The organism is Pararhizobium sp. (assembly GCF_035497515.1).
Classification (GTDB): domain Bacteria; phylum Pseudomonadota; class Alphaproteobacteria; order Rhizobiales; family Rhizobiaceae; genus Pararhizobium.
In genome coordinates, this window is the sequence record NZ_DATJDJ010000047.1 from 1 (window position 1) to 96,411 (window position 96,411).

84 protein-coding genes and 2 pseudogenes are annotated in these 96,411 nt (G+C 61.8%); 34 read left to right on the plus strand and 52 right to left on the minus strand.

From position 1 onward, the window contains the following. Positions 1 to 194 precede the first annotated feature (194 nt). From VL202_RS04865 to VL202_RS04875, 3 genes are read right to left on the minus strand one after another with little or no spacing between them, the layout of a single operon-like run. The gene (locus VL202_RS04865) at positions 195 to 971 is read right to left on the minus strand and encodes an SDR family oxidoreductase (RefSeq protein WP_325463029.1); all 777 of its coding nucleotides are present in this window, start codon (positions 969 to 971) and stop codon (positions 195 to 197) included. A 10-nt stretch (positions 972 to 981) separates the two neighbouring features. Then, a complete protein-coding gene (gene dgoD / locus VL202_RS04870; protein ID WP_325463030.1) occupies positions 982 to 2,130 on the minus strand; it encodes a galactonate dehydratase in 1,149 nt (382 codons plus the stop codon). A 30-nt stretch (positions 2,131 to 2,160) separates the two neighbouring features. After that, positions 2,161 to 2,931: a FadR/GntR family transcriptional regulator gene (locus tag VL202_RS04875; protein ID WP_325463031.1), complete on the minus strand. Its 771-nt coding sequence runs from the start codon at positions 2,929 to 2,931 to the stop codon at positions 2,161 to 2,163. Positions 2,932 to 3,132: 201 nt separating this feature from the next. Here VL202_RS04875 and VL202_RS04880 point away from each other — a divergent pair, with 201 nt between their 5' ends. The 4 genes from VL202_RS04880 to VL202_RS04895 all read left to right on the plus strand — a co-directional run bounded on the left by VL202_RS04880 (position 3,133) and on the right by VL202_RS04895 (position 7,563). Further along, entirely contained in the window at positions 3,133 to 4,116 is a 984-nt protein-coding gene (locus VL202_RS04880) for an arabinose ABC transporter substrate-binding protein (protein WP_325463032.1), read from the plus strand. 81 nt (positions 4,117 to 4,197) lie between these two features. Continuing rightward, the gene (araG, locus tag VL202_RS04885) at positions 4,198 to 5,730 is read left to right on the plus strand and encodes an L-arabinose ABC transporter ATP-binding protein AraG (protein WP_325463033.1); all 1,533 of its coding nucleotides are present in this window, start codon (positions 4,198 to 4,200) and stop codon (positions 5,728 to 5,730) included. Beyond that, positions 5,727 to 6,677 carry an L-arabinose ABC transporter permease AraH gene (araH, locus tag VL202_RS04890; protein WP_325463034.1) on the plus strand — a complete coding sequence of 317 codons (951 nt, stop codon included), beginning with the start codon at positions 5,727 to 5,729 and terminating at the stop codon, positions 6,675 to 6,677. Before araG ends, araH begins: the two co-directional genes overlap by 4 nt. Before the next feature lies 1 nt (position 6,678). After that, a complete protein-coding gene (locus VL202_RS04895) occupies positions 6,679 to 7,563 on the plus strand; it encodes an aldose 1-epimerase (protein ID WP_325463035.1) in 885 nt (294 codons plus the stop codon). Positions 7,564 to 7,656: 93 nt separating this feature from the next. On the opposite strand, the gene VL202_RS04900 is transcribed toward VL202_RS04895, so the two are convergent. The 3 genes from VL202_RS04900 to VL202_RS04910 form a co-directional block, all read right to left on the minus strand. Further along, positions 7,657 to 7,809: a hypothetical protein gene (locus VL202_RS04900; RefSeq protein WP_325463036.1), complete on the minus strand. Its 153-nt coding sequence runs from the start codon at positions 7,807 to 7,809 to the stop codon at positions 7,657 to 7,659. Positions 7,810 to 7,897: 88 nt separating this feature from the next. Beyond that, a complete protein-coding gene (locus VL202_RS04905) occupies positions 7,898 to 8,482 on the minus strand; it encodes a UbiX family flavin prenyltransferase (protein ID WP_325463037.1) in 585 nt (194 codons plus the stop codon). Further along, entirely contained in the window at positions 8,479 to 9,990 is a 1,512-nt protein-coding gene (locus VL202_RS04910; RefSeq protein ID WP_325463038.1) for a UbiD family decarboxylase, read from the minus strand. The genes VL202_RS04905 and VL202_RS04910 overlap by 4 nt, the downstream gene beginning before the upstream one ends. A gap of 104 nt (positions 9,991 to 10,094) precedes the next feature. Here VL202_RS04910 and ubiT point away from each other — a divergent pair, with 104 nt between their 5' ends. The 3 genes from ubiT to ubiV are packed head-to-tail and all read left to right on the plus strand — an operon-like array spanning position 10,095 to position 12,512. After that, positions 10,095 to 10,601, plus strand: a complete 507-nt coding sequence (gene ubiT / locus VL202_RS04915; protein WP_325463039.1) for a ubiquinone anaerobic biosynthesis accessory factor UbiT — start codon at positions 10,095 to 10,097, stop codon at positions 10,599 to 10,601. Then, entirely contained in the window at positions 10,592 to 11,569 is a 978-nt protein-coding gene (gene ubiU, locus VL202_RS04920) for a ubiquinone anaerobic biosynthesis protein UbiU (protein WP_325463040.1), read from the plus strand. Before ubiT ends, ubiU begins: the two co-directional genes overlap by 10 nt. 10 nt (positions 11,570 to 11,579) lie before the next feature. Continuing rightward, complete coding sequence (gene ubiV, locus VL202_RS04925; RefSeq protein ID WP_325463041.1) at positions 11,580 to 12,512, plus strand: ubiquinone anaerobic biosynthesis protein UbiV; 933 nt, start codon at positions 11,580 to 11,582, stop codon at positions 12,510 to 12,512. An 8-nt stretch (positions 12,513 to 12,520) separates the two neighbouring features. On the opposite strand, the gene VL202_RS04930 is transcribed toward ubiV, so the two are convergent. Both VL202_RS04930 and VL202_RS04935 read right to left on the minus strand, forming a co-directional pair. Continuing rightward, a complete protein-coding gene (locus VL202_RS04930) occupies positions 12,521 to 12,979 on the minus strand; it encodes a hemerythrin domain-containing protein (protein WP_325463042.1) in 459 nt (152 codons plus the stop codon). Between the two features lie 144 nt (positions 12,980 to 13,123). Continuing rightward, complete coding sequence (locus tag VL202_RS04935) at positions 13,124 to 14,029, minus strand: S1C family serine protease (RefSeq protein WP_325463043.1); 906 nt, start codon at positions 14,027 to 14,029, stop codon at positions 13,124 to 13,126. 72 nt (positions 14,030 to 14,101) lie between these two features. Here VL202_RS04935 and VL202_RS04940 point away from each other — a divergent pair, with 72 nt between their 5' ends. The 3 genes from VL202_RS04940 (at position 14,102) to VL202_RS04950 (ending at position 17,004) form a co-directional block, all read left to right on the plus strand. Continuing rightward, positions 14,102 to 14,293, plus strand: coding sequence for a hypothetical protein (locus tag VL202_RS04940; protein ID WP_325463044.1), 192 nt, complete (start codon positions 14,102 to 14,104; stop codon positions 14,291 to 14,293). A 133-nt stretch (positions 14,294 to 14,426) separates the two neighbouring features. After that, entirely contained in the window at positions 14,427 to 16,697 is a 2,271-nt protein-coding gene (locus VL202_RS04945; RefSeq protein ID WP_325463045.1) for an MHYT domain-containing protein, read from the plus strand. A gap of 103 nt (positions 16,698 to 16,800) precedes the next feature. Continuing rightward, a complete protein-coding gene (locus VL202_RS04950; protein WP_325463046.1) occupies positions 16,801 to 17,004 on the plus strand; it encodes a hypothetical protein in 204 nt (67 codons plus the stop codon). Positions 17,005 to 17,230: 226 nt separating this feature from the next. On the opposite strand, the pseudogene VL202_RS04955 reads toward VL202_RS04950, so the two are convergent. The 12 genes and pseudogenes from VL202_RS04955 to VL202_RS05010 form a co-directional block, all read right to left on the minus strand. Then, positions 17,231 to 17,363, minus strand: a pseudogene (locus VL202_RS04955) (peroxiredoxin); the annotation flags it as partial. A 203-nt stretch (positions 17,364 to 17,566) separates the two neighbouring features. Continuing rightward, positions 17,567 to 18,118 (minus strand): glutathione peroxidase, encoded by a 552-nt coding sequence (locus VL202_RS04960; protein WP_325463047.1) that lies wholly within the window; start codon positions 18,116 to 18,118, stop codon positions 17,567 to 17,569. 62 nt (positions 18,119 to 18,180) lie between these two features. After that, entirely contained in the window at positions 18,181 to 20,358 is a 2,178-nt protein-coding gene (locus VL202_RS04965; RefSeq protein ID WP_325463048.1) for a cellulose synthase, read from the minus strand. Next, positions 20,355 to 21,404 (minus strand): glycosyl hydrolase family 8, encoded by a 1,050-nt coding sequence (locus VL202_RS04970; RefSeq protein WP_414692807.1) that lies wholly within the window; start codon positions 21,402 to 21,404, stop codon positions 20,355 to 20,357. Before VL202_RS04970 ends, VL202_RS04965 begins: the two co-directional genes overlap by 4 nt. After that, complete coding sequence (locus tag VL202_RS04975) at positions 21,404 to 23,770, minus strand: cellulose biosynthesis cyclic di-GMP-binding regulatory protein BcsB (RefSeq protein WP_325463049.1); 2,367 nt, start codon at positions 23,768 to 23,770, stop codon at positions 21,404 to 21,406. The genes VL202_RS04970 and VL202_RS04975 overlap by 1 nt, the downstream gene beginning before the upstream one ends. Continuing rightward, positions 23,767 to 25,953, minus strand: coding sequence for a UDP-forming cellulose synthase catalytic subunit (gene bcsA / locus VL202_RS04980; RefSeq protein ID WP_325463050.1), 2,187 nt, complete (start codon positions 25,951 to 25,953; stop codon positions 23,767 to 23,769). The genes VL202_RS04975 and bcsA overlap by 4 nt, the downstream gene beginning before the upstream one ends. 107 nt (positions 25,954 to 26,060) lie before the next feature. Then, positions 26,061 to 26,891, minus strand: a complete 831-nt coding sequence (bcsN, locus tag VL202_RS04985; protein ID WP_325463051.1) for a cellulose biosynthesis protein BcsN — start codon at positions 26,889 to 26,891, stop codon at positions 26,061 to 26,063. Between the two features lie 280 nt (positions 26,892 to 27,171). Next, positions 27,172 to 29,193 carry a penicillin-binding protein 1C gene (pbpC, locus tag VL202_RS04990; RefSeq protein ID WP_325463109.1) on the minus strand — a complete coding sequence of 674 codons (2,022 nt, stop codon included), beginning with the start codon at positions 29,191 to 29,193 and terminating at the stop codon, positions 27,172 to 27,174. A gap of 62 nt (positions 29,194 to 29,255) precedes the next feature. Beyond that, on the minus strand, positions 29,256 to 34,709 hold the full coding sequence (locus VL202_RS04995) for an alpha-2-macroglobulin family protein (protein ID WP_325463052.1): 5,454 nt from the start codon (positions 34,707 to 34,709) through the stop codon (positions 29,256 to 29,258). A gap of 273 nt (positions 34,710 to 34,982) precedes the next feature. Further along, positions 34,983 to 36,377: an FAD/NAD(P)-binding protein gene (locus VL202_RS05000; protein ID WP_325463053.1), complete on the minus strand. Its 1,395-nt coding sequence runs from the start codon at positions 36,375 to 36,377 to the stop codon at positions 34,983 to 34,985. Positions 36,378 to 36,622: 245 nt separating this feature from the next. Next, the gene (locus tag VL202_RS05005) at positions 36,623 to 37,015 is read right to left on the minus strand and encodes a hypothetical protein (RefSeq protein ID WP_325463054.1); all 393 of its coding nucleotides are present in this window, start codon (positions 37,013 to 37,015) and stop codon (positions 36,623 to 36,625) included. Between the two features lie 193 nt (positions 37,016 to 37,208). Then, positions 37,209 to 37,940 carry a GntR family transcriptional regulator gene (locus VL202_RS05010; protein WP_325463055.1) on the minus strand — a complete coding sequence of 244 codons (732 nt, stop codon included), beginning with the start codon at positions 37,938 to 37,940 and terminating at the stop codon, positions 37,209 to 37,211. A gap of 231 nt (positions 37,941 to 38,171) precedes the next feature. Between VL202_RS05010 and VL202_RS05015 the strand changes: the two genes are divergently transcribed. Both VL202_RS05015 and VL202_RS05020 read left to right on the plus strand, forming a co-directional pair. After that, entirely contained in the window at positions 38,172 to 39,185 is a 1,014-nt protein-coding gene (locus VL202_RS05015; RefSeq protein WP_325463056.1) for an SIS domain-containing protein, read from the plus strand. An 84-nt stretch (positions 39,186 to 39,269) separates the two neighbouring features. Next, positions 39,270 to 40,082 carry a PfkB family carbohydrate kinase gene (locus tag VL202_RS05020; RefSeq protein WP_325463057.1) on the plus strand — a complete coding sequence of 271 codons (813 nt, stop codon included), beginning with the start codon at positions 39,270 to 39,272 and terminating at the stop codon, positions 40,080 to 40,082. A 63-nt stretch (positions 40,083 to 40,145) separates the two neighbouring features. Here VL202_RS05020 and VL202_RS05025 read toward each other — a convergent pair whose 3' ends face one another. The 7 genes from VL202_RS05025 to VL202_RS05055 form a co-directional block, all read right to left on the minus strand. Then, a complete protein-coding gene (locus VL202_RS05025; RefSeq protein ID WP_325463058.1) occupies positions 40,146 to 40,895 on the minus strand; it encodes an amino acid ABC transporter ATP-binding protein in 750 nt (249 codons plus the stop codon). Positions 40,896 to 40,910: 15 nt separating this feature from the next. Further along, positions 40,911 to 41,798: a DMT family transporter gene (locus VL202_RS05030; protein WP_325463059.1), complete on the minus strand. Its 888-nt coding sequence runs from the start codon at positions 41,796 to 41,798 to the stop codon at positions 40,911 to 40,913. Then, positions 41,788 to 42,759: an amino acid ABC transporter permease gene (locus VL202_RS05035; RefSeq protein WP_325463060.1), complete on the minus strand. Its 972-nt coding sequence runs from the start codon at positions 42,757 to 42,759 to the stop codon at positions 41,788 to 41,790. Before VL202_RS05035 ends, VL202_RS05030 begins: the two co-directional genes overlap by 11 nt. A gap of 15 nt (positions 42,760 to 42,774) precedes the next feature. Further along, positions 42,775 to 44,055, minus strand: a complete 1,281-nt coding sequence (locus tag VL202_RS05040) for an FAD-binding oxidoreductase (RefSeq protein ID WP_325463110.1) — start codon at positions 44,053 to 44,055, stop codon at positions 42,775 to 42,777. A gap of 68 nt (positions 44,056 to 44,123) precedes the next feature. Then, positions 44,124 to 44,951, minus strand: coding sequence for a transporter substrate-binding domain-containing protein (locus VL202_RS05045; protein ID WP_325463061.1), 828 nt, complete (start codon positions 44,949 to 44,951; stop codon positions 44,124 to 44,126). A gap of 369 nt (positions 44,952 to 45,320) precedes the next feature. Next, a complete protein-coding gene (locus VL202_RS05050) occupies positions 45,321 to 45,935 on the minus strand; it encodes a general stress protein (protein ID WP_325463062.1) in 615 nt (204 codons plus the stop codon). A gap of 42 nt (positions 45,936 to 45,977) precedes the next feature. Next, positions 45,978 to 46,298: a PepSY domain-containing protein gene (locus VL202_RS05055; RefSeq protein WP_325463063.1), complete on the minus strand. Its 321-nt coding sequence runs from the start codon at positions 46,296 to 46,298 to the stop codon at positions 45,978 to 45,980. 25 nt (positions 46,299 to 46,323) lie between these two features. Between VL202_RS05055 and VL202_RS05060 the strand changes: the two genes are divergently transcribed. After that, positions 46,324 to 46,614: a hypothetical protein gene (locus VL202_RS05060; RefSeq protein ID WP_325463064.1), complete on the plus strand. Its 291-nt coding sequence runs from the start codon at positions 46,324 to 46,326 to the stop codon at positions 46,612 to 46,614. Between the two features lie 152 nt (positions 46,615 to 46,766). Then, entirely contained in the window at positions 46,767 to 47,699 is a 933-nt protein-coding gene (locus tag VL202_RS05065) for a dihydrodipicolinate synthase family protein (RefSeq protein WP_325463065.1), read from the plus strand. Between the two features lie 103 nt (positions 47,700 to 47,802). On the opposite strand, the gene VL202_RS05070 is transcribed toward VL202_RS05065, so the two are convergent. Then, a complete protein-coding gene (locus VL202_RS05070; protein ID WP_325463066.1) occupies positions 47,803 to 48,414 on the minus strand; it encodes a TetR/AcrR family transcriptional regulator in 612 nt (203 codons plus the stop codon). Positions 48,415 to 48,518: 104 nt separating this feature from the next. On the opposite strand from VL202_RS05070, the gene VL202_RS05075 reads away from it, so the two are divergent. From VL202_RS05075 to VL202_RS05085, 3 genes are all read left to right on the plus strand, one after another. Then, positions 48,519 to 49,202, plus strand: a complete 684-nt coding sequence (locus VL202_RS05075; protein ID WP_325463067.1) for a PspA/IM30 family protein — start codon at positions 48,519 to 48,521, stop codon at positions 49,200 to 49,202. A 43-nt stretch (positions 49,203 to 49,245) separates the two neighbouring features. Beyond that, positions 49,246 to 49,527, plus strand: a complete 282-nt coding sequence (locus VL202_RS05080) for a YiaA/YiaB family inner membrane protein (RefSeq protein ID WP_325463068.1) — start codon at positions 49,246 to 49,248, stop codon at positions 49,525 to 49,527. A 92-nt stretch (positions 49,528 to 49,619) separates the two neighbouring features. Beyond that, positions 49,620 to 53,012 carry an acyl-[ACP]--phospholipid O-acyltransferase gene (locus VL202_RS05085; RefSeq protein ID WP_325463069.1) on the plus strand — a complete coding sequence of 1,131 codons (3,393 nt, stop codon included), beginning with the start codon at positions 49,620 to 49,622 and terminating at the stop codon, positions 53,010 to 53,012. Between the two features lie 67 nt (positions 53,013 to 53,079). Here VL202_RS05085 and VL202_RS05090 read toward each other — a convergent pair whose 3' ends face one another. The 4 genes and pseudogenes from VL202_RS05090 to VL202_RS05105 all read right to left on the minus strand — a co-directional run bounded on the left by VL202_RS05090 (position 53,080) and on the right by VL202_RS05105 (position 56,832). Next, positions 53,080 to 54,525 carry an NAD(P)(+) transhydrogenase (Re/Si-specific) subunit beta gene (locus tag VL202_RS05090; RefSeq protein ID WP_325463070.1) on the minus strand — a complete coding sequence of 482 codons (1,446 nt, stop codon included), beginning with the start codon at positions 54,523 to 54,525 and terminating at the stop codon, positions 53,080 to 53,082. Between the two features lie 16 nt (positions 54,526 to 54,541). Continuing rightward, positions 54,542 to 56,116 carry a Re/Si-specific NAD(P)(+) transhydrogenase subunit alpha gene (locus VL202_RS05095; RefSeq protein ID WP_325463071.1) on the minus strand — a complete coding sequence of 525 codons (1,575 nt, stop codon included), beginning with the start codon at positions 56,114 to 56,116 and terminating at the stop codon, positions 54,542 to 54,544. Between the two features lie 25 nt (positions 56,117 to 56,141). After that, a pseudogene (locus tag VL202_RS05100) lies at positions 56,142 to 56,297 on the minus strand (SDR family oxidoreductase); the annotation flags it as partial. Positions 56,298 to 56,391: 94 nt separating this feature from the next. Continuing rightward, positions 56,392 to 56,832, minus strand: a complete 441-nt coding sequence (locus VL202_RS05105; protein WP_325463072.1) for a hypothetical protein — start codon at positions 56,830 to 56,832, stop codon at positions 56,392 to 56,394. 205 nt (positions 56,833 to 57,037) lie between these two features. On the opposite strand from VL202_RS05105, the gene VL202_RS05110 reads away from it, so the two are divergent. The 3 genes from VL202_RS05110 (at position 57,038) to VL202_RS05120 (ending at position 60,953) form a co-directional block, all read left to right on the plus strand. Continuing rightward, the gene (locus tag VL202_RS05110; protein ID WP_325463073.1) at positions 57,038 to 58,099 is read left to right on the plus strand and encodes an ABC transporter ATP-binding protein; all 1,062 of its coding nucleotides are present in this window, start codon (positions 57,038 to 57,040) and stop codon (positions 58,097 to 58,099) included. A gap of 87 nt (positions 58,100 to 58,186) precedes the next feature. Next, the gene (locus VL202_RS05115) at positions 58,187 to 59,206 is read left to right on the plus strand and encodes a Fe(3+) ABC transporter substrate-binding protein (RefSeq protein ID WP_325463074.1); all 1,020 of its coding nucleotides are present in this window, start codon (positions 58,187 to 58,189) and stop codon (positions 59,204 to 59,206) included. Positions 59,207 to 59,324: 118 nt separating this feature from the next. Continuing rightward, complete coding sequence (locus VL202_RS05120; protein WP_325463075.1) at positions 59,325 to 60,953, plus strand: iron ABC transporter permease; 1,629 nt, start codon at positions 59,325 to 59,327, stop codon at positions 60,951 to 60,953. Between the two features lie 164 nt (positions 60,954 to 61,117). Here the strand turns inward: VL202_RS05120 and VL202_RS05125 are convergent, their stop codons facing one another. After that, a complete protein-coding gene (locus tag VL202_RS05125) occupies positions 61,118 to 61,885 on the minus strand; it encodes an alpha/beta hydrolase (RefSeq protein WP_325463076.1) in 768 nt (255 codons plus the stop codon). A 148-nt stretch (positions 61,886 to 62,033) separates the two neighbouring features. Here VL202_RS05125 and VL202_RS05130 point away from each other — a divergent pair, with 148 nt between their 5' ends. Next, the gene (locus tag VL202_RS05130) at positions 62,034 to 62,480 is read left to right on the plus strand and encodes a MarR family transcriptional regulator (protein WP_325463077.1); all 447 of its coding nucleotides are present in this window, start codon (positions 62,034 to 62,036) and stop codon (positions 62,478 to 62,480) included. Position 62,481: 1 nt separating this feature from the next. Here VL202_RS05130 and VL202_RS05135 read toward each other — a convergent pair whose 3' ends face one another. Both VL202_RS05135 and VL202_RS05140 read right to left on the minus strand, forming a co-directional pair. After that, positions 62,482 to 62,877 (minus strand): hypothetical protein, encoded by a 396-nt coding sequence (locus VL202_RS05135; RefSeq protein ID WP_325463078.1) that lies wholly within the window; start codon positions 62,875 to 62,877, stop codon positions 62,482 to 62,484. Between the two features lie 151 nt (positions 62,878 to 63,028). Beyond that, positions 63,029 to 66,373, minus strand: coding sequence for a M10 family metallopeptidase C-terminal domain-containing protein (locus VL202_RS05140; protein ID WP_325463079.1), 3,345 nt, complete (start codon positions 66,371 to 66,373; stop codon positions 63,029 to 63,031). 478 nt (positions 66,374 to 66,851) lie between these two features. On the opposite strand from VL202_RS05140, the gene VL202_RS05145 reads away from it, so the two are divergent. From VL202_RS05145 to VL202_RS05185, 9 genes are all read left to right on the plus strand, one after another. Continuing rightward, complete coding sequence (locus VL202_RS05145; protein ID WP_325463080.1) at positions 66,852 to 67,142, plus strand: acylphosphatase; 291 nt, start codon at positions 66,852 to 66,854, stop codon at positions 67,140 to 67,142. Positions 67,143 to 67,290: 148 nt separating this feature from the next. After that, complete coding sequence (locus VL202_RS05150; protein WP_325463081.1) at positions 67,291 to 67,944, plus strand: Rieske (2Fe-2S) protein; 654 nt, start codon at positions 67,291 to 67,293, stop codon at positions 67,942 to 67,944. Beyond that, entirely contained in the window at positions 67,941 to 68,786 is an 846-nt protein-coding gene (locus VL202_RS05155) for an aromatic ring-hydroxylating dioxygenase subunit alpha (RefSeq protein ID WP_325463082.1), read from the plus strand. The genes VL202_RS05150 and VL202_RS05155 overlap by 4 nt, the downstream gene beginning before the upstream one ends. After that, positions 68,786 to 69,445 (plus strand): glutathione S-transferase family protein, encoded by a 660-nt coding sequence (locus VL202_RS05160; RefSeq protein ID WP_325463083.1) that lies wholly within the window; start codon positions 68,786 to 68,788, stop codon positions 69,443 to 69,445. The genes VL202_RS05155 and VL202_RS05160 overlap by 1 nt, the downstream gene beginning before the upstream one ends. Next, entirely contained in the window at positions 69,442 to 70,812 is a 1,371-nt protein-coding gene (locus tag VL202_RS05165) for an amidohydrolase (protein WP_325463084.1), read from the plus strand. Before VL202_RS05160 ends, VL202_RS05165 begins: the two co-directional genes overlap by 4 nt. Positions 70,813 to 70,837: 25 nt before the next feature. Beyond that, positions 70,838 to 71,935, plus strand: coding sequence for a BMP family ABC transporter substrate-binding protein (locus VL202_RS05170; protein WP_325463085.1), 1,098 nt, complete (start codon positions 70,838 to 70,840; stop codon positions 71,933 to 71,935). 7 nt (positions 71,936 to 71,942) lie between these two features. Beyond that, complete coding sequence (locus VL202_RS05175) at positions 71,943 to 73,460, plus strand: ABC transporter ATP-binding protein (RefSeq protein WP_325463086.1); 1,518 nt, start codon at positions 71,943 to 71,945, stop codon at positions 73,458 to 73,460. Next, a complete protein-coding gene (locus VL202_RS05180; RefSeq protein WP_325463087.1) occupies positions 73,457 to 74,563 on the plus strand; it encodes an ABC transporter permease in 1,107 nt (368 codons plus the stop codon). Before VL202_RS05175 ends, VL202_RS05180 begins: the two co-directional genes overlap by 4 nt. After that, positions 74,560 to 75,471, plus strand: coding sequence for an ABC transporter permease (locus tag VL202_RS05185; RefSeq protein ID WP_325463088.1), 912 nt, complete (start codon positions 74,560 to 74,562; stop codon positions 75,469 to 75,471). Before VL202_RS05180 ends, VL202_RS05185 begins: the two co-directional genes overlap by 4 nt. 299 nt (positions 75,472 to 75,770) lie before the next feature. Here the strand turns inward: VL202_RS05185 and VL202_RS05190 are convergent, their stop codons facing one another. The 9 genes from VL202_RS05190 to ccoN all read right to left on the minus strand — a co-directional run bounded on the left by VL202_RS05190 (position 75,771) and on the right by ccoN (position 84,348). Further along, on the minus strand, positions 75,771 to 76,094 hold the full coding sequence (locus VL202_RS05190; RefSeq protein WP_325463089.1) for a hypothetical protein: 324 nt from the start codon (positions 76,092 to 76,094) through the stop codon (positions 75,771 to 75,773). Between the two features lie 308 nt (positions 76,095 to 76,402). Further along, positions 76,403 to 76,540, minus strand: a complete 138-nt coding sequence (gene ccoS / locus VL202_RS05195) for a cbb3-type cytochrome oxidase assembly protein CcoS (RefSeq protein ID WP_325463090.1) — start codon at positions 76,538 to 76,540, stop codon at positions 76,403 to 76,405. Further along, positions 76,540 to 78,807: a heavy metal translocating P-type ATPase gene (locus VL202_RS05200; protein ID WP_325463091.1), complete on the minus strand. Its 2,268-nt coding sequence runs from the start codon at positions 78,805 to 78,807 to the stop codon at positions 76,540 to 76,542. Before VL202_RS05200 ends, ccoS begins: the two co-directional genes overlap by 1 nt. After that, positions 78,804 to 79,292: a FixH family protein gene (locus VL202_RS05205; RefSeq protein ID WP_325463111.1), complete on the minus strand. Its 489-nt coding sequence runs from the start codon at positions 79,290 to 79,292 to the stop codon at positions 78,804 to 78,806. The genes VL202_RS05200 and VL202_RS05205 overlap by 4 nt, the downstream gene beginning before the upstream one ends. Positions 79,293 to 79,294: 2 nt before the next feature. Further along, entirely contained in the window at positions 79,295 to 80,857 is a 1,563-nt protein-coding gene (ccoG, locus tag VL202_RS05210) for a cytochrome c oxidase accessory protein CcoG (RefSeq protein ID WP_325463092.1), read from the minus strand. 111 nt (positions 80,858 to 80,968) lie between these two features. Further along, a complete protein-coding gene (gene ccoP / locus VL202_RS05215) occupies positions 80,969 to 81,835 on the minus strand; it encodes a cytochrome-c oxidase, cbb3-type subunit III (RefSeq protein ID WP_325463093.1) in 867 nt (288 codons plus the stop codon). After that, positions 81,825 to 81,986 (minus strand): cbb3-type cytochrome c oxidase subunit 3, encoded by a 162-nt coding sequence (locus VL202_RS05220; RefSeq protein ID WP_325463094.1) that lies wholly within the window; start codon positions 81,984 to 81,986, stop codon positions 81,825 to 81,827. The genes ccoP and VL202_RS05220 overlap by 11 nt, the downstream gene beginning before the upstream one ends. A 10-nt stretch (positions 81,987 to 81,996) precedes the next feature. After that, positions 81,997 to 82,728: a cytochrome-c oxidase, cbb3-type subunit II gene (ccoO, locus tag VL202_RS05225; protein ID WP_325463095.1), complete on the minus strand. Its 732-nt coding sequence runs from the start codon at positions 82,726 to 82,728 to the stop codon at positions 81,997 to 81,999. Positions 82,729 to 82,737: 9 nt separating this feature from the next. Then, a complete protein-coding gene (gene ccoN, locus VL202_RS05230; RefSeq protein WP_325463096.1) occupies positions 82,738 to 84,348 on the minus strand; it encodes a cytochrome-c oxidase, cbb3-type subunit I in 1,611 nt (536 codons plus the stop codon). Between the two features lie 214 nt (positions 84,349 to 84,562). Here ccoN and VL202_RS05235 point away from each other — a divergent pair, with 214 nt between their 5' ends. Beyond that, the gene (locus VL202_RS05235) at positions 84,563 to 85,057 is read left to right on the plus strand and encodes a hemerythrin domain-containing protein (protein ID WP_325463097.1); all 495 of its coding nucleotides are present in this window, start codon (positions 84,563 to 84,565) and stop codon (positions 85,055 to 85,057) included. On the opposite strand, the gene VL202_RS05240 is transcribed toward VL202_RS05235, so the two are convergent. The 7 genes from VL202_RS05240 to VL202_RS05270 form a co-directional block, all read right to left on the minus strand. Further along, positions 84,984 to 85,712, minus strand: a complete 729-nt coding sequence (locus VL202_RS05240) for a Crp/Fnr family transcriptional regulator (protein WP_325463098.1) — start codon at positions 85,710 to 85,712, stop codon at positions 84,984 to 84,986. The genes VL202_RS05235 and VL202_RS05240 overlap by 74 nt on opposite strands. Before the next feature lie 173 nt (positions 85,713 to 85,885). Further along, positions 85,886 to 86,362, minus strand: a complete 477-nt coding sequence (locus tag VL202_RS05245) for a BON domain-containing protein (protein ID WP_325463099.1) — start codon at positions 86,360 to 86,362, stop codon at positions 85,886 to 85,888. Between the two features lie 115 nt (positions 86,363 to 86,477). Further along, entirely contained in the window at positions 86,478 to 87,122 is a 645-nt protein-coding gene (locus VL202_RS05250) for a helix-turn-helix domain-containing protein (RefSeq protein WP_325463100.1), read from the minus strand. 79 nt (positions 87,123 to 87,201) lie between these two features. After that, entirely contained in the window at positions 87,202 to 87,546 is a 345-nt protein-coding gene (locus VL202_RS05255) for a transcriptional regulator (protein ID WP_325463101.1), read from the minus strand. Between the two features lie 100 nt (positions 87,547 to 87,646). Further along, complete coding sequence (gene fixJ, locus VL202_RS05260) at positions 87,647 to 88,270, minus strand: response regulator FixJ (RefSeq protein WP_325463102.1); 624 nt, start codon at positions 88,268 to 88,270, stop codon at positions 87,647 to 87,649. Next, a complete protein-coding gene (locus VL202_RS05265) occupies positions 88,260 to 89,675 on the minus strand; it encodes a PAS domain S-box protein (protein WP_414692808.1) in 1,416 nt (471 codons plus the stop codon). Before VL202_RS05265 ends, fixJ begins: the two co-directional genes overlap by 11 nt. 262 nt (positions 89,676 to 89,937) lie before the next feature. Continuing rightward, entirely contained in the window at positions 89,938 to 90,879 is a 942-nt protein-coding gene (locus tag VL202_RS05270) for an AraC family transcriptional regulator (RefSeq protein ID WP_414692806.1), read from the minus strand. Between the two features lie 106 nt (positions 90,880 to 90,985). Between VL202_RS05270 and VL202_RS05275 the strand changes: the two genes are divergently transcribed. The 3 genes from VL202_RS05275 to VL202_RS05285 all read left to right on the plus strand — a co-directional run bounded on the left by VL202_RS05275 (position 90,986) and on the right by VL202_RS05285 (position 96,046). Continuing rightward, positions 90,986 to 92,191 (plus strand): MFS transporter, encoded by a 1,206-nt coding sequence (locus VL202_RS05275; RefSeq protein WP_325463104.1) that lies wholly within the window; start codon positions 90,986 to 90,988, stop codon positions 92,189 to 92,191. Positions 92,192 to 92,603: 412 nt separating this feature from the next. Next, a complete protein-coding gene (locus VL202_RS05280; RefSeq protein ID WP_325463105.1) occupies positions 92,604 to 94,775 on the plus strand; it encodes a M10 family metallopeptidase C-terminal domain-containing protein in 2,172 nt (723 codons plus the stop codon). A 395-nt stretch (positions 94,776 to 95,170) separates the two neighbouring features. Continuing rightward, positions 95,171 to 96,046 (plus strand): M23 family metallopeptidase, encoded by an 876-nt coding sequence (locus tag VL202_RS05285; RefSeq protein ID WP_325463106.1) that lies wholly within the window; start codon positions 95,171 to 95,173, stop codon positions 96,044 to 96,046. 152 nt (positions 96,047 to 96,198) lie between these two features. Here VL202_RS05285 and VL202_RS05290 read toward each other — a convergent pair. After that, a partial coding sequence (locus tag VL202_RS05290) for an SIP domain-containing protein (protein WP_325463107.1) occupies positions 96,199 to 96,411 on the minus strand: 213 nt, incomplete at its 5' end.

Genomic DNA, 96,411 nt, shown 5'->3' on the forward strand with positions numbered 1-96,411 from the left:
CCGCTTTCCATATCGGCACCAGGGCCCACGATACCAACGACCGGATCATCTACGATCAGACGACGGGCAAGCTCTGGTAGGATGCCGATGGCAGCAACAGCGGCGCGGCATTCAGTTCGCGCTGCTGGACAAGGTTTTGAAGATGACCGCAACGGATTTCGATATCATCGCGTGACCGCCGCATGATCGCGTGCCTACGGGTGGTGCAGCACGCTGACACCGCCGTCGGCGGTCAGGCATGTCGCGTTGATGAACGGGCATTCGTCGGAGATCAGGAAGAGAGCGGCCTTGGCGATCTCCTCCGGTTCGGCGATCCGACCGCCGGGATGCAGCTTCATCGTCGCCGCTTCGGCCGCGATGGGATCGGGAAAGCTGTTCCAGTAATCGATGACCTTCTGCGTGCGCACATAGCCGGGCGCCAGCGCATTCACCCGCACGCCGTGTGCCGCATATTCCAGCCCCAGCGCCTTGGTCATGCCGAGAAGCGCATGCTTGGCGACCGGATAGGGAAAGGTATGCGGAATGATGGTGAAGGCATGGGTCGAGGCGATGTTGAGGATGACGCCGCCGCCATCCTCGATCATGCCGGGCAGCACCGCCCTGCAGCAATTCCAGGCGCCCTTGAGATTGATGTCGAAGCAGCGCTGCCAATCGTCGTCGGACAGTTTCAGTGCCTCGGAGAAGACATTGACCCCGGCATTGTTGACCAGCGCATTCGGCTGGCCGATTTGCGCGACCGCTTCCCCGATGGCCGCATCGATCGCCGCCGAATCGGCGATGTCGGCTGACGCATGACCGACATTGCCACCAGCCGCTCGCAACCGTGCCGCTTGCTCGGCCAGCAGTTCACCGTCCCGGTCGATGAGAAAGAGCGCGGCTCCTTCCGCGCGCGAAACCTCGGCGATGGCAAGACCGATGCCCTGTGCGGCACCGGTTATGACGATGCGTTTTCCGTTCAGCCGTCCAGCCATGCTATCGCCCTCACCACTCGGCGACGCTGCCATCTTCATGGCGCCAGACCGGATTGCGCCAGCGATGGCCCTCCTTGGCCCGTTCCATGACATAGGCTTCGTTGACCTCGATGCCGAGACCGGGTCCTTGCGGGATGGAAACGAACCCGTCCTCGTAGTGGAACACCTCCTTGTTGGAGATGTAGTCGAGGATGTCGTTGCCCTTGTTGTAGTGGATGCCGAGGCTCTGTTCCTGGATGAAGGCATTGTAGCTGATGGCATCGACCTGCAGGCAGGCGGCAAGCGCGATCGGGCCGAGCGGGCAATGCGGCGCGATCGCCACGTCATAGGCTTCCGCCATCGCCGCGATCTTGCGGCATTCGGTGATACCGCCGGCATGGGAAAGATCAGGCTGCAGGATATCGACATAGCCGTCCGAAAGGACCTGCTTGAAGTCCCAGCGCGAATAGAGCCGTTCGCCCAGCGCAATCGGCGTTGAGCAATGGTTGGCGATCTCCTTGAGCGCTTCGCGGTTTTCCGAAAGCACCGGCTCCTCGATGAACATCAGCTTGAACTGCTCAAGCTCTTTGGCCAAAACCTTGGCCATCGGCCGATGCACGCGGCCGTGGAAATCGACGCCGATGCCGATATGCGGGCCGATCGCATCGCGGATAAGCCCGATGGTCTCAATAGCCTTGTCCAGCTTCTCGTTGGTATCGACGATCTGAAGTTCTTCGCAGCCGTTGAGCTTGATGGCCTTGAAGCCGTTGGCGACCACCTCGCGCGCATTGTTGGCAACATCGCTCGGGCGATCGCCGCCAATCCAGCTATAGACCTTGATTCTGTCACGCACCTGCCCGCCGAGCAGCGAATGAATCGGCTGTCCGAGTGCCTTGCCCTTGATGTCCCACAGGGCCTGGTCGATGCCCGCGATGGCCGACATATGGATCGCACCGCCGCGATAGAAACCGGCGCGGTACATGACCTGCCAGTGATCCTCGATCAGGAAGGGGTCCTTGCCGATCAGGTAGTCCTCAAGCTCGTGCACCGCCGCCTGCACCGTCAACGCGCGACCCTCGACGACCGGCTCGCCCCAGCCGACAATGCCTTCGTCGGTCTCGATCTTCAGGAACATCCAGCGCGGCGGGACGATATAGGTGGTCAGTTTGGTGATTTTCATGGTGACACTCGTCCTGGGAGAGATTGCGGGTCATTCGCTGGTCGGCGTGGGGTGGTTCTTCGTGGCGATCGCGAGATCGCGTGCGGCGACGTTGAGCATTCGATGCGAACAGTCGCGCGCCGCCGCCTTGTTCCGCATGCGCAGCGCCTCGACCAGTTGCCGATGAACCTCGACGGCTTCATCGCGCGCCTCGACCGCTTCGTTCGAAGCATGCAGCGAGAATTCGAGCGCGGCCTGGATGATGCTGGCGAGTTGCATGAAAACCCGGTTGTGGCTGGCCTTCAACAGAGCGGCATGGAAGGCGACATCGGCTTGCGTGAAGGCTTCGAGGTCGCCTTCGGCGTCGCGCATCATCTCCCAAGCCCGTTCGATCTCGCCGACTTCCTGAGCCGTTGCCCGCTCCGCCGCGAATTCGGCCGCGAAGGGTTCGATGGCGCGGCGCGCATCGAGCACGCAGGACAAAAGGTCCAGTTCGAAGATGCGCGGCCCGATCCATTCGAGCACCTGCTGGTCGAGGATATTCCACTCCTCCTTGGCGCAGACGATTGTGCCAACACGCGAACGCCCAAGCACCAGGCCCTTGGATTCGAGGATTTTCAGGGATTCGCGGATGACGGTCCGGCTGACGCCATAATGAAGGCAGAGTTCGTTTTCCGTTGGAAGAAACCCTCCAACGGAAAAGATTTCGGCAAAGATATCCGACGCGATCGCCCGCGTGGTGTTCTTCTGCACGCGTGGCCGGCGCACGCTGCCCTCACCATGCTGCACGTTCAGAATCTCACCGTGTTTTTCTCCGGCCATTCCCCATCCCACTCCCGCGCCTAAAGCACCCGTAGCGACCCATAACCGGTTTCGCATACGAAGGCGACGCCAGATTCATATCACAACACCACCAGTGTCATACCTAGATATCTAATTCATCATACAAACGCAATTGACCAATATGATGAAAGCCGATAAATAGACCTCACTGCAAGCGCAGCTATTTTTGGGAGAGAGATAATGGGCTTTATCAAGACAGCCGTCCTGGCTGGCACCGTCGCCGTATTCGCAGCAACCACCGCCTTCGCCGCCGACGTGAAGATCGGCTTCATCGTGAAGCAGGCGGAAGAGCCGTGGTTCCAGGATGAATGGAAGTTCGCCGAAGTCGCCGCCAAGGAAAAGGGCTTCACGCTGGTCAAGATCGGCGCGGAAGATGGCGAGAAGGTTCAGTCAGCCATCGACAATCTCGGCGCGCAGGGCGCGCAGGGTTTCATCATCTGCACGCCGGACGTTAAGCTCGGCCCCGGTATCGTCGCCAAGGCGGCCGCCAATGACCTCAAGGTGATGACCGTCGACGACCGCCTCGTCAATGCGGATGGCAGCCCGATCGAAGACGTGCCCCACATGGGCATCTCGGCCACCAAGATCGGCGAAGCCGTCGGCCAGACGCTCGTCGATGAGATCAAGAAGCGCGGCTGGGACATGAAGGACGTCGGCGCGATCCGCGTTTCCTACGACCAGTTGCCGACCGCCGTCGATCGCGTCGGGGGCGCGCTGTCGGTCCTGAAGGCCGCCGGCTTCCCGGAAGCCAATATCTTTGACGCTCCGCAGGCCAAGACCGATACGGAAGCCGCCCTCAACGCCGCGACCGTTGTCCTCAATAAGAATGCCGGCATCAAGAAGTGGATCGCCATCGGCCTGAATGACGAAGCCGTGCTCGGCGCTGTCCGCGCGACGGAAACCGTCGGGATCGCTGCCGACAGCATGATCGGCGTCGGCATTGGTGGCGCGGATTCGGCCATCAACGAGTTCAAGAAGCCGGCTGCCACCGGCTTCTTCGGCACCGTGATCATCTCGCCGAAGCGTCACGGCTACGAGACCGCGCTCAACATGTATGACTGGGTCGCCAACGGCAAGGAGCCGGAAAAGTTGATCCTGACGGCTGGCCAGATTGCTTTGCGCGACAACTATGAGACGGTTCGCAAGGACCTCGGTATCGAATAATCATCCTCCCATGATGATTTCATCCCGGCGGCGGAGCTGAAGAGCTTTTCAGCCGCCGGGCCTCTTTTCGGGGTGCTTGAGATGCAGGACTTTCTCGAATTCAAGGCGATATCCAAGGGATATCCCGGCGTGCAGGCGCTTGCCGACGTCTCTTTCACGGTACGCAAGGGCGCCGTGCACGGCTTGATGGGCGAAAACGGTGCGGGCAAATCGACCCTCATCCGCGTGCTCTCCGGCGACCAGTCGGCTGATACCGGTGAAATCCGGATCGAGGGCCAGCTTCAGCAATACCGCTCGGTGCGCGACGCATTCGACGCGGGCGTCATCGTCATTCACCAGGAACTCCAGCTCGTTCCCGAGCTGACGGTCGCCGAAAACCTCTGGCTCGGTCGCTTCCCCGGCAAGGCTGGCGTGATCGATCGCTCGCGACTGATCGGCTTGGTGAAGGAAAAACTCGCGGACATCGGCATCGACATCGACCCGACCGCCAAGGTCGCCTCGCTCTCGATCGGCGAACGCCAGATGGTCGAGATCGCCAAGGCCGTGATGGCCGATGCGCGCGTCATCGCGCTCGACGAGCCGACCTCTTCGCTCTCCTCGCGTGAAAGCGAAATCCTGTTTGCGCTCATCGACCGCCTGCGCGCGCAAGGCAAGGTGATCCTCTACGTTTCGCACCGGCTCGACGAGATCTTCCGCCTCTGCGATAGCTTGACCGTGCTGCGGGACGGCAAGCTTGCCGCGCACCATCCGGATGTTTCCGTAACGACCCGCGAGCAGATCATCGCCGAAATGGTCGGCCGCGAGATTTCCAACATCTGGGGGTTTCGGCCCCGTGAACACGGCGCTGTCCGGCTCGAGGTGAAGGATCTTGCCGGCCGCAAGCTGCGCGCGCCGATCAGCTTTTCCGTCCGTCAGGGCGAAATCCTCGGCTTTTTCGGCCTGATCGGTGCCGGCCGCAGCGAGATGACGCGCCTCGTCTATGGCGCGGACGACCGCTCGCAGGGCACCGTCAGCGTCGATGGCCAGACCGTCGCGCCGGACAACCCGCCGCAATCGATCCGCTCCGGCATCGTGCTTTGCCCCGAGGACCGCAAGTCCGACGGCATCGTACAAGGCCGTAATATCGAGGAGAACATGGCGATCTCCTCCCGCCGCCACTTTTCCCCCTTCGGCATTCTCCAGCCGAAAAAGGAGGCAGAACTGGCGGAAAGGTTTATTGCGAAACTTCGCGTGCGCACTCCGTCGCGCAAGCAGGACATCGGCAACCTTTCCGGCGGCAACCAGCAGAAGGTCATCCTCGGCCGCTGGCTGTCCGAACAGGGCGTCAAGGTCCTGATCATCGACGAACCGACCCGCGGCATCGATGTCGGCGCCAAGTCGGAAATCTATGAAATCCTCTATGAACTCGCCCGCGAAGGCATGGCGATCGTCGTCATTTCCAGCGAATTGCCGGAGGTAATGGGCATTACCGACCGTATCCTGGTCATGTGCCAGGGCCGGGTTGCGGCCGATATCGCGCGTGCCGATTTCGACGAGCGCCGCATCCTCGCCGCCGCCCTTCCCGATATTTCCGCTGCAAGCGAACTTCCAAACCAACAGGTCCAGTCGCGATGACGTCTCTCAAAAAACTCCTCCTCGGCGAGCAAGGCCTCGTCGTTATTTTCGCCATCGCCTTTGCCATCGTGGCGCTGACGGTTCCGAACTTCCTGACCGAGCGCAACATGCTGGGTCTGCTGCAATCGGTCGTCACCATCGGCATCGTCGCCTGTACCATGATGTTCTGCCTCGCCTCGCGTGACTTCGACCTGTCGGTCGGTTCCACCGTCGCCTTTTCCGGCATGATTGCGGTCATGGCCTCGAATGCCTCGGGCTCGATCATCGTCGGTCTTCTTGCGGCACTCCTGTGCGGCGGTGGCGTCGGCCTGATCAACGGCGTGGTCATTGCCCGCTTCCGCATCAACGCGCTGATCACGACGCTTGCCACCATGCAGATCGTGCGCGGCTTCGCACTGATCGCCTCGGATGGCCGCGCCGTCGGCATCAACGATCCCGGCTTCTACCAACTGTCGCTGTCGAAATTTCTCGGCATCCCCACGCCGATCTGGGTCATGGCGGTCTTTTTCATCATCTTCGGCTTCATTTTGAACCGCACCGTGTTCGGCAAGAACACGCTGGCGATCGGCGGCAACCCGGAAGCCTCGCGCCTTGCCGGCGTCAACGTTTCCACCATGCGGATCTGGATCTTCGCGCTGCAAGGCCTCGTCTGCGCCGTTGCCGGCGTGCTGCTCGCCTCGCGCATCACGTCGGGCCAGCCGAATGCCGCGACGGGACTGGAACTCTCTGTCATCTCGGCTTGCGTGCTCGGCGGCGTCTCGCTTGCCGGCGGTCGCGCGGCCATGACCGGTGTCGTCGTCGGCGTGCTGATCATGGGCATTGCCGAGAATGTCATGAACCTCCTCAATATCCAGGCCTTCTACCAATATGTCGTGCGCGGCCTGATCCTGTTGCTCGCGGTGCTGCTCGACAACCTGCGTTCGGCCGCTGCCGGCCGGCGCGGTTGACGTGACGGCCGAGGATGTCATCCGCCTCGAAAAGGACGGGCTCACGGTCGACGTGAGCCCGCTCGGCGGCGCTATCCTCTCGGCCCGCTGGCATGGCATCCCCGTCCTTGCGCCGGCACCGTCGCCGGGCCTTGCCTCGCAAGTGCTCGGCACAGAGGCCTGCTTCCCCCTCGTGCCCTTCGGCAATCGCGTCGAAAACAATGCGTTCCGGTTCGATGGGCGGGACTACGGTCTCACAGCCAATACTGCCGACCCGCTCATCCTGCACGGTGACGGCTGGCTGCGGCGATGGGCGGTCGCGGAACAGGAACCGCACCGGATCGTCTTCCGCTATCACCACGAAGCGGATGCGGCTTCCCCTTTCGCCTATGAGGCAGTGGAAACCATCGCGCTCGGTGACGACAGCCTGTCCCTGTCGCTTGGCGTCACCAATCGGGCAAAGCAGACACTGCCTTACGGTCTTGGCTTCCACCCCTATTTCCCCCGGACACCGGCCACCCGCATCCAGGTGAATGTGAACCGCTTCTGGACGGAACGAACAGGCCATCTGCCGGGCGAAGCCGGCCCGCTCCCGCCGGATTTCGATATCGCCGCCGGCGCAACCCTGCCGGAGCGCTGGCTGAACAATGCCTTTGACGGCTGGGACGGCACGGCGCGGATCGAATGGCCGGAACACAATCTGGCATTGTCTCTCGAAGCCGACCCGGCCTTGGGCCACATCGTCATCTACGCCCCATCTTCCATGGACGCGTTCTTCTGTCTTGAGCCAATGACGCATCGTCCAAATGCGCATGCCGAGCCGACTGGCAGCGGGCTCGTCCCCTTAGAAGACGGTGAGAACCTCAGCGCTGGAATAAGTCTGCGGGTTCAAGCGCTCACGCCGTGAAGACGACGATTTCGTCGCGTCGATCGCCAGCGTGATATCCGCTTTCAGGCCACCTTCACCCTCAAAGCCGATCTGCGGGCCGATCATCGAGCGTTACCAATGGTACCAGCCGCCAGTTGTCGGCGTCCAATAGTAGATTTCATAATCGCTGGCGTAGGAATGGAATTTCTCGTCCTCTCGCGACGAAGTCGAGGTATCACGCGAATTCACGCGCAACCGAAGGAATATCGTTTTCAGAAAACTCATTGGCATCGCCTTTCGTGCCGGTGTTTCATGCCCTGCCGCTGCTCTCCTGAAGGCTGACATTCCTCTTCCATGAAAGCGGGCAACAACATCAGTCCGGTTTCGGCCCCTCCCACTGCGTCGCCAGCGTTGGTTGCGGCAAGGCCAGGAGATCGATCGCCCGGCAGGCAAGGTGATCGACGATATCGGCGACAGAGGCTGGACGATGATAGAAGGCGGGCACCGGGGGCATGATGATGGCGCCCATTTCCGTGGCCGCGACCATGCTGCGCAGATGGCCGAGATGCAGCGGGGTTTCGCGCGCGAGCAGAACAAGACGGCGGCGCTCCTTGAGCTGAACGTCGGCGGCGCGGGTCAGCAGCGTATCGGCGCGGCCCGTGGCAATGGCCGACAGTGTCTGCATCGAGCACGGCGCGACGATCATGCCATGGGCACGAAACGAACCACTGGCAATGGAAGCGCCGACATCGCCGATCGGGTGATGATGATGGGCGAGCGCGGTGAGGCTTTCCAGCGTATCGAGGTCACATTCCAGCGCGAGCGTGCGCCGGGCCGCCTGGGAAATCACGAGATGGGTTTCGACATCCGCAAGCGTTGCGAGCCGCTCGAGGATGCGCATGCCCAGGACAGCGCCCGATGCGCCGGAGATACCGAGAATGACGCGTCGCATCGTCATGCCGTCACCTCATCAAGACCGAGAAAGTGCCAGAGACTGTCGACCCGCGCGACCACCTCCGGTGCCATGGCAAGGGGGCGTCCCCATTCGCGATCGGTCTCCGTGCCGATCTTCGTGGTGGCGTCCAGGCCGAGCTTGCCTCCGAGGCCGGATTGGGGCGAAGCGAAATCGAGATAGTCGATCGGCGTCCTATCGACGACCATCAGGTCGCGGCTGGCATCGAAGCGGGTGGAAAGCGCCCAGATGACATCCGGCCAGCTCCTGACATCGATATCGCCATCCACGGCGATGATCAGCTTGGTATAGCTGAACTGCGGCAGCATGGACCACAGGCCCATCATCACCCGCCGCGCCTGGCCGGGGTAGCGCTTGTCGATGGAAACGACCATGGCGCGGTAGGAACAGGCTTCGGGCGGCAGCCAGAGGTCGCGGATTTCAGGGAACTGCCGCTTGACCAGCGGCACGAAGAGATCGTTCATCGCCTCACCGAGCCGTGACGGTTCGTCCGGCGGTCGGCCGGTATACGTGGAGAGATAGATCGGATTCTCGCGCATGGTGATCGCCGACAGCGTCATCACGGGAAAGGCTTCGACGGAGTTGTAATAGCCGGTATGGTCGCCGTAAGGGCCCTCCTGCGCCGTTTCCCTGACGGAGACCTGGCCTTCGAGCACGATCTCCGCCCCTGCGGGAATCGGCAAGGACACGGTCACGCCCCGCGCCGTCTGCTGCCGCCGGCCACTGAGCACACCGGCGAAGGCCAGCTCGCTCATGCCGTCCGGCAGGGGCATGACGGCGGACAGGATCGTGGCCGGATCGGCGCCGATCACCACCGCGACCGGCATCTCCTTGCCCTGCGCCTGCCAGAGCCGGTGATGGCGCGCGCCGCCGCGATGGGCCAGCCAGCGGATGATCAGCCGGTCCTTCCCGAGCTTCTGCATGCGATAGATGCCGACATTGATGTCTGACGGGTCGTCCGGTGCCTGCGTGATCACCAGCGGCCAACTGACGAGCGGGGCGGGTTCGCCGGGCCAGCAGGTCTGGATCGGCAACCGGTCGAGATCGATGGCTTCGCCCTGCCAGATCGTCTGCTGGCAAGGCATGCGGGAGACGGCGCGCGGGTTCATCGACAGCGCGGCTTTCAGGTGCGGCAGCTTCCGCAGGGCATCGCGCATCGAACGGGGCGGCCTCGGATCGCGCAGGTCCGAAAGGAAGCCGGCAAGGCGATGCAGGCCGCCGGCTTCCAGCCCGAAACCCCATTCGATCCGCTCGCGCGTGCCGAAAAGATTGGTGAGAAGCGGAATGGGCTGGACATTGCCGTCCACATCGACCGGCCGTTCGAAAAGCAGTGCCGGGCCCTCCTGCGCCAGGACACGACGATGGATTTCGGTAATCTCATGGACCAGCGAAACAGGTTCGCGAATGCGCTTCAGCCGCTCCCGCCGCTCCAGCAGGGCGACGAAATCCTGGAGACTGTCGTAACGGCGAGGAACAGGGATATCAGCTTTCATGCCGAACCCTTGCCCGGGAAAAACGGCGCGGTCTTTGTGCTGGCGCAAACACTTGAGGCGCGACGCCGCCTAGGTTGAGGCAACGATCCTTCCAAGGCCTGCTCATGCCCAACCTTCCTCCGCTTCTGGTGAAACCCGTCGAAATCGCACCGCTCTGGCTTGTCCAGCGCGTCGCACGGACGATCTTTTCCGGTGTCCTGAAATCTCATCCCGATCTCTTCGAGAGGCTCGGCGACTACCGGCAGAGCCGCTACTGCTTCTCGCCCACCGACCTGCCGCTGCATTTCCGCGTCGTACCGGCCGCGCAGGCGCTCTCGGTCTTTCGCGACACGCAGCCACCGGCGGATGCGCATATCGAAGGGCCGCTGGTGCTGCTGCTCGGCCTGCTCGAAGGACGCTGCGATGCCGACGCGCTGTTCTTCTCGCGCGATCTTTCCGTGACCGGCGACATGGAGGCAATGCTGGCATTGCGCAATGCGCTCGATGACAGCGCCATCGACCTGCCGCGTGAACTCGGCGCATTGGCCGGCCTGTTTTCGCCGCTCGTCCGGGGTGTCGCACGCCATATCCGGGCACGTGCGCTCGAAGGAAGGGAAACCGCATGGAACTGATCTGCCCCGCCGGAACGCCGGCCGCGTTCCGCGAAGCGGTGGAAGCCGGCGCCGATGCCGTCTATTGCGGCTTTCGTGACGAGACCAATGCCCGCAACTTTCCCGGCCTCAACTTCAGCCGCGAGGAACTCCGCCAGTCGATCGCGCTTGCCCGTCGCAAGAAGGTTCAGACCTTCGTCGCCCTCAACACCTTCATGCGGGCTGGAGATGAGGCGCTCTGGTACCGTGCCGCCGATGATGCGGTGGCTCTTGGGGCGGATGCCCTGATCCTCGCCGATTTCGGGCTGATGGCCTATGTCGCCGAACGCTATCCGGATCAGCGCCTGCATGTCTCCGTCCAGGCATCTGCATCCAACCCGGAGGCCATCCGTTTCCTCGTCGAGGCCTTCGGCGCCAAACGCGTCGTGCTGCCGCGCGTACTGACGGTGCAGGACATCGCCCGCCTGACCCGGCAGGTCGATTGCGAAGTGGAGGTCTTCGCCTTCGGCGGCCTCTGCGTCATGGCGGAAGGACGCTGTTCGCTCTCCTCCTATGCAACCGGAAAATCGCCGAACATGAACGGCGTCTGCTCGCCGGCCAGCCATGTGCGTTACCGCGATGAGGGCGGTTCGCTCGTTTCCGAGCTTGGCGCCTATACGATCAACCGCTTCACGCCCGGCGAGGCCTCCGGCTACCCGACACTCTGCAAGGGGCGTTTCGATGTCGGCGGAACGGAGGGCTATGCCTTCGAGGATCCGGTCTCGCTCGACGTGATCGACGAGATCGACGCTTTGAGGGCGGCCGGCGTTTCTGCGCTGAAGATCGAGGGACGCCAGCGCGGCAAGGCCTATGTCGCCGAAGTGGTTTCCTCGCTGAAGAAGGCGCTTCGAGCGACCCCAGCCGAACGCGCCGCCCTCGTTTCCCGGCTTCGGGCCATGAGCGAGGGGCAGCGCACGACCTCCGGCGCCTATGACAAGCGCTGGCGATAGGAGACGACAGATGGAAAACAAGCGAGCAGCACTCAGCGTCGGACCGGTCTATTATCTCTGGGACGGGCCGAAATGGCGGGATTTCTATTTTCGCATCGCCGACGAGGCCGATATCGAATATGTCACGCTCGGAGAGACCGTCTGCTCCAAGCGCCAGCATTTCAGCGAGCCGCATGTCGCCGATGTCATCGAACGGCTTGAAGCGGCTGGCAAGCAGGTGACGCTCTCGACGCTCGCCATGGTGACGCTGGAGCGTGAAAGCCGGCATATGCGCGACCTCATCCGCGACAGCGACCATCCGGTGGAAGCGAACGACCTCTCGGCGCTCGGCCTGCTCAAGGGACAGCCGCATTCGATCGGCCCGCTGGTCAATGTCTACAATGCCGCGACAGCGCGCACGCTCGCTTCGCGCGGGGCCAGCAATATCTGCCTGCCGCCGGAACTGCCGGCCGTCTCTATCCAACGGATGCTGGACGACATGCCCGGCTTTTCCTTCGAACTCTTCGCTTTCGGCCGCATGCCGCTCGCCATTTCAGCGCGTTGCGCCCATGCACGCTCGAAGGGGCTGACCAAGGACAATTGCCAGTTCATCTGCGGAGAGGAACCGGATGGCCTGGCGCTGCGCACGCTCGACCGGCAATCCTTCCTTGTGCTCAACGGCGTGCAGACCATGTCGAACAGTTGCGCCGTGCTGCTCGATGACCTCGCGCCCTTTGTCGAAGCAGGCCTCGCCCGCGTTCGGCTCTCGCCGCAGGATTGCGACATGGTGGGTGTCACTGACATCTACCGGGCGGTGCTCGATGGTCGTATCGATGGCGACGAGGCGCTCGCCAACCTCTCGGCCGTCTATCCGGGCGTGCGTTTCTCCAACGGCTTCCTGCACCAGCAGGAGGGGGCGGCCTGGGTGGCACGCGGGCGCGGTGCCGCTGTGGCGCAGGGGTGAAAGCCGGATCAGCCGAAAATGACACGCGCCTCGGACTTCGCGGCAAGCAGGCTTTCGAGAACCATCTTCTCGAAAAAGACATGGCGGCGCAGGCCTTCCTGAAAGCCTCCGAGCATGTGCCAGACAGTCTCTGGCGAGAGCCTGCTGCGGCCATCCGCGATGGCCTTCATCGTGCGGGACAGCTCTTCCGCCTGAAGTCGGTCGCAGCGGTGCTCAGCCTTCAGGCGCTCGATGGTCACGGCGGCAAAATGCGAGCCGGCATGGTGGTCGAAATCGGGGAAGAGCAGCCGTTCCTCCAGATCATGAACGACTGTCAGCAACGGCAGGATCGCTTCGGCAAGCTCGACCAGGTCTTCCGCGCTGCCGGGCTCGGTCGCCGCCTCTTCGAGCCGCAGACAGAGATCAAGCACTTCACCCTGAAGTTTTTCCAGCCGGGCGATATCAACAGCGGCAAGGGTCGCATTCATCTTGAACCCTCCTTTCCTTCGCCGCCATCATGCCGCGTCGCGCGGTACCGGTCTTTGTGCGGGCTCAAACAAGGTGGAGGCTTGGGCGTGGCATTGAGGCCATGGCGAGGCGGCTTGCGGAAGGTGAGCCCAGCCGCCCCTGCCCTATTGAAGCCGGGGCCGCTTCAGGAAGGTGTCGCGGTCGGCGGATTTGACCCTGAGCCAGGTTTCACGGCCGTTGCGCAGAACCCTTACGGGGATCTCGGCGCCGGCCGGGCCGCTTTTCCAGACCTGTCGATAGAAGTCGGCCAGACCGCCAACCTCCTCGTCGCGCACTTCCGAAATCACGTCTCCGCCCTGCAACCCGGCCTGCGCGGCCGGCCCTTCGGGCGAAACACTGATGACCACGACATCGCCATTGCTCTCGGCAGCCATCGCGCCAAGCCAGGGACGCGGCGGCTTGTCCACCTTTCCGCGCGTCAGAAGATCGTCGAGGATCGGGCGAAGCAGGTTGATGGGAACGACCATGTTGATATCGGACGCCCGTCCGCCGCGGCTCATCTCGAGCTTCAGGGAGCCAAGCCCGAGCAGCTTGCCGTCCTGATCGACGAGAGCGGCACCGCCCCAGGAGTGGTGGGCGGGCGCCGTGAAGATCGCCTCCTCCAGCAGGTATTCCCAGTAGCCCGCGAATTCCTGCTTCGCGACGATCGCCGCCTCCTGCGCCTGACCGTGCCCGTCGATCATGACGACCGGATCGCCGCGCTTTGCCTTGGCGCTGTCACCGAACACGAGCGCCGGGCAGTTCAGCGGACCGAGCGCCTGGATGAGGCCAAAGCCGCTTTCCTGATCGTAGGCCAGGGCATGGCCGGCCACTACCCTGCCATCCTGGTCTGTGAGCCAGACCTCTTCCGCCTCGATCATCAGATAGCCGATGGTAAGCACGACGCCATCCGCGCGGATCACGACACCGCTTCCCTCACGCAGGGTTCCGAGCGATCGGGCGGTGAATGCGTCCTCCGAAATGGTCGCGCGCACGGCAACAATCGATCGCGCAAAGGCAGCTTTATCCATATCTCGTCTCGATTTCGTCGTTCATGTCATTGTGAAATATGTACGCGCGCCCTCCAAAACAAGGTGATCGTGGTGCTGCGCCCCTTCGCAGACCTGGACGGCGTGGCACGCGCGCAATCTGCGGAAATGACCGGCAACACCGAAACAGGTTGGCTCAATCAGGAGGGCCGGTTTCCGTTTCTTATGGTTCCAACCTACCTGAAGACAGCACCCGCCGCCGCTTCCGCACCATCGTCGTCCATTTTTGCAGAAACCTTCACATGAAGCCTATGGGCAAAAACAACCGTACGTGACAGAATCGGAAGCAATCGGGCTGTTCAGCGTCAAGGCTTGCCCGTCTGATCGCACGTGGCCCAATCCGTTACCTGCGGTGTCGATATGAACAGGAGGTGCTGGAATGATCGGATCACATGACGTTTTTCTTGTGATCCTTGCCGTCATGATCGCCATGGCGGCGTCCTATACCGCGCTTGATCTCGCGTCCCGCACGAGCGTGGCCACCACCCGTCTCGCCTCGCTGGTCTGGTTGGCGGCCGCAACGATCTGTCTGGGGGGCGGCATCTGGGCGATGCATTTCGTCGCCATGCTGTCCTATGTCCTGCCGGGCATGGAGGTCGCGTATGATCTGTGGCTGACCGTTCTCTCGCTCCTGACCGCGATCGTCTTTACCGGGGTCGGATTTGCGGTCGTGGCGCGGGCCGATACCGGCCCGACGGCGCTTGTCCTCAGCGGACTTTTCATGGGCACTGGCATCCTGGCCATGCACTATGTCGGCATGGCCGCGATGCGGATGCATGCCAGCCTGCACTATGATCCGGTCTGGGTCCTTGTTTCAGTGATCATTGCCATGGCCGCGTCTATCGCGGCGCTCTGGCTTGCCTTTCGCGGCGCACGTTTCATCGAGAAGATCATTTCCGCCTTCGCCATGGGATTGGCGATCTCCGGCATGCATTTCGCCGGCATGAAGGCGGCGACGTTCACCATGCACGGCGACATGGGGGCGGAGATCGGCGGCAGCGTCAACCAGAATGGCCTGGCCCTGGCGGTTTCCGGCATCACCTTCCTGATCCTTGTCGCCGCGATCGTCGCCGCCATCTTCGACCGCCGGTTCGCGGCGTTGGCATCGAAGGAGTCGCGGGCGCTGAAAGAAAGCGCCGAACAGTTCCGCTCGCTCTACCGGCGCACGCCGCTGCCTCTCCATTCGCTGGACGCGGACGGCCGTATCGAGGATGTCAGCGATGCCTGGCTCACTATGCTTGGCTACGAACGCGCTACGGTGATCGGTCGCCCACTCATCAATTTCATGACCGAGGAATCGGCGCGGCAGCGGATTGGCGACTGGCAACGGCTCCTTGTCGAAGGCGAACTGCGCGAGCGGGAATACCGGTTCGTTACTCGCAAAGGGGATTTCATCGACGTACTTTCCACGTCTCGGATCGAGCGGGATGCTGATGGCGTTTTCATCCGGGCGGTCGGAGGCCTCGTTGATGTGACGGCGCGGCGGCGGGCGGAGGAGGCACTCCGGCAAGCCCAGAAGATGGAAGCCGTCGGCCAGTTGACCGGAGGCGTCGCACACGACTTCAACAACATCCTGGCGATCATTCTGGGCAATCTCGAAATGATCCGCAAACGCATTCCGAAGGAAGACCGGGCGATCCGCATGGTCGACAATGCCATCGAGGGCGCGCAGCGCGGCGCGGCTCTCACCCAGCGCATGCTGTCCTTTTCCCGGCGCCAGAGCCTCAGCCCGCAAGCCGTGCAGATCCGTAGCCTCGTGGATGGCATGCATGACCTGATCGGGCGTTCGCTTGGGCCGAGGATCACCGTGCTTACCCAATTTCCCGACCGGTTGCCGGCCGTCTTTGCCGATCCGCACCAGCTTGAAATGGTCCTGCTCAATCTTGTCGTCAACGCACGCGATGCGATGGAGGGCGGCACGATCACCATCGCGGCGGACGGCCCGGTCCCGGCTCCCCCGACCTTGCATAACGGTTCCTATGTGTGCCTCCGGGTGACTGATACCGGCGCCGGCATGGATGAGGCGATCCTGTCACGGGCGCGCGAACCCTTTTTCACCACCAAGGGCGTCGGCAAGGGAACCGGGCTCGGCCTGTCGATGGCCAGCGGCTTTGCCGACCAATCGGGTGGCGCGCTCGATATTACCAGCCAGAAGGGCATCGGCACGACGATCAGCATCTGGCTGCCGGTGGCGGCAGCCAGTTCGCCGGGAAACGAAAGCGGAAAGTCCGGCATCGTTCCTCGTAACACTCCGCGGCTCGATGGCCAGACGATTCTTGTCGTCGACGACGAGGCTCTGATCCTTATCAACACCGAATCCACGCTGCAGGAACTGGGCGCGACCGTATTTTCCGCAACGACGGCGCTTGAGGCCCTGGATCTGTTCGGCCGCCATTCCGAAATTTCCTGCCTGGTGACGGATTATGCGATGCCAGGCATGACCGGCGCGCAACTGGCGGCCGCCATTCGCGTCAAGAAACCGAACCTGCCGATCGTGATCGCAACGGGCTACGCCGAACTGCCCGGCGAAATTGCCTCCTACGAGACCATAAGCAAGCCCTTCAACGAAGAAGCGCTGGGCAGGATCATCGCGCAGGCGATCTTCGGCACCCGTGGCGAAGTCGTTCCATTCGACCGGAAGAACCGCTGACGCGCCGTTTGCGACCGAACCTTGCCTCACCGCCTGCACCCCAGGAACAATCCTGACCGATCATCGTTTCAACAAATCGCAATATCGGACGGAGGATGATCATATGGGTATGGAACAAGCCCCGACAAAACCAGGAAATGAATCGGCGCGCGGCCTGCGTCGCAGCACGGCAGAGGAAGAGCGCAAGGTCGAAGCGAGCAAGGGCTCCGATCTGGCAAAAGGCGCCGATCGTGTCGAGGAACGCTCCAGAAGCTCGGATGGCAAAAGCGCCGGCCAAAAGCAGGCTCCGCGCTCCAAGCGTCACTGAGGCGAGCGTCGTCGACAACAGATAAAGGCGGCGGGCTTTCGTCCGCCGTCTTTTCGTTCAGTTCGAGCCGTCCGTTACAAGACCGCGCCAAGCGCACCGGCCAGTGGCGGCGGTTCCCGCGATGTCGCATCATAGATGCACGGGGCTGCAAAGATGGCAGCGCAGAGTGCGGCGATAACAATCATTCTCATGGGATGCTCCTCCGATTTCCCGATCGACGGACGCCTCAAACCAGATTGAGTTCGACATTGATGTTGCCCCGTGTCGCCTTGGAGTAGGGTCTGGTGGGCTTCCTCGACCAGTTCGCGGGCGATGTCAGGCTCGATGCCAGGCATGCTGATGTTCAGTCGCACCTGCAGATTGGCTCAGCAAGCCTGCCGATCAGGGGACGGTGACTTCCGCCGCCAACCCGCCACCCTCGCGATTGTAGAGCCGGATCGAGCCGCCGATCGCTGTGTCGTCCGGGATTATCTCGCCCGCACCCCTGCAGCGCCCCGCGTCAAATATGACGCGCAAAGGTCGCTGTAACACTCTAAATATTCTGCATAATTCCGTTCGCGCGTCAGGTGTGGCGCGCCAGCTCCTTCTCGATCGCCGAAACCAGCCGGCGGTCGTCCGGCGTGACATCCGGTGAGAAGCGAGAGACAACCTTGCCGTCACGGCCGATCAGGAATTTCTCGAAGTTCCACAGCACGTCGGCCTGATCATCGGCGACAACGCCATAGCCCTTCAAGCGCTCGCGCATCGGCCCCTCGCCGATCGCTTCGGGCGACGTTTGCGTCAGGGTCTGGTACAGCGGATGGGCGGTCGCGCCCTTGACCGAGATCTTGGCGAAGATCGGGAACTGGACGTCATAGGTGCTGGTGCAGAACTCGACGATCTCGGCCTCGGTGCCCGGCTCCTGCCCCATGAAGTCGTTGGCCGGAAACGCCAGGATGACGAGGCCTTCGTCACGCTTGGCTTCGAACAGCTTTTCCAGTCCTTCATATTGGACCGTCAGTCCGCATTTCGACGCGACGTTGACGACCAGCATCACGCGGCCGCGATATGCTTCCAGGGTCGTCTGGCTGCCATCCACTGTCTTGACCGGGATATTCAAGGGAGACGATGTCACGATTTTCCACTCCGCTGCGATAACAAGGACAGGCGATCATCCGGCCAGGCGGCGCGGAGCAATCAATTCTTGTCGTTGAATATCCGGTAGAGGATGCCAAGTCCACGCTGACCGTCGCGATTGCCGACGGCGGCCAAAGCTTCAAACACCCGGCGCGCGTCGGCGTACCGTTTCAGTTTCAGATAGGCATAGCCCCTGAGCGACAGGAGGTCCGTACGCTCCGGCCCGATCTGCTTCAACTGATCGAGAACCAGGATCGTTTCGCGGGCACGTCCGGCATCGAAGGCGGCCACGGCCTTGTCGGCGAGGATGGCGCTCTGCAGTTCATAGGCGCGCTTGCGGTTTTGCGGCGCCTTGACGGCGGAGACGGCAGCCTTGCTCGCCAGTCCGGCGCGCAGATAGGCGAGGCTCTGGCCATAGGCCGCGTCTTCGCGCGTCTTGGCGGACGAGCCAAGCAAGCCGACCTCGAAGGCGGCCGCCGCTTCCATAGGCCTGTTCAGGTCCATCAGGCACCAGCCGCGGGTCAGCGCCGCTTCCGGAGCCAGCGTTTGTGGATTGACGGTGGTCTTGCAACCACGTCCGGTGCTGGCTGTCTTGCGCGGGCGGGTGCGCTCGACGACGATCTCGGTTTCCCGCGGTTCTTCGGAGACCACGATGGTACGGGCGGGCGCACGCACTTGCCGACGGACGGTTTCCTCGACGGCCGGCACTTGCAGCTCCGTCTTCTTTTCTTCCGGCTCTTCCACTTCTCCAACCCTGGCGATGCGCTCAGACCGCCCGGCCCACAGGTGCTGGATTTCCGCGAGGCCCTTGGCATCCTCCAACTGGAGATAGGTGACGGCAAGACCGTAGGCGGAGGGTTCGTCGTCCAGCTTCCAACCGAGCGCCGTTTTGAACCACTGGATTGCCGTTTGCGGCTGGTTGAGCGCGCGGGCATACCAGCCGAATTGTTGCGCAGTCGCGGCATCCCGCGACTTGATCGTCTCGGCGGCGATGCGTTTCAGGATCTCGGCCTCGATCGACACGGGAGGATCGAGCGCCAGGAGGTTTGCCGTCGCCGCCAGATAGACCGACTTCGCTTCCTCCGACGTGTCGCGCCAGCGGTACATCACGTCTTCCGCATCGAGTGGCATGCCGCGATCGATCAGCACAAGCGCAAGACCCTGCGATGCAGCGGCAGAATCTTCCTTGTCACGGGCGCGGCGAAACCATTTCTCCGCCTCTTCCATGTGGTCGCGCGGCAGGTGATACCAGCCCAGCAGCAAAGCGTCGGACGCCAGTCCGCCGGTTTCGGCGAACCGTTCGACGCGCGACAGATATTCCGGCGAAACGACGAGCTTGCCATCGGCATTGGCTTCGGCAACGAAGCGGCGCGCAAGGTCGTCGCGGATAGCGTCGAATTCCCTGGCGCCATCCGCCGCAGTCTTTTCCTTGGTCAGAAGTGTTTCGACATCCTTGGCAGGAAGAATGGCGGCGGCTTTCTGGACCGTCGCCAGGCGCTCCGCGCTGTTCTGGCAATTGTTGAGAATGTAGGTGTAGGCGTCGATAGCGCGCTGGGCCTTGTCGGTGCGATAGAACGCCTCGGCAACGCGCCAGAGCACGTCGACCTCGCTGCAGGTGAGCAGGCTCGGCGTTTCCGAACCGATCCGGACCACGGCCTCATACTGTTTCAGGTCCGAGGCATTGATCAGTCGCGTGCGGGCTTCCGCGACCGTCAGCCGGTCGATCAGGTCCGCCGGTGGTTTCCACGCGAGTTCCGCCGCCTGCCGGTCGGCGATCGCCTTGCGCACCTCGGTATAACGGCCCTGGGCATAGAGGTCCCACATGGATTCCAGCTGTTTGTCGTCGTTCTGAGGAATGGCCAGCGGATCCTTGGGCGGCGTCCATTCTGGGTAAAGCGCCTTCAGACGGGAAATTTCGGCCTGCAGTCGCGCTGTATCGCCCCGGCTTGCAAAATAACGCAGTGCGCTCTCGTCTACCTTCTTGTCCATCGCCGCGGTGACGACGATATCAACGGCGGGCTGGGCCGGACGCTTGATTTCCTGGAAGACCGGGGCGGGTTTCTTGTCGGAGGACTGCGCGACCTGCTGTTCGGCCGCGCGCGGCAAGAGCAGTGTCTGCTCCGCTTCGCCCACAGACGAAAACACGCTCATCACGTGCTTCACATAGTCAGGCTTCTTCATGCTGACAACGCCGACGGCGATAACCGCTGCTGACAATGCGATGAAGATCGACTTCATAGGCACTCCGGCTGCCTTGCAGCGATGAAAGATAACCCCAGCAAGTGGAGCGTCGAAGGATAGTAAAGCGTCGGCGTGAACTGCTGGAGATCGGCCGGTAGCGTGGTCTTGTCCACCACACAGGCCAGAATATGGTTAACAATTCGATAACCAAGATCGGAAAGGTTGTCTTTTACGGCTCCACTTACTAAATCAATGGTTGTGAATGTGCCGTTTGCACCGGCCGTTTGTCGGCGAAAATGATCGAGCAATTGCCGGTCGGTGATACCGGCGCGCACGAGATAAAGCGGGATACGAAGGGCGTTGTAACCGTACTCCGCCGGAAAGCCTGCGGCCGGCTTGGGCGGCGATGTCAGGGACACCCAATCGGCGGGCAGTTGTTTCGGGCCGTATCGGAACTCGCCGAGAAGTGCCAGGCCGTCGTCGCGCAACTTTGCCCATTCCGGCGACGGCGCGAGTTTGTCGAGGACCGGAAAAGCTTCGAAAATCCAGTAGGACGGGTTCACCACTGGACCGTCCTCTCGGTCGGCGGCGGAAAACCCGGTGGCCCCCGGCAGCAGCACGCTTCGTCCCGCCTGATGGAGAACTGTCTTGTCCAGGATGGCGCGGGCGATGCGGGTTCCGGCCTGGATATAGTCAGGCCGTTTCCATCGTTCGCCGGCAAGCCCAAGTGCATAGGCGATGAGGATATCGCCGTCGGTTGCGTTGTTGATGTCGGTGACATGCGGTGTCGCGCTCGGGTTCCATGTCCAGGCGGCAAGGCCGTCGTCGCGCAGCAGCAGTTCGGTCTGCGTGAAGGACCAGATCAACGCGAAATCCGATGGGCTCCCGGCAAGGACCGACAGCAGCAGGCCATAGCCCTGCCCCTCACTATGGCTGATGCCGCCATTGCCGTCATCGATGATCCGGCCGGCAGGATCCAGGAACTTCGCCTTGTAGGCACTCCATGCCTCGGCGGCGATCACGGGCTGTTGCGCCAATGCCGGAGCGGTCATCAGGCAGAAGCCGAACATGCCTGCAAGAAGGACTGCAAGCCGTTTTCCCATCATTTCCGCCGCCCGAGATTGGTCAACAGCGTAGCGGTCGCAAGTCCCAGCAGAACACCGAGCGCCGACAACAGCACGGCGTAGGAGAGGATGTTGGTCGACAACCAGTTGGCCGCGATCAGCCGGTAGTTGGAGAACGATGCCGGCTGGGACGGGACGAAATTGAAGGCGTTGACCGGGACCGTCTCGAGGGTTTTCTTGCCGCGCTGATAGGTGGTGATATGGCCGGCAAGCTGCGACCAGTTGGACAGCGCGCTCAACGCCTCGACGCCTTCGTGCAGGCCCGGACCGCTGGGTGCGGCGATCACGGACCATGTGCCCGTGCCATCCGGGCTCGACCCTTGAGCGATCAGCAGCGAGGCTTCGTTCGACGGCGTGAAGCTGCTCTCGGAAGTGGGCGCGAAACGCAGCGACGAGAACGAGATGTCGAAGTTCCGCTTGACCCAGTCTTCGAAGGCGCCGATCTGACCGCTCCACAGACCACCGCTCAGCTTCTCCCGCCATTCGTCGAATGCAGTCTGCGTATCGACGCCCCCGTCTTGACCGCCGGGATCAGGTCCCCAGGTGTTGCGGGCCGCCTCCGCGATGTTCATCTGGGTGAAGACCACTTGCGGCATCTGCGACAGCGAGCCGATGAAGATCGCGCTTCTGTTGCCGATCAAAGCGGGCGAAGCGACCGTTTCGACCTGGATGGGATGACCGGCCGCCACCGCCATGCGCCCGAGCACCGTCGCGGCCGCGGACAATGTGTCGGCGTCGATCCGGTCGATGGAGAGCGGAATGGCTCCCTGGGTCCGGTTGTAGGGAAAGCCTGTCCCCGACAGGGCGGCGAGATTCGGTAACTGTCCGATCCGGGCAAAATCCGGCATGTGGAATTCGGACGTGTCGAACAAGGCGAAGCGCGGCGTATCCGAGCCGGTCACGCCGGGGGCGCATACCTTGTCGTCCTCGGCTTCAAGGATGGCCTCGATCGCGATCGTGTTCAAGCCAGGGCGGAAATGCCGCATCGTCACGTTGATCGGCAGATGCCGCAGAATACCGCCGCCGGAAGAGGTGATTGGGACAGTGGAGGCAATCGAGCCGTTGACATAGACGTCGATATGGCTCCCCGGCAGCACCGTTTCGGAATAGGCGGCATCAAGCAGGATGACGGCCGTGCCATAGGCGTCCGCATAAAAATCGGAGGGAATACCGACGGTGAAATCCGTGCGGAACCTCCGGCCGGAAAACTGCTCCGTCTTCGAGCCAAGCTGGGAGAAGCTCAGCCTAGTATCGGCAAACAGGAACGGTGCATCCGGGAACCGCCAACGCTGCGTTGCCAGAAAATCGCGGCGCGTCGTGCCATCGACATCCATCGGCGCGACGATGCTTTCGATCGCGGTGCGGATGGCCTGCCAGGTCGGGCCGCTCAGCACGAGGATTTGTGATCCGGTTTTCGGGTCCGTGACGAACCTGGCAATAGGCGCCGAGCTGGCGCCCGACGGTAGGGAAGACAGGAGCGGCTGGATCTCGCCGGGCGTGCCGACCAGAACCGTCATTGCCCCGGGTTTCGAGGCCGGCAGGCCCTGTGTTTCAAAGGAAAAGGCCTGGTTCGGCATGTTGGCAAGCAGCGCCAGCCCTTGCGAAAGCCGCATCAACGGAATCGTCGCGCCGGGTTGTTCCAGCGCCGGCACGACGAAATTAAAGCGGGTGAAGCCAGCCTCATCGACGCCGATTGCGCGGATGTCGTCGAAGCTCTGCAGCGCCTGCGCCGAATTGTCGGCGAAACTCAGATAGGTTCTTTCCGCCTCGATGTTCGACCAGAGTTCATACGTCGATTGCACCGTGCAGTCCGTGCGGTGGCGCTGGCTGGAACGCAGCCGGATCAAGTTCGAACCGGGCTTCAGTAGCCCTTTCGGCAGGTCGAGACTGAAATCGGAAACGGAATCCGGCGAACGGACAGGCTCGTCGACGATTCGGGTATTATTGACTTCGACGGAAAGCCGCGACACTTCCGGCGCGACGAAGATGGAATTCTGATAGCCGATATTGAGCTTCGTGCCGGTCGCGGCCTGCTGCGGCGTCAGATAAACCGACCAGGTCCGGTCGTCGAATTCACCGGCTAGACCCAGGTTGCCGTTGGGAAGAATGAACCGCCGGAACGGTTCGGCCGCCGTTGCCGGCTGCACGACGGGGGTTTCCGTCACGTTCGTAGCTGGCGTTTCAGCCGCGCCCGCGCCGTCCGCCGGTGCGGTCACCGCTGGCGTGTTGGACACCGGGCTGTCGGCCGGCCTTTCGGGCGTCATGTCGAACGGCAGCGTCTGAGCGTGGATCGCAGCGCCGGAAAGCGCGAACAGAGCGAAAGCCAGGAGAACGGGGCGTCTCATTTCTTCGCCTCCGTCAGCTTGCGCGCCTTGTCCCTCGCACCTGGATTGCTGAAGAAATAGATGAGGCCGCGCGTGGTCTGGTAGAAGGCGAGGCCAAAGAACCAGACGGTGCCCCGGAACAGGCCCGGATTGCCGCGACGCGACAGCTGGAACTGGGTCCATTGCTGCGAGTTTGCGAAGATGAGGTCGGCGACGAGACTGTGATGGCGCGCCTCCTCCGGCAGGTAGAGGCAGCCGACGGTGACGATATCGCCGGCGACCTGGGTGTTGCGGATCGCCACCGGGAGTATTTCCTCGATATCGCCGCCATGGGTCTTGAACCGGATCAGGCCGCGCGTATCGACCGGCGGAGACGACAGGTTCTTGGCAAAGACATTGATGCGGGCACCATTGGCGGACACATCGTCGATCGTGGCGGGATACCATTGATCGGCAAGCCCGAATTCGCAGCGGCGCGTTACCTTGACCCGCCGCGTCGCGCTCAACTCGCCACGTTCCGACACGACGCCGAGCGCGCAACCGGCCAGAACGAGGTTCAGCAGGTTCCAGGCACCGACCACCAGCGTGACGTCGGCCTTGTAAGGCTCGGTGTAGACACGATAGATGGTCACCCCCAGCGCGAACAGCAGGACGCCGAAGATGATGAAGAATGGCCGGCTGATTTCCGACAGACGGCTGACAAGTACGGACTCGTCCTTCGCCGTTACCTTGAAACTCGGTTTTCGCGGATTGAGGATCGCCGAGATGACCGCCGGCAACAGATGGATCGTCTGGACATACTCATAGAGCTCCGAGATCCATGGCCAGCGGAACGATCCATAGAGATAGTTCTGCATCATCAGGTTCACGAGCATGTAGGCAAGCGTATAACCCAGGAACTCGCCACCCGACGCGGTGAAGATTTCCAGATCGAAGAACAGATAGAAGAGCGGCGCGAACAGGAAGATCGTGCGCGGAAACGGAAACAGCCAGAATAGCGTCGACGATGTGTAGCAGAGCCGTTGCGGTATCGACAGACCGCGTTTCAGCGGCGGGAACTTGAAGCGCAGGATCTGCATCATGCCTTGCGCCCAGCGGCTGCGCTGGCCGATGAAGCTGGCGAAGGTCGCCGGCTGCAGCCCGGCGATCAGCGGCCGGTCAACATAGACGCTGTTCCAGCCGCTGGCATGAAGATCGATCGCGGTTTCGCAGTCCTCGGTGATGCTGACACCGCTGAAGCCGCCGGTCTGATCAAGTGCCTTGCGGCGCAACACGGCCGCCGAACCACAGAAGAACGACGCATTCCACTTGTCGAGACCGCGCTGGATGATGCCGTAGAACATTTCGTTCTCGCTCGGCATTTTTTCGAAGGTCCGCAGGTTCCGCTCGACCGGATCAGGATTGAGGAAGAAGTGCGGTGTCTGGACGAGGAACAGCTTCGGATCGTCCTCGAAATAACCGACGGTCTCCAGGAGAAAGTCGCGGGCGGGCGCATGATCGGCGTCGAAGATCGCCAACAGTTCTCCCTGCGAATGCGCCATGCCGTTGTTGAGGTTCCCCGCCTTGGCGTGTTCGTTGCGCTCGCGCGTAAGATAATTGACGCCGAGATCGCGGCAGAGTATCTGCAGGTCGTTATGCCGGGCCTTGGCGCCCTGGTCCTCGAGCAGGTTGGCCGAATTGCGCTTCTGTACCGTGCCGCCGTCATCAAGCAGCCAGACCGTCAGCTTGTCGGCCGGATAATCCAGCGCCTTGGCTGCAGCCAGCGTGTTGGCGAGAAGGGCTGCATCCTCGTTGTAGGTCGGAACGAAGACGTCGACGCTCGGGTACTTGCCCTCCGATGCGGCGCGCGACGGGCGGGGCGGCAGGGGCATGGCGACGACGAACAGGCTGAGCGCCAGCATCATGACGCTGTACATCTCGGCGAGATAAAGCAGGAATCCGGGAATGAAATTTTCCGGCTGGTTGAGCGGCGGCAGCGTGCTGGTGGTGCGCCAGTAGACATAGCGCATGACGATCGCCGTACCGAAGGCAAGCGCGGTGAGCCGCCAGGTCCCTTCGGCGCGCAGGATCTTGATCACGGCCATGAAGGTGACGACGGCGATGCTGGCGATCAATTGGGTCTGCAGGTTGATCGGCAGGCTGACCAGGGCCAGCAGGCAGAGGGACGTTATTCCCCAGAACAGAATAATGCCGACCTTGCGCATGGTTGCTGCCTTTCACGAGGCCGACCGATGAAAACATGCTGGTCGACGGTAGCCTGGAATGCCGCGGTCAACTCGAACTGCCATGGACAGTCAGCACTACGCCGAGGCTACTTGCACTGCGTGGCGCCGCCTGACTGTGTCACACAGTCCGGAGAAGGAACAACGACTGCATCTGTATTCGTGGTTGTTGGTAAAGGAACAGTTTCTTTAGCGACCGGCTGTTTCACCGCTTCCATTTTTTTGACGGTTGGCGCAGCGCGAACCTGCCGCACGACGGGGCGCGGTTCCGGCTCTTCCTCGGTCAAGGCAGGTGCGTTTCGCAGCGCGTCGGTCTTCGGATAGATCGGATTTCCGGTCTGTCCCAGCGTCGGATCGACGCTCGGCGGCTCGCCGTAGGGATTCCAGCCTGGAGCACTGAAGCCGGCCCGGATCGTGTATCCGTACATGATCGCCAGCAGCTTTTCTTCGCTGGCATCTTCCTCGCACAGGCGCAGGCGAACCTGGATCGTGCCGCGATTCTGGAAAACGGTTCTGGCCGCCTCGGGCGAGCGGATCTGCTGCCAGCCATAGAGGCAGGAATCATTCTGGCGACCCTTGCCGAAGGCATAGCTGAAGGGGCCGTAGTTGTTCTGCAGGTAAAGCGGCGACTGGCGCAGCACGACACCCGGCAACTCCCGACGCATTTCCCTGGCGATATCGGTGGCGCGGATCGACGAATAGCCCAGCGTCTTGTCGCTGTCCCGTTCGAACCCGACCGGGCCGAACAACTTCACCCGCATGACGTTCTGGCCAGGCGTCGAGGCGGAAGTGAACAGGAAGATGTCCTGCTGCGTCGCATTGCTGAAGCGCCGCTCAACGATATTGACGATGGCTGGTCCGCCCGGCGGCGGCATGGCGATCGCCGTATCCTCGGAAACGGTGACTGCGCTGTCGGTCATCCGCACACCTTCGCGCGCGGCACAGCCGGTGAGAACCAGAGCCAGAGCGATGCCCGTGAAGGCAGATCGCGAGAATGAGACGTCTGGCAAAGCCAAAAAAAACTCCGCTCTACTGTCGGGAAACTGTCTGTGCCGAACGCCATTTCGAATCGCGGCACGCCGAATCATAGACATTGTTAAATCATGCGACCGCGTTCGTGAATCCCAATTCATGGGGGCGACAATTTGGAGTTGCCAATTTACGGCGTGGTGGGCGGGCGAACGCCAACCTTGGATGTTCTCAGTTGAGGAAAACCCGGACGGTCGCAGCCCTGCCAGCGGCATCGATGACCGTCAATGTCGAGAAGCCGGCGCCATCCGGAACCCATTGATTGACGCGGCGCCGCGATGTCTCGGCCAGCGGTTTTCCGTTCGCAAGCCACCGGAACGGCGCGCGGCCACCTTGCAACTTCAGCACCAGCGGCATCGGAGAGCCCGCCGTATCGACGCCAAGCTCGACACGGGCGCCTTCGGGCGGATAGACGATCTGCGGTGCGGCTTCACGGATGGAAGCGGAAACGAGACCGCTGGCATTCAGCGAGAAGCGCCGTTGGCTGATCGGCAATTGCGACTGGGCAATGCGCACCGCGCCGGCCGGCGCGCGTGGCAACGGCGTGATGGCGACGCCCGACTTGGCAAAGCCCTCGAACAGGATGGGCGCTGCCGTCCCATAGCCGGTGAGGCCAGGAACAGCGCCATTGTCCGGCCGCCCGACCCAGACGCCGAGAACATAACGGCCATCGAAACCGACCGACCAGGCATCGCGGTAGCCGTAGCTCGTGCCGGTCTTGTAAGCGATGCCGCGCTGGACCACGCCTTTCGGCGGCAGGACGCCCGACAGGATATCGGCGATCTGCCAGGTGGCGACGGAATCAAGCAGCGGTTCGCCTTCGATCGAGCCGGGCTCTCCCTGGATGCCATCGCCGAGCCTGACGGGCTTGCCGCGATTGGCGAGCGCCGCATAGAGCTGCACGAGGTCCTTCAGGTTGATGCCCAGACCGCCAAGGCCGATCGCAAGGCCAGGCGCCTCATTCGGCGGCAGGATGGGACGAACCTCGGCACGGCGAAAACGCATCATCAGGCGGCTCGGGCCAACCGCGTTGAGCAGTCGGACAGCCGGCACGTTAAGCGACAGTTGCAGCGCCTGGCGGATGCTGACATCGCCCTGATAAGTCATGTCGAAATTGCGCGGGCGGTAACCGAAGAAATCGGCCGGCCGATCCTCGATGATCGTTTCCTGCGAAACGAGGCCCTCCTCGAAGGCGAGGCCGTAAATGAACGGTTTCAGTGTCGAGCCCGGAGAGCGGGCAATGCGGGTCATGTCGATCCAGCCGGACCGGCTGGCATCGAAGTAATCCGCCGATCCCACCGCACCGACGATCTCGCCGGTGCGCGCATCGGCCATCATCATGGCGATCGAGACCTTGGGACCAAGCCGCACGGCCGCTTCCCGGGCAACGGTCTCCAGTCCCTTCTGGATCGGCCGCCGCAGCGTCGTATGATGCCGCATGATCTTCGGCTCCGTACGCAGGGCCGCTTCAGCCAGATGCGCGGCGAAGGCCGGAAGCTGCAATCTCCGCGTCGGCACCACGAAAGATGCCGCCCGCTCAGCCTCCCCTTCGCCGATGACCGCGGAAACGGCCATGCGTTCCAGAACACGCTGGCGGGCAATCTCGGCCGCTTTCAGATGCCGATCCGGCCGGCGCCGTTCCGGCAATTGCGGCAGGGCGACGAGGAGAGCCGCTTCGGCAACGCTAAGGCGGCGGGGTTCCTTGCCGAAATAGGCAAGGCTCGCAGCGCGAACCCCCTCCAGATTGCCGCCATAGGGCGCATGGGTGAGGTAAAGGTCGAGGATTTCGGCCTTGCCGAGACGTCGCTCGATCTGCACGGCGCGAACAAGCTGGCGCAGTTTTGCGCCGAAAGAACGCCCCTCCCGCGGCTCGATCAGCCGCGCAACCTGCATGGACAAGGTAGACGCGCCCGACACGATCCGTCCATGGGTGGCGAACTGGTAGGCAGCCCGCATCAGCGCCCAGGGATCGACGCCCTTGTGCTCGAAGAAGCGCTGGTCCTCATAGGCAACGAGCATGCGGACGAATTGCGGATCGACATCGGCGGCCGTCGTCTGCAGCCGCCAGCGCCCCTCCGGCGTGGCGAAAGCGCGCAGCAACTGTCCATCCGCATCGAGCACCTCCGCCGAGACCGTACTGGCCCCATCGAGCGGTGGCGGATAGGCGCGGTCGGCCGCATCGAAGCCGGCCATCAGGGCGACGCAGGTCAGTGCGGAGCCCGTCAGTGCAGCCAGTATCTTCCACCAGAGCGTCATTATTCGACCGCCTGGACCTCCATGCGCCCCATGGCGGTGCGCGCGGAAAATTGTGGGCGATACATATCCTCGATACTGGCCGCCGGATGATCATAGGTGCCAGGTGTCACGGCCCGGACGACATAGGCGACGGTGATCGCCCGGTCATCACCGCTCGACCGATCGAAGGCTGCGACGAAACGATCGGCGCGGAATTCGGTATGCGCCGCTTCGACATCGCCGATCCACTCGAAGTTCGACAGCTTGGCGCTATCGACCAGAGTGGGGTTGTCGATCTCGAAACCGGCGGGCAGCAGATCGGCGATCAGCACGCGCGACGACCAGGCATTGCTCTCGGTCGCGTTGATGACGACCACATAGCGCTCGTTCTGCTTCGCCTCGGTGATATTGGCCTCTTCGCCATCGAGCGTGTAGTAGGTGCGCTGGATCGTGAAGCCGTTGCCGCCGGCCGGCAGCGGGAAGGCCGGTGCCGCAAGCGTGGTGACGACAGCGGCCACCGGATCATTCGACTTGTTGGTGATGGTGATCGGCTGGTCGAGAACCTCGTCGCCGGTCAGGCGGGCGGCGTAACCGCCGCTGCGCACCGCTCCGTTGATGTCGAGTTTCAGGTCCTGGTCGCCGCCCTGGATGGCGCGGGCGGCAAGCAGCGTCCACATCTGCTCTTGCGTTGAGGTATAGGACTGATGCTCCCATTCGCGGGCGACGATCTTGGACAGTTGCGGAATGATCGTCGGCACCGGACGGGCCTCCGCCGCAAGCGTCAGGACGGCGGCATCGTCGCGCAGCGGCGAGCCGTAGTCGGACCGGTCGAGGCTGGCATTGGTGGTTGCCGTCGACATCTGCAGCGCCTCCTCGAAGAGGCTCTGCGAGCGTTGTGCATCCCCGTAGAGAGCGAGTGCCGCAGCCAGATGCCCCTTCGACAAAGGTGTCGGGAATTCCGACAGCTTTGTGTCGGCATAGTACCGGAGGTCGCTGATCGCAGCCTTGCGGTTGCGGGCGAGCACATAGAGAGAATAGGCAATTTCATTGCCCTGGCTCTTGATGTCGCTGTCGTAGCTCAGCGAGTTCTGCAGGTTGTCCAGTGCCTGCACCATCGCCTGATCCGGCACCTGATACTTCTGCTCGCGCGCCCGTGTCAGGAAGTCGGTGACATAGGCATCGAGCCAGAGGTCGCCGGAGCCCGGGGACCACAGGCCGAAGCTGCCGGTCGAGGACTGGTAGGACAACACGCGGTAGATCGCTTCCTGCACCCGCTTCTGGACATCCGTGTCCTCCGGCAGGCCGGATTGCCTGGCCAGTTCGCTGAGATAAAGCAACGGCAGCGCCCGGCTGGTCGTCTGTTCGGCGCAGCCATAGGGATAACGTTCGAGCGACGTCAGCAGCGCCGGGATGTCGAAGGCCGCCGACCGCGTCACGCTGATGCTGATGGCCGACCCCTGCAGCATGCTTTCGGCCAGCAATTCGCCGTCCACCGTCAGGCTGGCATTCGGCTGAATGGTGATCGGGTGGCGTGTCGTCACCGGCAAGGCGGCGGGACGAACCGGAATGGAAACCGATTGCTGCAGCGACAGGCCATCCGCGCTCGACAGCTCGATCGAGATGGCGGCGTTGCCGGGATGCACGCCGGAGAGCGGCAAGGTCAGGTCGAACTTCCCGCCCGGCTTGACGTTGAAGGTCTGTTGCGCCTCGGCCGAATCGATTGCAACGGCGGAGCTGCTGCTCACCTTGAGGGTCATGTCTCCGGCCGGATGGTCGGTATTGGCGATATCGAGCCGCAGTTCGGCCTTATCCCCGGGAGCGAGGAATTTCGGCAGGCTTGCGGTCACGACGACGGGGTCGCGAATGACGATATCGGTGCTCGCATGTCCGACACCGGTCTTCGACCAGGCGACGGCCATGACGCGGGCGGTTCCGTTGAACTGCGGAATGTCGAAACTGATGATCGCCTTGCCATCCGCATCCAGCTGCACCGGGCCGGAGAAGAAGGCCACCAGTTGCTCGGTCGGCGGATTGCCCTGAAGCGGCATCTCGCCGCCATCGCCGCCGGTGCGCAGCCGCCCGGTTGCGCCGAGCGAGCCATCGATCAGGCGCCCATAGAGATCGCGAATTTCGAGCCCCAGTTGCCGCTGGCCGAAATACCAGCCGTCGGGATCGGGAACTTCATAGCGGGTGAGATTGAGAATGCCGACATCGACGGCGGCAACCGTGACATAGGCCTCCTCGCCCACCCCTGCCCCGGCCACCGAGACCGGAATATTCAGCGTCTGGCGCGGCAGCGTCTTTTCCGGAAGATCGATCGTAACGGCGAGTTTGCGGTCGGCCGGATCGACGGCCAGCCATTTGACGCCGATGGCGCGCATCGGCATGCGGCTTTCCTGCGCATCACCGGGACGATAGAGCGTGGCCGTGACATAGGCGCCGGCACCGAAATCGGCGGTGATCGGGATATCGACCTCACCGCCGGTGGCTGGAATGGTCGCCGTCTGTGTGCCGATCAACTTTTCCGAGCCGATGGTGACAAGGACCTCACCGGCAAAGCGCGGCGAAACCCTGAGCTTGGCCGTCTCGCCAATCGCGTAATGTTCCTTGTCGAGAGCGATCTCCAGGCCATCCGGCGTTTCGGTCGAGCTCGCGGCGACATACCAGCCGGAATCGAACTCGACGCTCGATGTCGGCCCGTCAAGGTCTGCCGTTTCGACCTCGAGCCGGTAGCGGCCCCAATCGGCAGACACGGCAATCTCGCCGCCGTCCTGCGTCACGTCGAGGCGGCCGGTGGAGACCTGCTTGGTCGAGATCACCGGTTCGTATTTCCACGACGTTCCGTCGCGGTACCACTGGTAATCCTGCTCGACGCGCAGCAGCTTCCAGCCCAGGCCGGTCTTGGCGATCTTCGCACCGGTGGAATCGATGGCGATGACATGGAATTTGCCAACGGCGTTTTCGGCGAGTTCGCCGGTAAACTCCGGCTTGATGCCGATTGTCTCGCCGGCCGGCTTGACCGGCAGGCTGAGCGAGCGCTCGACGGCCCGACCGCCGGCTTCCTGCACGCGCACGGTGATGGTCGCGCTCAGGAGCTGCGTCGTCGAGGGCATGTCGGTCAGATCGACATCGAAGGTCGCCTTGCCGTCTTCGTCCAACGGCTCAAGGCCTTCGAGCGTCGTCCTGCTGTCTTCCGTCGCGTCCTCATCGGCAAGGCCGAAAAAGTAACCCTTGAAATCGGCGCTTTCGCGCGTCGGCTTGAGATTGATCTCGCCTTCGAGCTCGAGCCCTGAAGCCGGCGCGCCATAGAGGAAACGGCCGTCGACGGTCACGGGCGTCGGCTGATCCGGTTCGATCTGCCTGGCGGTGCTGGCGAGATCGAACTCGATCCGGTCGGGTACGAAATCATCAACCTGGAACTGCTTTTCGCTGATCGCCGTGCCCTTCGGATCGGTGAATATCTGCACCATCCAGGTGCCGCGCATGGCATTGGGCTGCAGCGGCAGATCGATCGCGTAACCACCCGCCTGCCCGCCATCGCTGACGAGACGGCGATCTTCCACGCCATCCGGGCGCATGAAGACGAAGGTCAGGGGCAGCTTCTCGATTGCCACCGACGCGCTGTCGCGGGCAAGGGCGGAGACATGCACCGTTTCACCGGCGCGGTAGATGCCGCGCTCGGTCCAGGTCAGGATGTCGATTGCGCCGGGAGCCGTGCGGCCGGTGACACCACGATCCGACAGGTCGAAACCAGCTCGGGTGAGATCGAGGAAGACATAATCGTCATCGCCGCTCTTGGCGGTGATGACGGCTGGAACCATGGCGGCGGTGCCGCGCAGCAGGCCGGCATCGAATGTCGCGCGGCCATCGGCACCGGTCGTCGCGGTGCCGAGCACCTCATTGTTCTTGGAGAGCAGCGTCAGCTCGATGCCATCAAGTTGCCTGGCGCTCGCCAGCGAACGGGTGAAAACCGAAAGCCCGTCCGTGCCGGAAAAGGTCGACAGGCCGATATCGGAAATGACGAACCATTGCGTTGCCTGGCTGTCCCATTCATTGCTGGGGGCCGTTGCCGAGACGGCGGTCAGCGCATAGACGCCGGGCTTGCGCTGCGGCAGCGCTTCATCGACAGGAAAGCTGGTGACCACTTCCTTGTTGAGGTCGGTTGCCGTGTCGATCGCCCCCTGCCAGACCAGTTCGCCAATCTCGTCCTGAATGCGCTGGGCGCTGTAACCGTCAAGCTGGGTCAGGAACTGCGAGGTTGTGAGCAACGAGGCAATGTTGCGATCACCGATGCGATAGAGCTTGAGATTGGCGCTGGACGTATTGACCGACACGAGCGGAATGCCGCGCCGCGCCGTGCCCGGCAGAACGAAGCTGTCGCCGGTGAAACGGACCATAGCCGTGCGGTCGGGAATATAGACGTCGAGATTGACCGTCGTTGCCAGCGGCTCATCAGTGATCGAGGACGGCAGGCCTTCGCGGAAGGCGAGCTTGTAGCGTTGCCCGTGGCTGAGGCCCTCGACGCAGATTTCGCTGCCCTTGGCTTCCAGCGCCTTCGGAGCGGCGCCGTCGAGCGTCACGTAGGGCGTATAATCGACACCGAGTTTGACCAGCGGATCGGAGAACTGGACGCAGACGCGCGGGATGGCACCGTCGGAATCGATCCTGTGTTCGGTGACACGGAAACCCTGACGCGAGCGCAGGTCAAGATAGGCTGCCCGAACGGGTTTCGACTCGACCAAGGCGAGGCTTGCCTTGAATGCGTCGAGCGAAGGCCGGAAATTCTCCGAATTCTTGTAGGCCGTTGCCAGTGCAGCCAACGCATCGGCCCGTGCCTGGGTCGTCCGCGACAACTGATAGGCGTTCAGCGCGGCGAGCGACGCCTGCACGGCAAAATCGGTGTTGCCATAGACGCGGTTGGCCGCCTGCGCGGCTTCAAGCCATAAGGTGCCATCGTCCGGGGTGATCGACAGCGCGCCCTGGAAGGCTTTCAAAGCCGGGGCGATATTACCGGCGGCCAGTTCACGGTTGCCCGCGGCGATGCGGCCATAGAGGCCCTGGATATCCTGGTCTTTCAGGACGGTGAGATTGTCCTTGGCCGCGCGGGCATCGCTCAGCATCTGTTCCGTGACGAACGGCAGTGCCGGAGGCGCGCCGATGTCGGGCTCGGCCGAGGCCGCATCCGCGATCTTGCCGGCGATCGCACCGTTGAAGGTGTTCAGCTTATTGTAGTCGGACTTGAGGAAGCACCATTTCACCTTCGGATTGTAGGTGAAGGCACGGCAGGAGGAGTCGGCGATGCACACCGTCTTGCACTCTGCCAACGACACGTCCTGCTCCGTGCGAAGATCGAAGCCGAAATAATCGCCATTCTCCGTCGTCACGATATGACGGCCAGTCTCGGCCGCGTGCGATGCGGGTGAGAATGCCAGGGTACCGAGAAGTATCGTTGAAAATCGGATAAACGCGCGCATAGACATAAGTCCTCCCCAACGCCGCCGTTCTGACCGGTTGTACTCTTCAGGCTCGCCTGGAGTTTGTCAACCGAGGAAGGGCAGCGACCGATCGTGGTCTCTGCGCTGGTTAACGGTTGAAGGTCACGGTTTAATCGCGGTGGAGCGGATAAAAACACGCTGTCGGCGAAATCTTTCAGATGCCGGAACTTGCGGGCCGCGGAACGCCGGTTCAATGGATCAGACGACGTCGCCAAACGCCGCTGTACATATTTTTAAAATGTGCCGATCTGGTCAGCTTGCCTGCGATTGCGGCTGTGACCGGGCATTGATCAGGGTCGCGGCCGCATAGGTCTGCGTGACGATTTCCGGCACCAGGTCGATATCGGGAAGCGAGCCCAACCCCAGTGGGCCGATGGCGAACAGGCCGGCCGGCCGGCCTCGTTCGGTCAGCAACTCGCCGGACGGATTGACGGCAAGGCCGAGGTCCAGCTCGTCGGTGGTTGCAAGGCCCGCCCGCAACAGGTCGGCAACGACCGGATCCTTCAGATCGGGCGACAGGCAGCGGCAATCAATGACCTCGTCGGCCAGAAGCTTTTCCTCGCCGGATTGACCGGCCCAGCGAACCAGCAGGCCGTCCGGCAGATGCCTCAGCGTCGTGCCGCGCTTCAATTCGGTCATGCCGCCGGCAAATTCCCTTTCCAGCCGCGCATGGACATCCGCCGGCAGGCGGTTGCGGTGGCTGTCATAGATGGCGCGCAGGTGCCGGTTGAATTGCCGCTTCTCGTTCGGCGGCAACGATGCCCACAGCGAACGGGCACGCTTGCGCAGGCCGTTCATCGCCGCCTGCCAGCTCCAGCCGTTTTCCTCCGCCTGGGCACAGGCCTTGCGGACGAAACGGACGATGCTGCGCAGTTGCGACGGCATCGGCTGGGTCGGGAAGACAGCATCCGCCGGCATTCTTGTATGTGGCTGCGGCAGGAAACCACGACGCGACAGGATGGTGATGCGCCCGGTGAACCCGCCATCGCGCAACTGCAGGACCTGGTCGACGGCGCGCAGGCCATTGCCCAGAACGACAACATGCCGTGACAGGCCAGCCGGCTGCAGCAAACGGACCTGCCGATCCTCTCGCGCCGTTTCCGCCGGCGCCTTCATTCCGTAGCCGGTCGCAAGGATCACATTGTCGTGGATCGCCTCGCCGCCGTCATCGAGGTCAAGCGTGAACAGGCCATTGTCGTTGCGGCGCAGCCGGGTAATGCCTTCGTTGGACATCTGGACACTGACATCCTTGCGTTGGGCGAGCGCCTCGGAAAACCGCTGATAGACATAGTCGCTGAAGGTCGATTTCGGCACGAATATCTGGCCGAAGCCCGGGATCGCCGCCGAGACCGCCTCACGAAATGGCGCGTTGGCCTGCAGCCAGCGGGTGAAATCCTTCGGCTCTCCGGTCGAGACCGAAAGATCACGGGCGCGGCTGTTGAGGATTTCGGTGGACCGGGACGTGGCAAGCGCCTGACCACCGCTGACAGTGGGCCGGGGATCGAACAGGCGCAACTGGAACGGCTGGTTCACCGTCTTCAATAGCGCGATCGCCATCATCAGGCCGGAAAAACCGCGGCCAACAATGGCGATCTGCAAGAGCCCTTCGTTAAAATCGACGGGCGAGGAAAAACTGTGTACCGTCATATCATTTGCTCCCCGCATCATGCGGCTGGATGGTTGAACCCACATGCAAACGCCAAATATACGGCATACTCTATATATTTTGTCATATTAGGCACAGAGAAGCCCTGGTTTCAAGTCGTTTTCACGCTTGGAAATTATCTGAAATATTTCCGCACCTTATCGCATATGCGAAGGCATTACCCGGCTGCCCCCACCTGGAAACGCCGCCGCATGCGCGGTGGATCGGCGCCAATTTGTCGGACACGCTATCGCGCGATATGACTGGTGCGCGACTTTTCGAAACGCCGGATAAAGGCGTCGATATCGCCATTGCCATGGCGCATCTGCCGCTTGCGCACCATGATGCCCATGACCCGCGCAGCTGTTGAAAACGTCATTTCGTCGAGCGGGCTGTCGCTGCTCCAGGGCTTCGTCAGGCGTTCGGTGATTGCGCTGACCATGTTGTTGGGAAGGATATCCGTGCAATCACGCATGTGATCGAAAACAGCTGCGATCGAAACGGGCATGCCCTGATGATAGACCAACGGAACATCGTCGCCGCCGATCCAGTCGTCATAGGCTTCAAGGGCGTCCCGAAACAGTTGATGCAGGGTGATGGGGGCATGACCTTCATGAAGGTCGGGCAACAGGTTGTTCATCTGCACATCCTCATCGTTGTTAACACGGTGTTGGTGCCGACGGAAATCGACCTGACGCGAAAACACGCTGAAGACGGGATTGTTCCATGGTTTCGCAAAAAAATGGGGCAGTCAGTTTTGGCCGCACGCAAGAGCGGGCTGGACTGCCTGATGAAGTGGCGACGGATACGTTGCCAGAGCGCCGGCCGGCGCCCTACTTCCGCACGAGGCTGAAGGAGAAGTGGGTGCCGCGGTGATAGTCGATGGCGTGGATGACCGGGACGCCGGCGACGTTGAAGCACGTTTCGCGGATGAGCAGCGCCGGGCCGAAGCCGCGCAGGTCGTGGCGTTCGGCGACATCGGGGGGCAGCATCACGGCCGAGACCTTGGCGGATGACATGCGGGGCCGGTGGCGATACCGTTCCAGCAATGAAAGAAGCGAGCCGCTCCAGTCCACGTCGAACAGGCGGGCCGGGATAATCTGCCGTGGGACGTAATCGATACAATACATGATCGGTTCGTCGTTCTCGAGCCGCAGGCGCTCCAGCCGGATCACCCGCTCTCCGGGCGTCAGTTGCAGATGCGCGGCTGTGGTCGCGTCCGGTTCCTCCTCGGCGATGGAGAGCACCCGGTTGGCGGTCTTGTACCCATAGTGCTGCGTCATATCGGTGACACTCTCGAACACTGTGATCGGCCGTTCGACGCTGACCGCCGACATGGCAGAAACGAAACGGCCGCGCCCATGCTCGACGAAGATGACATCATCCTGTTCAAGCAGCTTCAGCGCCTCGCGCACGGCCGGACGAGAGATCTTGAATCGCTGCGTCAGCTGGGCCTCCGTCGGAAGCTTGTCGCCCGGCTTCAGACCATCGTCCTTGATCAGATTGGCGATGCGGTCGCGCAACTGGATGACCAATGTGCGTGTATCGCGAATAGGCTCGTCCAATTATGACCTCTTGCTAATTTATAGTGACACCCAATTGTTCTTGTCTGACAAATTCGTAAAGGTCAACCGGCGCCTTGCGTCGCCCCGGTCCTTGCCCATGGTGCTCCGGCATCAATCCATGCGAAATTCGCACGACCTTGTCGTTGACAACAAAAATTTACGATGTCAGTTGTCTTACAACATTAACTTCAGTCAACACGGCTTCACGGCCCAGCTCAAGCGAGACCCGCCATGCTCAACTTCGACGAACAACGTTTCCTGCGAATCCAGAACGGCGCCGTGGGGCTGCACGCGCGGCTCGACCAGGTGATCGGCTCCTGCCTTTCGTCCGGCGCGGAAAATGTATTCTTCCTAGGAACGGGTGGGGCCGCGATCCTCATGCAGCCGGCTGCACAGCTGCTGCAGACAAAATCACGCTTCCCGGCCTTTCACGGCCTGCCTGCCGAGCTAGTGGTCACCGGGTCGGCGAACCTGACGGAAAAATCGATCGTCGTCATGCCGTCGCTGTCGGGTACGACCAAGGAAAGCGTAGCGCTTCTCGCCAAGCTCAAGGAGATCGGCGCGACCGTGCTGACTCTCGTCGGCCATGCGGAAACCCCGCTCGGCAAGGGCGGCGACCATGTCTTCGTCAATTTTGCCGAGGACGATACGTCTTGCGAATCTTTCTATCTGCAATCCCTGATCATTGCGCTCTCGATCCTGAAGCACCGTGGCGAGATCGCCAATTACGACCAGGTGGTGGGCGAACTTGTGCAACTTCCGGCGCTGCTGCTCGAGGTCAAGCGTGCCTATGAGCCGACGGCGGAAGACTTTGCCCGGACGTTGGCGGCGTCGGACTATCACATCGTCACCGGTGCCGGAAACGCCTGGCCGCAGGCATTCTATTACGGCATGTGCATCCTGGAAGAAATGCAGTGGATCCGTACACGCCCGGTCCACGCCTCCGACTTTTTCCACGGCACGCTGGAACTGGTGGAAAAGGACGTCAGCGTCATCCTCTTCAAGGGCGAGGACGCACTTCGACCGCTCGCCGAGCGCGTCGAGAATTTCGTTCCGAACTATACCGACAAGCTGACGGTCCTGGATACGGCCGGGTTCAAACTGCCGGGCATTTCCGACGAAGTCCGCGCCCTGGTTTCGCCGGTGCTGCTTGCGACTGTTCTGGAGCGCATCAGCGCCCATCTCGAAGTGCTGCGCAACCATCCGCTGACGACCCGCCGCTATTACAAGCGCGTCGCCTATTGAGGCAAATCTGAAATCGCCTTAAGGCCGCGCATGCCGCGCTTGCATGCGCGGCCTTCGTCGTCGCAACCCTGCCGGGGAACCCGCATGAAAAAGCTCCGCTTCGCAACTGTCGGCGACAATTGTATCGATCGCTTCCAGCCACCGGTCGGGCAGTCGCTGGTCGGCGGCAACGCCGTCAATGTCGCGGTCCAGTTGGCGGCGCTCGGGCACGACTGCTTTTATTTCGGCGCCGTCGGCACCGATCCGGATGGCGTGAGAACACGTCGGCTTCTGCGAGGAAACGGCGTTCTCACCGAGTATCTGCAGGATCGGACAGGCGTGACTGCCTATACCGACATCGCCGTGCTGGAATCGGGCGACCGTGTCATGACCTTCGAGGATTTCGGTGTCTGCGCCGGTTATGCACCCTCTCCTTCCGAGGTCGAAATCCTGAAAACGATGGACCATGTCCATATCGGCTGGCTGGACGATGGCGGAACGCTCAAACGTACGCTCTCGTCCGCCGGTATCAGCGTTTCGCAGGACCTGTCTGTCAATGCCGATCCCGCCAATCGCAGCGCCGATGGTCTCGCCATCGCCTTCGGTTCGGCCGGCGAGGATGGCGAGATCGCCGAACGGATGACAACAGAACTTCTCCAACAAGGCGCCCGGCTCGCCGTCGTCACGCGCGGCGCGCTCGGCTCCAGCGCCAGCGATGGCTCGAACACAGTGACAACCGGCGTCACAGCCGTCGAGATCATCGACACGACGGGTGCCGGCGACAGCTTCATCGCCGGTTTTCTATCGGCCCATATCGGCGGACTGGCGCTGGAAGCCTGCCTGGAGGCCGGGCGGGATCGAGCCGCGCTGACCTGCGGCCATGTCGGCGGCTTCCCGCAGGTTCCCGCCCCACTTTGATCTCGATACCATGAGCATGAAAGCAGACGGCGGATCTTGCGTCCGCCGTCTGCTTTTCCGTGTCTAGTGAAGCAACTGGCTGAGGAAAAGACTGGCGCGTTCGGTCTTCGGACGGGCGAAAAAATCGTCCGGCTTTCCTTCCTCCACGATCCGGCCGCGATCCATGAAGATCACCCGGTCGGCAACCTGGCGGGCAAAACCCATTTCATGCGTTACGCAGACCATGGTCATGCCCTCCCCCGCCAGTTCGACCATCGTATCGAGCACTTCCTTGACCATTTCCGGATCGAGCGCCGAGGTCGGCTCGTCGAACAGCATGACCTTCGGATTCATGCACAATGCCCGGGCGATGGCGACGCGCTGCTGCTGGCCGCCGGACAATTGGCCCGGATATTTGTTTGCCTGGTCAGGAATACGGACACGCTCCAGGAAGGTCATGGCGATATCGACGGCATGCTTGCGCGGCAGATTCTTGACCCACATCGGCGCCAGGATGCAGTTTTCGAGGATGGTCAGGTGCGGAAACAGGTTGAACTGCTGGAACACCATGCCGATGCCCCGGCGGATCATGTCCGCCTTGCGCTCGTCATCATCGAGCTCAACGCCGCCGACGAGAATATGGCCCTGTTGATGCGCTTCCAGCCGATTGACGCAACGGATCAGCGTCGATTTGCCGGAGCCGGACGGCCCGCAAATCACCACCTTCTCTTTCGGCGCGATGGAAAGGTTGATGTCGTCGAGCGCATGGAACTGGCCGAACCATTTGTGGACGCTGCGCAGCACGATCTGCGCGTTCTGCATGGAAGGGTTCATCGATGTCTCCAAGGGTTATTTCAGGACAAGCCAGCCCGACAGAATGATGACGGCGCCGCCCGCCAGCGTGTGAAACTCGACCGGCGTCGCAAACAGCAATCCGCCATAGACCATGCCCCAGATGATCTGGCTGTACTGGAACGGCGCGACGATCGAAGCCTTGCCGATGCGGAAAGCCCTGACCAGCAGCATATGACCGGCAAACATGAAGGCTCCGGCAAGGCAGGCCAATCCGACATCGATCATGGTGACCGGCGTCAGTCCACCGTTGACGAACGTGACCGCCAGCGCCAACACGGTCAGCACAGCCAGCAGTGTCGCGACGAGCGCGCCATCGGATTCGCCCGGTTTCGCGCGCCTTAAAAGAATAAGCGACAGCGCGAACAACAGTGCCGAGCCGACTGCGGCGGCATGACCGAGGTTCAACGGCTCCACGCCCGGCCGCAAGGCCACCGTCACGCCGATGAAGCCGATCAGAACGCCGGACCAGGCGAGCATCGACAGGCGCTCTCCGAGAAGGAGGAAGGCCAGCACCGCCACCATCAGCGGCGTCAGGAAGGCGAGAAGATAGGCGTCGGCCAGCGGAAGCACGGCGAAGGCATAGTGGATGAGCAGCGTATCGGCCGCCAGCAGCAGCGCCCGCAAAAGGGCCAGCCCCGGATAGCGCGGCAAGAGAATGCCGCCGTTGCGAGTGATCGCGGCCTGCGCCACGATGAGTACGAGAGCGGCGGCCGTGACCATGAAGGTCACCTGCGGCACGGCGAAGCGCTGGGCCAGAAGCTTGACGATGGCATCCGTCGCTGAGAACACGCAGAAGGCAAGGAGCACGACGAGGACGGCGCGCAGATTGGAGGAGGCGGCCGGTCTGTCCCGCATCCGGCCGGAGATGATATCAGCGGGCATTGAACCGCCCGAAGCGTTCCTCGATGCGGGACTGCAGGAATTCAAGCCCGATCGACAGGATCCAGTAGATCATCGACGCGGTGATCAGCATTTCGATATGCCGGAACTCCGTCTGGCCCTGCGTGCGGGCGAGATACATGATTTCCCAGACACCGACGACGGAGACCAGCGAGGAATCCTTCAGCATGGCGATGAACTGGTTGCCGGTCGGCGGAATGATGACCCGCATCGCCTGCGGCAGGATGACGAGCGCCATGGTCTGGCTGGAACTCAATCCCAGCGCGGTTGCGCCTTCGGTCTGTCCGCGCGGAATGCTCTCGATACCGGCCCGGAAGATTTCCGTCATGTAGGCGCCGTAGCAGAGCGACAGCGCCAGGATGCCGGCGGGAACCGCACCGATGACGTAGCCGACCTGCGGCAGGCCGAGATAGATGATGTAGATCTGCATCAGCAGCGGCAGACCGCGAAACAGCGAGGTGTAGAATGTCGCCAGCCCGTAGATCACGCCGTTCTTCGACAGTTTCGCGATTGCGCCTGCCAGCGCGATGCCGGTCGCCACAACGATGGAAATGGCGGAGATATAGAGCGTCGTCACCACGCCCTGCGAGATCATGAATCCGATCTTCTTGCCGATGAAGGGCAGGGAAAGATTGAAGGAATAGAAGAACAGCATCAGCAGCAAGAACAATTCGAGCCAGACGCCGATGATTTGCTGGCGTCGTGTCAGCTGGCGAAGCGCCATCCAGTTGGCGGCGAGGATCAGCGCGATCATGCCGGCGGCGAAGAGACGCCCGAGAGCGATGTTGTCCGCCAGCCACCCGGTGCTGGCCGGGATCAAATAACCGACCCAGGCCGAGCTGATGCCCATGGCATAGAGGCCAAGGGTGATAAGGCAGAGAACGAAGGCAATCGCCGCGCGTCGCGCGGCATCGGGATAATTCAGTATCAAACGGCCAATCATGTCCATCCTCCGCCGTCAGGCCGCGCGCTCGCGCCAGAGATCCTGAGCCTGCAATTTCCAATAGGTGAGTTGCGCGACCGCCAGCCCGGCAAGGCCGCCCGCCCAGACGAGCCCGAATGGCTTGAACAGGGTATAGCGGTCGCTTTGTCCGAGAATGCCCTCGGCGACGACCTTGCCGCCGATCGCCGTGGTGTTGAGCCCATGCCCGCCGAAGGCCGTGCAATGCCAGACACCCGGCTGCATCTGGCCGATCTGGGGCATGAGATGGCGGGCGTAGGACATCAGGCCGGACCAGGCGAGTTCCGTCTTCAATTCTGAAAGCTGCGGATAGGTTCCCGTCATCTCGCGGCGCAATTCACCTGCAAGAGCTGCAGCCGACGCCGCCCGCGTGGTGATCCGCCCGCCCCACAGGATGCGCTTGCCGCCATCGACAAGCCGGTAATAGTCGCCGGCGCGGCGATTGTCGCCGATCGCATCGGTCGTCGCTATGGCCTCACGGATCAGGTCCGGCGCTTCTTCGCTCAGCATCACATAGGTGGCGATCGGCAGGAAGGCGCGTTTCAAGCGCCCGTTGAGCGCCCCGGTATAGCCGCCGGTCGTGAAGACGACATGGCGCGCCTTGACGCGACCATCTGCGGTGCTGACGATTTTTTCCGGTCCATCCAGTCTCGTCGCCGTGGCCTGGGAACTTTCATAAATCCGCCCGCCCAGCCGCTCGATTTCGGCGGCAATGGCGCGCAGGTAATTGAGCGGGTGCATATGGAACGCCTTCGCATCCCGCAAACCCTGGTAATAGCGGCTGGACTTCAGGACCGAGCGAACCTGATCACGCTCGAGATAGTCGAGCTGATAATTGTATTTGCGCGCCACCTGATCCGCATGGGACTTGAGGCTGGAGCCGCCATCATGACGCAGCACGCTCATGATACCCGGTTGCGGGCGGGCGCCCTCGATTGCGAGATCGCGAATGGTGTCGCGGACGAAATCGACGCCTTCGATCGACAGAAGATGGATCTTTCGCGCATTCTCCGGGCCGGCCATGCTGGCGATCTCATCGCCACCTGTCGCAAATCCCGGACTGACAAAACCGCCGTTGCGGCCGGACGCGCCGAAACCGACGCTCTCGGCTTCCAGCACGACGACGACCTGTCCGGCCCGCGCCAGTTGCAGAGCCGTTGTCAGACCGGCAAGCCCCGCGCCGATGATCACCGTGTCACAGTCCGCAGTGCCCTTGAGCACAGGCCTGACCTTTTCTTCCATCATCGTGCGTCGGTAGTAGGTATCGGGATAGGACATGTTCTTGCTCGCGGGCTTGCGCATGGAGAGTCGCACGGACGGCAAAAACCGCCCGTGCGATCATGATATCAGTCGGCGGCGTAGTCCTTGCCGTACCATTTGGTGGTCAGCGTTGCCAGCGTGCCGTCCTTTTTCATGTCAGCGACGATCGCGCCAACCTTGGCGGTCCATTCCGGATCGACCTTCTCGGCGATCACGACCAGCGGCTCCTTGAAGGCATAATCGCCTTCGAGAATGCGGAGCGGATAGCCGTTCTTGATGGCATTCGCGGCCGTCTGCTCCGGCGCGATGACCGCATCGAGGCGGACACCGGCGCCAAGGCGCAGGTCATCGAACGGCAGCATGGAATCGGCGAAGGTGCGGATTTCACCCGGTTCGATCTTGTATTCGATCGGCGGCAGGCCCGGCGCGTCGATTTCCAGCTGGCGGCGGATGAAATCCTCCGATGTCGTCGCTGTTTCAACGCCGATGATCTTGCCGTTGAGGTCTTCGACCGTCTTGGCAGTGCTGTCCTTGTGAACGACGTAGACATAGGGGCTGTAATAATAGACGCCGACGAAATCGATGACCTGGGCGCGCGCCTTGGTCGGCGTGACGGAACCGACGCCGAGATCATAGCGCCCCTGCCAGCGGCCGCCGGTCAGCGTTGCCCAGTCCGGCGTATCGAAGCTCACCTCGACGCCGAGGCGCTTGGCGATCTCGCGTGACACGTCGATATCGAAGCCGACCATTTCATTGTTGTCGTCGAGAAAACTCTGGGGTGGCCAACCACTGTTGGTGGCAACGACCATTGCCTTCTTCCCCATCACGCGGTCGAGCGTTTCGCCCGCATGTGCCGACGTAAAGACACCCAGAGCGGCGATGCCGATCGCCAGGTGTGTGAGAAACTTCCTCATGCCTTCCTCCCTTAAGCGGCTTTCGCCACGATCCCATTTTTTGTAAGATGTCAGACAACATAATGTAGAAGTGAAACCTGCCCGCGAGTCAAGCGACGGAGCGATCCTGAGAAATGAAAGAAATTGATGAGGCAATGCGATTTCGTGATGACATGAGGATGAGTAGTATGGTGATCAGAAGCCGAGTCCACGCGCTGGCGCGATCGGCTCATGCCTCGTTCCAAGCCTGTTCAGCCATATCCCGGAGGTGATCGCAGTCTCATCGCTTGCGTGAACGCGCCTGCCGAACTTCGGCCACATGGCGCCCGGCCGAATAGAAACGGGGCCTCGAAAGGCCCCGTCGATTATCCACCGTTCGATTGTCTATCCTCAGATGATCGACGCCCGACCTGCATAACGGCCCCGTTCCGCATCGATCTCGGCTTGCGAATACGGGTCAGACCTTTCGTCGAAGCTGGTCCAGCCCTGCCCTTCATAGGCAGTCCGGCGGGCCGGGAGATCGACCCAATTGGAACGCTGCAGGATCGCCTCAGCTTCCGTGGCGCGCGCATCGTCAACCTTCGCCGTCACCAGCGTGCCGCCACGGCGAACGCCTTCGGCATAGACATGGGCGTCGCGTTCATCGACGCCGGAATCCGTCAGAGCCCCGACGATTCCGCCGGTGACACCGCCGACAACCGCGCCCGCCGCGGCGCCAGCCGCCGTCGCGGCGAGCCAGCCAGCGGCGACAACGGGGCCGACGCCCGGAATGGCCATGATGCCGAGACCGGTAAGCAGACCCCCGACGCCGCCAACGGCAGCGCCGATGCCGGCACCCGTTCCCGCATCTTCGGCGGCGTCATTGTCATTCGCCTTGTGACGGCCATCCGAATTGTTGGAAACGATGCTGATATCGCTGTCGGACACTCCTGCCGCCTTCAGTTGGTCAACCGCCGAGCTTGCGTCGGAATAATCGTCGAAAAGTCCCGTAACCGTCTTCGTCATGATCTATCTCCTTGTTGTTCTTTATGATTTATCGTGGATCGCTTACTTGGCGACGACGTTGCCCTGGTAGTCCATCGACACCATGGCGGGCTTGCCGTCCTTGGTGGCCTTGGCCTGCCAGACACCCTTGTCATCGAGCTTCAGCTCTGTGACATCCGCATAGCCGGCTTCGACGATGCGGTCCCTGGCCTGGTCCTCGGTGAAACTGTTGGCGCCCGCGACCGGTGCCGTGGCGTTCTGGTCGCTCGGCGTTGCAACCGCCGGCGTATCGCCGTCCGGATTGGCCGCAGGCTTCGTTTCCTGCGCGAATACCGATGTTGCGGAAAAGGCAACAGCCGCTGCTGTGATAAGAAGGTTCTTCATTGGGTTGTCCTCGTTCGGATCGTCAGTGATCCTCGGCCTCCAAAACCAGCAATCTGCGGAAATGTTCCGAACAAAAACCTGCTCACCGGCCGGAAAAGATAAAAAAACCGGTCATTTAGCCGATATCGAAGCGGACACGGACGCGCCGCTTTTTCCGCTGAAGCCTTGCCTACAAAGGGTCCGGCGCGGTCGCGACGACTGCGTCATCCTTCACCTTGTCTATCGCCGTGCTCCGGCCAATGCCGATCCGCAAGGTCATGTCGGCAAACGTTTTTTCCGCAATCTCGTCTGCGAAACGTCGTATTCGTGCAATTGAAATATCACTGCCAAAGACCGAAAAATCGCGTATTTTGATATACTTATGAATTCCGCTCGATCCGCATGATATTTTCTGGACAGATAACTGGCATCGTGATATATCACAGAGCATCAGACCAATTCATCCACACCCGTATTCAGGAGATTACGATGACGGCGAATATATTCAGCGGCTGCATTCCCGCGCTGATGACCCCCTGCAAGCCTGATCGCACGCCGGATTTCGACGCGCTCGTTCGCAAGGGCAAGGCACTGATCGCAGCCGGCATGTCCGCCGTCGTCTATTGCGGCTCGATGGGTGACTGGCCGCTGCTGACCGATGAAGAACGACAGGAAGGTGTGCGCAGGCTGGCGGAAGCCGGCGTTCCGGTCATCGTCGGCACCGGCGCGATCAACACCAAATCGGCCGTCAGCCATGCAGCACATGCGGCGCGTGTCGGCGCCAAGGGCCTGATGGTCATCCCCCGCGTCCTGTCGCGCGGCACCTCCGTCTCGGCCCAGCGCGAGCATTTTTCCGCCATCTTGGCCGCTGCCAAGGACCTGCCGGCGGTCATCTACAACAGCCCCTATTACGGCTTCGCCACCCGTGCCGATCTCTTCTTCGAATTGCGCGCCCGCTTCTCCAACCTTGTCGGCTTCAAGGAATTCGGCGGGAAAAAGGACATGACCTATGCGGCCGAAAACATCACATCGGGCGATGACAGCCTGACCCTGATGATTGGCGTCGATACCGGCGTCTATCACGGCTTTGTCTATTGCGGCGCCGGCGGCGCCATCACCGGCATCGGCAATGCCCTGCCGAAAGAAGTCCTGCATCTGGTATCGCTCTGCGAAAAGGCCGCCAAGGGCGATGCCACGGCGCGGCGTGAAGCGCTTGAACTCGAGGAAGCACTGACCGTGCTCTCCACCTATGACGAAGGCCCGGACCTCGTCCTGCACTACAAGCACCTGATGGTGCTGAACGGCGACACGGAATACACGCTGCACTTCAACGAAACCGACAAGCTCGGCGCCTCGCAGCAGAAGCACCTGGAAAACCAGTTTACGCTGTTCAAGGCCTGGTATGCCGCGCGGTATGCCTGAGCGATCAGTCTTGCATCCGCCAAGACGCAACAGCGGAAACAGCTGTTACCGCAAGCGCATCATGTGAGGTGCGAAACGGGGGAACGCGGTTGCAATCGCGTCCTCACTCCGCCTGCCGGGCCTTCGATCCGGCGGCGATCGTCAGGACGAATTCGTCGAGTTCCCGTTCCAGACATTCCATGGGGACGCCGACGAAGCGGGCTTCGAGGCTGATGCTGATGACGCCGTGCACGGCGCCGAACAATGTCCGGGCGCGGCTGGCGCGGTCTTCAATCGAAAGGCTGGGCTGCAGCTCGGCCAGCGGTTCGGCGATGACGTCCATCAGGAACATGTGCTCCTGGAGGTGCCATTCCGGTGATTGCTGACCCTCCGCCGGACGATGCTCGAACAGCGCCTTCCACAGATGGCGGTGCTTGACCGCGAAAGCGAGATAGCCGCCTGCCAGATTGCGCATCCGGTCCGTCGGCGTCCGGTCTTTCACCTCCTGCAGGGTCAGCGACGCTTCCAGCGCTTTCAGCGTGCTGGAATTGACGTGAATGATCAACTCATCGAGATCGGAAAACACCGTATAGAGCCCTCCGAGGGCGCAGCCGGCGTCCTGGGTGACGTCGCGGGCGCGCAGCCTCGCCAGTCCATCGGTGCTGATACGCTTGCGCGCGGCCTCGATCAGCCTCACCTTCAGATCCTCGCGTTTTTCTTGCCGCTTTCCCGCCATTAACCCTGTCCGATTCAAAGGATGAACGCCGTTCATTTTTAATCTTGAACAGCGTTCATTTTCGCGTATATTCGTGAACATTGTTCATACACGGGAGGAAGGACATGTTCAATTTAATTCTGACATTGCTGCGTGGCCGCGGGCATGAGGCCGAACAGGCTTTTGCCGATCGCAACGCCGTACCGCTGCTCGCACAGCAGATCCGCGACGCCAGCCTGGCGATCCAGTCCACCCGCCGCGCCGTTGCCGTCGCCATCGCCCAGAACACGCAGGAAAAGAAGCAGCACGCCACGATCACCGGCCATATCGCCGATCTCGAAACCCGCACGCTTGCCGCCCTGCAAAAAGGCGATACGCTGCTGGCACGGGAAGCGGCCGAAACGATCGCTCATCTGGAGGCGGAGCGTGACGCATCGACTGCCGCCCAGACGCAGTTCTCGACAGCGATCGACAAGGTAAAGGACACGCTGCGGGCCGCCGAAGCCCGCTTCCACAACTTGCAGCGCGGCGAGCGTCTGGCGCGTACCACCGAGGAGGTGCAGAAGCTCGGCAGGGTTCATACCGGGCGTCGGCTTGCCACCCTTGCCGATGCCGAGGAAACGCTGTCACGGCTTCGGATTCGGCAAGCCCAGAATGAGGTGACCGCCGCCACCCTTCAGGAACTTGAGGGTCTCGCGCCGGAGCGTGTCATCGAGAAGCTTGCCAATGCCGGTTGCGGTGCGCCGCTTCGCATATCGGCGGACGATGTCCTGTCCCGCCTTCGCAGCCGGATGAATTCAGCCGCCTAACACCCCATCAGGAACACGACGCCGCCAACCAAGGATCACGACAATGACCGACAGTTTCCAAAAGCATTCCTCAAGCTGGGTCAGCTTTTCCTATCTTTCCTTCGGCACCGCCGCCTTCATGCTGGCCGCCGGCCTCTACATGATGCCGCTCGATCTCTGGGGCAAAGGCTATCTGACGATGGGCATCCTGATGCTGGTGCAAACCACCGTCAACATCACCAAGACGCTGCGTGACAATGCCGAATCCGAAAAGCTGATCCGCAAGATCGAGGATGCCAAGACCGAAAAGCTTCTGGTCGACTTCAATCGTAGCGGTGAAAATTAATCTTCCTTAACCACACCAAAGAGTTGTTGCGATCCGCAACGATTATGCAACCACTCTGCAGTTATCTGCCCGGATCGAAAGAGGAACCCGCCATGCAACGCAATCTGATGACATCGAGGAAATTTGCGCCGCTCTTCTGGACGCAGTTTCTCTCCGCCTTCAACGACAACTTCCTGAAACAGACTCTGGTCTTCGTGATCCTGGCGCAGATGGCCGCCGAGGGCGCCTCGCTCGTCACCATTGCCGGCGGCATCTTCATCCTGCCCTTCCTGCTGCTCTCGGCCATGGCCGGGCAACTCGCCGACAAATATGACAAGGCCTGGATGGCCGAACTGCTGAAGCGCTCCGAGATCGGGGTCGCGGCCGTCGCCGTCGTCGGCATCGCCTTCTCGTCCATCCCGATCCTGATGCTTGCTTTGTTTGGCTTCGGCGTCATCTCCTCGCTGTTCGGTCCGATCAAATACGGCATCCTGCCGGACCACCTCGAACGCAGGGATCTGCCCAAGGCCAACGCCTGGATCGAGGGCGGCACGTTCATCGCCATCCTGACCGGCACGATCGTTGCGGCACTTGCCTTCACCAGGGGCGACAATGTCTGGGTGTTCGGCCCGATGATGATGGGCCTGTCGGTCCTCTGCTGGATCGCCGCCCGCATGATCCCGGCAACCGGTTCGAAAGCGCCGGACCTCATAGTCGACAAGAACGTGCTGCGCTCGAGCTACACGCTCATCAACGAGTTGCGCCAGGATTCGCGCATCTGGCGCTCGGCCCTGATGAATTCCTGGTTCTGGTTCGTCGGCGCCTTCGTCATGTCCATGCTGCCGATCATGGTGACCGAAATTCTCGGCGGTTCGGAAGTCGTGGTGCCGGCCTATCTGGCAGTCTTTGCGATCTCGATCGCGGTCGGTTCGGCCATTGCCGGCTGGATGTCGGCCGGTCGCATCGTGCTTCTGCCTGCCCCGATCGGAACCCTGATCATCGCCCTCTTCGGCATGCATCTCGCCTGGAATCTCTGGGGCCTGCAAACGATCACGGAAGCCCACACGATCGCCGATTTCTTTGCCGGACCAAACACCATCCGCGTGGCGATCGATCTTGCCGGCATGGCCGTCGGCGGCGCCTTCCTCGCCGTACCCACTTTCGCCGCCATGCAGACCTGGGCGCACGAGGATCGCCGTGCCCGGGTCATCGGTGCAGCCAATGTGCTGTCGGCCGTGTTCATCACCACGGGCCTGGCGCTGGTCGCCGGTCTCCAGGCTGCTGGCCTGACAATTCCGATGATCATTCTCATTCTGTCGGTTCTCAATGTTGGCATCGCCTGGCTGATGCTGATGACACTGCCGACCAATCCCTTCCGTGATTTCATCTCGATCCTGTTCCGTGCCTTCATGCGTCTTGAGGTCGAAGGCCTGGAAAACATCAAGAAGGCCGGCAAGGCGCCGATCATCGCGCTCAACCATGTGAGCTTCCTCGACGGCGCGCTGGCGCTTGCCATCACCGAAGATGAGCCGGTCTTCGCCGTCGATTACAAGATCGCCCAGGCCTGGTGGGTGAAGCCCTTCCTCAAGATGTGCAAATTCCTGCCGCTCGACCCGACGAAGCCGATGGCGACGCGCTCCCTGATCAAGATCGTCCAGGAAGGCCACTCGATCGGCATCTTTCCGGAAGGCCGTCTGACCGTCACCGGTACGCTGATGAAGGTCTATGACGGCGCCGCCATGGTGGCGGATAAGACAGGCTCGATGGTCGTGCCCGTTCGCATCGACGGTCTGGAAAGGAGCTACTTCTCGCGCCTGTCCGGCGGACAGGTTCGCCGCCGCCTGTTCCCGAAGGTCAAGGTCACCATTCTCGAACCCGTCAAGCTCGACGTCCCGGCGGACCTCAAGGGTCGCAAGCGCCGCATCGCCGCCGGGGCTGCCCTCTATCAGGTCATGTCGATGCTCTTGTTCCGCACCACCAACACGGCGACGACCGTGCTGGAGCGGGTCATCGACACCGCGCACGAGCGCGGCATGGGCAGGCTTGCAACGGAAGACCCGGTCACCGGTTCGCTCTCCTACGGCAAGCTCTTGACCGGTGCGGCCGTGCTGGGCGCCCGCTTCCGGAAGATGTTCCCGGAAAGGACCCTCGGCGTCCTGCTGCCGAACGCCAACGGCGCAGTCGCGACCATTCTCGGCGTCATGACCGCCGGCAAGGTGCCGGCCATGCTCAACTTCACCGCCGGCGCCAGCAATATCCTGGCGGCCTGCAAGGCGGCGGAGGTCAGGCATGTGCTGACATCCCGCGCCTTCGTGGCGCAGGCAAAGCTCGGCCCGGTCATCGAGGAGATGGAAAAACACGTGAAGATCGTCTGGCTCGACGACCTGCGCGCCTCGATCACCACGCTGGACAAGGTCGTCGGCCTCATGCGCCGCAGCCGCCCGCTCGCCAAGGCAAACGCAAGCGATCCCGCCGTCATCCTGTTCACTTCCGGCTCGGAGGGAAGCCCCAAGGGTGTGGTCCTGACCCACATCAATATCCTGTCGAACGCCGCCCAGGCCGCCTCGCGCATCGACTTCCATTCGGGCGACAAGGTGTTCAACATTCTGCCGGTGTTTCATTCGTTCGGCCTGACCGCCGGCACCATCCTGCCGCTGATCTCCGGCGTCCCGGTCTATTTCTACCCCTCGCCGCTGCATTACCGCATCGTGCCGGAACTGATCTATGCCTCGAACGCGACCATCATCTTCGGCACGGACACGTTCCTCAACGGCTATGCCCGCACGGCGCATCCCTATGACTTCCGCTCGATCCGCTACATCTTCTCCGGCGCAGAGCCGGTGAAGCCATCGACCCGGCAGACCTATATGGAGAAATTCGGCCTGCGCATCCTGGAAGGCTACGGCGTCACAGAGACGGCGCCGGTCATTTCCATCAACACACCGATGTTCAACAAGTCGGGCACGGTGGGCAAGATCCTGCCGGGCATGGAATGGAAGCTCGAGCCTGTTCCCGGCATCGATGAGGGCGGACGCCTGCATGTGCGCGGCGCCAATGTGATGGCAGGTTATCTGCGCGCCGAGAATCCCGGTGTCCTAGAACCGCTGGCCGATGGCTGGCACGATACCGGCGATATCGTCACGATCGACGAGGACGGTTTCGTCCGGATCTGCGGCCGCGCCAAGCGCTTCGCCAAAATCGGCGGCGAGATGATCTCGCTGGCCGCCGTCGAAACCTTGGCCGGCAAGCTCTGGCCGGATGCTCTCTCCGTCGTCTCGTCGATACCGGACGCCAAGAAGGGCGAGCGCCTCGTCCTCCTCACCGATGCCCCGAACGCCAGCCGCGCCGACTTCGTGGCCTTTGCGAAAGCCAGCGGCGCCATGGACATGATGGTCCCCGCTGAACTGACCATTGGCAAGGTCCCGGTCCTCGGCTCCGGCAAGGTGGACTTCGTCACCGCCCGCAAGATGGCCGAGGGGGCCGCCGCGCCGAAACAGGCAGCGTGATTGTTGGCTGAGACGCCATTGGGTACATGCTAAAAAATGATGGGGCCTTTCGGCCCCATCTTCATGTTCAAGCGATCAATGGCAACAACTGGTCGATGCTCTTCTTGGCGTCGCCATAGAACATGCGGGTGTTGTCCTTGTAGAAAAGCGGGTTCTCGATGCCGGAATAACCGGTGCCCTGGCCGCGCTTGGAGACGAACACCTGCCTGGCTTTCCAGACCTCGAGCACCGGCATGCCGGCGATCGGGGAATTGGGGTCCTCCTGGGCAGCCGGGTTGACGATGTCGTTCGAGCCGATGACGATGACGACGTCGGTCGAGGGGAAATCGTCGTTGATCTCGTCCATTTCCAGGACGATGTCATAGGGCACCCTGGCTTCGGCCAAGAGCACGTTCATGTGGCCCGGCAGGCGACCGGCGACGGGGTGGATGGCAAAACGCACTGTCTTGCCCGACGCGCGCAGCTTGCGGGTCAGTTCCGAGACCGACTGCTGGGCCTGCGCGACCGCCATGCCGTAACCCGGCACGATAACGACACTGTCGGCATCGTTGAGCGCGGCGGCGACCCCGTCGGCATCGATGGCAATCTGTTCGCCACTGATCTCCATGGCCGGACCCGTCGTACCACCGAACCCGCCGAGGATGACCGAGATGAAGGAGCGGTTCATCGCCTTGCACATGATGTAGGACAGGATCGCGCCCGAGGAGCCGACCAGCGCGCCGGTGACGATCAGGAGATCGTTGCCGAGCGTGAAGCCGATCGCAGCCGCCGCCCAGCCGGAATAGGAATTCAGCATAGACACGACCACCGGCATGTCGGCGCCGCCGATGCCCATGATCAGGTGATAGCCGATGAAGAAGGCGAGAAGCGTCATGGCGACGAGCGTCCACGCACCGCCCCCGTTGGCATACATCAGCAGCAGCAGCAGCGACAGGATGGCCGCGGCGGCATTGAGGAAATGGCCGCCGGGCAGTTTCTTCGCCTTGCCATCGACCTTTCCGGCCAGCTTGCCGAAGGCGACGACCGAGCCGGTAAAGGTGACGGCCCCGATGAAGACGCCGAGGAAGACCTCGACCTTCATGATGGCAAGTTCGACCGGGCTTTTGTGGGCGAGGATGCCGGCAAAACCGGACAACATTGAGCGCGCCGCCTCGTCCATGCCGGTAATATTGGCCGCTTCGATATGGGCGTTGAAGCCGATGAAGACGGCGGCAAGGCCGACGAAGGAATGCAATGCCGCCACAAGCTGCGGCATCTCGGTCATCTGGACGCGGGAGGCGACGTAATATCCGAGCACCGAGCCGCCGGCGATCATGAAGACGATGATGAACCAGTTGCCGACGCTCTTGTCGATCATGGGTCCGAAGATGGTGGCGACGACGGCAAGTGCCATGCCGACAATGCCGTACCAGACGGCGCGCTTGGCGCTTTCCTGGCCGGAGAGCCCGCCGAGCGACAAGATGAAGAGGACAGCCGCGGAGATATAGGCGGCCGAAACGATACCGATGGTCATGGATTGGGCCTTTATCTCAGGACTTCTGGAACATGGCGAGCATGCGGCGCGTCACGAGGAAGCCGCCGACAATGTTGATCGTGGCGACCAGCACCGACAGGGCCGCCAGCGTCGCGACGAGCCAGTGGCTTGAACCGACCTGCAGAAGCGCGCCGAGGATGACGATGCCGGAGACCGCATTGGTCACCGCCATCAGCGGCGTGTGCAGCGAATGCGACACATTCCAGATCACCTGGAAGCCAACGAAGCAGGCAAGCACGAAGACCACGAAATGGCTCATGAAGCTCGCCGGCGCCACCGCCCCGACTATCAGCAGCAAAGCGGTCGCCACCAATAGCAGGATGCCCTGGCTCTTGGTCTGCGCCTTGAAGGCCGCCACCTCCTTTGCCCGCTTTTCCTGCGGCGTCGGTTCCTTCACCTTCTCCTTCGGTTTTTGCGCGGCGATCGCCTGGATTTTTGGCGGCGGCGGCGGATAGGTGATGTCTTTCTGATGGGCGACGGTGGCGCCACGGATGACGTCGTCGTCCATGTTATGAACGATCACACCGTCTTTCTTCGGCGTCAGGTCGGAGACCATGTGGCGCACATTGGTCGCATAGAGCGTCGAGGCCTGGGCTGCCATACGGCTGGGGAAGTCGGTATAGCCGACGATGGTGACGCCATTCGGCGAGACAATCTTCTGGTCGGGCACCGTCAGATCGCAATTGCCGCCGCGTTCGGCCGCAAGATCGATGACGACAGAGCCCGGCTTCATCGCCGCCACCATGTCTTCGAGCCAGAGTTTCGGCGCATCGCGGCCGGGAATCAGCGCCGTGGTGATGACGATGTCGATCTGAGGCGCCAGTTCCCGGAATTTTTGCAGTTGCTTCTCGCGGAATTCCGGCGAGGACGGGGCGGCATAACCGCCGGTCGCGGCGCCATCCTGGCTCTGATCGTTAAAATCGAGATAGACGAACTCAGCGCCCATGCTCTCGATCTGCTCGGCCACTTCCGGCCGCACGTCGAACGCATAGGTGATGGCACCAAGCGACGTCGCCGTACCGATCGCAGCCAATCCGGCGACACCCGCGCCGATCACCAGCACCTTGGCCGGCGGCACCTTGCCCGCCGCCGTCACCTGGCCGGTGAAGAACCGGCCGAAATTGCTGCCCGCCTCGATCACCGCCCGGTAACCGGCGATATTGGCCATCGACGACAACGCGTCCATCTTCTGGGCGCGGCTGATGCGCGGCACCATGTCCATGGCGATGACGCTGGCACCGGTCGAGCGCGCCTGTTCCAGCAATTCCTTGTTCTGCGCCGGATAGAAGAATGAGATCAGTGTCTTCTCCGCCGACAGCAGCGCCACTTCCTCCGCCTCCGGCGGCCGCACCTTGGCGATCACGTCGCCATCGGCATAAACAGCCTCGCGCGTCGCAACCACCGTCACGCCCGCAGCCCGGTACGCATCGTCCGAGAAGCCGGCCGCCAATCCTGCACCCGTCTCGATCACGCATTCATGCCCGAGCTTCTTCAATTGCAACGCACTCTCCGGCGTCAGCGCAACACGCGCCTCACCCGAAAACACCTCCCGTGGTGTCGATATCTTCATCTGTCCATCCCTGTGAATTGAATTCATCGGCGGTCCACCCACCGTCGACCATAAGTGCAGACCCTGTATCCATGGCAGAGGCATCGGAGGCAAGGAAAATAACCGCTCCCATGATATCCTCAAGCGCGCCGACGCGGCCAAGCCGGATTTTCCCCTCGATCCGCCGCACCCGATCCGGATTGGAAGGCCTGCTCCGCCAATGGCGTGCCTGCCCCATTCGATCGCCATCACTTGGTGAAGCCTTCGACCCTCGCTTGACCGTTCCGTCCAGCCGGTCACTTCTGCCGTTCAAAGGTGTAGACGACCAGATCCAGCATGATCAGCATCGTGTTCTCGTCGCGCATGTGAAAATCGAAGATACCGGTTTCGCAGGTCACATCCAGCGTCCTTGCCGGGTTCGGAAGCTGCACACGCCTGGCACTGATGACGGCTTTCTCGGCGTTTTCGGCAAACCCCTGGAAGAACCCTTCGGCTGGCATGTCCGACCAGGAAAACTTCGCGTCACCGCAGCCGAAAGGAGGCGGCCCGTCGACCGCATGGGCGGAAAACCGGATCGTCTTGCCAAGATAAGCGCCGTTCTTCTCCACCTCGACCGCGCCTCCCTCGGAGAACCGGAGGCCTGAAGCGACTGTCCATGCCCCCTCGGGCGGCGCGTCACCTGCGAAAACGCTTGCGGGAAAAACGGCGATCAGCAACACGAAGAGGAAGCGGAGCATCAGAATAGCCTTTCACAGCGGAGGGAGCCCGATTTTCAATCTTCCGCCTCCAGGATCAAGCATGAAATCACATTCGGGGATGCAAGGGGCATCGGCCAGGAGAAACCCGCCCCACACGTTGGCGCGATGGATGAAATCGGCTCTCGATGAAAGCCTCTGTCTGTGATACCTGCGCTCCGACGGATCGGAATGGACACGAAAACGCATGGGCGCGCTCGAAATTCAGGGAATCAGCCGATCGTTCGGCGGCACCGCCGCTTTGACGGATGTAACGCTGAGCGTTGCCAAGGGCGAGATCATCTGCCTTGTCGGACAATCCGGCTGCGGCAAATCATCCCTGTTGCGCATCATTGCCGGGATCGACATTCCCGACCATGGACTCATTCTCCTGAACGGCCGGCAGGCCTCTGGTCCCGACGCGTTCGTCGAGCCGGAAAACCGCAACATTGGCTTCGTCTTCCAGGATTATGCCCTTTTTCCCCACCTGACCGTCGAGCAGAACGTGCTGTTCGGGCTCAAGGGAATGGCGAAAGCCGACGCCAGCCGACGCGCGGCGGAGGTGATCGCCCAGGTCGGAATCCCGCAGCTTTCGAAGCGCTATCCGCACATGCTTTCCGGCGGCGAGCAGCAGCGTGTCGCACTGGCACGGGCCTTGGCGCCGAAGCCGGCCATCCTGCTGATGGACGAACCGTTTTCCAACCTCGATCGGGGGCTCAGGGAAAGAGTTCGCAACGAAACGCTGTCCCTGCTGCGCCAGACGCAGACCACTGTCATCATGGTCACCCATGATCCGGAAGAGGCGCTGTCGGCCGGCGACAGGGTCGTGTTGATGAAGGACGGGCGGGTCGTCCAGCAGGGTTCCGGATACGATATCCATGATCGGCCGCTGACATCCTATGCCGCCGAGTTCTTCTGCGCCTTCAACAAGGTGCCCGGCCGCTTTTCCGCAGGCCATGTCGAAACACCGCTCGGCCGCCTTCCCCACGCGCTCGATGTCGCCGACGGGACGCAGGCGCTTGTCTACCTGCGGCCCCAGGGGATCGCAGTTCGTGCGGAAGGCGCCACCTTCTCCGGGCGCGTCCGGCACCGCGTTCTCATGGGAGAGATCGAGCAGATCTCGATCGATGTCGATGGACTGGACGAACCGCTCCGCATCCGGACCATGCAGCGGCTGCCGGCAGGGGCCAATGTCGTTGGCCTTTCCATTCTGCCTGAAAGTTACCTGCTGTTTGCCGATCCCGAGCCCGGTTCGATCACAGTGACGTGACAGGTTACGGTAAACTGGCGCCGAAAAACTTGACTGCGTTTATCCATTAATGTTCGACAGCGTGGCCTGTTCACCTGGAGAACCCCCATGAAACAACTGCGCAACTCATCGACGCTTCTGGCAGCCGCATTTCTTTCGAGCGCCGGCGCCGTTTCCGCCGCCGAACTGAACATCTACACGACCCGCGAGCCGGGCCTCATCCAGCCATTGCTGGATTCCTTCACCAAGACGACCGGCACCAAGGTCAACACCGTCTTCCTCAAGGATGGGCTGGCGGAGCGCGTCGCAACCGAAGGGGCAAGCTCCCCTGCCGACGTGCTGATGATGGTCGATGCCGGCAATCTGGTCGATCTCGTCGACAAGGGCGTGACGCAGCCGATCGACTCCAAGGTGCTGACCGAAGCCGTGCCGTCGGAATTGCGCGATGCGAACGGCAACTGGTTCGGTCTCTCGATGCGAGCCCGCGTCGTCTATGCGCCGAAGGAAATGGATCTCACTGACCTGAACTACGAAGATCTCGCCGATCCCAAATGGAAGGGCAAGGTCTGCATCCGCTCGGGCCAACATCCCTATAACACGGCGCTGATTGCCGACTACCTCGCCCATCACGGCGCTGATGCAACGGAAAAGTGGCTGACCGGCCTCAAGGACAATCTCGCCCGCAAGCCAGCCGGCGGCGACCGAGACGGCGCCAAGGATATCCTCGGCGGCATCTGCGACCTTGCTATCGCCAATTCCTACTATGTCGGCCTGATGCGTTCGGGCAAGGGCGGTGACGAACAGACTACCTGGGGCAACGCCATCAAGGTGATCCTGCCGACTTTCAAGGATGGCGGCACGCAGGTGAACGTCAGCGGCGCAGCCATCGCCAAGCATGCGCCAAACAAGGCGGAAGCGGTCAAGCTGCTCGAATATCTCGTCTCCGACGAAGCCCAGAAGATTTACGCCGAGGCAAACTACGAATATCCGGTAAAGGCCGGAATCGCCGCCGATCCGATTATCGCCTCCTTCGGCGAACTGAAGATCGACAACAAGTCGCTCGCGGAAATCGTAAGCCACCGCAGGCAGGCGAGTGAACTGATCGACAAGGTCGGCTTCGACAACTGACACAGAACGAGGCGCCTGTGATGTTACAGGCGCCTCGTGGCATCAGAACGCTTCATCGCTGAAGTGCTCGCGGTATGGGTTGCATCGCATGACATTGGGCACGGGGGAAGGCAGGCGGATGCAGCGCAGCGGCGCGCTCTGGCTCGCCTGTGCCTGCGCGACAGCCTGCCTCGTTCTTCTGCCGGTGGCGGCTCTTTTCGTTCAGGCGATGCAGGGCTCGGCCGGCCTCTGGCTGCATCTGTTCGACACCGTCCTGCCCGTCGCGCTCCGGGATACAGTCATCCTTCTCACCGGCGTCGGCATTCTCACCGCCGTTCTCGGAACATCGCTTGCCTGGCTGGTCACGGCCTATGATTTTCCGGGGCGCGGGTTTCTCGAATGGGCGCTGCTGCTGCCGCTGGCGGTACCCACCTACATCATCGCCTATGCCTATCTTGATATCCTGCACCCCATCGGCTCCGTGCAGGGCGCGATCCGATGGATCCTGGGCTATGCCAGCCCGCGCGAGTTCCGCCTGCCGGACATTCGCTCGATGACGGGGTGCATCCTCCTGCTCGGTTTTGTTCTCTATCCCTATGTCTATATCCCGACCCGGGCGATGTTTCTGACCCAATCCGGCAACCTGCTCGACGCGGCGCGCACGCTCGGCATTTCACGCCGTGGCCTGTTCTGGCATCTGGCGCTGCCGCTGGCGCGCCCCGCCGTCGCCGTCGGCGTCAGCCTGGCGCTGATGGAAACGCTGAACGATATCGGCGCTGCGGAATTCCTTGGCGTGCGCACCCTGACGGTGTCGATCTACACGACCTGGATCACCCGCAACGACCTGCCGGGCGCGGCGCAGATCGCGCTTGCCTTGCTCCTTGTCGTGGTCACGTTGGTCGCGATCGAACGCTGGGCCCGCCGCCGGCAACGCTACTCGACCGGTGCACAGCGCCATCAGCGGTTCGAACCGCATCGTCCCTCCCCGCTCAAGGGCTGGATCCTGTTTGCTGCCGGCGTCTTGCCGATGCTGATCGGCTTCATCGCTCCGGCATTCTACCTCGCCTCGGAAGCCTGGAAGCGGGTACGGTTCGCGGGCCTTTCCGAGCGCTTCTTCGACGAAGCGTTCAACACGATCCTGCTGGCGCTGCTCGCAACCCTCTGCACCCTTGCCGCAGGACTGGCCGTCGCTTATGCCAATCGCTTGCGGCCGGGATCCATGTCGTCCTGGAGCTATCGGCTCTCGACCATCGGCTATGCCGCGCCGGGCAGCGTCGTTGCGCTCGGTGTTCTCATCGCGCTCGCGACGCTGGATCAGACGATCGACCGCGCGGCGGCGACATGGCTCGGCTTTGCCACCGGCCTGCTCTTCATGGGTTCGGGAATAGCGCTGGTCTATGCCTATACCGTCCGGTTCCTGGCGATCTCGGCCGGCGGGATCGATTCCGGCCTCGCCCGCATCCCGGTATCGCTCGACCAGGCATCGCGGCTGCTCGGGCAATCCGCCACCGGGACTTTCGTTCGCGTCCACTTGCCGCTGTCGCGCGCGGCGCTCATCGCCGCCGGGCTTCTCGTCTTCGTCGATTGCGTCAAGGAACTACCGGCAACCCTGCTGCTGAGGCCGCTCAACATCGAAACATTTGCTACCCATCTCTACGGCGAGGCGGCGCGCGGCACCTATGAGGAAGCCTCCATCGCCGCCCTTGCCATCGTCGCCATAGGCATCCTTCCCGTCATCTTCCTCTCCCGCATCGGCCGGACGGGCTGAAGGATCAAAGTCAGCCCCACCTGCCAAACAGGATCACCGGGATCCGATCGCCGCTTCCGTCGATGGGCTGAAACCCATGACGGGATCGCGTCGTCTTAACACCCACACGGCAAGGCCGCCACCCTTTCGGGTGACGGCATTCGAGCACGACCGGTATGCGGCGATTATTGCGCGGCCTCTTCGATCAGGTCGGCAACGGCCTGAGGCTGCGAGACCATGACGACATGGGATGCGCCCTTGATCACGACCGTGTGCTTGGAGCCTGCGCGCTCGGCCATGAAGCCGAGCGCCTGTGCCGGGATGTTCTTGTCGCCATCCCCGTAGATGAAATAGGAGGGCAGCGCCTTCCAGGCCGGAGCACCGGACTTTTCGGTCAACGCGGCTTCGGTGATCGGGCGCTGGCCGGCGGCCATCAATGCGGCATCGTCATCCGAAACATCGTGGGCAAACTGGTCGTGAAACTTCGCCTGGTCGATGGAGAGATCGACGCCACCGTTTGCCAGCTTGACCGGAGCAGCCAGCGCCTGGCCGAGCGTGCCGCCCGGGAACTTGCCGGCGAGATCGGCGGCGGCTTCCCCGGCGTCCGGAGCAAAAGCCGCGACATAGACCAGCGACTTGACATTGTCCCTGCCGTTGGCAGCGGTCGAGATCACCTGGCCGCCATAGGAATGGCCAACGAGGACGACCGATCCTTTGATGCCGGAAACAATATCGGAGACATAGGCCGCATCACCAGAAACGCTGCGCAGCGGATTGGCGGCGGCAACGACCGTGTAACCGTCCTTCTGCAGAATCTTCGTGACTCCATTCCAGCTGGAAGAATCCGCAAAGGCACCGTGGACGAGAACGATCGTGGGCTTGGCGGGTTGGGCAATTGCACTGCCTGACAGGAGAGCGGTGGCAAGGGCAACGGTGGCGGCGAGCTTGAACATGACAAAATCCTTTCGGGGTTGAGGACGAGATGATTAATTAATTTGCCTGCTATTAGTTTGTACACAATGCATATGCAACTGAAATCGCGATGTCAACCGCTTGCAAACAGATCGCGTACAAATTATTTTGATCGAAAAGGAGATAACCATGACCAAGTCAGACGACAATTCCGGAGTGGCCCGTATGCTCTGCTTTTCCCTTTATTCCGCAAGCCACGCTTTCACCCAGCTTTACCGGCCGTTGCTGGACAAACTTGGCCTCACCTACCCACAATATCTGGTTATGGTGTCGCTCTGGAACCGTGACGGACAGAACGTCAAGGAACTGGGGAAAACGCTCTTTCTGGATTCCAGCACGCTGACGCCCTTGCTCAAGCGCCTGAACGCTGCCGGGCTGATCACCAGAACGCGCAACCCGCAGGACGAACGCGAAGTCCTGCTGCATCTGACGGAGAAGGGCCGCGCGCTGCAGGATCAGTCCGATGATGTGATGCAGTGCATCGGCGAAGCGGCGGCGCTGGATACGGAGACCCTCGAAACCCTTCGCACCACGATCGACAGCCTGCGCGACAGGCTTCACGCAAAGACCACATAAATCAGTACATAACGGTCTTGAGCGTGACCGTGACCGGCAATCCCGGCTGATAACGCGCACTGCCGCGCGCCAGCAGCCAGCCGTCCGCACGCTCCAGGCGCGCAACGATCCGAAGGGGTGCCGATGCGGCCGAGGCTTCGGGCGAGGTCAGGGAGAAGGCGATCGTCTTTACGCCGCCATTGCTATCGACGCGTGTCTGCATGGCGCGCGCTTTATTCTTGGCAGCGGGATCTTCGAGATAGATCTCGAGCTGACCCTCGGGGATGGCGGAACCACCTTCAAACGTGATCGTTCCGTTGATCTCGGCCGACTGCGCGGCGCCGGGTCTCGCGACCGCGGCGAGGGCGGCGGCTCCGGCAGCCATCAACACTGTCCGGCGGTCGGTCTCGCGCGTCATTTCATCCTCCACAATCGATCGCAGTCTCCGGGCGGTCGCAGTCTTGCTGCTCAGTCGGCGATCCACACGGGAACCAAGGTCTCACGCGACGCGTGCTCCATCCCAAGGATTGCGGGTCGGGGCGCCCGAAAAGCGCCCCAACCCTGTCACATCAGATGATGATGAAGTCCGATGCCGAGAGCTGCAGGTTTTTGCCCAGTTGGGCAAACTGGACGGATGCGGCATTTCCACCGCCATCCTCGTCATAGGACAGAGCACCACTGTCCGTGTCGTAAATGATACGGTCGTCGGCATCATGGGCGACACCCGCCGCACTCTTGTAGAATGCGCCGAGGGCCAACGCTCCTTCACCGCCCAGGGCCTGGAAGATGAGATTGTCCAGCAGGATCGTGTCGTCCACCACATTGAAGTCCGTGATCCGGTCGATATTGCCATTGCCGAGCTCGGTCGAGAAGCGAAAGTTATCCTCTCCCGTCCCACCGGTCAGCATATCGGCGGCAAGCCCGCCATCCAGCAAGTCGCTGCCACGGCCGCCGTCGAGGATATCGGCTCCGGCAACACCCGGCTCGACCGGGGCCGGCGGAAACTCGACCGAGACGTTCAGCTCATAGGTAGAGCCATCCGGCACGACCGGTGCCCAGCCGTCACCCGGCGCATCCGGCGACCAACTGCCTTCCAGGATAAAGTAAGTACCGGTTTCCTGGACGACGAAGACCGTGCTCGAATCCCGGCTGCTTGTGGAACCGGGATCGCCGCCGCCATCGTCGTTCTGGGCGACGATATTGCCATCGCCGTCCAGCAGCCTGACCCAGCTGTCGTGAACTTCGGGGTCGGCAATGTGGTCGATGTCGATCGAAATGACCGTACCGGCTGCCAGATCGACGCTGTAATAGCCGCCCTGACCATTGCCGGTGGCGTTGACGGTGGTGTGGAGGGCTGTCGTCGAATCGAAGATGTCGGGGTCAGCGGTCAGGGAGAAGTTGTTGGAAATATCGAAGGCGGTTGCGATCGAATTGTTCGTCGCGTCGGGGCCGAGCGTGGCATAACCCGTCCCCAGGCCCGGGCGCGGCGGTGCATCGCCCTGATAGGCGAAATCGCCAAGCAGGGTGTCGTCGCCGTCGCCGCCGTCGATCTTGTCGCGTCCCCCCTGGCCGGTCAGCACATTGGCCGCATTGTTTCCAGTCAGATGGTCGTTGAAGCCCGAACCGGCGAGATTTTCGATCGAGACGTATCGGTCTCCGCCAGAGCCGCGTCCGTTAAGCGAAAGTCTGAGGCCACTGGTCGCATCGGAGTAATCGGCCGTGTCGCTGCCGGCGCCGCCGTTCAGACGGTCGGCTCCACGCCCCCCGGTCAGGACATCGTCGCCGGCACCGCCGGAGAGGTCGTTGGCCTTGTCATTGCCGATGATATGGTCGTTGAAGGATGAGCCGACGACGTTTTCGAAGCCGGCGAGCATGTCATGCCTGATCGTCGTGCCACGCCCGACGATCTGCACCGGGCCGTCGCCATCACCGCCATTGGCCGTGCCATTTGCCAGATCGATCGTGACACCATCGGAGCTACCCGCATAGACGACCGTGTCGATGCCGGAGCCACCGTCCAGATAGTCCTGGCCAGCACCACCGATGATCGTGTCGTTGCCGGCTTCCCCATAGAGGATATCGCCGTCATTGCCGCCATCCAGGATGTCGTTGCCGCCGCCGCCGTTGAAATAGTCGCCGCCGCCCTGGCCCCAGAAATGGTTTGCGGCATTGGTGCCGATGAAACGGTCGATCCGGTCATCGGAGCCGATCAGGTTTTCGATGCTGAAGAACGTGTCGCCGGATGCAGTACCGCCGCTGGCCGTGTTCGTGGCGAGATTGACGAGCAACTGGAAAGGGCTTTCCTTGCTGTAATCGACCGTGTCGATGCCGGCGCCGCCGCGGAAGATGTCGATGCCGTCCTGACCGCTCAGCGTATCGTCGCCGCTGCCGCCATCGAGGATATCGTTGCCCTGACCGCCGAGAATGGTGTCGTTGCCGGCACCACCATAGAGCGTGTCGTTGCCATCGTCGCTTTCGGTCTGGTCTTCGAGATCTTCGATGTCGATCGTGTTGTTGATGTCGCGGCTGGCGAGCGAGTCGCGACCGCCGGTGATCACGTCGTCCCCGCCCTTGCCGAAGATCGTATCGTCGCCAGCGCCGCCATCGAGCGTGTTGTTGCCGTTGTCGCCGAAGATGATGCTGGTCATCGTGTTGTCGCCGATGTCGGGCTGTGGCTCGCTATCGCCAGTGTAGCCCGGGTTCAGCGACGACTTGCTCGCATAGATGATATGCTCGACATTGGCGATGTGCTTGATGTGCAGCCCTCTGGAGAGCAGGACGACGGTGTCGTTGCCGCCATTCGCGGTCTCGCGAACGATATCGTCGATGGAATCGACGAAATAGACGTCATCGCCACCATTGCCCGCCATCCGGTCGGCACCGCCGCGTCCATCAAGCACGTTGTTGCCGTCATTGCCGATCAGGATGTCATCGTACCGGCTGCCGATACCGTTCTCGATATAATAGTCGCTGCCATCGGCATTGTGTCCGGCAAAGATCGAGACATTGTTGTGATGACCGTTGACGCTGGAGAACTGCCCGGCGCGCAGGTCGAGGGTCGTACCGGCTGTCGAGCCGGAGAAGTCGAGCGTGTCGGTGCCGCCGGTATCGTGGATCGCAAAGCCGATATCGTGCTGCATGCCCGAGACAGTCAGCCTGTAGCCGCCCTGCGGGGCACCGAAGCCGTAGACATTGTTGCCGGTGTTGAGATCGATCTGCTGATAGGTGCGAACGCCATTGTCATCGACCGTCGAGTAAAAGCGGCGGATGACTGCCTCGATATCGGCCATGAGCGGTGTCGAGGCCGACCAGCGGCTGGTTTCGCCGACATCGATCCCGTCGAAATAGGACATGACGCTGTATTGCTGGCGGTCATAGGTCCAGGTCGCGTTGTTCAGATAATTGATCTGCACGCCGCCGGGGCCACTGTAATTGTAGAGCCCGGGATGGTTGAGGCCGAATTCATGGCCGAATTCGTGGATGAAGGAATCGAAGACATAGCCGCCGACATCCGTCTTGTTGGGCTCAGTGTCGTGGAAACGCTGGCCGATGCTGACATAGCGGTTGGCGGAATAGGCGCTGCCGTCATCCTCCTCGCCCACTTCCGGGCTGACGACCTCAATCCAGTCGGTTGCCTCGTCGAACGGCGCGTCATCGACGATCTCGAATTTCAGCGGCGTGACGGATGCCCACATCTGCAGGGCGCCGATCGCGGCGGCCTTGTATTCGGGATGATCGTTGAGCCCTGAAACGTTGATTCTCAAGGTTTCCGCCGCGATTTCCGGCGTCAGGCTGCGAGGCAGGGCCCCGAGATAGTCGAGAAAGGAATCATAGTCCTCGCTCTTTCCGTAAGGGTTATCCGGGGTCTGATCGTTGATCCACCATTGGTCAAGAATGTGACGTGGTTTCGGCATCGTGAGGCTCCTCTCCGACTATTGTGTTCAGTTACGACTTGCGCCGCGCTGCACCCCAATTTTCACAGGCATTGCTCCTCGCTTTGCCTGTGAGCCCCGGTCACCCCGCCGAGCAATCTAGTCGAAATCGTCGCTTTGTCACCCCTAGAATGGCATGGGGACAGCGTCACGGCCGGGAACCGGGCGTTCGCAAACCGTCTCAGACCGGCAAAATGGAAAGAAAACCTTGGTCCCTGAGATATTGAAATCATTGGCGTGTTGCGCCCGGTGTGACAGCTCTCTGAAGTTGTCAAAATGCCAGCCGGAGACATCGAATTTTCTTGCACCAGCCAAGGCAATTGACCATCGAATACCGGTCTTCCACAGGCACCGCCCCCGGAATTCTTGCCATGGCGGACTTGAGCCCATGGCCTTGCCTTGACGATCCCCATCCGTATGTTCATTGCAATATTATCCTTGGGACAGGAACGGGATTTTGATGATGGGGCCGCAACAGAGCCATCGACAGGAGCGGATGACGATCCTTGGCGATCTCGACGGCCCGTCCTTCGTGCCCTGGATCCGGCGTCATGCCGCCAAGCTGGGACTGTCTCAAACCATCTCCCATGCCGGTCCCGACCGGATCGAACTCGACGTCGCCGGAGCCGTCGAACTGATCGACATGATGGAAGTCGGATGCCTGCTCGGACCGATCGACGTCTGGATCGAAACGATCGATCGAGAACCTCTCGGAGATGAAAACAGCGCGCGTCCGGAGCATGCCCTTTGACCGCCCCAACCAGAATTTGCCCGTCCTTTAATCAATATTGCCAATGCGAAAAAATTATGCAAACGTGTTGGCGGTCCAGTTGAAGAGGGTTGCGACAGCGTCCGGATAAAACTTGACAAGATATTGAAATAATTCAGAAAGACCACCCATGCAACCCGATACGGCCGGCTCCTGGACGCCAGTCGCCCTTTCCGCCGACCTGCCGGCGGGAACCGTCATGCCGGCGCATATACCTGCCGGAACGATTGCCCTCTGGCGCAGCGAAAGCGGGCGCCCTGCGGCGACGGCCAATCGCTGCCCCCATCGTGGCATGAGCCTTTCGCATGGCTTCGTGCGTGGGGAATCCCTTTCCTGCATCTATCACGGCTGGAGCTATGCCCAGGCCGGAAACTGCATCCGCATTCCCGCTCATCCGGGCCTGGAACCGCCGGAAACGATCCGGGCGAAAACCTTTACAGTCGAGGAAGCCGGCGGCGTGATCTGGGTCGCGACCGATGAACCGGCGAGCAAGCCGCCTCTCCTCGATGGCCTGACGCCGCTGCGTTCGATGACGACCGATGCCGGCCTTGCCGCAATCGAGGCAGCCGCGGGCGCCAAGGCGAGCGCCGAAGGGCTTGTCGTTCCGGTCGAAAATGCCGACACTCTCTGTCTTCTCGTATCTGCCCGCGACGATGGGCAGACACTGATCCATTTGCTGACGAAGGGCGAAGCAAACCCGGCTGCCCGTATCGCCGCATCGCACGTTGCGGAAAACCTGCGCCGAGCCGCCGAGGTTCTTCAGAAGAAGGAGATCGCAGCATGAGCATTCAGGCGATGATCGACGAATGGTATCCGGTGGGCATTGCCGCGCAGCTTGATCCGGCTGGGCGCCAGACCATGCTGATGGGCGAGCCCATCGCGGTGGCCGCCGACGCCGATGGAAATGCCAAGGTGACGGGCGGCAATGGCCGGTCGTTGCCGGTTCTGGTGCGCTACGGCCATGTCTGGACCTCGCTCGGCGAGCCGAAGAAGGACCTTTTCCCGATCCCGGAAGCGGATCAGCCCGGCCGCCGGTTCGTCGATGTCGGCGTGGTGCGCGTGCGCTGCTCGCCGCTCAGGGCCGTCGAGAACTTCCTCGATGTCGCCCATTTCCCCTTCGTCCATACTGATATCCTTGGCGCCGAGCCGCATACGGAAGTGCAGGATTACAAGGTCGAAATCCGCGACAGCGTCGACGAGGTCTGGGCGACGCAGGTGAAATTCTACCAGCCGCAGGCGGCGAAATCCGCAAGCGGTGGCATCACGACCGAATATATGTACCGCGTACCCGCGCCGACCTGCACCGTACTCTACAAGACCTGCCCGCCGCGCCCGAGCGAATGGGATGTGATCACGCTGTTCGTGCAGCCGCTGACGGAAGAGCTCTGCGACGTCTGGCCGTGGATGGCACTGTTCGATGACGAAACATCGATGACCGATCTCATCCACTTTCAGCAGACGATCTTCCTGCAGGACCGCTCGATCCTTGAAAACCAGATCCCGCGCCGATTACCGCTCGATCCCGGCATGGAAATCCCGACCCGGGCCGATCTGACCTCGATCGCCTACCGGCGCTGGCTCAAGCGCCACAACTACACCTATGGCGCGCAACTGGTGGCGCAATAATGAAGCTCTACGACTATATCCTCTCGCCAAGCTGCTACAAGGTTCGCCTGATGGCGGCGCTGACCGGCGTCAAGCTCGACATCCGCCCCGTCGATTTCCATCCCGGCCTCGAACATCGTGGCCCCGAACTTCTGGCGCTCAATCCGGCGGGCTCGATCCCGATCCTCGAAGACGGCGACCTTATTTTCACCGAGTCCTCCGCCATCCTCGTCTATCTCGCGGCACAAGCCGGGCCGCAATGGCTGGCCGGCGACAAGCCGGAGGAAGCAGCCCGCGTGCAGCAATGGCTTTCCTTCTCAGGACGGCTGACGGCAAGCCTTGGTGGTGCGCGCCTGCATGAAATGCTGTTGCGCCCCGGCGACATCGATGCGCTGCAGGCCCAGGGCATCGCTGCCCTGCGCGAGCTGGAACTCGGGCTGTTCGAACAGGCGCAACGCGGCAAACGCTTCCTTGCCGCCGACCGGCCGACCGTCGCCGACATCGCCTGCTTCCCCTATGTGGCGCTGGCGCCGGATGGTGGCGTCTCGCTCGATCCCTATCCGGCAATCCGTTTGTGGTCGCGGGCGCTGCGCTCGCTCGACCATTTCATCGAAATGCCGGGCATCCACCGGCTGCATGAACTGAAGGCCGAACCGACGGTCGAGGAAAGCAAGGCATGAGCGGATATCTCCTGAAAAACTGCGCGGCTGTGATCGTCGATGACGGCAAAGGCCCGGCGGTCCGGCGCAATGTCGATCTTCTGACCGATGGTCCGGCCATCAAGGCGATCGGCGAAAACCTCGTCGCCCCCGCCGGTACCACGGTTCAGGATGCCACCGGCTGGTTCGTCTATCCCGGCCTCGTCAACACCCATCACCATTTCTTCCAGTGCTTCGTGCGCAACCGTGCCGATCTCGACTGGACCAAGCTTTCGGTGATCGAATGGCTGGACAAGATCTACCCGATCTTCTCGCAGCTCAACGAGGACTGCTTCTACCATTCCTCCGTTACCGCCATGGCCGAGCAGATCAAACACGGCTGCACCACCGCCTTCGATCATCAGTACAATTTCCCGCGCCATGCCGGAAAGCGGCTGATTGACCGCCAGTTCGAAGCGGCTGATCTCTTGGGCATGCGCTTCCACGCCGGCCGCGGCGGCAACACGCTGCCGAAGTCGGAAGGCTCGACCATTCCCGACGAGATGCTGGAAACGACCGACGAATTCATCGCCGATTGCGCCCGCCTCATCGATACCTATCATGACGCCACCCCCTTCAGCATGCGCCAGGTCGTCGTCGCCCCCTGCCAGCCGGTCAACTGCTATCGCGAGACCTTCGTTGAATCGGTTGCACTCGCGCGGGACAAGGGCGTCTTCCTGCACACCCATGTCGGCGAGGGCGAAAGTCCGGTCATCCTGGCCCGCCACGGCAAGCGCACCGTCGATTATCTCGAAGAACTCGGCTTTTCCGGCCCGGACACCTTTTATGCCCACTGCTGGGAACTGAGCCATGACGAACTGAGAACGATGGCTGCGAGCGGCACCGGGGTGTCCCATTGCCCCGAGCCCGTCTATCTGGTCGGCGCTGAGGTCACCGACATCCCGGCCATGGCAACGCTTGGCGTTCGCATCGGCCTCGGCTGCGATGGCGCGGCCTCCAACGACAATTCCAACCTGATGCACTGCCTGCATTCGGCCTACATGCTGCAATGCCTCGTCGCCTCGACCCGCAACCACCCGGTTCCGGCGCCGGTCGATTTCCTCGGCTACGGCACCACCGGTGGTGCCAGCCTGCTTGGTCGCAACGATCTCGGCCGCCTCGCCCCCGGCATGGCCGCCGATTTCTTTGCCATCGACACCCGCCGCATGGATTATGTCGGCACCCGGCACGATCCCCTGAGCCTGATCCCCCGCGTCGGCATCGGCATGGCTGTCGATATGACGATGATCAACGGTCGCATCGTCTGGCAGGACGGCGCGTTCCCGGGCCTCGACGAGGGAAAACTTGCCGCGGACGCCGAAGCCGCGCTCGCCACCGTTGAATTCTGATAAAACCAACAGAGGGAATAAAACCATGACCAACATCACCCGCAGAACCCTGATGAAGGCAGCCGCCGCCACGGGTCTCGCCGGCGCGCTCGGCGGCCGCATGGCCTTTGCCGCAGACGAGCCCTTTGGCATCGCGCTTGTCGTTCCCTCGCCGATCGGCGATGTCGGCTGGGGTCATGCGCTCGCCGCCGGTCTCGAGCCGCTCAAGGCCGCCTATGGCGACAAGGTGAAGGTCACCATCCTCGAAAACATCATGGAAGGCCCGGACGCCGACCGCATCATGACCAAGACCGTCGCGGACGGGAACAAGATCCTGATCGCCGGCTCCTTCGGCTATCAGAACGGCGCGCTCCAGATCGCCCGCCGCAACCCCGATGTCACCGTGCTGCATGCCTCCGGTTTCCAGGTCGCGCCGAACTTCTCGCCGTTTGCCGCAAAGTATTTCCAGGGCACCTACCTGCTTGGCATGGCCGCCGCCGCCATGTCCAAGACCGGCAAGCTCGGTTCAGTCTCGGCCTTCGCCATCCCGGAACTGATCACCTCTATCAACGCCTTCGCGCTCGGCGCGCAGGCCGTCAACCCGGATATCGAAGTTTCGGTCGTCTGGGTCAATTCCTGGTTCGATCCGGCCAAGGAGCAGGAAGCGGCCAAGGCCCTGATCGCGCAGAAGTGCGACGTGATCTTCTCCAATGCGCAGGATACGCCCTCGGTCGTCGCGGCCTGCGAGGAGGCCGGCGTCTATTCCTTCAACCTCAACTCCTCGATGAAGAAATACGCGGAAAAGACCTATCTCGGCTGCGTCGCCACCGACTGGTCGCCCTTCTTCAAGGCCTCGGTCGAGGCACACCTCGCCGGCAGCTTCAAGGGTGCGAACGCCTTCCTCGGCGTTGCCGACAAGGTCGTTCAAGTGACCGACTGGAACCCAGGCATCCCGGCCGAGACCATGACCAAGATCAAGGACGTCGAAGCCAAGATCGCCGACGGCAGCTTCTCGCCGTTCACCGGCCCACTTATCAAAGCGGATGGTTCGGAAGGCGTCGCAAGCGGCGCAACGATGACCGATGCCGAGATCGTCGCCATGGATTGGCACGTCAAGGGCGTCGCAACCCCGCTGCCGAAGTAAGCCGCCCATGAACACCCCGCTCCTGTCGCTGCGCGGCATTTCGAAAAGCTACGGTCCGATCCAGGCCAACCAGGAGATCGACCTTACCGTAGCCGAAAATTCGATCCACGCGGTCCTCGGGGAAAACGGGGCGGGGAAATCGACGCTGATGAAACTCATCTACGGCGTCGAACAGCCGGACGGCGGAAGCGCCGTCTGGCAGGGCGAAGCACTCCACCTTGCCTCGCCAGCCGATGCCCGACGCCGGGGCATCGGCATGGTTTTCCAGCATTTTTCGCTGTTCGAGACCCTGACGGTGGTGGAAAATATCCAGCTTGTTGTGCCCGGCCGGAAGAGCGAACTCGTCGAGCGCATCCGCGCGCTCGGCCGCGATTTCGGGCTTGAGGTCGATCCGATGGCGCATGTACACGCGCTCTCCGTCGGCGAGCGGCAGCGGGTGGAAATCATCCGCTGCCTGATGACCAACCCGAAGCTCCTGATCCTCGACGAGCCGACCTCGGTCCTGCCGCCGCAATTGGTGGAGAAACTGTTCGACACGCTGCGCCGCCTGCGCGACGGCGGCGTCTCCATTCTCTTTATTTCCCACAAGCTGGAAGAAATCAGGGCGATCTGCGATCGTGCCACCATCCTGCGCGGCGGCCGCGTCACCGGCCATATCGATCCGCGCGAGCATGATGCCCATGATCTTGCCCGCATGATGATCGGCCGCGACATGCCCGAACCGTTGCCGGCCGTAGACATGCCGGGCGGCGACAAGCAGCTTGAGATCATCGGATTGAGCTACACACCGGACGATCCTTTCGCCGTCTCGCTCGCCGATATCAACCTCCAAGTGCGCGCCGGTGAAATCCTCGGCATCGCCGGCATTTCGGGTAACGGTCAGGGCGAACTTGCCGCCCTGATCTCCGGCGAAACCGTTCTTGGCCGCGAACAACGCGACCGCATCTTCATGATGGGCAGAGATGTGGGCCTGCTTCCGCCAGCCGCCCGCCGCCAGCTTGGTTTTGCCTTCGTGCCGGAAGACCGGCTCGGACGCGGCGCGGTTCCCGAAATGTCGCTGGTGATGAACAGCCTGCTGACAGCCCATCCCCTGAAGCTCGTGAAAGGTGGCCTCGTCGACAAGACGCGCGCCACAGCCTTCGCCAATGAATGCATCCGCGACTACGACGTGCGCACGCTCGGCCCGGACGCCGAAGCGGGAGCCCTCTCGGGCGGCAACTTGCAGAAATTCATCGTCGGCCGCGAAATCATGCTGGCGCCGAAACTCCTGTTCGTGGCGCAACCGACCTGGGGCGTCGATATTGGCGCGGCATCGGCCATCCGCCGTCGGCTGATCGCGCTGCGCAACGAAGGCATGGCGATCCTCGTGATTTCCGAGGAACTGGAAGAACTGTTCGAACTCTCCGATACCATCCAGGTCCTGCATCACGGCAGTTTAAGCGAGCCGCTGGTGACGCGCGATACGAAGGCTGAGGAGATCGGCCGCTACATGATCGGGGCGAACCCCATGAAAGCCTCCGCATGAGCCTCTTTGCCTCCCTGCCCTACCTTGTCCGCCGGCAGCGCGCCTCTTTGGCAGCCACGTTGATCGCGCCGCCCGCAGCGCTCGCCGCGGCCATCGTTCTCAATCTCATTCTCTACATGATCATCGGCCGCGATCCGCTGGCCGTACTGCACGCCATGATCCTCGAGCCCTTTCTCTCCTGGGCGTCGTTCTCGGAAGTCCTGCTGAAGACCGGGCCGCTGCTGCTCATCGCGCAAGGCCTTGCCATCGGTTTTCGCGCGAAGGTGTTCAACATCGGCGCGGAAGGGCAGTTCATCCTCGGGGCGATCTTCGCATCCGCCATCCCGGTCTGGTTTCCGCAGGCGACGGGTGGCTGGATCTGGCCCTCCATGCTGCTGCTCGGCGCCATCGGCGGTGCGCTCTGGGCCTCGCTCACCGCCTTCTGGCGTGTGCGATTGAATGCCAACGAAATCCTCGTCTCGCTCATGTTGAGCCTGATCGCCGCGCAATTCCTCTATTACCTGCTGCTCGGCCCGTGGAAAGATCCCGCCGGCTTCAATTTCCCGCAATCGGTGATGTTCCAGTATGATGCGATGGTGCCGACGCTGTTTGCCGGCACGCGCGTCAATGTGTCGATCCTGATCGCGCTCGCGCTTTCGATTGTCGCCTGGCTGTTCATGGAAAAGAGCTTCATGGGCTACAAGCTGCAGGTCGCAGGGCTGGCGCCCCGAGCCGCCAGTTATGCCGGCTTCAAGGAAAGCCGGGCCATCTGGCTGTCGCTGCTGATCGGCGGCTTTGCGGCCGGGCTTGCGGGGGCGGCGGAAGTTGCCGGTCCCCTCGGCCAGTTGCAGCGCTCGATCTCCACCGGCTATGGTTATGCCGCGATTATCGTCGCCTATCTCGGGGCCCTGCATCCGATCGGCATCGTCATCTCCTCGCTGGTCATGGCCGTCATCTATATCGGCGGCGACAATGCCATGGTCTCGGCAGACCTGCCGATCGCCGCCGTCCGTGTCTTCCAGGGAAGCCTGCTGCTCGCCTATCTCATCGCCGTCGCCTTCGTACGCTACCGCCTCGAATGGCCGCATGTTGCCCAGCAGACCGCGAAGGAGAGCACGCCGTGAACGCCATCGAGTTCATCCTTGCCGGCATGCTGGCGGCCGCCACGCCGTTCCTGCTCGCCGCCCTCGGCGAAATGGTGACGGAGCGCGCCGGCGTGCTCAATCTCGGGGTCGAGGGGCTGATGGCACTTGGCGCCGTCATCGCCTTCATCGTCGTCTATCATGGTGGCGGTCATTTCCTTGCCTTCATCGCCGCGGGTCTGAGCGCCACCCTGTTGTCGCTGGTCTTCGCCTTCGTTGCGCTCGGCTTTCGCGCCAACCAGGTGGCGACTGGCCTTGCCATCGGCATTCTCGGCCAAGGGCTGTCTGCTCTCTTCGGCAAGACCTATGAGAGCCTGACGGTCAAGGGCCTGCCGAAGATCGCCATTCCCGGCCTCTCCGACATCCCCGTCGTCGGCGGCCTGTTCGAACAGGATATCGTCGTCTGGTTGTCGCTTCTGGGCACGCTCGCCATCTGGGCGACCTTCGCCTTCACCAGGACCGGCCTCGTCATCCGCGCCGTCGGTGAAAATCCGAAGGCGGCGCATGCGATCGGCTATCCCGTTATCACCGTACGCGTCGCGGCAATCGCCTTCGGCGGCATGATGGCGGGTTTCGCCGGCGCCTATGCCTCGGTCATCTATACCCCGCTTTGGGCAGACGGCATGATTGCCGGCCGCGGCTGGATCGCAATCGCGCTCGTCGTCTTTGGAACCTGGCTGACGGGCCGCATCTTTCTCGGCGCCTGCCTGTTCGGCGCGGTGTCGCTGATGAGCCTCGCTGCCCAGGCAACCGGCCTCGACCTGCCCTCGCAGCTTCTGTCCAGCCTGCCCTACATCGTCACCATCATCGTGCTCGGCATCATCTCCGCCGACCGCCGCTTGCTGAAACTCAATGGCGTCGCCTCGCTCGGCGAGCCGTTCGAACGGTAGAGGTTCCCCGGTTTGCCCGCCCCAAGCGAGCTTGCAGGGGCGTGGGCATTTACCACATCACACGGCTGTTCCTCCGGTAACCTCCTGCCAACCCATTTCGGATTATTGAGGGGCCAACATTTTCAGGAGCAAGTTCCATGCATGTCCACCCTCTTCTCAAACGTCCGGAACGGATTGTTGCCCTCGCTGCCATCATGGTCTGGCTCGCCTCGATCGCTCAGGCTGTCGCCCTTTCCTGAACCGAATTGTCCTGTTCCCCATCCAGCGGAGCACTTCGAACGCGCCGTCCCGAATGACAGCTAAAGATGACGGTTCGGAATGATGAATGTGCCATCGAGATTATCGATGCTCTGGCAATTGAGCACCGGGCAGGTCCGATCATCCCGCGTCGGGATATTCTTCCATTCCGCGTACTGGTTATAGTCACAGTAACCGTTGTTGCGAACGAACCGATCATAGATCGGCAGCCCTCTCGGCGATGTCCAGCGGAAGATCACGGCCCCCTGCCGATGGACGGTGGCGCGCGCCTTCTCGCATGTCATCGTCAGGGGATTGTAACGTGAGATCGCCAGGGCGGGCGTCGCGGCGAGGACGAGTACAAGAGTGGCGGCAATTGTCTTCATGATGGAACCCTCCGGTTGACATATAAACTCGCGCTTGAAGGCTTGGTTCCGGTGAGGAGAGCCGGCGCGGTTGGATGACAGCGACACCCCATGCGGAGATATCCATCAGCTATCAAATCACAAGGCGCTCTCCACAGTCCATGGCGCTCTCGGACTCGACGCCGCAAAGACGCCCACAGCGACCTTCGTTCGAACGACCGGCTAAACCCCAATCGTCCCCATCGTTGGATTAAGGTGGTCGAACATGGCTGCGGCGATCATCTCATTGCGATCAGCAGATGGTTTCCGCGCCGGCAAGCCTCCACGCGTCAGTCGTCGATGAGCACCCGCTGCGCGGCCCCGTCCATGTCTTCGTACTGCCCGGAGCGGAGCGCCCAGACAAAGGCGATCAGGCCAAGGCCTCCCAGCACGAGCGCGATCGGCAGGAGATAGAGAAGGACATCCATCAGGCTTCCACCCATTTTCGACGAAGACGAAGCGAGCGCCACACACGCCGAAGCCGGCCCTCGCCCGCAGTCAGGCGCATCGCGTTGCCGATGACGAGCAGCGATGAGCCCGACATGGCGATCGCCGCGATGAGCGGGGTGACGTGTCCGAGGATCGCGATCGGGACCGCGATCAGGTTGTAGCCGATCGCCATGACGAAATTCTGCTTGATCAGCCGCTCGGCCTGGCGTGCGACCTTGAGGGTCAGCGGTACCGCATCCAAGCTGTCGTGCAGGAAGATGAAGTCGGCGGCGCTTTTACCGATATCCGCTGCCGATGATGGAGCCATCGAGACATGCGCGGCCATCATCGCCGGCGCGTCATTGATCCCATCGCCCACCATCAGCGCCCGCGCGCCCGTCGCCGCCAGAGCCCGAAGCCGGTTCACCTTGTCGGCAGGCAGGACCCCGGCGGAAAAATCGCGGATGGACAGTTGCGACGCAACCTGCGCAACGGCTGCCTGCTTGTCTCCGGACAGAACCTCCATCCGCAGGCCATCGCGGCCAAGCATGCTTACAGCCTTGACCGCATCCCGCCTCAACACGTCGATGAAATCGAATGTCGCAACAGCCAGTCCATCCTTCGACAACACGGTGCCAGCCACCGAACCGTCCGCCGCCGTGGCGCTGGTCGCCCAGGATGCGCGGCCAAGCCGCCAGACGTGGCCATCGGCCAGTCCCTCGATCCCAAGTCCGGCGAACTCGCGGACGTCCTGCGGCCGGACGCTGGTCGAAACATGGCCATGCGCTTTGGAAATGGCACGGGAAGCGGGATGAAGGGATGAGCGCGCAAGAGCAACCGCCATGCCCAGCGCATCGCCCTGCACGTCGGATGCCGACCGCAGGATCGGGTTGCCGTTGGTCAGGGTTCCCGTCTTGTCGAAGACGACGGTATCGATCCTGGCCAGGCGCTCGAGCGCACCGCCATCCTTCATCATGATCCCGTTGTCGAACAGCCTGCGCGCGGCAACGACCTGAACGATCGGCACGGCAAGACCGAGAGCGCAGGGGCATGTGATGATCAGGACGGCGGTTGCGACTGTAATCGCGTGGTGCCAATCGCCCGTCGCGAACATCCAGCCGATGAAACTGAGAAGAGCGGTCAGGTGAACGACGGGCGAATACAATGCAGAGGCACGATCGGCCAAGCGCCTGTAGGTGCCCCGCCCCTGCTCGGCGGCCTCCATCAACCCCACCATTTCGGCAAGGAATGAATCCTTGGCCGCCGCGGTGGCGCGCACGATGAGCAGACCGGAAAGATTGTGTGTTCCCGCAAGAATATCGGCGCCCGGTGAGACGCTACGCACCGCGCTTTCACCGGTCGCCAGGGAGCAATCGAGTTCGGACATGCCTTCGACGACCGTCGCATCGACCGGAATCCTGTCTCCAGCGGCGATCACCAGATCCATTCCCGGCTCGATCTGTCCGATCGGCAGATAGTCGCGCCCGCCGCCGGCGGTCAGGCGGACGGCACCACGCGGCGACAGGCGGACCAGCCCGTTCACCGCCGCCCTCGCCTTGTCGCGCATGACATGATCGAGGGTGCGTCCGATCAGGAGGAAGAAGAGCAGCGAGACGGAGGCGTCGAAATAGGCGTGCTCTCCGTGTGTCAAGGTTTCGTAGAGGCTGGTGGAATAGGCAAGAGAAACGCCAATGGCGATGGGCACGTCCATGTTCATCCGGCCATGTCGTACGGCGTTCCATGCCGACCGGAAATAGATGCGTCCGGCAAACACGATGACGGGAATGGCGATCAGCGCCGAGATCCAATGGAAGAGGTCACTGGTCGCGCCTTCGGCACCGGACCAGACCGACACCGAAAGCAGCATGATGTTGCCGGTCGCAAATCCGGAAATCGCAACGGCCAGCAGCAGCTCCGAAAGTGTCTTGTCCTTTCCTGGAACAAGCTCGTCCGACAGATGCGCCGCATAGCCGAGCGCGTCCAATGTTTGGATCATCGGCGGGGGCTCGGCTCCTGTCCATTGGACGGAGACCCTTTTGGTCGAAAGATTGACGCGCGCCGAAATGACGGTCTCGAGCCCGGACAGCTCCGTCTCGATCAGCGACATGCAGGCCGCGCAGTGCATCGAGGGAACGGAAAGATCCGTCTGGAGCAGGCCATCGCCCAGATTCTTCGCGACAAACAGGATTTCATCAGCGGCGGGTCCCGCGGCTTTCAGGGATTCGATATCCGTCGCCACTTCGGCGGAGGGCGCGCAGCAGCTCACCGAAACTCTCCGTTGCGGATCGTGATCCGGCGGATATCGCGATAGGGAACCTTGCGACCCACCTCGCTGTCGATCTCGACATCCCAAATGCCATTGCGGGCTGCGTGCGCGGCTTCGAACGCTCCGTCTCCCTTCGGCTGCAGGCCTATCGTCAAATCGGCCGCCTCGTAGGACGGATGGCGGAACTGGACCGAGACCGAGCTGACCGGCACGGCATTGCCATCGCAGTCCGTCAGCCTGTAACGGATCGTGCCGTCAACGATCGAAAAATCGGGCGTCCAATCAAGTGCGACCTGCTCGCGGCCCTGCTCCAGCTTGCCATTGAACTCCTGGCTGGCGACGTAGCTGTTCTCGACCACCAGCCCGCCGAACGACGAACCGGCGAACCGCGCCATCGTGACATTGACGGCGATGATGACGCCGAAAAATGCCACCATGATCAGCAGCATATGCCGCCCGGTGAACTCCTTGGCCTGCCTTTGCATACTCACTGCGCTGTCTCCGGGGAATTGAACGTGGCGGTGTATTCCGCGCGTTCGCCAGTGGATGGATCGGTAACGACGAAGGCGAAGGTTTTGGCCCCGCTGGACGAAAGCGCCTCGGGATCGGCTTTGACGAACACCCTGATCGTCTTCAGCCTGTCCGGTTCAAGCGTGACTTCCGTTTTCCGCACGCCGGCGTCGCCCAGGCCGGCCACGGCCATGGATGCATCGGAAAGTTCGTCGCCAAGTTCGAGGGTGACCGTTCGCGGCTGTGGCACCATGTTGAGCAGCTTGACCGTATATCCGTTGCGGATCGTCCCGTCGGATAGCCGGACGAATTGCGGGTTTCGATCATGGAGGACATTGATCTCGAGGCGATCCCGTGTTGCCAGCGCGAGGACGATTGCCAGGCCGATAGCGCTCCACGCGCCGAAATAGATGAACGTGCGCGGACGCAGCAGCTTGCGGATATGAAAATGCGCCAGCGTGTCGGAAAAGAATCCGTCGGCGTTGCGGACAAGCTCGGGCGAAACCTCCGACGTCCCGCCGGCCGTTGCGACAGCCATGTTTGCGTTATAGTCGTTCAGAGTCGAATAGCTGATCAGGCCCCGGGCCTTGCCGAGCCTGCCCATGACGTCGTCGCAGGCATCGATGCACAGCGCGCATGTGATGCATTCGAGCTGCTGGCCATCCCGGATGTCGATTCCCATCGGACAGACGGCAACGCACGCATTGCAATCGACACAATCGCCGACACTTGCACCGGAGGCGACCACCCTCTTGGCATGCCGCGTGCGCGGTTCGCCCCGCCAGTCGTTATAGGTCACCGTCAGCGACGTCTCGTCGAGCATGGCGGCCTGGATGCGCGGCCAGGGACACATATAGGTGCAGACTTGTTCCCGCATCAGCCCGCCGAATATGTAGGACGTCGCCGTCAGGATGGCCACGGTTGCATAGGCCGTCGGAATGGCATTGCCAGTGACGAAATCCCTGGCGAGCGTCGGGGCATCGGCGAAATAGAAAATCCACGCCCCGCCCGTCAGGACGGCGACGACAAGCCAGGTGACGTGCTTGGCGAACCGGATGCCGATCTTGGCAAAGGACCAGGGCGCGGCGTCGAGCTTCATCTGCGCGTTGCGATCCCCCTCGAAATAGCGCTCGATGACCAGGAAGAGATCGACCCAGACGGTCTGGGGACAGGCATAGCCGCACCAGGCGCGGCCTACGGTCGATGTTACAAGAAAAAGCCCGATCCCCGCCATTACCAGCAGGCCGGCAATGTAGATGAATTCCTGCGGCCATATCTCGATGAAGAAGAAATAGAAACGGCGGCTCGACAGGTCGATGAGAACTGCCTGATCGGGAGCGAAGGGGCCCCGATCCCAGCGAATCCACGGAACGAGATAATAGATACCCAGCGTGATCGCCATCACGATCCACTTGAACCGCCGGAAAACACCCGATGCCTGCTTGGGAAAGATTTTCTTGCGGCGGGCGTAAAGCGGTTGACGGTTGGCGGTCGCATTGCTGGCGACGACGTCCGGCCTCGTCACATCTCTGTTGTCCATACCCGCTGACCTCGCATGCGCATCAGACCAGCCGGTTTCTCAAAAAATGGCTGGCATGGAGCGGACCATGCCAGCCGAGGGAATTTTCGACCTTGATCAGGATCAAGCAATCTACTTTTCGCCACCGCCGAGCGAGTACACGAAGGCTGCGAGTTCCTTGATCGCTGCATCTCCGAGCCGGGCCTCCCAGGCCGGCATGACACCGGCCCTGGGCGTACGGACCTGGGCCGCGATCGCTTCCTCTCCGGCTCCATAGAGCCAGATGGCATCTGTCAGATCCGGCGCACCCATTTCCTTGTTTCCCTTGGCGTCGTCGCCGTGGCAGGCCGCACAGTTTTGCGCGAAGACCTCCTTTCCGGGCTCGACCAGCGCGACGTTTTTCACTGGTCCGGAAAGGCCCGCGATGAATGCGCTCACCTGGGAGATCTGTTCGCCGTCGAGGACATCGGCGAAGGGCGGCATGATGGAATCCCTTGTCTCGCCGTCCTTGGCGAAGCGGATTCCGTGCGCGACCGTTTGCCGGATCTGCTCAGCGGTTCCGCCCCAAAGCCAATCGTCGTCATTAAGGTTGGGGAAGCCTTGGGAGCCCTCGGCACCTGAGCCATGGCACTGCACGCAGTTCATCTTGAACGCGGCGCCGCCGGCTGCGACAGCCACGCTGCGAAGCTGGTCGTCGGCGAGGATATCGTCGATCGACGTCTCCTTGATGGCCGCCATGTAGCCGCTTCTCGCGGTGTCGGCTGCGGCAAGGTCCTTTCGGACCTCGCTCCGGCTCGAAAACCCGAGAAACCCCTGCGTCGAACTCGTCAAGAGCGGCCATGCCGGATAGGCGATCGCATAGAGCAGCGCCCAGAGGATCGTCGCGTAGAACGTCCATACCCACCAGCGCGGCATGGGATTGTCGAGTTCGCGGATGCCGTCCCATTCATGGCCGGTGGTCGATACGCCGGAAATCTCGTCAACCTGCTTATCGCTCATCGCCATCGTCCTTCAGGGGAATATGCGCGGCCTCGGCGCTTGCGTTGCGACTGCCGGGACGAAAAACGAAGGCTGACGCGGCCAGAAAAAACACCAGCATCGCGAGAAGCCCCCAGCTGTCGGCAAATGTCCGCATTGTATGATAGTCCATGCTTGTCTCCTCAGCGGTCGCCGCCTGTCTCATCATAGGTCTTGAAGTCCACCAGCGTGCCCAGCATCTGCAGATACGCGATCAGCGCATCCATCTCGGTGAGCGCTTGGGGATCCCCGTCGAAATCGCCGGTCTTTGCCTTGGGGTAGCGTGCCTCGAAGGCCGACGTATCCGCGTCCGGCGTGGACTGCGTCTTTGCATCCTCCACCGCTGCATCGATCATTTCCTTCGAATAGGGCACGCCGACACCCGCATTGGCGGACAGATGCGCCGACAGGTCGTTGATCGGGAGCAGCGTCGATTTCAGGAAGGCGTAGCTCGGCATGATGGATTCCGGCACCACGGACTGCGGATCGACGAGATGCTGCGCATGCCACTCATTGGAATACCGGTCGCCGACGCGGGCGAGATCCGGTCCCGTCCGCTTCGACCCCCACTGGAACGGATGGTCGTACATCGATTCCGCCGCCAGGCTGTAATGCCCGTAACGCTCGACCTCGTCGCGGAACGGCCGGATCATCTGGCTGTGGCAGACATAGCAGCCTTCCCGGACATAGATGTTGCGCCCCGCAAGTTCGAGCGGCGTATAGGGACGCATCCCTTCGACCTTTTCGATCGTGTTCTGCAGGTAGAAGAGAGGGGCGATCTCGACGATGCCGCCGATGGTGACCACGAGAAGCGAACCGATCAGCAGAAGGGTCGCGTTGCGCTCGATGATCGCGTGTTTGTCCATAATGGCCATGGGGCGCTCCTATTCGGCCGGCTGAGGGTAGGGAAGCGTTCCGCCGCTCGGCGCTTCATCGCGTTGATGTCCAAGGATCGTCATGGTGATGTTGAAGGCCATCAGGAGCGCACCCGACAGATACAGAACCCCACCCAGTGCACGGATCAGATAGTAGGGATGGAGGGCCGCGACGCTTTCGACGAACGAGTAGACGAGAAAGCCCTGCTCATCATGTTCGCGCCACATCAGGCCCTGCTGGATGCCGGAAACCCACATGACGGCGGCGTAAACGACAATCCCGAGGCTTGCCAACCACAGATGCCAACTGACCATGCGCAGGGAGTAAAGGCGTTCCCGTGCCCAGAGCTTCGGCACCATGTAGTAGAGTGCGGCGAAAGCGATCAGGCCGTTCCAGCCAAGCGCGCCCGAGTGAACGTGACCGATGGTCCAGTCCGTGTAGTGCGACAGGGAGTTCACCGTCTTGATCGACATCATCGGGCCTTCGAAGGTCGACATGCCGTAGAAGGCGATGGCGGCCACCATCATGCGGATGATCGGATCGGTGCGGAGCTTGTCCCATGCGCCGGACAGGGTCATCAGGCCGTTGATCATGCCACCCCAGGAGGGCATCCACAGCATGATCGAAAACACCATGCCGAGCGTCTGCGCCCAGTCGGGCAGCGCCGTGAAGTGAAGGTGATGCGGGCCTGCCCAGATATAGAGGAAGATCAGCGCCCAGAAGTGGATGATGGACAGGCGATAGGAATAGACCGGACGGTTGGCCTGCTTGGGCACGAAGTAATACATCATGCCCAGGAAGCCGGCGGTCAGGAAGAAGCCGACCGCATTGTGGCCATACCACCACTGCGTCAACGCGTCCTGGACGCCGGAGAAGGCCGAGTAACTCTTCGAACCGAGGAACGAGACCGGAAGGCTGAGATTGTTGACGATGTGCAGCATGGCGACGGTGACGATGAACGCCAGGTAGAACCAGTTCGCCACGTAGATGTGGGGCTCCCTGCGCTTGATGATCGTGCCGAGAAAGACGATGAGATAGGCAACCCAGACGATGGTCAGCCAGAGATCGACATACCATTCGGGCTCGGCATATTCACGAGACTCGGTAATGCCCAGCAGGTAGCCGGTTGCCGCCATGACGATGAAGAGCTGGTATCCCCAGAAGACGAACCAGGCCAGATCGCCGCCAAACAGCCGCGCGCGCGAGGTTCTCTGCACGACGTAGAAGGAGGTTGCGATCAGAGCATTGCCGCAGAAGGCGAAGATGACGCCCGAGGTGTGCAGCGGCCGCATCCGCCCGAAATTGAACCAGGGCTCGATATTGAGCGCGGGATAGGTCAGTTGCAAGGCGACGATGACACCGACGAGCAGGCCGACAACTGCCCAGAACATGGTGGCGATGGTGCCGTAGCGAATGGGTCCATCCATATAGGCGGACGGATCGGCCGCGACCGCGGGCTGGAAGTTTTCCCGCCGCAAGAGAACGATCACGGAAAGGACCAAAACGGCAGCGAGGACCCACATATGGCTTTCAAACGCTTTGTCATGCGCGAAGGCTGCGGCAAGAATTGCGAGGAAGCTGAATATCCCCAGACTGATGATGGACGTTGCATGCCTCATGAGAAATTCCCCGACTTTTGGATAGCCGGAGATTTCCTCCATCCGAACCAGGGTCGCCTTGATTTAGGTCAAGGATTTCGCATTCGACCGGGAGCAGTCTGCGTGTCGAGGGATCAGGAGCCAGAGCATGTGGATCAACCGGAACGAAGCGACCGCCTGTCTAGGGCCATGTGAACCCAGTTGCCTGTCGAGCGAGGCGCTCGGAAGGTTGAGCATGACCGAGGCGATGACGCGAATCCACCACAGGAAGATCGCGATCTGCGCTGAGCTCGAAACCATCGCCGATTGCCTGCCCGCCAACATCGATCACCTGACATGCCTGCAGGTCGCGGCCACGCTTCTGCCGACGTTGCGGCTGGCGCATGACTATGAAGAAACCGTGGTTTTCCCGGCCTACGAAAAGGCGGTCGCGGACAGCGGTCGCGCCCTGTCCACCGACAGGCTGCGCGGCGAGCACATTTCCGACGCGTGCTTCGCGGCGGATCTGACCGGGATATTGCTTGACATCGGGCACGGCGGCGCCGTCCAACAGCCGGAAACCCTGGGCTTCATGTTGCGCGGCTTCTTCGACAGCCTTCGTCGCCATGTGGCCTTCGAAAGAGAGCATGTCGCTCCCCTTGTGTGCGATAGCGCGTTCACGCCCCCGAACAGATCTTCAAACGAGCGGGGTTGTCCACCACGATGTGGCGCGTCTGCACGATCCGTATGACGCCGTCGATCCGCAGCCGCGTCAACTGACGGCTGACCGTTTCGATAGTGAGGCCAAGGAAATCGGCGATTTCCTGCCGCGTCATCGGGAGGTCGAATTTTATGACCTCACCATGCGGTTTCGCCGCCGGTTCGCTCGCGCTTGCGATCAGAAGCAGATAGCTTGAGACCTTTTCGAGTGCGGTTTTTCGCCCCAGCGTCAACATCCAGTCCCGGGCGCCGTCGAGTTCGCGCAAGGCCTGTTTCAGAAGGCCCTGCTTGAGTTGCGGCGACTGATTGATCAGCGCATCGACCGATCGCCTCGGAAAGGAGCAGAGAACCACATTCGTGGCAGCCTGCGCCGTCACCGTGCTTTCGGCCTGAAACGGCCGCCCCAGGAAATCGGAAGCAAACTGCAGGCCGACAATCTGCTCGCGCCCATCGGGCAACCCTTTCACGAGCTTGACCACGCCGGACAGGATGTTGGCATATCCTTCGACCACCGTTGCATCACCGATCAGTTCGGAGCCCATGTCCAGCCGCTTCTTTGTCGAGGTCCTGGAAAGAGCGCTCAACTGCTCCGGGTCGAGCGCTGCGCAGACCCCGCGTTGCCGGACCTGGCAGGCGGCACAGAGGACCGGAACATCGGACATACGCACCTCACATCTGTCATTCATCGCAAATCCATCCTGGCATCCCACTGACGGGCTGATGGAACAGATATAGGCGAGAGCCGGTTTTCGGCGGTTTGATCCAGATCAATTTCCAGGCAGCATCCGGGCTGCCCGGCAGCTTCATTTGGTCGCGGTTTCCGTCAGGTGCTGCAAAGGTGATGGTGCCATACCCGCAATCAGGCGGCGCTCTCCAGAGCGCTCGCATCCGCCCGCCGCGAGGACGAGACCACCAGATGATTGTCGAATCCCGCACAACCGCGAACCATCCTGGCGAACTGTTCCGCCCTTTCGAAATCGTCCCTGCAACCGACATGGCCGGTCAGCGTGACCCACCGGTCCTCGACACGGACACGCACGTCCCGCCCCTTCATCTGGAGGTTCCACTCGACCATCCTCAGCATCCGGCGCGCGATCTCCTCATCGGTATCGAGGAATTCCAGGTCGGCGGCGATATGGATTTTCTGGGCCAGCCCCCGGACGTCCGGAAGATTGAGGATGGCGAACTCGATCATTCCCTTGTGACTTGCCTCGCTGACATGCCCGGTCAGCACCACGACGCCCTGATGCACGGCAACCCCGATCTCGGACGGCGTGATGAGGGGCAGGCATTCCAGAGTTTCGAGCACCCGGGCCCGCAGGTTGAGATCTTCCATCGCCGCATTCCCTTCACACATATTGCGCATCACAAGATGCTCGCAGGCCATGCGGAGGTCTTTGATGGGGATCAAACAACGGAGACAGAACGACCGTTTCGGTATTCGTGGACCTTTAGCCGCACAGCAGGGCAAGCCGCTCAGGCTGGACGATTTCGATGGTCTTGACGCCATGAAACTTGAGAATGCCTTCGTCACGAAGCTTCGAGAAACCGCGAGAGACCGTCTCGATGGTCATTCCCAGATAGTCGCCGATATCGACGCGGGTCATCTGGAGATCGATCGTGTCGACATCGCCCAGGCGTTCGGCAAGATCGACCAGAAACGCCCCGAGCCTTTCGAGGGCGCTCTGGCGGCCGACAACCAGCAGATGTTCGCGCGCATCCAGCATGCTGCCAAGCGCAAGCGCCATCAGGTCCTGCGACACCATTTCACCGGCGACAAGCGAGACCTTCGACAGGCCCGCATGAACCGTCGTTTCGGCGAAGAAGCGGTGCGTTCCGCCGGCCTCCAGTCCGAACGTTTCTCCGGCAAGATGGAATGCCACGATCTGACGCCGGCCATCGGCATGCAGCCTGTAGACACGGACAGCGCCGAATTCGACCCGGTAAAGGGAGCCGGCCCTGTCACCCTGCGCGAAGATTTCGGTGTCGGGGGCAAACAGGGTGATCTGCCCGACACAGGGCGGATAGGAGCCGGAAAGCGGGCGCAACGCCGCTGGAGTATTGGACTGGGTGGGTTTGCGTGCGCTTGAAAACATTGTCGTTTCCCCGTTGAATCTGAGGCGACTATGGCCTTGCGATTCCATCCGGGAAATTCGGTTGTACCACTACGGGATTTTACGTACGTGCCCGATGGAAGTGCCTGACGCCCTCGACAATGTCGCTCCCGTCCAGAGGCTTGGGGATCAGGCGGATGGTGGCGGCGACATTCGGCTGCGGCATGCCGTCGGTAAGCAAGACGATGCGATTTTCAGGCTTCAGCAAGGCGTCCCTGGCATCCGCATCCTTGCGGCAGATATCCACATCGACGATCACGCAAGCCGACAGCGGGATCAGCTCGCGCGCGGCCTGCCAGGAGCCGCAGGATTGGACAGCGTATCCCTCCACGCCCAACGCAAATGCCAGGGAACGCAGCAAGGCGTCGTCATTGGCGATCGCGACGATGGACTGAGGCGTTTGCAATGTTCTTGTCCGTTATCCGCAACCGGAACATGTGCGGCAGACAATCAGGTAGCGTGCGAGCGGCAACGCCACCTTGTTCTCGATCAATCGGTTCTCGAAATCAGGCGACGGGAGTAAAGCCCGCCGCCAGGACCATGCGAACAAGCTCGGGAAGGCTCTTGGCCTTCATCTTCCCCATGACATTCGAGCGATGGACCTCGACGGTGCGGGGACTGATGTCGAGATCGTAGGCAATCGACTTGTTCGGCAAGCCGGCGACAACGGCGGACAGGACCTGCCGTTCACGATCGCTGAGTGATGCCAGCCTGTCGCGGACATCCGCCGCCGATTCATTCGTAACGGCCTTGTCACGGAGCTGTTCGGCGGCCCGGCGAATGGCTTCGATGATGACCGTATCTTCGAACGGCTTCTCGATGAAGTCGATGGCGCCGGCCTTCATGGCTTCCACCGCCATCGGCACATCCCCGTGCCCTGTGACAACCAGGGATGGAATTTTGTTCGGAAGCTTCGACACGACCCGGATCAGGTCCACGCCCGTCATGTCCGGCATGCGCAGATCCGTAACCAGAACGGCGTCGCGCGCGCCGGGCGCAAAGTGGGCGAAGGCGGTGGCGGAATCGTGCACCCGGACCGCAAATCCGTTGATGGTCAGCATGAAGGCAAGCGATTTCCGTACGGCTTCCTCGTCATCGACGATGTGAACGGTAAAGTCATCACTCGACATGGTCTTCTCTTTCTTCGTGGGCCGGCAGGGTGAACTGGAAGCAAGCGCCGCCATGCGCCGTGTGCGACACGGTCATCACTCCACCATGGGCCTCGACGATCCGCTTCGATATCGACAGCCCGATGCCCATTCCTCCAGGTTTCGTCGTCGTGAACGGTTTGAACAATTGCGCCGAGATTTCCTCCGGGATGCCAAAGCCCGTATCCTCGACAATGACGGTGACTTCCCCCGGGGCGCCTGGTTGAATGCGCACGACGAGATCCTTTTCAGGTGCGTCCTTCATGGCTTCAACGGCGTTTCGCATCAGGTTGATCAGCACCTGCTGAATCTGGATGCGATCGGCCATCACCATGTCGGCGCCGGGGTGATAATCGAAGACGGTCCTGACCCCTTTCTCGCGTGAGCCAACCAGTGCCAGCGCTCCTGCCTCCTCGACGAGTTGGCGAATATTCTGCGGGGCCTTGTCCGTTTCGCCTTTCGTCACGAATTCGCGCAGATGCTTGATGATCTGCCCGGCCCGGAGCGACTGGTTCCCCGCCTGAGCGAGGGCGTCGCGCATCATCACCGCAACATCCGTATCCATGTCGCGCAGCAGGCGAGAACAGCCATGCACGTAATTTGCGATGGCTGACAGCGGCTGATTGAGTTCATGCGCCAAGGTCGAGGCCATCTCTCCCATTTCGTTGAGTCGCGCAAGGCGCGCCAGTTCCGCCTGGATTTCCTCGAGGCGCGCGGCCGATTCCTCCCGCTCGGTAAGGTCTCGGATGAAACCGGTAAAAAATCTCTTGTCCCCCGACCGCATCTCGCCAACCGCAAGCTTCATCGGAAAGGTAGACCCATCCTTGCGCTGACCGACGACGACGCGATCGACGCCAATGATCCGCTTTTCCCCTGTGACGAGGTAACGGTTCATGTAGCCATCGTGTTCCCGACGATAAGGCTGGGGCATCAGCATGCGAAGATTCTGTCCGACGACTTCCGTCTCGGTATAGCCGAACTGTCGGACCGCCGCCGCGTTGAAGGAGACGATCGTGCCGTCCGGCGCGCTGACGATCGTGGCATCGAGAACGGTATCGAGGACAGACTTCAGATGCGCCTGACTGACATCGAGCGCCGCTCTGGCGCGCTTGGCATTCGCGGACGCGGTGCGAAGTCTTTCCCCGACGAACGCAGTCCCGCAGGCGACAACCATGAACAGCCCCAGCCGTGGCCAGGGCATGTCGGCGAGCGCCAGCGTCTGCGCATCGACGATGACCGCAAGGACGCAAAAAAATCCGGCGGCTACCAATGTGGGGAAAAGTCCGCCGATGACCGAAATGACCAGCAGTGCCGGCAGGAACACGATCGCCGACATGGCAATCGGGTCATTCCCGACGAAAAGCACCGTCAGGATCGAAAGACCGATCACGAACAGGCACAGGATATGGGCAGGCCATCCGGACAGTCTTCCACGAGAAGCATGCGAACCTGAGCCCGCGCCAAAGGCATCGTTCCGTTTCGACATGTCCTGAAATCTACGTCCGTCGTTCTGCTTACCCTATCCGCGCCGGCAATGACGGCTTGGAGAACGAGAGCTTCTAGCATGTGAAAATCGACCCTGTCCACGCGGGAAAGCGGACGCTCCCGATCCGTGAAGCCGCGTCATTGAACTCCTTACCCCGCTCCGGTCAGACAGACGAAACCCCATTCATCTTCTGATGCTCTCGGAACCGACTGGGTGACGCGCCGATGATGCGCTTGAAGGCGCGGCTGAAGGAGGCTTCGGAATCGTAGCCGAGGCGTTCGGCAATCACCGCGACGCGCTGGCCTTCCTGCAGCCACTGGTGCGCCTGATGCATACGCATCTTGGCGACGTAGCGGGCGGGCGTTTCACCGACCACGGTCGCGAACCGCTGGGCAAAACCGGAGCGCGATGCCCCCATATGCCGCGCGAGTTCACCGACGCTCCAGTCATGCGACGGATCGAGATGGATGGCCGCCAGGACACGACCGACTTCGGGATTGCGGACCGCCGCCAGCCAGCCCGTCGAATCGCCGCAACCATGCTCGACCCAGGTCCGGATAAGGGTGGCGGTCAGGACATCGGCGAGACGGGAGAGAATGCCCCCTGCCCCGACGCGATTCATCTCGACTTCCCGCAGCATCGCATCGAGCAGAAGCGGGATCGTCGGTTCGCTGACGGCCAGATCGCTGGTGCGCATGACCTCCGGCATCAGTTCGAGCAGCGGATGGCGCTTGTCGACATTGAAGCGCATCACCGCAAAGAACAACAGGTTGCTTGAGTCCGGATCGGCGCATTGCAGATCGACGATGCCGTCGCAGAGACGCTTGCGGGCCATGCATTCCACCGATATGGGCGGCAGGCCCGGCTCGCTTGCCAGGACATGCGTATCCCCGCGTGGCAAGAGGATAGCGTCGCCGGCATGTAGTTGCGTCCACTCCCCGGACGAGGACTGCAGGAAGGCATTTCCAGCGGCGAGAAAATGAAACTGCGCCTCGGCCTTCGCGGGATAAGCTGTCGCCCAGGGCGCCGACGGCTGGCAGCGGCCATACTCCACGCCGTCCAGCCGCAACCCACGCAGCATCTCGGTCAACGGATCGGTCGTCACGACGCATCCTTTTATTTGGACGAATGATCATGTCTTATAGACTTTTCAGCATAGAAACACCAGCGTTTCCCGTCTAGCCTTCTGCCAACACTCATGGAGACAGCGAATGAACGGCAAACAAACAACAGGCTTTCGGGACGATGACGAGCACACCAAGCCTCTGTGGGCGGGCGTGATTTCTCTCTCCCTGGGCGTCTTCGGACTTGTCACGGCAGAATTCCTGCCCGCCAGCCTGCTGACGCCGATGTCACACGACCTCGGCGTCAGCATCGGCGCGGCCGGACAATCCGTGACCATGACAGCGGTGGTCGGGGCCTTCGCGGGGCCTGCCGTCGTGGTCGGCACAAGCCGCTTCGACCGGCGCTATACGCTTCTGGGCCTGACCGCTCTCCTGATCCTTTCCAGCGTGCTGGCGGCCCTGTCCAGCGGGATGCCGATGCTGCTGCTATCACGCGCCCTGCTCGGGATTGGTCTTGGCGGGTTCTGGGCGATGTCGCTTGCTCTCGCGATGCGGCTCGTGCCGGAACGGCTGATGCCCCGGGCGATGGCCATCATCATGGGCGGCGTATCCGCCGCGACCGTCTGCGCGGCGCCGGTCGGTGCCTGGGTCGGAGAACTGATGGGCTGGCGGTTCGCCTTCGTCATTACGGCTACACTCGGGGTCTTCGCATTTCTGATGCAGGCCCTGACACTCCCTGCCATGCCGTCCAGCGGTCGGGCAAATCTCGGCACGATGGCGAGCGTCCTGCGCCGGCCCGCCATCCGCATCGGTCTCCTGACGATCCTTCTGGCCGTCGCCGGCCATTTCGCCGGCTTCACCTTCATCCGTCCGTTTCTCGAGGATGTGCCGCATTTTGGCGTCGAAGGCGTATCCGGGGTCCTGCTGGCCTTCGGCATCGGCGGTTTCCTTGGAAATTTTGCCGGCGGCTTCGTTTCCGAACGGAACACCGCGCTGTCGATAACCCTGGCGGCCGGTGGCATCGCCATCGCGGCCCTCATCCTGGCTTTCGCCGGCGCCTCTCCGGTCGTCGCCACCATTGCCACGACGTTCTGGGGTTTTGCCTTCGGTGCGCTTCCGGTCAGCGTTCAAAGCTTCGTCACCCAGGCCGCTTCGGATGAAGCGGAAAGCGCAGGCGCCCTGACCCTCACGACGTTCCAGATCGCGATTTCGAGCGGCGCGGTGTTCGGCGGCCTGATCGTCGGCACCCACGGCCCGGCCGGTGTCTTCGCCTTTGCCGGATTGTCAGCACTCTTGGGCGCAATGCTGATCGGGTTTGCCGGGCGTACACGGCTCGCCGCCACTGCGGGATAGCGCTCAAGCGAGCGGAAACCTACGCTTGCCAACGGCGCCAACCCGAGCGAGGACGACTCGTTCGGGCTGGCGCGTCGGATTCCCCCATTGGCTGGAGGGGGCTCTGACAGCCTGTGTTACCTATCCGCACTGGGCTGAGGTGCACAAATAGCGGTACAGCAGTTGCGGCAAGCAGAATGCGGCGCAGTCTGTACGTATGCAGCGAAAGCGCCTCTCTCCCGGATGACGACCTTGGATTGTCAGCAATGGGCAGCGATTGTCGATTGGACATCATCATGGCCTGAGTGCAGAAAGGGCACGTTACCGGGCAAGCGGTGATCCAAATACAGCTTCACGCACAATACGGAAATTGACTTCGACGCGTTAAAGTTATTCATGGATGCAGTTTTGTACAATCATGGCGGGATTTTAATTGAAAAAATATTTTCGCGGAAAGTTTTCCGATCTGAACGACGGTTCGAGCGACAAGGCCGATTGGTCGTCGTTTCACTCTTCTTCCGATGACCTCTTCTCTGGTGGAGCAAGTTTCTCCACTCCAAGTTCCTCGATGATTCCGTTCGACAGAAAATTGTTCGATGGATCGACCGATCGGAGCGAACAAGCCGATTCACTGATCAGCCCGACGCAGATGCAGGAAGTTTCGTTCCTGACGGGTTTGAATCCCGACGGAACGGTGATTACCGATCCCGCTCTTTCCTTTTGGTCCAGCACAGGCCGGACAGCACAGAAATGGGGTGGTGGCGCGGCTGGAACCGAAGGAACAATCACCTACAAGTTTGACGCCGCCTCCAACCTGACCGCCAGTGAAAAAGCCGTTTATCAGAGCATTTTCGCCCTCTGGGAATCGGTCGCCGATGTTCACTTCGTTGAAGACGTCAATGGCGCGGCGACCATCCGGCGCGGCAACGATGGCGGTGCCTATGTCAGTTCCTCAACCACAACCGGGAGCGGCTCGACGGTTGGAACCATCGTGAGTTCGCTTCTTTCGATCGACAACAGCCAGACCTCGTTTGAACTGACTGGGTCGTTTGACACTGTCGGCGGTTACGGCATCAACACGATTATCCATGAAGTCGGCCATCTGCTCGGGCTGGGTCACGGCGGGACGTACAATGGGGCCGTGTCACCTTCGACACAGCAATACAGTGCCTACGACGATCGCCAGTATACGATCATGTCGTACATCTTTTGGGCAGACACCGACGGCAAGTATTTCAACGAGAACCCCAACGGCGGAACAAATTGGGGAGCGACGAACGACAGCTATTATCGCCAGGCACCGCATACGATGATGATGCTGGACATCCAGGCCATCCAGCAACTTTACGGCGCTTCGGATAGCTCCCCGCTGGGCGGTGGGCAGACCTATGGCTTCAATACCAATATCGCGGGGCCGATCGCCCGCTTCTTCGATTTCACCGAGAACACGTCTCCGGTCGTCACGCTGTTCAATCTGGGCGTCGGCAATACGCTTGATGTTTCCGGATACAGCCAGGCAGCAACGATCAACCTGAACGGAGGTGCGTTCAGCAGCGTTGGCGGCCTGATCAACAACGTTGCCATCGCCGCAGGAACGCGAATTGATACCGCCATCGGCGGATCCGGCAATGACACTATCAATGGCAACAGTTTCGACAACACCCTGAACGGCGGCGCGGGCGCCGACAATCTCGACGGAGGCATCGGCAATGACCGCCTGGACGGCGGCATCGGGGTCGACACGATGACGGGCGGCATCGGCGACGATCACTATATCGTCAACAATGCCGGCGATGTCATCAACGAGGTCGCGGGCGGAGGCACCGCCGACCGGGTCTCGGCGCGGGCAAGCTATGTTCTGGCGGCCGACGACGATATCGAGCTTTTGACGACGGTATCCTCCTCGGCGACCACGGCGATCAACCTGACCGGCAACGCGCTCCACCAGGACATTATCGGCAATTCCGGCAACAATACCCTCAGAGACGGCGCGGGCGCCGCCGACCTTCTGAAGGGGCTGGCCGGCAACGATACCTACCAGATCTATACCAAGACGACGACGATCGTGGAAACGGGTGCTAGCGACACTGCGGACAGGGTCATGGCCGGCGTCGATTATACACTCGGCGCCGGCGTGCGCGTCGAGATCATGACGACGAACGGCGCGAGCGGGCTATCCGGCATCGACCTCACGGGCAACGAATTCGTCCAGGCGATCACCGGCAATGCCGGCAACAATATCCTGAACGGCAAGGGTGGCAGCGATACGCTGAAGGGTCTTGGCGGCCTGGACACGTTCGTGTTCAACACGGCGCTGGGACCAAGCAATGTCGACAAGATCCTCGACTTCAACGTCGCTGATGATACGATCAAGCTCGAGAACGCGATCTTCACCGCCCTGACTTCGGTCGGCACCCTGGCCGCGTCGCTTTTCAAGGACAATTTCCTGGCGCCGCGGGATGCGAATGACAAGATCATCTACAATTCCAACACCGGCTCGCTGTTCTACGACGCCGATGGATTGGGGAGCGCATCCACCGCCGTGAAATTCGCGTCGCTGACGACGGGCCTGTCCCTGACCGCATCCGACTTCATCGTGATCTGAGGACGACGGCTCCTGGCGTATCGGCACGCAGTGCCTGCGCCAGGAGTTTGTTTGCGGCTTGCTGGCAACGGACGCTGGGTGCCAGCCGGCGGCTCCGAGAAGCGCGTTTTGGGTTCCCCATGACGCACCGCTCGTTCCAGCGAATTGCCGTTCTGGCTGCCCACCCACACGAGTCGCGGCCTGAAACCACCTCGGTTGTCCGAACGGAAAACCGTTCGTCGATATCCGAGTTGTGATAGACTGCGAACTCCATCATCACGAAGCCGGGGCAGCCGTTGCTTGGTCTCATATGCCGCTCGATATTTGGTGCATTTACCGCCGTGCTTCTCGGTTCGTCCGCGTCTGCCATCGAACTGCGATTGCCGGCGGAGTGCGAACTCCGAAAAACCTGCTTCATGCAACAATATGCCGACATGGCAGCCGGCGATGCGGTGGTCGATCCGCTCTGCGGCAGCATGACATATGACGGTCATTCCGGGACGGATCTGCGCATCCTTTCGCTGAAGGATATGGAGGCGGGATTCCCCGTCATCGCAGTCGGCGACGGCACGGTGCTTCGGGTTCGCGACCAAGAGCAGGACCATCTCGTCGAAACCGAAGCCGACAGAGCCGGTATCGCCGGACGAGAGTGTGGCAACGGCTTGGTCCTGCAGCTTCAGGATGACTACGAAGTCCAGTATTGCCACCTGCAAAAGAACAGCCTGACAGTCAGGCCGGGAGACACTGTCCGTACTGGTGACCGGCTCGGCAAGATCGGCGCATCCGGCCTGGCACAGTTTCCCCATGTCCACATCACGGTCACCCGGCACGGCGATACTCTCGACCCGCTGACAGGCCGGAAGCTCTCGGACGGCTGCGCGTCGACATTCCGGCCAGGGGAATCGCTGTTCGCGCCGGAGATTGTTGCGAAGCTGGATCCGACGAAGCCGGATATCCTTGCCATCGGGGTGGCGGGAAAACCCGTCGTCTACGAAGCGCTCGTCCGGGAGGGGCCACCGCCGGTCGTGTCGGCCAAAGACACTATGTTCGTCACATGGGCGTGGTTTGCCAATCTGAAAAAAGGCAGTGCGATCAGGTTCGTGCTGAAGGACCTGAACGGCGATACCCTTTTCGAACATATTGGCGAACCACTCGAGCGGAACAAGGCTGCCTATTCCGCTTTCGCCGGAAAAAAGCGTTCGCTGCCTGCCGGGCACTACCAGGTTGACGTTTCCGTGACTTTGGACGGCACGATCGTCAGGAACGCTGTTTCGGACATCTCCGTTCGCTGAGATTGCCGGCGATGCATGCGTGCGTCATCATTCCGGCCTGCCGCCGAACCCTCGACTTCAAACATGGAATGCACGTGATCTGCGCACGGCCGGGACGGCCTCGGATATAACTGCCTACTGCAACTGGATTTCCCCCGTGCCCCGCCGGTGGTTCACGGAGAACTTCTCTCCCAATACCAGGCGACATACATTTTCTTTCGGTCATGCTGCCGTTCCTTGAGGAACGATCGGAGGGTGCGGATGTCCTGTTTTTCGCAGGCGGCCCAGACGAACGTCTCCCGATCGACGCTGTCGATCACGGCTTTGGCCTCGGCCAGAAGATGCCCGGTGGCGTGCTCAGGATAGCTGCTCCGGTGCAGCCAGCG

Excerpts from the sequence above, each read along its gene's own strand:
- VL202_RS04865 (WP_325463029.1), bottom strand. The coding sequence starts at position 971 with ATGGCTGGACGGCTGAACGGAAAACGCATCGTCATAACCGGTGCCGCA.
- dgoD (WP_325463030.1), bottom strand. The coding sequence starts at position 2,130 with ATGAAAATCACCAAACTGACCACCTATATCGTCCCGCCGCGCTGGATG.
- VL202_RS04875 (WP_325463031.1), bottom strand. The coding sequence starts at position 2,931 with ATGGCCGGAGAAAAACACGGTGAGATTCTGAACGTGCAGCATGGTGAG.
- VL202_RS04880 (WP_325463032.1), top strand. The coding sequence starts at position 3,133 with ATGGGCTTTATCAAGACAGCCGTCCTGGCTGGCACCGTCGCCGTATTC.
- araG (WP_325463033.1), top strand. The coding sequence starts at position 4,198 with ATGCAGGACTTTCTCGAATTCAAGGCGATATCCAAGGGATATCCCGGC.
- araH (WP_325463034.1), top strand. The coding sequence starts at position 5,727 with ATGACGTCTCTCAAAAAACTCCTCCTCGGCGAGCAAGGCCTCGTCGTT.
- VL202_RS04900 (WP_325463036.1), bottom strand. The coding sequence starts at position 7,809 with ATGAGTTTTCTGAAAACGATATTCCTTCGGTTGCGCGTGAATTCGCGT.
- VL202_RS04905 (WP_325463037.1), bottom strand. The coding sequence starts at position 8,482 with ATGACGATGCGACGCGTCATTCTCGGTATCTCCGGCGCATCGGGCGCT.
- VL202_RS04910 (WP_325463038.1), bottom strand. The coding sequence starts at position 9,990 with ATGAAAGCTGATATCCCTGTTCCTCGCCGTTACGACAGTCTCCAGGAT.
- ubiT (WP_325463039.1), top strand. The coding sequence starts at position 10,095 with ATGCCCAACCTTCCTCCGCTTCTGGTGAAACCCGTCGAAATCGCACCG.
- ubiU (WP_325463040.1), top strand. The coding sequence starts at position 10,592 with ATGGAACTGATCTGCCCCGCCGGAACGCCGGCCGCGTTCCGCGAAGCG.
- ubiV (WP_325463041.1), top strand. The coding sequence starts at position 11,580 with ATGGAAAACAAGCGAGCAGCACTCAGCGTCGGACCGGTCTATTATCTC.
- VL202_RS04930 (WP_325463042.1), bottom strand. The coding sequence starts at position 12,979 with ATGAATGCGACCCTTGCCGCTGTTGATATCGCCCGGCTGGAAAAACTT.
- VL202_RS04935 (WP_325463043.1), bottom strand. The coding sequence starts at position 14,029 with ATGGATAAAGCTGCCTTTGCGCGATCGATTGTTGCCGTGCGCGCGACC.
- VL202_RS04945 (WP_325463045.1), top strand. The coding sequence starts at position 14,427 with ATGATCGGATCACATGACGTTTTTCTTGTGATCCTTGCCGTCATGATC.
- VL202_RS04950 (WP_325463046.1), top strand. The coding sequence starts at position 16,801 with ATGGGTATGGAACAAGCCCCGACAAAACCAGGAAATGAATCGGCGCGC.
- VL202_RS04965 (WP_325463048.1), bottom strand. The coding sequence starts at position 20,358 with ATGAAGTCGATCTTCATCGCATTGTCAGCAGCGGTTATCGCCGTCGGC.
- VL202_RS04970 (WP_414692807.1), bottom strand. The coding sequence starts at position 21,404 with ATGGGAAAACGGCTTGCAGTCCTTCTTGCAGGCATGTTCGGCTTCTGC.
- VL202_RS04975 (WP_325463049.1), bottom strand. The coding sequence starts at position 23,770 with ATGAGACGCCCCGTTCTCCTGGCTTTCGCTCTGTTCGCGCTTTCCGGC.
- bcsA (WP_325463050.1), bottom strand. The coding sequence starts at position 25,953 with ATGCGCAAGGTCGGCATTATTCTGTTCTGGGGAATAACGTCCCTCTGC.
- bcsN (WP_325463051.1), bottom strand. The coding sequence starts at position 26,891 with ATGACCGACAGCGCAGTCACCGTTTCCGAGGATACGGCGATCGCCATG.
- pbpC (WP_325463109.1), bottom strand. The coding sequence starts at position 29,193 with ATGGCCGGCTTCGATGCGGCCGACCGCGCCTATCCGCCACCGCTCGAT.
- VL202_RS04995 (WP_325463052.1), bottom strand. The coding sequence starts at position 34,709 with ATGCGCGCGTTTATCCGATTTTCAACGATACTTCTCGGTACCCTGGCA.
- VL202_RS05000 (WP_325463053.1), bottom strand. The coding sequence starts at position 36,377 with ATGACGGTACACAGTTTTTCCTCGCCCGTCGATTTTAACGAAGGGCTC.
- VL202_RS05005 (WP_325463054.1), bottom strand. The coding sequence starts at position 37,015 with ATGAACAACCTGTTGCCCGACCTTCATGAAGGTCATGCCCCCATCACC.
- VL202_RS05015 (WP_325463056.1), top strand. The coding sequence starts at position 38,172 with ATGCTCAACTTCGACGAACAACGTTTCCTGCGAATCCAGAACGGCGCC.
- VL202_RS05020 (WP_325463057.1), top strand. The coding sequence starts at position 39,270 with ATGAAAAAGCTCCGCTTCGCAACTGTCGGCGACAATTGTATCGATCGC.
- VL202_RS05025 (WP_325463058.1), bottom strand. The coding sequence starts at position 40,895 with ATGAACCCTTCCATGCAGAACGCGCAGATCGTGCTGCGCAGCGTCCAC.
- VL202_RS05030 (WP_325463059.1), bottom strand. The coding sequence starts at position 41,798 with ATGCCCGCTGATATCATCTCCGGCCGGATGCGGGACAGACCGGCCGCC.
- VL202_RS05035 (WP_325463060.1), bottom strand. The coding sequence starts at position 42,759 with ATGATTGGCCGTTTGATACTGAATTATCCCGATGCCGCGCGACGCGCG.
- VL202_RS05040 (WP_325463110.1), bottom strand. The coding sequence starts at position 44,055 with ATGTCCTATCCCGATACCTACTACCGACGCACGATGATGGAAGAAAAG.
- VL202_RS05045 (WP_325463061.1), bottom strand. The coding sequence starts at position 44,951 with ATGAGGAAGTTTCTCACACACCTGGCGATCGGCATCGCCGCTCTGGGT.
- VL202_RS05050 (WP_325463062.1), bottom strand. The coding sequence starts at position 45,935 with ATGACGAAGACGGTTACGGGACTTTTCGACGATTATTCCGACGCAAGC.
- VL202_RS05055 (WP_325463063.1), bottom strand. The coding sequence starts at position 46,298 with ATGAAGAACCTTCTTATCACAGCAGCGGCTGTTGCCTTTTCCGCAACA.
- VL202_RS05065 (WP_325463065.1), top strand. The coding sequence starts at position 46,767 with ATGACGGCGAATATATTCAGCGGCTGCATTCCCGCGCTGATGACCCCC.
- VL202_RS05070 (WP_325463066.1), bottom strand. The coding sequence starts at position 48,414 with ATGGCGGGAAAGCGGCAAGAAAAACGCGAGGATCTGAAGGTGAGGCTG.
- VL202_RS05075 (WP_325463067.1), top strand. The coding sequence starts at position 48,519 with ATGTTCAATTTAATTCTGACATTGCTGCGTGGCCGCGGGCATGAGGCC.
- VL202_RS05080 (WP_325463068.1), top strand. The coding sequence starts at position 49,246 with ATGACCGACAGTTTCCAAAAGCATTCCTCAAGCTGGGTCAGCTTTTCC.
- VL202_RS05085 (WP_325463069.1), top strand. The coding sequence starts at position 49,620 with ATGCAACGCAATCTGATGACATCGAGGAAATTTGCGCCGCTCTTCTGG.
- VL202_RS05090 (WP_325463070.1), bottom strand. The coding sequence starts at position 54,525 with ATGACCATCGGTATCGTTTCGGCCGCCTATATCTCCGCGGCTGTCCTC.
- VL202_RS05095 (WP_325463071.1), bottom strand. The coding sequence starts at position 56,116 with ATGAAGATATCGACACCACGGGAGGTGTTTTCGGGTGAGGCGCGTGTT.
- VL202_RS05105 (WP_325463072.1), bottom strand. The coding sequence starts at position 56,832 with ATGCTCCGCTTCCTCTTCGTGTTGCTGATCGCCGTTTTTCCCGCAAGC.
- VL202_RS05110 (WP_325463073.1), top strand. The coding sequence starts at position 57,038 with ATGGGCGCGCTCGAAATTCAGGGAATCAGCCGATCGTTCGGCGGCACC.
- VL202_RS05115 (WP_325463074.1), top strand. The coding sequence starts at position 58,187 with ATGAAACAACTGCGCAACTCATCGACGCTTCTGGCAGCCGCATTTCTT.
- VL202_RS05120 (WP_325463075.1), top strand. The coding sequence starts at position 59,325 with ATGCAGCGCAGCGGCGCGCTCTGGCTCGCCTGTGCCTGCGCGACAGCC.
- VL202_RS05125 (WP_325463076.1), bottom strand. The coding sequence starts at position 61,885 with ATGTTCAAGCTCGCCGCCACCGTTGCCCTTGCCACCGCTCTCCTGTCA.
- VL202_RS05130 (WP_325463077.1), top strand. The coding sequence starts at position 62,034 with ATGACCAAGTCAGACGACAATTCCGGAGTGGCCCGTATGCTCTGCTTT.
- VL202_RS05135 (WP_325463078.1), bottom strand. The coding sequence starts at position 62,877 with ATGACGCGCGAGACCGACCGCCGGACAGTGTTGATGGCTGCCGGAGCC.
- VL202_RS05140 (WP_325463079.1), bottom strand. The coding sequence starts at position 66,373 with ATGCCGAAACCACGTCACATTCTTGACCAATGGTGGATCAACGATCAG.
- VL202_RS05145 (WP_325463080.1), top strand. The coding sequence starts at position 66,852 with ATGATGGGGCCGCAACAGAGCCATCGACAGGAGCGGATGACGATCCTT.
- VL202_RS05150 (WP_325463081.1), top strand. The coding sequence starts at position 67,291 with ATGCAACCCGATACGGCCGGCTCCTGGACGCCAGTCGCCCTTTCCGCC.
- VL202_RS05155 (WP_325463082.1), top strand. The coding sequence starts at position 67,941 with ATGAGCATTCAGGCGATGATCGACGAATGGTATCCGGTGGGCATTGCC.
- VL202_RS05160 (WP_325463083.1), top strand. The coding sequence starts at position 68,786 with ATGAAGCTCTACGACTATATCCTCTCGCCAAGCTGCTACAAGGTTCGC.
- VL202_RS05165 (WP_325463084.1), top strand. The coding sequence starts at position 69,442 with ATGAGCGGATATCTCCTGAAAAACTGCGCGGCTGTGATCGTCGATGAC.
- VL202_RS05170 (WP_325463085.1), top strand. The coding sequence starts at position 70,838 with ATGACCAACATCACCCGCAGAACCCTGATGAAGGCAGCCGCCGCCACG.
- VL202_RS05175 (WP_325463086.1), top strand. The coding sequence starts at position 71,943 with ATGAACACCCCGCTCCTGTCGCTGCGCGGCATTTCGAAAAGCTACGGT.
- VL202_RS05180 (WP_325463087.1), top strand. The coding sequence starts at position 73,457 with ATGAGCCTCTTTGCCTCCCTGCCCTACCTTGTCCGCCGGCAGCGCGCC.
- VL202_RS05190 (WP_325463089.1), bottom strand. The coding sequence starts at position 76,094 with ATGAAGACAATTGCCGCCACTCTTGTACTCGTCCTCGCCGCGACGCCC.
- ccoS (WP_325463090.1), bottom strand. The coding sequence starts at position 76,540 with ATGGATGTCCTTCTCTATCTCCTGCCGATCGCGCTCGTGCTGGGAGGC.
- VL202_RS05205 (WP_325463111.1), bottom strand. The coding sequence starts at position 79,292 with ATGCAAAGGCAGGCCAAGGAGTTCACCGGGCGGCATATGCTGCTGATC.
- ccoG (WP_325463092.1), bottom strand. The coding sequence starts at position 80,857 with ATGGACAACAGAGATGTGACGAGGCCGGACGTCGTCGCCAGCAATGCG.
- ccoP (WP_325463093.1), bottom strand. The coding sequence starts at position 81,835 with ATGAGCGATAAGCAGGTTGACGAGATTTCCGGCGTATCGACCACCGGC.
- VL202_RS05220 (WP_325463094.1), bottom strand. The coding sequence starts at position 81,986 with ATGGACTATCATACAATGCGGACATTTGCCGACAGCTGGGGGCTTCTC.
- ccoO (WP_325463095.1), bottom strand. The coding sequence starts at position 82,728 with ATGGCCATTATGGACAAACACGCGATCATCGAGCGCAACGCGACCCTT.
- ccoN (WP_325463096.1), bottom strand. The coding sequence starts at position 84,348 with ATGAGGCATGCAACGTCCATCATCAGTCTGGGGATATTCAGCTTCCTC.
- VL202_RS05235 (WP_325463097.1), top strand. The coding sequence starts at position 84,563 with ATGACCGAGGCGATGACGCGAATCCACCACAGGAAGATCGCGATCTGC.
- VL202_RS05240 (WP_325463098.1), bottom strand. The coding sequence starts at position 85,712 with ATGAATGACAGATGTGAGGTGCGTATGTCCGATGTTCCGGTCCTCTGT.
- VL202_RS05245 (WP_325463099.1), bottom strand. The coding sequence starts at position 86,362 with ATGGAAGATCTCAACCTGCGGGCCCGGGTGCTCGAAACTCTGGAATGC.
- VL202_RS05250 (WP_325463100.1), bottom strand. The coding sequence starts at position 87,122 with ATGTTTTCAAGCGCACGCAAACCCACCCAGTCCAATACTCCAGCGGCG.
- fixJ (WP_325463102.1), bottom strand. The coding sequence starts at position 88,270 with ATGTCGAGTGATGACTTTACCGTTCACATCGTCGATGACGAGGAAGCC.
- VL202_RS05275 (WP_325463104.1), top strand. The coding sequence starts at position 90,986 with ATGAACGGCAAACAAACAACAGGCTTTCGGGACGATGACGAGCACACC.
- VL202_RS05285 (WP_325463106.1), top strand. The coding sequence starts at position 95,171 with ATGCAACAATATGCCGACATGGCAGCCGGCGATGCGGTGGTCGATCCG.